Origin of the sequence: Pseudomonas sp. fls2-241-TYG-175 (genome assembly GCF_030209155.1) — a bacterium.
Taxonomy (GTDB): Bacteria; Pseudomonadota; Gammaproteobacteria; order Pseudomonadales; family Pseudomonadaceae; genus Aquipseudomonas; species Aquipseudomonas viridiflava.
On the sequence record NZ_JARVSO010000005.1, the window covers coordinates 1 to 115,343 of the forward strand.

100 protein-coding genes, 1 tRNA gene and 1 riboswitch (1 of these 102 running past the window's edge) are annotated in these 115,343 nt (G+C 59.6%); of the genes, 54 read left to right on the forward strand and 47 right to left on the reverse strand.

Annotation, left to right across the window (positions count from 1 at the left end; all coding sequences use genetic code 11):
* Positions 1 to 201: 201 nt before the first annotated feature.
* From QRN20_RS05300 to cmoB, 3 genes are all read left to right on the forward strand, one after another.
* Positions 202 to 594, forward strand: a complete 393-nt coding sequence (locus QRN20_RS05300; RefSeq protein WP_043306256.1) for a protease inhibitor I42 family protein — start codon at positions 202 to 204, stop codon at positions 592 to 594.
* Positions 595 to 706: 112 nt separating this feature from the next.
* Complete coding sequence (gene cmoA / locus QRN20_RS05305; protein WP_058432537.1) at positions 707 to 1,450, forward strand: carboxy-S-adenosyl-L-methionine synthase CmoA; 744 nt, start codon at positions 707 to 709, stop codon at positions 1,448 to 1,450.
* On the forward strand, positions 1,447 to 2,406 hold the full coding sequence (gene cmoB, locus QRN20_RS05310; RefSeq protein WP_096768323.1) for a tRNA 5-methoxyuridine(34)/uridine 5-oxyacetic acid(34) synthase CmoB: 960 nt from the start codon (positions 1,447 to 1,449) through the stop codon (positions 2,404 to 2,406). The genes cmoA and cmoB overlap by 4 nt, the downstream gene beginning before the upstream one ends.
* Positions 2,407 to 2,735: 329 nt before the next feature.
* Here cmoB and pdxJ read toward each other — a convergent pair whose 3' ends face one another.
* The 11 genes from pdxJ to rpoE all read right to left on the reverse strand — a co-directional run bounded on the left by pdxJ (position 2,736) and on the right by rpoE (position 13,042).
* Entirely contained in the window at positions 2,736 to 3,476 is a 741-nt protein-coding gene (gene pdxJ / locus QRN20_RS05315; protein ID WP_029243179.1) for a pyridoxine 5'-phosphate synthase, read from the reverse strand.
* A gap of 51 nt (positions 3,477 to 3,527) precedes the next feature.
* Positions 3,528 to 4,211, reverse strand: a complete 684-nt coding sequence (recO, locus tag QRN20_RS05320) for a DNA repair protein RecO (RefSeq protein ID WP_029243180.1) — start codon at positions 4,209 to 4,211, stop codon at positions 3,528 to 3,530.
* 57 nt (positions 4,212 to 4,268) lie between these two features.
* Positions 4,269 to 5,171 (reverse strand): GTPase Era, encoded by a 903-nt coding sequence (gene era, locus QRN20_RS05325; RefSeq protein WP_004881778.1) that lies wholly within the window; start codon positions 5,169 to 5,171, stop codon positions 4,269 to 4,271.
* Positions 5,164 to 5,853 (reverse strand): ribonuclease III, encoded by a 690-nt coding sequence (rnc, locus tag QRN20_RS05330; protein ID WP_004881776.1) that lies wholly within the window; start codon positions 5,851 to 5,853, stop codon positions 5,164 to 5,166. The genes era and rnc overlap by 8 nt, the downstream gene beginning before the upstream one ends.
* Positions 5,850 to 6,227 carry a DUF4845 domain-containing protein gene (locus QRN20_RS05335; RefSeq protein ID WP_025996855.1) on the reverse strand — a complete coding sequence of 126 codons (378 nt, stop codon included), beginning with the start codon at positions 6,225 to 6,227 and terminating at the stop codon, positions 5,850 to 5,852. Before QRN20_RS05335 ends, rnc begins: the two co-directional genes overlap by 4 nt.
* 91 nt (positions 6,228 to 6,318) lie before the next feature.
* Positions 6,319 to 7,173 (reverse strand): signal peptidase I, encoded by an 855-nt coding sequence (lepB, locus tag QRN20_RS05340; protein ID WP_004881773.1) that lies wholly within the window; start codon positions 7,171 to 7,173, stop codon positions 6,319 to 6,321.
* A gap of 9 nt (positions 7,174 to 7,182) precedes the next feature.
* The gene (gene lepA, locus QRN20_RS05345) at positions 7,183 to 8,979 is read right to left on the reverse strand and encodes a translation elongation factor 4 (protein ID WP_285360025.1); all 1,797 of its coding nucleotides are present in this window, start codon (positions 8,977 to 8,979) and stop codon (positions 7,183 to 7,185) included.
* A gap of 171 nt (positions 8,980 to 9,150) precedes the next feature.
* Positions 9,151 to 10,533, reverse strand: a complete 1,383-nt coding sequence (locus QRN20_RS05350) for a DegQ family serine endoprotease (protein WP_370454419.1) — start codon at positions 10,531 to 10,533, stop codon at positions 9,151 to 9,153.
* Positions 10,534 to 10,868: 335 nt separating this feature from the next.
* Complete coding sequence (locus QRN20_RS05355; protein WP_029243181.1) at positions 10,869 to 11,825, reverse strand: MucB/RseB C-terminal domain-containing protein; 957 nt, start codon at positions 11,823 to 11,825, stop codon at positions 10,869 to 10,871.
* A gap of 8 nt (positions 11,826 to 11,833) precedes the next feature.
* Entirely contained in the window at positions 11,834 to 12,427 is a 594-nt protein-coding gene (locus QRN20_RS05360) for an anti sigma-E factor RseA C-terminal domain-containing protein (RefSeq protein ID WP_004881766.1), read from the reverse strand.
* 33 nt (positions 12,428 to 12,460) lie between these two features.
* Positions 12,461 to 13,042 carry an RNA polymerase sigma factor RpoE/AlgU gene (gene rpoE, locus QRN20_RS05365; protein ID WP_002554912.1) on the reverse strand — a complete coding sequence of 194 codons (582 nt, stop codon included), beginning with the start codon at positions 13,040 to 13,042 and terminating at the stop codon, positions 12,461 to 12,463.
* Between the two features lie 489 nt (positions 13,043 to 13,531).
* Here rpoE and nadB point away from each other — a divergent pair, with 489 nt between their 5' ends.
* A complete protein-coding gene (gene nadB, locus QRN20_RS05370; protein ID WP_058432534.1) occupies positions 13,532 to 15,148 on the forward strand; it encodes an L-aspartate oxidase in 1,617 nt (538 codons plus the stop codon).
* On the opposite strand, the gene QRN20_RS05375 is transcribed toward nadB, so the two are convergent.
* Both QRN20_RS05375 and QRN20_RS05380 read right to left on the reverse strand, forming a co-directional pair.
* A complete protein-coding gene (locus QRN20_RS05375; RefSeq protein ID WP_058432533.1) occupies positions 15,117 to 15,581 on the reverse strand; it encodes a protein YgfX in 465 nt (154 codons plus the stop codon). The two genes, nadB and QRN20_RS05375, sit on opposite strands and share 32 nt — an antisense overlap.
* On the reverse strand, positions 15,565 to 15,819 hold the full coding sequence (locus QRN20_RS05380) for an FAD assembly factor SdhE (RefSeq protein ID WP_004881759.1): 255 nt from the start codon (positions 15,817 to 15,819) through the stop codon (positions 15,565 to 15,567). Before QRN20_RS05380 ends, QRN20_RS05375 begins: the two co-directional genes overlap by 17 nt.
* Positions 15,820 to 15,968: 149 nt before the next feature.
* Here QRN20_RS05380 and ygfZ point away from each other — a divergent pair, with 149 nt between their 5' ends.
* Together ygfZ and QRN20_RS05390 are read left to right on the forward strand one after the other, a co-directional pair.
* Positions 15,969 to 16,910 carry a CAF17-like 4Fe-4S cluster assembly/insertion protein YgfZ gene (ygfZ, locus tag QRN20_RS05385; RefSeq protein WP_163001108.1) on the forward strand — a complete coding sequence of 314 codons (942 nt, stop codon included), beginning with the start codon at positions 15,969 to 15,971 and terminating at the stop codon, positions 16,908 to 16,910.
* Positions 16,911 to 17,018: 108 nt separating this feature from the next.
* Positions 17,019 to 17,840 (forward strand): HDOD domain-containing protein, encoded by an 822-nt coding sequence (locus QRN20_RS05390; RefSeq protein WP_004881754.1) that lies wholly within the window; start codon positions 17,019 to 17,021, stop codon positions 17,838 to 17,840.
* Here the strand turns inward: QRN20_RS05390 and tctE are convergent.
* Both tctE and tctD read right to left on the reverse strand, forming a co-directional pair.
* Positions 17,834 to 19,225, reverse strand: a complete 1,392-nt coding sequence (gene tctE, locus QRN20_RS05395; protein ID WP_058432532.1) for a two-component system sensor histidine kinase TctE — start codon at positions 19,223 to 19,225, stop codon at positions 17,834 to 17,836. The two genes, QRN20_RS05390 and tctE, sit on opposite strands and share 7 nt — an antisense overlap.
* Positions 19,218 to 19,889: a two-component system response regulator TctD gene (tctD, locus tag QRN20_RS05400; RefSeq protein ID WP_004881751.1), complete on the reverse strand. Its 672-nt coding sequence runs from the start codon at positions 19,887 to 19,889 to the stop codon at positions 19,218 to 19,220. The genes tctE and tctD overlap by 8 nt, the downstream gene beginning before the upstream one ends.
* Positions 19,890 to 20,374: 485 nt before the next feature.
* Between tctD and QRN20_RS05405 the strand changes: the two genes are divergently transcribed.
* The 4 genes from QRN20_RS05405 to QRN20_RS05420 all read left to right on the forward strand — a co-directional run bounded on the left by QRN20_RS05405 (position 20,375) and on the right by QRN20_RS05420 (position 24,423).
* Positions 20,375 to 21,358, forward strand: coding sequence for a Bug family tripartite tricarboxylate transporter substrate binding protein (locus QRN20_RS05405; protein ID WP_163003854.1), 984 nt, complete (start codon positions 20,375 to 20,377; stop codon positions 21,356 to 21,358).
* Positions 21,359 to 21,420: 62 nt separating this feature from the next.
* On the forward strand, positions 21,421 to 21,879 hold the full coding sequence (locus tag QRN20_RS05410; protein ID WP_122429698.1) for a tripartite tricarboxylate transporter TctB family protein: 459 nt from the start codon (positions 21,421 to 21,423) through the stop codon (positions 21,877 to 21,879).
* A gap of 2 nt (positions 21,880 to 21,881) precedes the next feature.
* Positions 21,882 to 23,396 (forward strand): tripartite tricarboxylate transporter permease, encoded by a 1,515-nt coding sequence (locus tag QRN20_RS05415; RefSeq protein ID WP_029243188.1) that lies wholly within the window; start codon positions 21,882 to 21,884, stop codon positions 23,394 to 23,396.
* Entirely contained in the window at positions 23,389 to 24,423 is a 1,035-nt protein-coding gene (locus QRN20_RS05420) for an AbrB family transcriptional regulator (RefSeq protein ID WP_122429697.1), read from the forward strand. Before QRN20_RS05415 ends, QRN20_RS05420 begins: the two co-directional genes overlap by 8 nt.
* 4 nt (positions 24,424 to 24,427) lie before the next feature.
* On the opposite strand, the gene ung is transcribed toward QRN20_RS05420, so the two are convergent.
* Positions 24,428 to 25,120 carry a uracil-DNA glycosylase gene (gene ung, locus QRN20_RS05425; protein WP_096768316.1) on the reverse strand — a complete coding sequence of 231 codons (693 nt, stop codon included), beginning with the start codon at positions 25,118 to 25,120 and terminating at the stop codon, positions 24,428 to 24,430.
* 167 nt (positions 25,121 to 25,287) lie between these two features.
* Between ung and dspII the strand changes: the two genes are divergently transcribed.
* Positions 25,288 to 26,400 carry an enoyl-CoA hydratase/isomerase DspII gene (gene dspII, locus QRN20_RS05430; protein ID WP_285360026.1) on the forward strand — a complete coding sequence of 371 codons (1,113 nt, stop codon included), beginning with the start codon at positions 25,288 to 25,290 and terminating at the stop codon, positions 26,398 to 26,400.
* 213 nt (positions 26,401 to 26,613) lie between these two features.
* Here the strand turns inward: dspII and QRN20_RS05435 are convergent, their stop codons facing one another.
* Positions 26,614 to 26,964, reverse strand: a complete 351-nt coding sequence (locus tag QRN20_RS05435) for a hypothetical protein (RefSeq protein WP_029243191.1) — start codon at positions 26,962 to 26,964, stop codon at positions 26,614 to 26,616.
* Between the two features lie 476 nt (positions 26,965 to 27,440).
* A riboswitch (guanidine-I (ykkC/yxkD leader) is annotated at positions 27,441 to 27,542 on the forward strand.
* 59 nt (positions 27,543 to 27,601) lie between these two features.
* On the opposite strand from QRN20_RS05435, the gene QRN20_RS05440 reads away from it, so the two are divergent.
* The 12 genes from QRN20_RS05440 (at position 27,602) to QRN20_RS05495 (ending at position 43,003) form a co-directional block, all read left to right on the forward strand.
* Positions 27,602 to 28,675: a putative urea ABC transporter substrate-binding protein gene (locus QRN20_RS05440; protein ID WP_122606024.1), complete on the forward strand. Its 1,074-nt coding sequence runs from the start codon at positions 27,602 to 27,604 to the stop codon at positions 28,673 to 28,675.
* Between the two features lie 27 nt (positions 28,676 to 28,702).
* Positions 28,703 to 29,518: an ABC transporter permease gene (locus tag QRN20_RS05445; protein ID WP_004881213.1), complete on the forward strand. Its 816-nt coding sequence runs from the start codon at positions 28,703 to 28,705 to the stop codon at positions 29,516 to 29,518.
* Positions 29,515 to 30,297, forward strand: a complete 783-nt coding sequence (locus QRN20_RS05450; RefSeq protein ID WP_004881215.1) for an ABC transporter ATP-binding protein — start codon at positions 29,515 to 29,517, stop codon at positions 30,295 to 30,297. The genes QRN20_RS05445 and QRN20_RS05450 overlap by 4 nt, the downstream gene beginning before the upstream one ends.
* Positions 30,294 to 31,019 (forward strand): urea amidolyase associated protein UAAP1, encoded by a 726-nt coding sequence (locus tag QRN20_RS05455; protein WP_057410653.1) that lies wholly within the window; start codon positions 30,294 to 30,296, stop codon positions 31,017 to 31,019. The genes QRN20_RS05450 and QRN20_RS05455 overlap by 4 nt, the downstream gene beginning before the upstream one ends.
* A gap of 12 nt (positions 31,020 to 31,031) precedes the next feature.
* A complete protein-coding gene (locus QRN20_RS05460) occupies positions 31,032 to 31,655 on the forward strand; it encodes an urea amidolyase associated protein UAAP2 (protein WP_413817717.1) in 624 nt (207 codons plus the stop codon).
* A 120-nt stretch (positions 31,656 to 31,775) separates the two neighbouring features.
* A complete protein-coding gene (gene uca, locus QRN20_RS05465) occupies positions 31,776 to 35,405 on the forward strand; it encodes an urea carboxylase (RefSeq protein ID WP_058432526.1) in 3,630 nt (1,209 codons plus the stop codon).
* 31 nt (positions 35,406 to 35,436) lie between these two features.
* A complete protein-coding gene (gene atzF / locus QRN20_RS05470; protein WP_122606022.1) occupies positions 35,437 to 37,245 on the forward strand; it encodes an allophanate hydrolase in 1,809 nt (602 codons plus the stop codon).
* Positions 37,246 to 37,339: 94 nt separating this feature from the next.
* On the forward strand, positions 37,340 to 40,585 hold the full coding sequence (locus QRN20_RS05475) for a dermonecrotic toxin domain-containing protein (protein ID WP_285360027.1): 3,246 nt from the start codon (positions 37,340 to 37,342) through the stop codon (positions 40,583 to 40,585).
* Positions 40,586 to 40,620: 35 nt separating this feature from the next.
* On the forward strand, positions 40,621 to 40,842 hold the full coding sequence (locus QRN20_RS05480; RefSeq protein ID WP_004881230.1) for a cysteine-rich CWC family protein: 222 nt from the start codon (positions 40,621 to 40,623) through the stop codon (positions 40,840 to 40,842).
* Positions 40,843 to 40,887: 45 nt separating this feature from the next.
* Positions 40,888 to 41,580 carry a pseudouridine synthase gene (locus QRN20_RS05485; RefSeq protein WP_088234672.1) on the forward strand — a complete coding sequence of 231 codons (693 nt, stop codon included), beginning with the start codon at positions 40,888 to 40,890 and terminating at the stop codon, positions 41,578 to 41,580.
* Between the two features lie 299 nt (positions 41,581 to 41,879).
* A complete protein-coding gene (locus QRN20_RS05490) occupies positions 41,880 to 42,773 on the forward strand; it encodes an alpha/beta fold hydrolase (RefSeq protein WP_122606018.1) in 894 nt (297 codons plus the stop codon).
* A 156-nt stretch (positions 42,774 to 42,929) separates the two neighbouring features.
* Positions 42,930 to 43,003, forward strand: a tRNA-Gly gene (locus QRN20_RS05495).
* Positions 43,004 to 43,223: 220 nt separating this feature from the next.
* On the opposite strand, the gene QRN20_RS05500 is transcribed toward QRN20_RS05495, so the two are convergent.
* The gene (locus QRN20_RS05500) at positions 43,224 to 43,724 is read right to left on the reverse strand and encodes a hypothetical protein (protein ID WP_069144671.1); all 501 of its coding nucleotides are present in this window, start codon (positions 43,722 to 43,724) and stop codon (positions 43,224 to 43,226) included.
* Between the two features lie 286 nt (positions 43,725 to 44,010).
* Between QRN20_RS05500 and QRN20_RS05505 the strand changes: the two genes are divergently transcribed.
* From QRN20_RS05505 to QRN20_RS05515, 3 genes are all read left to right on the forward strand, one after another.
* Entirely contained in the window at positions 44,011 to 47,067 is a 3,057-nt protein-coding gene (locus QRN20_RS05505) for an autotransporter domain-containing protein (RefSeq protein WP_122606016.1), read from the forward strand.
* A 285-nt stretch (positions 47,068 to 47,352) separates the two neighbouring features.
* Positions 47,353 to 47,535 carry a type II toxin-antitoxin system HicA family toxin gene (locus tag QRN20_RS05510; RefSeq protein WP_004881256.1) on the forward strand — a complete coding sequence of 61 codons (183 nt, stop codon included), beginning with the start codon at positions 47,353 to 47,355 and terminating at the stop codon, positions 47,533 to 47,535.
* A gap of 105 nt (positions 47,536 to 47,640) precedes the next feature.
* Positions 47,641 to 48,051 (forward strand): type II toxin-antitoxin system HicB family antitoxin, encoded by a 411-nt coding sequence (locus QRN20_RS05515; RefSeq protein ID WP_025996829.1) that lies wholly within the window; start codon positions 47,641 to 47,643, stop codon positions 48,049 to 48,051.
* Between the two features lie 125 nt (positions 48,052 to 48,176).
* Here the strand turns inward: QRN20_RS05515 and QRN20_RS05520 are convergent, their stop codons facing one another.
* Positions 48,177 to 49,268: an NADH:flavin oxidoreductase/NADH oxidase gene (locus QRN20_RS05520; protein WP_058432520.1), complete on the reverse strand. Its 1,092-nt coding sequence runs from the start codon at positions 49,266 to 49,268 to the stop codon at positions 48,177 to 48,179.
* Positions 49,269 to 49,345: 77 nt separating this feature from the next.
* Between QRN20_RS05520 and QRN20_RS05525 the strand changes: the two genes are divergently transcribed.
* Complete coding sequence (locus QRN20_RS05525) at positions 49,346 to 49,657, forward strand: ArsR/SmtB family transcription factor (RefSeq protein WP_122606014.1); 312 nt, start codon at positions 49,346 to 49,348, stop codon at positions 49,655 to 49,657.
* Positions 49,658 to 49,707: 50 nt separating this feature from the next.
* Here the strand turns inward: QRN20_RS05525 and dctA are convergent, their stop codons facing one another.
* Both dctA and QRN20_RS05535 read right to left on the reverse strand, forming a co-directional pair.
* Positions 49,708 to 51,024, reverse strand: a complete 1,317-nt coding sequence (dctA, locus tag QRN20_RS05530; RefSeq protein ID WP_029243206.1) for a C4-dicarboxylate transporter DctA — start codon at positions 51,022 to 51,024, stop codon at positions 49,708 to 49,710.
* A 77-nt stretch (positions 51,025 to 51,101) separates the two neighbouring features.
* The gene (locus QRN20_RS05535; protein ID WP_004881265.1) at positions 51,102 to 52,271 is read right to left on the reverse strand and encodes a mandelate racemase/muconate lactonizing enzyme family protein; all 1,170 of its coding nucleotides are present in this window, start codon (positions 52,269 to 52,271) and stop codon (positions 51,102 to 51,104) included.
* 125 nt (positions 52,272 to 52,396) lie between these two features.
* Between QRN20_RS05535 and QRN20_RS05540 the strand changes: the two genes are divergently transcribed.
* Complete coding sequence (locus tag QRN20_RS05540; RefSeq protein ID WP_122606012.1) at positions 52,397 to 53,263, forward strand: LysR family transcriptional regulator; 867 nt, start codon at positions 52,397 to 52,399, stop codon at positions 53,261 to 53,263.
* Positions 53,264 to 53,484: 221 nt separating this feature from the next.
* On the opposite strand, the gene QRN20_RS05545 is transcribed toward QRN20_RS05540, so the two are convergent.
* The 12 genes from QRN20_RS05545 to QRN20_RS05600 all read right to left on the reverse strand — a co-directional run bounded on the left by QRN20_RS05545 (position 53,485) and on the right by QRN20_RS05600 (position 66,099).
* Positions 53,485 to 54,138, reverse strand: coding sequence for an HAD family hydrolase (locus QRN20_RS05545; RefSeq protein WP_029243208.1), 654 nt, complete (start codon positions 54,136 to 54,138; stop codon positions 53,485 to 53,487).
* A gap of 62 nt (positions 54,139 to 54,200) precedes the next feature.
* Positions 54,201 to 55,727, reverse strand: coding sequence for a sodium:solute symporter family protein (locus QRN20_RS05550; RefSeq protein ID WP_122606010.1), 1,527 nt, complete (start codon positions 55,725 to 55,727; stop codon positions 54,201 to 54,203).
* Positions 55,724 to 55,981: a hypothetical protein gene (locus QRN20_RS05555; protein ID WP_025996822.1), complete on the reverse strand. Its 258-nt coding sequence runs from the start codon at positions 55,979 to 55,981 to the stop codon at positions 55,724 to 55,726. Before QRN20_RS05555 ends, QRN20_RS05550 begins: the two co-directional genes overlap by 4 nt.
* 116 nt (positions 55,982 to 56,097) lie before the next feature.
* Entirely contained in the window at positions 56,098 to 57,033 is a 936-nt protein-coding gene (locus QRN20_RS05560) for a choline kinase family protein (protein ID WP_058432518.1), read from the reverse strand.
* A complete protein-coding gene (locus tag QRN20_RS05565; RefSeq protein ID WP_029243211.1) occupies positions 57,030 to 57,986 on the reverse strand; it encodes an aminoglycoside phosphotransferase family protein in 957 nt (318 codons plus the stop codon). Before QRN20_RS05565 ends, QRN20_RS05560 begins: the two co-directional genes overlap by 4 nt.
* Positions 57,987 to 57,995: 9 nt before the next feature.
* Positions 57,996 to 59,276: a Zn-dependent hydrolase gene (locus tag QRN20_RS05570; protein ID WP_029243212.1), complete on the reverse strand. Its 1,281-nt coding sequence runs from the start codon at positions 59,274 to 59,276 to the stop codon at positions 57,996 to 57,998.
* Positions 59,254 to 60,012, reverse strand: a complete 759-nt coding sequence (locus QRN20_RS05575) for a DeoR/GlpR family DNA-binding transcription regulator (protein ID WP_029243213.1) — start codon at positions 60,010 to 60,012, stop codon at positions 59,254 to 59,256. The genes QRN20_RS05570 and QRN20_RS05575 overlap by 23 nt, the downstream gene beginning before the upstream one ends.
* An 83-nt stretch (positions 60,013 to 60,095) precedes the next feature.
* Positions 60,096 to 61,499 carry an amidase gene (locus tag QRN20_RS05580; RefSeq protein ID WP_122413835.1) on the reverse strand — a complete coding sequence of 468 codons (1,404 nt, stop codon included), beginning with the start codon at positions 61,497 to 61,499 and terminating at the stop codon, positions 60,096 to 60,098.
* A 247-nt stretch (positions 61,500 to 61,746) separates the two neighbouring features.
* Positions 61,747 to 63,234, reverse strand: coding sequence for a SulP family inorganic anion transporter (locus QRN20_RS05585; protein WP_122606008.1), 1,488 nt, complete (start codon positions 63,232 to 63,234; stop codon positions 61,747 to 61,749).
* A gap of 554 nt (positions 63,235 to 63,788) precedes the next feature.
* A complete protein-coding gene (locus QRN20_RS05590; protein ID WP_050575425.1) occupies positions 63,789 to 64,076 on the reverse strand; it encodes a DUF1652 domain-containing protein in 288 nt (95 codons plus the stop codon).
* Positions 64,077 to 64,285: 209 nt separating this feature from the next.
* Positions 64,286 to 64,729, reverse strand: coding sequence for a GNAT family N-acetyltransferase (locus QRN20_RS05595; protein ID WP_122490828.1), 444 nt, complete (start codon positions 64,727 to 64,729; stop codon positions 64,286 to 64,288).
* Positions 64,730 to 64,878: 149 nt separating this feature from the next.
* A complete protein-coding gene (locus QRN20_RS05600) occupies positions 64,879 to 66,099 on the reverse strand; it encodes a class I SAM-dependent methyltransferase (protein ID WP_029243218.1) in 1,221 nt (406 codons plus the stop codon).
* 275 nt (positions 66,100 to 66,374) lie between these two features.
* On the opposite strand from QRN20_RS05600, the gene QRN20_RS05605 reads away from it, so the two are divergent.
* Together QRN20_RS05605 and QRN20_RS05610 are read left to right on the forward strand one after the other, a co-directional pair.
* Positions 66,375 to 67,589: an alpha-xenorhabdolysin family binary toxin subunit A gene (locus QRN20_RS05605; protein WP_122418937.1), complete on the forward strand. Its 1,215-nt coding sequence runs from the start codon at positions 66,375 to 66,377 to the stop codon at positions 67,587 to 67,589.
* A gap of 16 nt (positions 67,590 to 67,605) precedes the next feature.
* Positions 67,606 to 68,616: an alpha-xenorhabdolysin family binary toxin subunit B gene (locus tag QRN20_RS05610; protein WP_096768041.1), complete on the forward strand. Its 1,011-nt coding sequence runs from the start codon at positions 67,606 to 67,608 to the stop codon at positions 68,614 to 68,616.
* 54 nt (positions 68,617 to 68,670) lie between these two features.
* Here QRN20_RS05610 and QRN20_RS05615 read toward each other — a convergent pair whose 3' ends face one another.
* Both QRN20_RS05615 and QRN20_RS05620 read right to left on the reverse strand, forming a co-directional pair.
* Positions 68,671 to 69,288: a TPM domain-containing protein gene (locus QRN20_RS05615; RefSeq protein ID WP_029243221.1), complete on the reverse strand. Its 618-nt coding sequence runs from the start codon at positions 69,286 to 69,288 to the stop codon at positions 68,671 to 68,673.
* A 27-nt stretch (positions 69,289 to 69,315) separates the two neighbouring features.
* The gene (locus QRN20_RS05620; protein WP_032664052.1) at positions 69,316 to 70,008 is read right to left on the reverse strand and encodes a TPM domain-containing protein; all 693 of its coding nucleotides are present in this window, start codon (positions 70,006 to 70,008) and stop codon (positions 69,316 to 69,318) included.
* A 319-nt stretch (positions 70,009 to 70,327) separates the two neighbouring features.
* Here QRN20_RS05620 and bglX point away from each other — a divergent pair, with 319 nt between their 5' ends.
* The 9 genes from bglX (at position 70,328) to QRN20_RS05665 (ending at position 84,921) form a co-directional block, all read left to right on the forward strand.
* Complete coding sequence (gene bglX / locus QRN20_RS05625; protein ID WP_122413680.1) at positions 70,328 to 72,652, forward strand: beta-glucosidase BglX; 2,325 nt, start codon at positions 70,328 to 70,330, stop codon at positions 72,650 to 72,652.
* Positions 72,653 to 72,728: 76 nt separating this feature from the next.
* A complete protein-coding gene (locus QRN20_RS05630; protein ID WP_122490830.1) occupies positions 72,729 to 74,486 on the forward strand; it encodes a sensor histidine kinase in 1,758 nt (585 codons plus the stop codon).
* A 6-nt stretch (positions 74,487 to 74,492) separates the two neighbouring features.
* On the forward strand, positions 74,493 to 75,827 hold the full coding sequence (gene mifR, locus QRN20_RS05635) for a two-component system response regulator MifR (RefSeq protein ID WP_122490831.1): 1,335 nt from the start codon (positions 74,493 to 74,495) through the stop codon (positions 75,825 to 75,827).
* Between the two features lie 221 nt (positions 75,828 to 76,048).
* The gene (locus tag QRN20_RS05640) at positions 76,049 to 78,430 is read left to right on the forward strand and encodes a PAS domain S-box protein (RefSeq protein ID WP_122606006.1); all 2,382 of its coding nucleotides are present in this window, start codon (positions 76,049 to 76,051) and stop codon (positions 78,428 to 78,430) included.
* An 85-nt stretch (positions 78,431 to 78,515) separates the two neighbouring features.
* Entirely contained in the window at positions 78,516 to 80,210 is a 1,695-nt protein-coding gene (locus QRN20_RS05645; protein WP_122490832.1) for a molecular chaperone HscC, read from the forward strand.
* 5 nt (positions 80,211 to 80,215) lie between these two features.
* Positions 80,216 to 81,856 carry a J domain-containing protein gene (locus QRN20_RS05650; protein WP_163003845.1) on the forward strand — a complete coding sequence of 547 codons (1,641 nt, stop codon included), beginning with the start codon at positions 80,216 to 80,218 and terminating at the stop codon, positions 81,854 to 81,856.
* A 180-nt stretch (positions 81,857 to 82,036) separates the two neighbouring features.
* Entirely contained in the window at positions 82,037 to 83,362 is a 1,326-nt protein-coding gene (locus QRN20_RS05655; protein WP_122499770.1) for an MFS transporter, read from the forward strand.
* 375 nt (positions 83,363 to 83,737) lie between these two features.
* A complete protein-coding gene (locus QRN20_RS05660) occupies positions 83,738 to 84,169 on the forward strand; it encodes a hypothetical protein (protein ID WP_122425536.1) in 432 nt (143 codons plus the stop codon).
* A 128-nt stretch (positions 84,170 to 84,297) separates the two neighbouring features.
* On the forward strand, positions 84,298 to 84,921 hold the full coding sequence (locus tag QRN20_RS05665) for a flavin reductase family protein (protein WP_004881319.1): 624 nt from the start codon (positions 84,298 to 84,300) through the stop codon (positions 84,919 to 84,921).
* A gap of 9 nt (positions 84,922 to 84,930) precedes the next feature.
* Here the strand turns inward: QRN20_RS05665 and QRN20_RS05670 are convergent, their stop codons facing one another.
* Positions 84,931 to 85,158, reverse strand: coding sequence for a hypothetical protein (locus tag QRN20_RS05670; protein ID WP_004881321.1), 228 nt, complete (start codon positions 85,156 to 85,158; stop codon positions 84,931 to 84,933).
* Between the two features lie 150 nt (positions 85,159 to 85,308).
* On the opposite strand from QRN20_RS05670, the gene QRN20_RS05675 reads away from it, so the two are divergent.
* Positions 85,309 to 85,479 (forward strand): hypothetical protein, encoded by a 171-nt coding sequence (locus tag QRN20_RS05675; RefSeq protein WP_162850617.1) that lies wholly within the window; start codon positions 85,309 to 85,311, stop codon positions 85,477 to 85,479.
* Positions 85,480 to 85,609: 130 nt separating this feature from the next.
* Complete coding sequence (locus QRN20_RS05680) at positions 85,610 to 87,106, forward strand: MDR family MFS transporter (protein ID WP_058432502.1); 1,497 nt, start codon at positions 85,610 to 85,612, stop codon at positions 87,104 to 87,106.
* A 24-nt stretch (positions 87,107 to 87,130) separates the two neighbouring features.
* Here the strand turns inward: QRN20_RS05680 and QRN20_RS05685 are convergent, their stop codons facing one another.
* Together QRN20_RS05685 and pmeR are read right to left on the reverse strand one after the other, a co-directional pair.
* Positions 87,131 to 88,240, reverse strand: a complete 1,110-nt coding sequence (locus QRN20_RS05685) for a DUF3396 domain-containing protein (RefSeq protein WP_050575435.1) — start codon at positions 88,238 to 88,240, stop codon at positions 87,131 to 87,133.
* A gap of 477 nt (positions 88,241 to 88,717) precedes the next feature.
* Positions 88,718 to 89,371: an auxin-lysine conjugate-binding transcriptional regulator PmeR gene (gene pmeR, locus QRN20_RS05690; RefSeq protein ID WP_029243232.1), complete on the reverse strand. Its 654-nt coding sequence runs from the start codon at positions 89,369 to 89,371 to the stop codon at positions 88,718 to 88,720.
* A 254-nt stretch (positions 89,372 to 89,625) separates the two neighbouring features.
* On the opposite strand from pmeR, the gene QRN20_RS05695 reads away from it, so the two are divergent.
* From QRN20_RS05695 to QRN20_RS05705, 3 genes are read left to right on the forward strand one after another with little or no spacing between them, the layout of a single operon-like run.
* On the forward strand, positions 89,626 to 90,777 hold the full coding sequence (locus QRN20_RS05695) for an efflux RND transporter periplasmic adaptor subunit (RefSeq protein WP_025996799.1): 1,152 nt from the start codon (positions 89,626 to 89,628) through the stop codon (positions 90,775 to 90,777).
* 3 nt (positions 90,778 to 90,780) lie between these two features.
* Positions 90,781 to 93,936 (forward strand): efflux RND transporter permease subunit, encoded by a 3,156-nt coding sequence (locus QRN20_RS05700; RefSeq protein ID WP_029243233.1) that lies wholly within the window; start codon positions 90,781 to 90,783, stop codon positions 93,934 to 93,936.
* A complete protein-coding gene (locus QRN20_RS05705) occupies positions 93,933 to 95,393 on the forward strand; it encodes an AdeC/AdeK/OprM family multidrug efflux complex outer membrane factor (RefSeq protein WP_122421414.1) in 1,461 nt (486 codons plus the stop codon). The genes QRN20_RS05700 and QRN20_RS05705 overlap by 4 nt, the downstream gene beginning before the upstream one ends.
* Before the next feature lie 78 nt (positions 95,394 to 95,471).
* Here QRN20_RS05705 and QRN20_RS05710 read toward each other — a convergent pair whose 3' ends face one another.
* From QRN20_RS05710 to pcaR, 5 genes are all read right to left on the reverse strand, one after another.
* A complete protein-coding gene (locus QRN20_RS05710; RefSeq protein ID WP_122425538.1) occupies positions 95,472 to 96,773 on the reverse strand; it encodes an MFS family transporter in 1,302 nt (433 codons plus the stop codon).
* A gap of 142 nt (positions 96,774 to 96,915) precedes the next feature.
* Complete coding sequence (gene pcaF / locus QRN20_RS05715; protein WP_088234650.1) at positions 96,916 to 98,118, reverse strand: 3-oxoadipyl-CoA thiolase; 1,203 nt, start codon at positions 98,116 to 98,118, stop codon at positions 96,916 to 96,918.
* Positions 98,118 to 98,897 (reverse strand): CoA-transferase subunit beta, encoded by a 780-nt coding sequence (locus tag QRN20_RS05720; protein ID WP_004881336.1) that lies wholly within the window; start codon positions 98,895 to 98,897, stop codon positions 98,118 to 98,120. The genes pcaF and QRN20_RS05720 overlap by 1 nt, the downstream gene beginning before the upstream one ends.
* Positions 98,897 to 99,754: a CoA transferase subunit A gene (locus QRN20_RS05725; protein ID WP_024688703.1), complete on the reverse strand. Its 858-nt coding sequence runs from the start codon at positions 99,752 to 99,754 to the stop codon at positions 98,897 to 98,899. The genes QRN20_RS05720 and QRN20_RS05725 overlap by 1 nt, the downstream gene beginning before the upstream one ends.
* A 155-nt stretch (positions 99,755 to 99,909) precedes the next feature.
* Complete coding sequence (pcaR, locus tag QRN20_RS05730) at positions 99,910 to 100,752, reverse strand: pca regulon transcriptional regulator PcaR (protein WP_029243237.1); 843 nt, start codon at positions 100,750 to 100,752, stop codon at positions 99,910 to 99,912.
* 846 nt (positions 100,753 to 101,598) lie between these two features.
* On the opposite strand from pcaR, the gene QRN20_RS05735 reads away from it, so the two are divergent.
* Positions 101,599 to 101,796, forward strand: coding sequence for a hypothetical protein (locus QRN20_RS05735; protein WP_004881345.1), 198 nt, complete (start codon positions 101,599 to 101,601; stop codon positions 101,794 to 101,796).
* Between the two features lie 204 nt (positions 101,797 to 102,000).
* A complete protein-coding gene (locus tag QRN20_RS05740; protein ID WP_004881346.1) occupies positions 102,001 to 103,473 on the forward strand; it encodes an inorganic phosphate transporter in 1,473 nt (490 codons plus the stop codon).
* Positions 103,474 to 103,524: 51 nt separating this feature from the next.
* Here QRN20_RS05740 and QRN20_RS05745 read toward each other — a convergent pair whose 3' ends face one another.
* Positions 103,525 to 105,012, reverse strand: coding sequence for a helicase HerA-like domain-containing protein (locus tag QRN20_RS05745; protein WP_058432500.1), 1,488 nt, complete (start codon positions 105,010 to 105,012; stop codon positions 103,525 to 103,527).
* Positions 105,013 to 105,212: 200 nt separating this feature from the next.
* On the opposite strand from QRN20_RS05745, the gene gpgS reads away from it, so the two are divergent.
* Together gpgS and gpgD are read left to right on the forward strand one after the other, a co-directional pair.
* Positions 105,213 to 106,325: an N-acetylglucosaminyl phosphatidylglycerol synthase gene (gpgS, locus tag QRN20_RS05750; protein WP_483314064.1), complete on the forward strand. Its 1,113-nt coding sequence runs from the start codon at positions 105,213 to 105,215 to the stop codon at positions 106,323 to 106,325.
* Positions 106,318 to 107,103, forward strand: a complete 786-nt coding sequence (gene gpgD / locus QRN20_RS05755; protein ID WP_088234649.1) for an N-acetylglucosaminyl phosphatidylglycerol deacetylase — start codon at positions 106,318 to 106,320, stop codon at positions 107,101 to 107,103. The genes gpgS and gpgD overlap by 8 nt, the downstream gene beginning before the upstream one ends.
* On the opposite strand, the gene QRN20_RS05760 is transcribed toward gpgD, so the two are convergent.
* Together QRN20_RS05760 and purU are read right to left on the reverse strand one after the other, a co-directional pair.
* Entirely contained in the window at positions 107,100 to 107,273 is a 174-nt protein-coding gene (locus QRN20_RS05760) for a hypothetical protein (RefSeq protein ID WP_004881352.1), read from the reverse strand. The genes gpgD and QRN20_RS05760 overlap by 4 nt on opposite strands.
* A gap of 59 nt (positions 107,274 to 107,332) precedes the next feature.
* A complete protein-coding gene (gene purU, locus QRN20_RS05765; RefSeq protein ID WP_004881355.1) occupies positions 107,333 to 108,184 on the reverse strand; it encodes a formyltetrahydrofolate deformylase in 852 nt (283 codons plus the stop codon).
* A gap of 358 nt (positions 108,185 to 108,542) precedes the next feature.
* On the opposite strand from purU, the gene mvaT reads away from it, so the two are divergent.
* Complete coding sequence (mvaT, locus tag QRN20_RS05770; RefSeq protein WP_004881357.1) at positions 108,543 to 108,923, forward strand: histone-like nucleoid-structuring protein MvaT; 381 nt, start codon at positions 108,543 to 108,545, stop codon at positions 108,921 to 108,923.
* An 83-nt stretch (positions 108,924 to 109,006) separates the two neighbouring features.
* Here the strand turns inward: mvaT and sbcB are convergent, their stop codons facing one another.
* On the reverse strand, positions 109,007 to 110,437 hold the full coding sequence (gene sbcB / locus QRN20_RS05775) for an exodeoxyribonuclease I (protein WP_122413670.1): 1,431 nt from the start codon (positions 110,435 to 110,437) through the stop codon (positions 109,007 to 109,009).
* 179 nt (positions 110,438 to 110,616) lie between these two features.
* On the opposite strand from sbcB, the gene QRN20_RS05780 reads away from it, so the two are divergent.
* The 5 genes in view from QRN20_RS05780 to QRN20_RS05800 are tightly spaced (each overlapping or abutting the next) and all read left to right on the forward strand, a layout consistent with a single transcriptional unit that may run on beyond the window.
* Positions 110,617 to 111,342: an RDD family protein gene (locus QRN20_RS05780; protein ID WP_285360028.1), complete on the forward strand. Its 726-nt coding sequence runs from the start codon at positions 110,617 to 110,619 to the stop codon at positions 111,340 to 111,342.
* Positions 111,339 to 112,319: a stage II sporulation protein M gene (locus QRN20_RS05785; RefSeq protein ID WP_058432496.1), complete on the forward strand. Its 981-nt coding sequence runs from the start codon at positions 111,339 to 111,341 to the stop codon at positions 112,317 to 112,319. Before QRN20_RS05780 ends, QRN20_RS05785 begins: the two co-directional genes overlap by 4 nt.
* A complete protein-coding gene (locus QRN20_RS05790) occupies positions 112,306 to 113,895 on the forward strand; it encodes a DUF4129 domain-containing protein (RefSeq protein ID WP_088234645.1) in 1,590 nt (529 codons plus the stop codon). The genes QRN20_RS05785 and QRN20_RS05790 overlap by 14 nt, the downstream gene beginning before the upstream one ends.
* Complete coding sequence (locus QRN20_RS05795; protein ID WP_088234644.1) at positions 113,892 to 115,103, forward strand: DUF4350 domain-containing protein; 1,212 nt, start codon at positions 113,892 to 113,894, stop codon at positions 115,101 to 115,103. Before QRN20_RS05790 ends, QRN20_RS05795 begins: the two co-directional genes overlap by 4 nt.
* Positions 115,100 to 115,343, forward strand: the 5' end (the start) of a protein-coding gene (locus QRN20_RS05800) for an AAA family ATPase (protein WP_122490836.1). Its footprint extends 812 nt past the window's final position; only the first 244 of its 1,056 coding nucleotides appear in the window; its start codon is at positions 115,100 to 115,102; its stop codon lies off the right edge, out of view. The genes QRN20_RS05795 and QRN20_RS05800 overlap by 4 nt, the downstream gene beginning before the upstream one ends.

Consider the following 115,343-nt stretch of genomic DNA (forward strand, 5'->3'; position numbering starts at 1 on the left):
GTCACGGGAGGCATGCCCACGCGGAGCGATGGGCACGATCAGTGTTGAGGCGGACCTGTGTATAACGATGAGCGCGGAGTGGGAACAATCGGACTGTATATGACATGGCGCATGGCTCTTGCGCGCATCGACACCTCCGGCTCCCCTCCAAAACCCTGATCGGTTATCCTCCTGCATCGTCTTGCAAAACCGGACCTTGCCATGACCCCTGCCCGTCTCATTGCGCCCTTGAGCCTTGCTCTGTTGAGTGCCTGCGCACAAACCCCGAAAAACATCGTCTCCATCGACAGCCAAAGTGACTGTCCATTGAGCCTCAAGGCCGGACAAACGCTGATTCTGACCCTGCCCAGCAATCCCACGACAGGCTTTCGCTGGCTGACTCAGAACCCGGCACAGGACATCCTGCGCAGCCTGGGGCCTGAGGTGTATGCCAACGGCGGTAACAAGGAGATGATCGGCAGCGGCGGCGAGTCGGTCTGGCGGTTCAAAGCCGCTCAGGCGGGCAGCGGACGCCTGCTGATGGTCTATCAGCAACCCTGGGCACCGGAAGTACCAGCCGAGCAGACCTTCGATTGTTCGATCAAGGTGAACTGAGGCCTTTTCAACAGTCCGCGCGGCGGCTCATCCGGGAAGCTGCGCCAGACCATGCATCACGACGACAACTTGGCTAGAATGCCCGCCTTTCAAAGCCTTCGCCGGAATCGCCGTGAGCAAAGAACCCGACCGCCTATTCGCCCAGCCCCTGGCCCAAGTGCCTGACTTCGCCTTCAACGAAGACGTGGTGCGGGTGTTCCCGGACATGATCAAGCGCTCGGTGCCCGGTTACCCGACCATTGTCGAGAACCTTGGCGTGCTTGCGGCGCAGTTCGCCCAGCCTGATACCGTTCTTTACGACTTGGGCAGTTCGCTGGGAGCCGTCACTCAGGCCCTGCGCCGCCATGTGCGCAACGAAGGGTGCCGGGTCATCGCCATCGACAACTCGGCCGCCATGGTCGAACGCTGCCGCGAATACCTGAATGCCCAGAATTCGATGTTTCAGGAGCTGTTGCCAGTCGAGGTCATCGAGGGTGACATTCTGGGGCTGACGTTCCAGCCCGCCTCGGTGGTGGCACTGAACTTCACGCTGCAATTCATCGCGCCCGAACAGCGTCTGGAGTTGTTGAGCCGTATCCGCCATTCGCTGGTGCCGGGCGGTGCCTTGATCCTCTCGGAAAAGCTGCGCTTCGATGACGGGCAGGAGCACGCGCTGCTGACCGATCTGCACATCGCCTTCAAGCGCGCCAACGGCTACAGCGATCTGGAGATTGCCCAGAAGCGCAGCGCCATCGAGAACGTCATGAAACCCGACAGCCTCGAAGAACATCGCCAACGTCTGCTCGCCGCCGGTTTTTCCAAGGTGGTGCCGTGGTTCCAATGCCTTAACTTTGCCTCGTTGATTGCCCTGCCATGATTGATCTCGCTTCACTTGTCCGCCGTCTGGCACGTACTCCACTGGCCGAATGGGCCAACGGCCTGCAGGCCCAGCTCGATACCAAGATGACCAAAGGGCACGGCGACCTGCAGCGCTGGCAGAGTGCGCTGGACGCCCTGCCAGCACTGACGCCGAGCCGTGTCGAACTGACCGACAGCTTCACGCTGGAAACCGAATGCGACGGCGAAACCCGCACTGTGCTGCGCAAAGCCTTGATGGGGCTTTCGCCGTGGCGCAAGGGGCCATTCAACGTGTTCGGCGTGCACATCGATACCGAATGGCGCTCCGACTGGAAGTGGTCGCGGGTAGCGCCGCATCTGGACCTGAAAGGCAAACGCGTGCTGGATGTCGGCTGCGGCAACGGCTATTACCAGTGGCGGATGCTCGGTGCCGGGGCTGACTGCGTGATTGGCGTTGATCCCAACTGGCTGTTCTTCTGCCAGTTCCAGGCCATGCAACGCTACCTGCCCGACCTGCCCGCCTGGCACCTGCCTTTCGCGCTGGAAGACCTGCCGGCCAATCTGGAAGGATTCGATACTGTGTTTTCCATGGGCGTGCTGTACCACCGCAAATCGCCCATTGATCACTTGCTGGCGTTGAAAGACTGTCTGGTGAAAGGCGGCGAACTGGTCATGGAGACGCTGGTGATACCGGGCGACGTGCATCAGGTGCTGGTGCCCGAGGATCGCTATGCACAGATGCGCAACGTCTGGTTCCTGCCGTCCGTGCCCGCGCTGGAACTGTGGATGCGCCGCGCAGGTTTTACCGATGTACGCTGTGTGGACGTCAGTCATACAACGGTCGAGGAACAACGCAGCACTGAGTGGATGCGTTTTCAGTCGCTGGGCGACTTCCTCGACCCGAGCGATCCGACCAGAACCGTCGAAGGCCTGCCCGCACCGATGCGGGCCGTGATCGTGGGGCGCAAGCCTTAGGCTTTCAGCACCGGATCACACATCTGTAACCCGCAGTTGCTGAAGAAACACCCTTGTGGGAGGCGCCACCACGTCTTCGACGTAGCGCTGTCGCGCAGCAAACTTCGTGGGAGCGGACCGGGCGGCGTTCCGCTTGTCCGCGAAAAGGCCAGTACATCCGACGAATATTCATCGCCCGAAATACAGTATTCGCGGACAAGTCCGCTCCCACAAGATCCAGTTTCTTCAGTGGCTTACAGGTTGTTTGATAAGAGGCGGCTTGTTGCGCGACAGCGCTACATCGAAGATCTGGTGGGGCCTCCCACAGCCCGTATGGAGATTGGCGCTGCCTATCGCGCAGCCGCGACGATCAGCGCTTTCATCTCTGCCACCGCCGCCTTGAAGCCCACGAACAGTGCATGCGCCACCAGTGCATGGCCGATGTTCAGTTCGTTGATACCCTTGATCGCGGCAATCGGTTCGACGTTGTGATAGTGCAGGCCGTGACCGGCGTTGACGATCAAACCCTGAGCCAGACCAAAGGTCACGCCATCGGCGACCCGTTGCAGCTCTTCAGCCACTTCGACAGGAGTTTGCGCGTCGGCGTAGCGACCGGTGTGCAGTTCGATGGCGGGCGCACCGACACGCGCTGAAGCCGCAATCTGGCGCTCGTCAGCATCAATGAACAACGATACTTCACAGCCGATCTTCGACAGCCGCTCGACCGCTGCCTTGATGCGCGCTTCCTGACCCGCCACGTCCAGACCACCCTCGGTGGTCAATTCCTGACGCGTTTCCGGCACCAGACACACATGCGCCGGACGAATGCGCTCGGCAAACGCGAGCATCTCTTCGGTCACGCCCATTTCAAAGTTCATGCGAGTCTGCAACACGTCCTTGAGCAGCAGCACGTCGCGCTCCTGGATGTGGCGACGGTCTTCGCGCAAGTGAACCGTGATGCCATCGGCACCCGCCTCTTCCGCGTCCAGCGCGGCCTTGACCGGATCCGGGTAACGCGTGCCGCGTGCCTGGCGCAAAGTAGCCACGTGATCGATGTTCACGCCGAGAAGGATGCGGGTGCTTTGAGTCACGGGAGGTCTCCTGAAAGTTGATCGAAGCAGGCCGCAGAGCATAAAGCCTGATTACGGCTTGCGAAACAGTTCACGGCTGACTAATGGACGACCGCCCAAGTGAACGGCCAGTGCCTGACGCATCAGACGCTTGGCGGCAGACAACGCACCCGGCGCGCTCCAGTCGGCTTCGGCCATGGCCAGCAGCTCGACGCCTTGAAATAGACCGGGCTGCAACAGCCAGACCCGTTCCAGCCCGGCGTCGACCTGCAGGCGGTACATGCCGTCTGCGGCCAGAGGCTCACCGTTGATATCGGTATCCAGCGCAAAACCGTAGCCGAGATCGTCCAGCAGACGCCATTCGAATGAGCGAAGCAAGGGCTCGAGCGCCCGTCCTTCGGCAAGGGCGATCAGCGTGGCGGCATAGTGTTCGAACACGGCAGGATGCGGATCTTCGGCAGGCAGCAGACGAATCAGCAATTCATTGAGGTACATGCCACTGAACAGCGCCTCGCCCGTCATCCAGGTCGCGACACCGGCGCTTTCCATACGACCCACGTTCTTCAGCTCGCCGCGCCCGCGAAACTCGACTTCAAGCGGCACGAAGGGGCGTGCCAGCGAACCGGCCTTGCCCTTGGCGCTGCGCAGTACGGCACGCAAGCGGCCCTGAGGCGTGAGGAAATCGACCAACGCGCTGTTTTCACGGTACGCACGGCTGTGCAGCACAAAAGCAGGTTGGCCGGTTGGCGTGCTCATCGGGCGGGCTCGAAAAGGAAAATGTTCACCCGGCCGGTGGCCGGGTGAAAAGACAACCTAGAGGTCGCCGTAGCCCAGCGAGCGCAGTGCGCGCTCATCGTCGGACCAGCCACCCTTGACCTTCACCCAGAGGTTGAGCATCACCTTGGAGTCGAACAGCAGCTCCATGTCGCGACGGGCATCACTGCCGATGCGTTTGATACGCTCGCCCTTGTCGCCAATGATGATCTTCTTCTGACCGTCGCGTTCGACGAGGATCAGCGCATGGATGTGCAGGGTGCGACCCTGCTGCTTGAACTCTTCGATTTCGACGGTGATCTGGTACGGAAGCTCGGCACCCAGCTGGCGCATGATCTTCTCGCGAACCAGTTCGGCGGCCAGGAAGCGACTGCTGCGGTCGGTGATCTGGTCTTCCGGGAAGAAGTGATCATTTTCCGGCAGGTGGGAGGCGATCAGGCCTTCCAGTGCTTCAAGGTTGTGACCGTGCTGCGCAGAGATCGGCACAATGGACGCATTCGGCAGCTGGCCTTGCAGCCATTCCAGATGCGGCATCAGATCGCTCTTGTCTTCGATGCGGTCGGTCTTGTTGATCGCCAGAATGACTGGACCCTGAACGTATTGAACACGCTCCAGCACCATCTGGTCTTCGTCGGTCCAGCGCGTGCGGTCGACAACGAAGATCACCACATCGACGTCTTTCAACGCAGCCGAAGCGGTCTTGTTCATGTAGCGGTTCAGCGCTTTCTCGCCGTTCTTGTGCATGCCCGGGGTATCGACGTAGATCGCCTGCACGGCACCCTCGGTCTTGATGCCCAGCATGTTGTGACGGGTGGTCTGCGGCTTGCGCGAAGTGATCGCCAGCTTCTGACCGAGAATGTGATTGAGCAGCGTGGACTTGCCTACGTTAGGGCGGCCGACGATGGCAACATAGCCACAGCGTGTTGCAGTTGTATCAGTCATGACCGTTCTCCACGCCAAGGGCAATGAGTGCTGCAGCTGCGGCTACCTGTTCGGCAATCCGGCGGCTGACACCCTGACCTCGACTCTTTTCATTCAATAAGGTGATTTCGCATTCGACGAAGAACGTCCGGCAATGCGGCTCACCCTGGATGTCCACCACTTCGTAACGTGGCAGATCACAGGCCCGTGACTGCAGAAATTCCTGCAGACGGGTTTTCGGGTCCTTGTTGGTGTCTACCAGCGTCAGGCTGTCGAACTCGGTCGTCAACCACGCCAGTACGCGCTCACGCGCAGCGTCCATGCCTGCATCGAGATAGATGGCACCGATCAACGCTTCGAGAGCATCGGCCAGAATCGATTCACGACGGAATCCGCCGCTCTTCAATTCACCGGATCCCAATCGCAGGTATTCACCCAGATCAAAACCGCGTGCCAGCAACGCCAGCGTCTCGCCTTTCACCAACCGTGCACGCAGACGCGACAGCTGACCTTCACGGGCCTGAGGAAAGCGCTCGAACAGCGCCTCGCCGGCCACAAAGTTGAGAATGGCATCACCGAGGAATTCCAGACGCTCGTTGTTACGACCGGCAAAACTGCGGTGGGTCAGGGCCAGGACCATCAGTTCCTGATCCTTGAAGGTGTAGCCGAGCTGACGCTCAAGGCGGCTCAAGGATACGCTCACGGTCTGCCCACGCTCAGTTGCTTGTCGAACTTGATGACCACGTCGATGTTCTGGATCAATGGCTCACGCTGTTCATAGTTCAAATGGGCGTTGAACGTATTGTTCTCCACCGTTACTTTTAAAGCCTTGTTCAAATCTATATCCCGGATGCTGTTGAGCTGCATGCTCTTTTCGACATAACTGTAAAATTCGCTGACCGTGGTGATATCCAGGCCTTTGTTGGTCTCGACCGCTTCGATGATTTTCGTCATCGACATGTAGTCGAGATAATGGGGAACGATCTTCATCGCCGTGCTCACCGCAAATGCGACGAGCGCCAGCGTCAGCAACCATCCGACCCACGACATACCTTTTTGAGAAGCAGGGAACGTCATGTTCACTGTTGACCCTCCTGGGTGCGCTGCCAGCGGCAGGCCAAAACGTTCCCAAATGACATACGGCGCTGCTCAGGCAGCGCCGCATGGATTATTTGATCAGACCTACCCGTGAAAAATTGGGGAAGTGACTCAGTTTCGGCTCGGGCCAGCTCATCCAGACAGCAAACGCCTTGCCGACGATGTTCTTGTCCGGAACCATGCCCAGCTCGTCCTTGGGAATGTTGGGGTCATCCCAGTAACGGCTGTCGTTGGAGTTGTCCCGGTTGTCGCCCATCATGAAGTAGTGCGCGGCAGGCACGGTCCACTCGGTGTCGGGCGGCGCACGGTAGCGGCTCATCTCCTGACGGATCTGGTGCTCGACAGTGCCCAGTTGCTCTTCGTACAGTTCGGCACTGCCCAGTGTTCCGGGCTCGGTGCCGATCAGTTTCTTGGCAACCAGTTCGCCGTTCACGAACAGGCGCTTGTCACTGGTGTAACGAATGCGGTCGCCCGGCAAGCCGATGACACGCTTGATGTAGTTGACGCTCGGGTCGCTCGGGTAGCGAAACACCATAACATCGCCACGCTGCGGATCACCGATCTGAATCACCTTCTGGTCCAGTACGGGCAAACGAATGCCGTAGGAGAACTTGTTGACCAGAATGAAATCACCCACGTCCAGTGTCGGCTTCATGGAGCCCGACGGAATCTGGAAGGGTTCGACCAGAAACGAGCGCAGGACCAGGACGATGAACAGGACCGGAAAGAACGACTTGCCGTATTCAACCAGCAAGGGTTCCTTGTCCAGTCGCTCGACGACAGCAATGTCAGGCTCTGCGACGCTGCCCTGATAATTGGCGATGGCCACCCGGCGACGAGGCGCCAGGAACACCAGGTCAATCAGTGCAAGCACGCCACAGACGAAGACAGCGATGACCAACAACAGCGGGAAATTTAGTGACATAGGACCTGACTATTCCAACCTGAGCACTGCAAGGAAAGCTTCCTGTGGAATCTCCACGTTGCCGACCTGCTTCATGCGTTTCTTACCGGCCTTCTGCTTCTCGAGCAATTTGCGTTTACGGCTCACGTCGCCGCCATAACACTTGGCCAGTACGTTCTTTCTGAGCGCCTTGACGGTTGTCCGGGCCACGATCTGACCGCCAATGGCGGCCTGAATTGCCACGTCGAACATCTGCCGCGGGATCAGTTCTTTCATCTTCTCGGTCAACGCGCGCCCTTTGTAGTGCGCGTTGTCACGGTGAACGATCAGCGCCAGGGCATCGACCTTCTCGCCGTTGATCAGTACATCGAGCTTGACCAGATTGGCCGACTGATAACGGTCGAAATGATAATCCAGCGAAGCATAACCGCGGCTGACTGACTTCAAACGATCGAAGAAGTCCAGAACCACTTCGTTCATCGGCAGATCGTAGCTGACCTGAACCTGCGTTCCGAGGAACAGCATGTCGTGCTGCACGCCACGTTTTTCGATGCACAGCGTGATGACGTTGCCCAGGTGCTCCTGAGGCACAAGAATATTTGCCCGAACGATAGGTTCGCGCATATCTTCGATGGCTGACAGGTCTGGCAATTTGGACGGGTTGTCGACGTAAATCGTTTCACCGGTCTTCAGCAGCAGCTCGAAGATAACGGTTGGCGCCGTGGTGATCAGGTCCAGATTGTATTCGCGTTCCAGACGCTCCTGGATGATCTCCATGTGGAGCATGCCCAGGAAGCCGCAACGGAAGCCGAAGCCCAGCGCGTCCGAGCTTTCCGGCAGGTACTGCAGCGAAGAATCGTTGAGCGTCAGTTTCTGCAACGCTTCGCGGAAGTCTTCGAAATCATCGGAGCTGACCGGGAACAGACCGGCGTACACCTGCGGCTGGATACGTTTGAAGCCCGGCAATACGTCCACATCGGGCGTGGTGCTGAGTGTCAGGGTGTCACCGACCGGCGCACCATGAATATCCTTGATGCCGGCGATGATGAAGCCCACTTCGCCCGCTTTCAGATCGACCGTTGCGGTGTGCTTGGGGTTGAATACCCCGACGCTGTCGACCAGGTGCATCTTGCCGGTGGATTTGACGAGAATCTTGTCGCCTTTCCTGACCCGGCCATGGCGTACACGCACCAGGGACACGACGCCCAGGTAGTTGTCGAACCAGGAGTCGATGATCAACGCTTGCAGCGGGTCTTCGATATTGCCGGTCGGTGCCGGAATGGTCGTGACCAGGCGCTCGAGCACTTCATCAACGCCCATGCCGCTCTTGGCACTGCAGCCCACGGCGTCGGTGGCATCGATGCCGATGATCTTCTCGATCTCTTCCTTGACGCGGTCCGGATCGGCCTGCGGCAAGTCCATCTTGTTCAGTACCGGCATGACCTCAAGGCCCTGCTCGATAGCGGTGTAGCAGTTGGCAACCGACTGTGCCTCGACGCCCTGACCCGCATCGACGACCAGCAACGCGCCTTCACAGGCCGCCAGCGAACGGCTGACCTCATAGGTGAAGTCCACGTGACCGGGCGTGTCAATGAAGTTCAGCTGGTAGGTAATACCGTCTTTGGCCTTGTAGTACAGGGTGACGCTGTGGGCCTTGATGGTGATCCCGCGCTCGCGCTCAAGATCCATGGAGTCGAGCACCTGCGCTTCCATTTCGCGCTCGGACAGGCCACCGCACATTTGAATGAAGCGGTCGGCCAGCGTCGACTTGCCATGGTCAATGTGGGCGATGATGGAGAAATTGCGGATATGACTCAAATCACTCACGGATCAACACTCAAAAAGGTTGCAGGCAGATTGCCCGCCGAAAAATAGCCGGGAATTGTACCTGATGGATGCCCGAGGCGTCACGCTTGCAGGTAGACCGATCGGTTTCAGGCCTAATCACAGACATGAAAAAGGGCGACCGTGGCCGCCCTTCCTCATCAGACCTGACTGTTATTCGTCCAGCTTGAACGTAATGAACGTCGCGCGGCCCTGACGCAGGACACGCATCGAGACAGATCGATCCTTCGGCAGGCTTTTCGCCACGTCGGTGAACTGCTTGGCCGAGGTGATCGCCTGATTGTTCAGGTGGGTGATCACATCACCGGCCTGCAGACCGATCAGCGAAGCCGGACCACCGGTCACTTCCTTGATCGCCACGCCGCCTTTCAGGTCCAGGCTTTTCTTCTGCTCGGCGGTCAGTTCGATCACCGAAACACCCAGACGATTGCTGCTGCGCTCGGCACCGGCACCCGGTACGCCGCCCATTTCCTGGCCTTCGTCCGGCAGTGCGCCGACGGTGACCGTGACGTTCTGACGCTTGCCGTCGCGAATCACTTCAAGCTCGGCCTTGCTGCCGTCCTTGAGGTTGCCGATCAGGTGCGGCAGGTCGGCCGACATGATGATCGGCTGGCCGTTGGCGCTCAGAATCACGTCACCCACCTGCAGACCGCCCTTGGCAGCCGGACCGTCTTCAAGCACCTGCGCAACCAGTGCACCGGCAGGCTTGTCCAGACCGAAGGACTCAGCCAGATCCTTGTTCACTTCCTGAATCACGACACCCAGCCAGCCGCGGCTGACCTTGCCGCTGGCCTTGAGCTGATTGGCGACATCCATGGCAACGTCGATCGGAATCGCGAACGACAGGCCCATGAAGCCGCCCGAGCGAGTGAAAATCTGCGAGTTGATACCCACGACTTCACCGGCCATGTTGAACAGCGGACCACCGGAGTTGCCCGGGTTGATCGCCACGTCCGTCTGGATGAACGGCACGTAGGTGTCATTCGGCAGGCTGCGGCCCTTGGCGCTGACAATACCCTTGGTCACCGAATGATCGAAGCCGAACGGCGAACCGATCGCCAGTACCCACTCACCGACCTTGAGCTTGTTGGAGTTACCCAGCTTGGCGGTTGGCAGGTCCTTGCCTTCGATTTTCAGAACAGCCACGTCAGTGCGCGGATCGGTACCGACCAGCTTGGCTTTCAGTTCGCTGCGGTCGGAGAGGCGCACGAGAATTTCGTCCGCGCCGTCGATCACATGGTTGTTGGTCAGCACATAGCCATCGGGCGAGATGATGAAGCCCGAGCCCAGCGACTGGGCCTCGCGCTGGCGATCACCCTTGCCTGGCGGACGGGTTCCCGGCGGCATGCTGCGCTCGAGAAATTCGCGCAGCATCGGTGGCAGACCTTCGAGGTCCGGCACTTGCTGATTGGCGATGGCCCGGTCAGGCAGCTTCTGCCGGGTACTGATATTCACCACCGCCGGCGATGCCTGCTCCACCAGCCCGGTGAAGTCCGGCAGGTTCTCGGCCTGTACGGCAGCGACCTGCCCGAGCATCAGCACGGCGGCAATTAGGGATAGATAAGATTTCATGCGTGGTATCGACATACGGCTCCCATTCACAACGAGCAAAGTTAAGCAGTACAAGGTCAGCTGACTCAGAGACCCGACACCGTGCGGTGCCCTCCCCTGATACTTTTTTACGGCCCACAAACGACAAAGGCCAGAGCTGCGAGGCTGTGACCTATAGAAAAAAACGAGATGTTTTGCAACCTGCAAACCTCACCAAACATTTCAGCGTCTCAGCACAGGGCCAGGTTGACTGCAGTCTGGCAGTTCGTTGGACCCAAGATGAAATAATTTACATCTTGGGCGCTCGCCACAGTATCGAACTACTTTTTCGCCTGGGTTTCGGTACCACGAATGGACAGCGCAACGCGCTCCGCAGTGCCCAACGGTATCTCTCCGACCACTGTAACCATGGTGTCGCCCTGAGGCGTGGTCAGGCGTCGGGATACTGCAACGGTAGGACCCAGCTGAGTACGAATGTCGGACGATGCATTACCGCTCACGGGCTCGATAAACACCGAAAACCGTGCCAGACCATCGCCATACATCAGGCTGGTCACTGGCGAGTGCGAATCGTGCTCCTTGCGTACACCACTGCTGCTGAGCTCGAAACCCGGCGGCAGCCAGTCCGAACGCCAGGCGACCGGAGTGACCTGCGCCTTGGACTTGGCCTTCGTAGCCACTACCGGCTTGCAATCGGCACTGACCTGAAGCATCTGATCAGTCGGTACGGTGGCGGTTTCCAGGTCGGTGAACTGGAAACGCTCGAGCAGCTGCCCTTTGTCGCTTAACAACAACGACTTCAGCGCAAGGCCAGTCTCGTTATCGATATGCAACTCCATACCGTAACGATGCTGATCCTTCGGCGTCACTGCCACAATAGTAGTCGCACGCCCAGCCACTCGCGACTTGCCGACGACTTTCATGTCGTACCAGTCGGAGAGTTTCTTGACGTCGAAATTTCGAGAGGAGGAGCCGGCGCTGGTGACGCCTGCTTCCAGAGTGCCACTGACGCACTGGGTAAGCCCGTCGATACGTGACACTTCAAGAGCAGAACCATCAAGCTGCAACAAGCGCTCACTGACCTTGCCGTCCGCTACGCGGTGCCAGATCCGGTGGGTAGAGAAACTACCGTTGCGCTCGTAAACAAAAGTACCTTGATAGCTTTGCTGCTGATCAACCTGCCCAAGACGCTTGAGCATGTCCTGGGCATCATCGGCATGCACTGGGAGGGCAAGCCATCCACCAAGCAACAACGGCAGTAGAGGGACGACTCGCATGTTCCTCCTTAACGGTTTTCCAGGCTGGCGGCACGAGCGTAAGGCAGCGCGCTTTCAGTACCCTTCAGCGCAGCTTCCTGAGCGTGCTGGCGCAGGTAGCCTGGCAGACGCTTGTCGCCTTCACCGGCCTGACCTTGCAACACACCGTTGGCCATCGGGCCTGGTGCCTGTTCGGCGCTCTCGGTATAACCCGCCAGTACCGCCGGGCCCTTGACCTGTGGAACGGTCAGGTTGGCAGGCTGCTGGGTCTGCTGTGCCAGCTGCGTACCGGTGATTTCATCCTGGTTGTACAGGCGAACACCAGCCAGAACAGCGACGGTTACCGAAGCGGCCACGGCCAGACGACCCAGCGAGCGCCACGGACCGCGGGCTGCTTTCAGGGGGCTGACTTCATCGGCAATCGCAGCGGACACAGCCGCCGAAATATCCAGATGAGGCATCAACAGTTCCTTGTGCATCGCTGCACGGGCAATCTGATAACGCGACCATGTGGCACGTGTATCTGCATCGTCAATGGCATTCAATACCCGACGCAATTCCAACTCGTCCGCTTCATTATCCATCACTGCGGACAGCGATTCCTGCAGGGCTTCACGACTCATGGCGGGTTCCTCTCTTGGGCTATCGCCGCTGTCTCAGGATTCCTGCAACAACGGCTGCAGGGCTTTATCGATGGCTTCCCGAGCGCGAAAGATGCGAGAGCGCACGGTACCAACAGGACATTGCATGACGCTCGCAATGTCTTCGTAACTCAGACCATCGAATTCACGTAAAGTTAGTGCAGTACGCAAATCCTCCGGGAGAAGCTGGATGGTCCGATGGACAGTGCCCTCGATCTCATCCCTCAACAATGCACGCTCCGGCGACTCGATGTCCTTGAGGCCATGATCGCCATCGTAGAACTCCGCGTCCTCAGACCTTACATCGCTATCAGGCGGTCGCCGACCTCGCGACACCAGATAGTTTTTCGCCGTGTTGATGGCGATGCGATACAGCCACGTGTAAAACGCACTGTCACCGCGGAAATTTCCGAGTGCGCGGTAAGCCTTGATAAAAGCTTCCTGCGCAACATCCTGAGCCTCATGGGTGTCGTGCACGAAACGCACGATCAACCCTAGAATCTTGTGCTGATACTTCAGCACCAACAGATCAAATGCCCGCGTATCACCGCGCTGTACGCGCTCGACAAGCTGCTGATCCTCTTCCTGGGTTAGCATGAACACTCCTCATTGAGCTTAAAGGAGCGTTGCAACTGATATTGTTCAGGCTCGCAAACATAGACTCGGGCTTTTCGCAAAAGTTCTCCCCCTTCAAGCAAGTTTCCTGCAGGCAATCATAAAGCCTGCAAGAAAAACGCAGCTCGACCGGATCGGCTGCGTGAATAGTCTTGTCGTCAGATGCACAGTCGATGATCACTTATCTAAACCTGCACATGCCGACGCTGTTCCTTTATAGGCAACCTGCTATTGAGCCTGGATCCCGGTGAAAAGTTCCATCGACCCAAAGACAGGTGTGAACGCAAACTGCCTCGCTGCTCTTGATCATTGAATGTATTTCAAGGATTGAAGCAGCGCAAAACGGAGTGCATCACGCCGGGGACTGGAGCACAATCGTCACCCGCCGTGGTTTCACATTGCCATGAGGCGCGGCTATTGTGCCGATCCCCCTTTACTTATACTAGTGGCCGCCGAGAGCAGAATTCACAGATGAGCCAACATTTTCAGCACGACGTACTGATCATCGGCAGCGGAGCGGCAGGCTTGAGCCTTGCACTGACGCTTCCAGCCCATCTGCGCATCGCGGTTCTGAGCAAGGGTGACCTGTCAAACGGCTCCACTTTCTGGGCCCAGGGCGGTGTCGCGGCAGTGCTTGATGACACCGATACAGTGCAGTCGCACGTCGAAGACACGCTCAACGCTGGCGGCGGTCTTTGCGACGAAGAGGCCGTGCGCTTCACGGTCGAACACAGCCGTGAAGCCATTCAATGGCTGATCGATCAGGGCGTGCCGTTTACCCGCGGCGACCATGCGGACGCTGAGGAAAGCGGCTTCCAGTTCCACCTGACCCGTGAAGGCGGTCACAGCCATCGCCGGATCATTCACGCCGCCGATGCCACCGGCGCGGCGATTTTCCGGACATTGCTCGAGCAGGCCAGCAAACGGCCCAACATCGAACTGCTCGAACAGCGCGCCGCCATCGACCTGATCACCGAACGCCGACTGGGTCTGGAAGGCCAGCGCTGCCTGGGCGCCTACGTGCTGAACCGCAAAAGCGGCGAGGTCGACACTTATGGCGCACGCTTCACGATCCTGGCGTCCGGTGGCGCGGCGAAAGTCTATCTCTACACCAGCAACCCTGACGGCGCATGCGGTGATGGCATCGCAATGGCCTGGCGTGCCGGCTGTCGGGTCGCGAATCTGGAGTTCAACCAATTCCATCCAACCTGCCTGTATCACCCGCAAGCCAAGAGCTTTCTGATCACTGAAGCACTGCGTGGCGAAGGCGCTTATCTGAAACTGCCGAACGGCGAGCGTTTCATGCCACGTTTCGACGAACGGGCAGAACTGGCGCCCCGCGACATTGTGGCCCGCGCCATTGACCACGAGATGAAGCGCCTGGGTATCGACTGCGTCTATCTGGACATCAGCCATAAACCCGAGGCGTTCATCAAGACGCACTTTCCTACGGTGTACGAGCGCTGCCTCGAGTTTTCAATCGACATTACCCGTCAGCCGATCCCGGTCGTCCCTGCCGCGCACTACACCTGCGGCGGCGTGATGGTCGACAGCCGGGGACACACAGACGTGCCGGGGCTTTATGCGATTGGCGAAACCAGTTTCACCGGCCTGCACGGCGCCAACCGGATGGCCAGCAATTCGTTGCTGGAATGCTTTGTCTATGCACGCTCTGCGGCGCAGGACATCGAGAAACAACTGGGCGACATTCAGATGCCAGCCGATCTTCCGGCGTGGGACGCCAGTCAGGTGACCGATTCGGACGAAGACGTGATCATTGCGCACAACTGGGATGAATTACGCAGATTCATGTGGGACTACGTCGGCATCGTGCGCACCAACAAGCGACTGCAACGCGCCCAGCACCGTGTGCGACTGTTACTGGATGAGATCGACGAGTTTTACAGTAACTACAAGGTCAGCCGTGACCTGATCGAGTTGCGCAACCTGGCGCAAGTAGCTGAGCTGATGATCCGCTCGGCCATGGAGCGCAAGGAAAGCCGCGGGCTGCATTACACGCTGGATTATCCGGACCTGCTGCCTGAAGCGCTGGACACTATTCTGATACCACCCACCTACGTCGGCTGAACTTCAGCCGTACGCGCAAGCGCCGGTGAATATCCGGCGTCTGCGCATCAAAGGGAATGCAGCAGCTGTGGACTTGCCGCGCGGGCCGCCCGCCATTCACCAGACGAAAGCGCAGAATCACGACCAGCGGAAGCGCCAGACTGTCCTTGCATAACTGCACAGGTTGCCAGCCCCCCTGCTCGCTCCAGACACGCCAGCCCTGTGAATCACGCTGCAATCCGGTGAACGAGCCCGGGCGTTTCAGCAGTATCGACCCCGGCAGGACCCAGGCCGCGTGAGCGATACACAACGCAGCGCCGACCAACGCCATCTGGGCCGGAACGTCCAGCCAGCACAGCGCAGACAATGCCAGCACCTGAACAAGACCATAAGCCGTCAGCAGCAGGCGCGAAGCCTGCCAGTGACACTCGAAGCGATCATTTGGGCTGAACACGGTCCAGAATCATGCGAACCATGCGCTGCAATTCAGGATCTTCGGACTCGGCACGCTGCATGAACCAGCCGAACATGTCCTGATCCTCGCAGGTCAGCAGGCGGCGATACAGATCGCGGTCCACGTCATTCAAATGCGGATAGACCTCACGGACAAACGGCACCAGCAGCACGTCCAGTTCGAGCATGCCGCGGCGGCTGTGCCAGTAAAGGCGGTTGAGTTCAACGTCTTCGACCATGGAGCGCTCCTCAAAGTAGGCGGCGAGTATACAGCCGTGAGGCGGCAGCGCGAATCGCGCAATGGTCGCAGCAGTTTTCATGTACCCGTATTCAGATTCACGACTGGGCACTATGATGTGCCCCAGACTTTTTCCCATTTGCGATGACCATGGCCCACTCAGCTTTCTTCTGCACGCTATCCCATGAGGGCGTTCTTGCCGTTCGCGGCGTGGATGCCAGCAAGTTTCTGCAGGGACAATTGACCTGCAACTTCAATTACCTGAGCGAAGACCGCTCAAGCCTCGGTGCGCGCTGCACCCAGAAAGGGCGGATGCAGTCCAGCTTCCGCGTGGTGTTCGAAGGTGACGGCTGCCTGCTGGCGATGGCTCGTGAACTGATCGAACCGCAACTGCTGGACCTGCGCAAATATGCCGTGTTTTCCAAGTCCAAACTGACTGACGAAAGCGCAGCCTGGGTGCGCTTCGGCCTTCAGGATGGCGACGGCGCACTGGTCAGCCTGGGCCTCGATCTCGCGCAGGAGACCGATTCGGTATCCCGCGCCAACGATCTGATCGCGATTCGTGTGTCGCCCGCGCGTGCCGAACTCTGGGTGCGTGCCGAACAGGCCGACAGCATTCAGTCGCGACTTGCTTCGCAGCTCGACGCAGGCTCGCTCAATGACTGGCTGCTGGGTCAGATCCAGGCCGGTATCGGTCAGGTGTTCATCGAGACCCGCGAAGAGTTCATCCCGCAGATGATCAACCTGCAGGCAGTGGGTGGCGTCAGCTTCAAGAAGGGCTGCTACACCGGACAGGAAATCGTGGCGCGCATGCAGTACCTGGGCAAGCTCAAGCGCAGGCTTTATCGACTGTCGATGCAGGGCGACGAGATGCCTGCTCCCGGTGCCGCGCTGTTTTCATCGGTGCACACCAGCTCGTCAGGCAACGTTGTGATCGCCGCGCGGTCAGAGCAGGGGATCGAGTTGCTGGCAGTGCTTCAGGCCGATGCCGCAGAAAGTGGCGACGTGCACCTCGGCGCCGCACACGGTCCTTCCCTGCAACTGTGTGAGCTGCCCTACACGCTGGACAGCAAGCTCGAAACGCAGCGATAGCGCGAGCGAACGCTCCCGCTTTTCCATGGTCAGTACAGCACCCGGCATTCCGGCGCCCACAGGGCGCCCGGAACACTCTGGACACCCCTAAAGGCTGCGAGACGCAACATGAGCAAGATGGCTGACGAGGTGCAGAGAAACTTGATCAAGGCCATCGACAGAGATGCCTTGTTTCTCCCTACCCTGCCGGAAGTAGCACTGAAGATTCGCCTTGCCGCCGAAGATACCGAAATCAGCATCGCCGCGCTGAGCAAGGTCATCGGCAGCGATACCGCACTGTCCGCTCGCCTGATCAAGGTGGCGAACAGCCCGTTGCTGCGACCCAATTTCGAGGTCAGCGACGTGAACACGGCGATTCGCCGCCTCGGCGTCAACTACACCTGTAACCTGGCCATCGGCCTGGTCGTGGAGCAGATGTTCCACGCCAAGTCGGAAGTCATCGAGCAGAAGATGCGCGACATCTGGAAGCAGAGCCTGCAGGTGGCCGGGATCAGCTATTACCTGTGTCATCAGTACACCAGTCTGAAGCCGGATCAGGCCACGCTGGCGGGGCTGATTCACCTGATCGGCATTCTGCCGATCCTGACCTACGCCGAAGACCATTTCGATCTGCTGGCCGATCCGGTCAGTCTCAATCATGTGATCGACAATATTCACCCGGTCATCGGCGAACGCCTGCTGCGCTCGTGGGATTTTCCGGAACCGCTGGCTTCGGTGCCCGGCAAGTTTCAGGACTTTACCCGCGTGTCGAAAAGCCCGGACTACATCGATCTGGTACAGGTCGCGACGGTGCACATTCACAAGAACACCGACCATCCTTTCAGCCTGATCGAAATCCCAGACCTGCCCGCCTACAGCCAACTGCGCCTGAACCGAGCCAACGACATGCTCGGCGCGGAAATGGACGACGCCAAGGACATGCTCTACTGAGCCTGAGTCGCGTTGAAACTGACCCTGACTTTCAGACCGCGCTCGGCCCCATCGTGTAACGAAATGCGGGCCAGATGGGCGCGACAGATTTCCCCGACGATGGCCAGTCCCAGCCCGGCGCCGCTGCCTTGCTGGCTGCGACGATAGAACCGCTCGAACACCCGCTCGCGCTCCGCCTGCGGGATCCCGGGACCATCATCTTCGACCTCCAGAACGCCCGGCGCGTACACCCTCAGCACAACGTTGCCGCCCGACGGTGTGTGGGCCAGTGCATTGTCGATCAGGTTGCTCAGCAATTCGTTGAGCAGGGTCGGTTCGCCGCGCAGCCAGACAGGCTCTTCGGCTTCCAGTGCCAGCGCCACGCCGTGCGAGTGCGCCAGAGGTGCCATGGCCATGCCCAGCTCACGTGCCAGCTGACTGAGGTCGAGTTGCTGCGCACCGCCCTCGGCAATCGCCCGGGCGCCGTTTTCGATACGCGCCAGCGACAGCAACTGATTGGCCAGGTGGGTCAGGCGGTCGGTGCCCAGCGCAGCAGACTCCAGCGTGGTGCGCCACTGCTGCGGGTCACGCTCACGCAATCCCAGCTCCACACGCGCCTTGAGCGCAGCCAATGGCGTACGCAATTCGTGGGCGGCATCGGCGATGAATTGCGCCTGACGTTCGAACTGCAGGCGCAAACGCTCGGTGAAGTGGTTCAACGCGCCGACCAGCGGTCGCAGTTCATGCTGCACCTCAACCATGGGCAGCGAGCGCAAATCGTCAGGCTGGCGCTCCTCGACCGCCGTGCGCAGGCGCTCCAGTGGACGCAGCGCAGCACTGACTGTAAACCACACCAGCAACAACGCACCGCCGCCCAGCATGCCCAGCCGCAGCAAGGTATCAGCCATCAAACTGCGAGCCATGCCCTTGCGCGCCTCCTGGGTTTCAGCCACGCGGATTTCCGCCGTGCCATTCATGCCCGGGTCGGTCACCGGCTTGAGCAGACTGACCACGCGGACATCCTGACCCTGATACATCCCGTTATAGAACTTGGCGAGTGCCGGATAATCATCGGTTCGCAACGTTCCCGGCGGCGGTGACGGCAGGTTTTCGTAACCGGAAATCAGCTTCTGGTTGATGTCGTTGACCTGGTAGTAGATACGACCCTCGCTGTCGTAGGCGAAGGTATCCAGTGCCACATAGGGAATGTCGGCACTCAGCGTTCCGTCGCGCTGGGTCAGACCGGCGGCGATGGTGCGCGCCGAAGCCAGCAGCGTGCGGTCGTAGGCCGTGTCGGCCACTTCGCGTCCGTTCCAGTAGGCGCTCATGCCGCTGGCCAGCATCAGAACGACCAACAGCAACGCCAGATTCCACAGCAGTCGCCAGCGCAGGCTGTCGTTAATCATCGCGGCTTTCCAACAGGTAACCCAGGCCACGGAACGTCACGATGGCCACCGAATGCCCGTCGAGTTTCTTGCGCAGGCGATGCACGTAGATTTCGATGGCGTCGGGGCTGGCTTCTTCGTCGAGACCGAACACCTGAGCCGCGAGCTGCTCCTTGCTCATCACCCGGCCGGGCCTCGCGATCAACGCTTCCAGCACCGCCTGCTCGCGAGAGGTCAGGGTCAGGAGTTCGTCGCCCAGTGTAAAGCGACGCGTGTCCAGGTCGTAGGCCAGCACGCCGCACCGCTGCTGACGCTCGCCACCCAGCACGCTGCGCCGCAGCAGTGCCTTGACCCTGGCTTCCAGTTCGGACAGCTCAAATGGCTTGGCGAGGTAGTCATCTGCACCCAGATTGAGGCCATGCACCCGATCCTTCACGTCACTGCGCGCGGTCAGCATCAACACCGGCAGATTCTTGCTGCGCGCCCGCAAACGGGCCAGTACTTCGAAACCATCCATACGCGGCAGGCCCACGTCGAGAATCGCGACGGCGTATTCCTCACTGGTCAGGGCCAGGTCGGCCGCCACGCCATCGTGCAGGACATCGACGGTCAGACCCGCGCTCTTGAGCGCCTGAGCGACACTCTCAGCCAGTTGCAGATGATCTTCAACGAGAAGAACACGCATCGCCCTCTCCTGTTATGGGTGTTGTTATTGGGAATAGTGGTTGCGGAGTTTACAGACGCTTCGCCCCCTGTGAAGCACGGAAACGACTCGAAGGTATACAGCGACGCAATGAAAGGTAACTGAAAGGTTCGTGATTTAGCATCGCGATACGACCCGCCAAAGGGTACGTGAACAAGGCGCCCGGATGCGTCTGAAAATAAAAACAATAAAACGGTAAATGGAGTCACATCATGTCAACGCCTTCCCCGGCTCGACAGTCAGTGCATCGCACTCAATTCCCGACCGCTTCCGGTCAGCCTGCTTCATGCCCGCCTTGTCACGGCACTACGCTGACATTTGGCGCCCTTCCAGCGTTTATCCAGCACGTCGATGCAGTCATCTGCAGCCATAGTCCTGCCCGTCCAAATCCGCCGTTACGGGAATTCTCCGGCAATCGAACGCACTGAACAGCTTTCCACATCCAAAAACAAAAACATCTCAGGAGACTGAACATGAAATTTTCCTTGCGTCAGCTAGCCATGACCGCCAGTTGCATGCTGGTTGCCACCCAACTGCTTGCCGAGCCCAAGCGCCCTGAATGCATCGCACCGGCCTCGCCGGGCGGTGGCTTCGACCTGACCTGCAAGCTGATCCAGAGCGCGCTGATCAACGAGAAGATCCTCAGCACCCCGATGCGCGTGACCTACATGCCCGGCGGTGTCGGCGCGGTGGCCTACAACGCGGTGGTCGCTCAACGTCCAGCCGATGCCGGAACACTGGTGGCCTGGTCCAGCGGCTCGCTGCTCAACCTGGCCCAGGGCAAGTTCGGGCGCTTCGACGAGAACGCCGTGCGCTGGCTGGCCGCAGTCGGCACCAGCTACGGCGCCATCGCGGTGAAGAGCGATTCGCCTTACAAAAACCTCGACGATCTGGTCAAGGCACTCAAGGCCGATCCGAGCAAAGTCGTCATCGGTTCCGGCGGCACTGTGGGCAGCCAGGACTGGATGCAGACCGCACTGATCGCCAAGGCAGCCGGTATCAATCCGCGCGAGCTGCGCTATGTGGCGCTCGAAGGTGGCGGCGAAATCGCCACCGCCTTGCTCGGCGGTCATATTCAGGTCGGCAGTACCGACATCTCCGACTCCATGCCGCACATCCTCAGCGGCAACATGCGCCTGCTGGCGGTCTTTGCCGAAAAGCGTATCGACGAGCCGGAAATGAAAGACATCCCTACGGCCAAGGAACAGGGTTACGACATCGTCTGGCCGGTGGTGCGTGGCTTCTACCTCGGGCCAAAGGTGAGCGACGAAGATTACAACTGGTGGAAAGCCTCGTTCGACAAGGTGCTGGCCTCGGAAGACTTCGCCAAACTGCGTGACCAGCGCGAGCTGTTCCCGTTTGCCATGACCGGCCAGGAGCTGGACACCTACGTGAAGAAACAGGTGGCCGACTACAAGCTGATGGCCAAGGAATTCGGCCTGATTCAGTAATTGCACCCAATTGACTGACTTTCGGTTGCGCCTGCCTGACGGGCGCGACTCAGGAGCTTTTCATGGTCATACAACGCGTTTTTGCAGGTGTCCTGCTGCTGGTCTGCATCGGACTGGCCCTCATGGCCTGGCCGTACCAGGCGCCCTTTTCCTATGAACCGGTCGGCCCTCGGGCCTTTCCCCTGCTGATGCTCGGCCTGATGGGCGCCGCCCTGCTGTACATGCTGATTCGTCCGACGCCCATCGTGCACAGCGAAGACGAACCGCCGCTGGACCGCGAGACGCTGGTCAAGATCGGCATCTGCATCGCCCTGCTGCTGGTGTTCGCCGGCCTGTTCGAACCGCTGGGCTTCATTCTCAGCAGCATCCTGATCGGCATACCGATGGCGCGCCTGTATGGCGGTCGCTGGGTGCCGAGCGTACTGGTAGTGATTCTGATGAGCGTCGGTCTTTACCTGCTGTTCGATAAAGCCATGGACGTTCCCCTGCCTTTGGGCCTGCTCAGCGTTCTGGAGAATTAAACGTGGATACTTTCAGCTACCTGGGCCAGGGCTTCGGCGTTGCCCTGACGCCTTACAACCTCATCACCGCATTGTCCGGCACCTTGATCGGCACCATCGTCGGCCTGCTGCCGGGGCTGGGTCCGATCAACGGTGTGGCGTTGCTGATTCCCATCGCCTTCGCACTGGGCCTGCCGCCAGAATCGGCCTTGATCCTGCTGGCGGCCGTGTATCTGGGCTGTGAATACGGCGGCCGTATCAGCTCCATCCTGCTGAACATTCCGGGCGAAGCATCCACCGTGATGACCACCCTGGACGGCTACCCTATGGCCCGTAACGGTATGGCCGGTGTTGCACTGTCGCTGTCAGCCTGGAGCTCGTTCATCGGCGCTTTTATCGCCACCTGCGGCATGGTGCTGTTCGCGCCATTGCTGGCGAAATGGGCGATTGCCTTTGGTCCTGCGGAATACTTCGTGCTGATGGTGTTCGCCATCGTCTGCCTGGGCGGGATGGCCGGAGACAAACCGCTCAAGACCTTCATCGCAGCGCTGATCGGCCTGTTCCTGTCTGCCATCGGGATCGACGCCAACAGCGGCGTGTATCGGTTTACCGGCGACAACATCCACCTGGCTGACGGCATCCAGTTTGTCGTGCTGGTGCTGGGCCTGTTTTCCATCAGCGAGATCCTGTTGCTGCTGGAAAAAACCCACCGTGGCCAGGAAGCGGTCAAGGCCACCGGGCGCATGATGTTCAATCTCAAGGAAGCGGCGGCGGTATTCATGGTGAATATTCGTTGCGGCTTCATGGGGTTCATTCTAGGCGTATTGCCGGGCGCGGGCGCCACACTCGCCAGCGCCGTGGCCTACATGACTGAAAAGCGTATTGCCGGACCTACGGGCAATTTCGGCAAAGGTGATATGCGCGGCCTGGCTGCGCCGGAAACCGCCATCGGCGCGACCGCCTGCGGCGCACTGGTGCCGATGCTGACTCTGGGCGTTCCGGGTTCGGGCACCACGGCGGTGATGATCGGCGCGCTGTCGCTGTACAACATCACGCCCGGCCCGATGCTGTTCCAACAGCAACCGGATCTGGTCTGGGGTCTGATTGCGTCGCTGTTCATCGCCAACGTCATGCTGGTGATCCTGAACATCCCGATGATCCGCATTTTCACCCGCGTTCTGTCCGTACCGAACTGGGCGCTGGTGCCGGTCATCGCGATCATCACCGGGATCGGTGTCTACGCCGTACACGCCACCACCTTCGACCTGTTCCTGATGGTCGGCATCGGCATCTTCGGCTACATCCTGCGCAAGCTGGACTTCCCGTTGTCGCCAATCCTGCTCGGGTTCATCCTCGGTGGTCTGATGGAGCAGAACCTGCGTCGTGCGCTGTCGATCTCCAACGGCGAACTGGGGATTCTCTGGGCCAGCCCGATCACCCTCGGTGTCTGGGTACTGACCGTGTTCATGCTGCTGTTCCCGCTGATCCGTATCTGGCGCAAGCGTGCCAGCCAGCGTGCCGCGATGACCAATGTCTGATTCGTCACTGCGTAACTGGTGGCCGACCCCGCTGGTCGGTCTGCTGGGCGGCTACCTCGCCAGCCAGGTCGGCTGGCCTCTACCCTGGATGGTCGGCTCGTTGCTGGCGATCATCCTCGTGCGCTGCCTGACACCCTGGCAGATCACCCAGATTCCCGGCGGCCGCAAATGCGGCCAACTGGTCATCGGCATCGGTATCGGCCTGCACTTCACCCCAGTAGTGATCGAACAGGTGCTGGCGCACTTCGGGTTGATTTTCTTTGGTGCGCTGATCACCAGCCTGTCCTGTCTGGTCGGTGTGTGGCTGATGCTGCGCACCGGCGAGGACCGGCCTACGGCTTTCTTCTCCAGCATGCCGGGCGGTTCCGGCGAAATGGTCAACCTCGGCGCACGCAATGGCGCGACCCTGAGCAGCGTCGCTGCTGCGCAAAGTCTGCGCGTGCTGGCGGTGGTGCTGTGCGTCCCGGCGATCTTCAAATACTTGCTGGGCGATGGCGCGCCCGTGCTGCACGCCACCAGTGTCGACTGGCGCTGGCTGGCGTTTCTGCTGCCATTCGGCGCGCTGCTGGCCTGGCTATGGCAACGCCTCAAACAGCCAAATCCGTGGCTGTTCGGTCCGCTGCTTTTGAGCGCAGTGGTCAGTGTGGTCTGGGATCTGAAAATCGGCCTGCCCAATGGCGCCAGCCAACTGGGCCAGCTGCTGATTGGCAGCGGACTGGGTTGCCACTTCAATCGGGAGTTCTTTCGTCGTGCACCGTCGTTTCTGGGGCGCACGCTGTTGGGAACGGCGCTGACGATGCTGATCGCCGCCCTCGCCGCCTTCGGCCTCAGTGCGCTGACGCATCTGGATCTGCGTTCGCTGACACTGGGCATGATGCCGGGCGGTATTGCCGAGATGAGCCTGACCGCCGAGGTGCTGCAACTGTCCGTGCCGCTGGTCACGGCGATGCAGGTGATGCGTCTGTTGTTCGTGCTGTTTCTGGCCGAGCCGCTGTTCCGGCGCTGGAACAGACGACTCGCTGACTGACGCCTCAGATATTCGGCAAGCGCCAGTCAATCGGCTTAATGCCGTTCTGCTCCAGATACTTGTTGGTCCGTCCGAAATGTCCGTTGCCGAGAAAGCCTTTGTAGGCCGACAGCGGTGACGGGTGGACCGAGGTCAGCACCAGATGTTTGGTCGCGTCGACCAGCTTCTGCTTGCTCTGCGCATGAGCGCCCCACAGCAGAAACACCAGATGTGGCTGATGCTCGCTGACCACCTGAATGATCCTGTCCGTGAAATGCTGCCAACCCTTGCCTGCGTGGGAAGCGGCATTCGCCCGCTCGACCGTAAGGGTGGTATTAAGCAGCAGCACGCCCTGATCCGCCCAGCTTTGCAGGCAGCCATGGTTGGGGATATCAATGTTCAGGTCGCGTTTCAGTTCTTTATAAATATTGACCAGCGAAGGCGGTGTCGGCACACCGGGCTGCACTGAGAAGCACAGGCCGTGGGCCTGGTTGGGGCCGTGGTAAGGGTCCTGACCGAGGATCACGACTTTCACATTATCCAGTGGCGTGGAGTTCAGCGCGTTGAAGATCAGCGGCCCCGGTGGATAAATTTCCTTGTTTGCGGCGTGCTCCTGACGCAGAAACTCGCGCAACTGTTGCATGTAGGGTTTTTCGAACTCGTCACGCAGCGCTTCTTTCCAGCTGGGCTCAAGCTTGATGCGGTCGTCGCTAGTCATGGTCACATCCGGTAAAAACATTGCGCGGACACTAGGAAAGCTGACTGCCAATGTCAAATGTCCCCCATCGATTCCGTCGGTTTCCTACACTGCAAATTTCCCCCTGCAACTTAATGACGCTGCACGAAGACCAACAATGAGGTCGCGTCTTTTCAGAGAGGGTCACGATGAACCTGCAATTCGAAGAACTTCACGCTCAGGGCGGCGCACGTATCGGAGTCGCTACGCTGGACGCCGAGAAGTCGCTGAACGCACTGTCGCTGCCGATGATTCTGGCGCTTCAGGATCAGCTCGACGCCTGGGCGGGCAATCCGCAGATTGTTTGTGTACTGCTGCGCGGCAATGGCGCGAAAGCCTTTTGTGCCGGGGGCGATGTGCGCACGCTGGTCGAAACCTGCCTCAAGGATCCCGGCACCGTACCGCCTTTGGCAGCGCACTTCTTTGGCGCTGAATACCGCCTGGATTACAGCCTGCACACGTACCCCAAGCCGTTGATCTGCTGGGCGCATGGTTATGTGCTGGGCGGCGGCATGGGCTTGTTGCAGGGCGCCAATATCCGGATCGTTACCCAGAGCAGTCGATTGGCCATGCCTGAGATCAGCATCGGGCTTTACCCCGATGTTGGCGCAAGCTGGTTCCTGTCCCGCTTGCCGGGAAAACTGGGGTTGTTTCTGGGCTTGACCGGTTCGCACATCAACGGGCGTGACGCGCTGGATCTCGATCTGGCGGATCGCTGCCTGCTCGATGAACAGCAGCCGGATCTGATCGAAGGTCTGCTGCAACTCAACTGGCAGGAACAGACCGATGTGCAGCTGAACAGCCTGCTCAAGGCGCTGCAACACGAGGCCAACAGCCAGTTGCCCGAAGCGCAGTGGCTACCGCGCCGGGCGCAGATTGATGCGCTGCTGGACGTGGGCAATCTGGTCTGTGCCTGGCAGGCCATCAGCCATTTGCAGCAGCAGGATGACGCGTTGCTGGCCAAAGGTGCGAAGAATCTGGTGGAGGGTTGCCCGGTCACTGCGCATCTGATCTGGGAACAGATCAAGCGTGCGCGTCACCTGTCATTGGCGCAGGTGTTTCAGATGGAATACGCCATGAGCTTGAATTGCTGTCGTCATCCGGAATTCAGCGAAGGCGTGCGGGCCAGACTGATCGATAAGGACCACGCGCCGCACTGGCACTGGCCGGATGTCAGCAAAATACCGCCCGCAGTGATCGACGCGCACTTTGAGAAAGCCTGGGAAGGACGGCATCCGCTGGCGGATTTGCCGGAGTATTGAGCCGGCGTGAGTGATCTCTCGACACTGATCGAGAGCGGACGCGGAGCGTCCGCTCTCGAATGTGGCGCAGATGTGTGCCCAAACTCCAGCGTTTTCCACGTCATGCGCTCGGCTCACTGAGGCCGCAATCTGTGCCATTTGTGACGCGGAGCGTCACGGGAGGCATGCCCACGCGGAGCGATGGGCACGATCAGTGGTGGGCGGACTTGAGTATCAGCGATGCCCGCCGCGCCCGTCTCCACGACCACGGCCGTCGCCTCTTCCTCCGTGATCGCGGCCGCCACCGTGGTCCCAGCCACGATTGCTGCGGTAGTCACCGCGATAGCCACCGTTGTCACGGAAGCGGTCATTGCGCCAGCCGTAGCCCGGCGGGCGGCCAGGCTGGTAGTAGCGCGGTCCAGGTGGTGGACCGTAATAACGCGGAGCCGGGGCGTAGTAACGGGGTTGTTCGTAATAGCGCGGTTGAGGCGCCACGTAGATGCGCCGCTCCTGGTAATAGGTGGAGCGGTAGCCATTGTCAAAACCGTACCCGCCAGCGACCACCGTGGTCGGCTGCGTGTACACATCGGATTCGTAGTAACCAGGGCCTCCATAACAGCCAGCAAGGAAGAGGGTCAGCAAAACGATAAGCGAGGGTCTTCGATACATGGCGGCCTCCTGGACCGCGATAGGGCACAAACCAGCGACGCTGGTCGGCGTCAGCCAAAGCGGTTGGCGGACGAAGGTTAAGACACTGAAAACGCGATCCAGTGCGTAACGGGGCGCTCCGTCCGTCCGCTTAAAATCGTCTCAAAAAGCCTGAAAAGGCCTGAAATCAAGGCTTCCAGACCTGTAGCGCTTTCTTACAAAGATGCTACAAAACATTTCAACCAGCGCCTCATCAAGGTGCAGTCATGCACCAGCACAAGGCAGATTCCTGCACTTCACTGCACCTGGAAATATGGCAACCCTTGCCAACCGGGCCTTTCGGCGAGTTGGCACAACTCTCGCTTAGTCCATCCTGTGCAGGAGTCAACACACGGTTCGCGGCACCACAATTTGCAATAGCTGACTAGGGTTCCGGCTTGCCAGAGGCAAGTGGCTGGTCCGAGAGTTGGCGACCTCCAGTAGAGGTTACACGGCGGGACAAAAGCCCGGGAGACAGGACACCAGTGGTGTCACGTTGCTCCTGGCCGCCCTTTTCACTACTGGAGATCTCTCGATGCTCAAGTCAACGTCACGTCTCTCGGGCCTGCTCTGCGCCGGTCTTCTCGCTGCATTGAGCTTCTCGGCGAACGCCGCTCCCAAGGATCGCTTCAACGTCTGCTGGACGATCTACGCAGGCTGGATGCCGTGGGAATACGCAGGCACTCAGGGCATCGTCGACAAATGGGCCAAGAAATACGGCATCAAGATCGATGTCACCCAGCTCAACGACTACGTCGAGTCAATCAACCAGTACACCGCCGGCCAGTTCGATGGCTGCACCATGACCAACATGGACGCCCTGACCATTCCGGCCGCCGGTGGCGTGGAAAGCACGGCGCTGATCGTCAGCGACTTCTCCAACGGTAACGACGGCGTCGTGCTCAAGGGCGAAGGCAAGAAAATCGCCGACCTCAAGGGCATGAACGTCAATCTGGTCGAACTGTCGGTTTCCCACTACCTGCTGGCCCGTGCCCTGGACAGCGCCAAGCTGAGCGAGAAAGACCTGAAAGTGGTCAACACCTCGGATGCCGATATCGCCGCCGCCTTCAACACCGATGATGTTCAAGCCGTCACCACCTGGAACCCGATGCTCTCGGAAATCAAGGCCAAACCGGGCGTGACCGAAGTGTTCAACTCCAGCCAGATTCCCGGCGAGATCATGGACATGATGGTGGTCAACACCCAGACCCTGAAAGACAACCCGGCGCTGGGCAAGGCCCTGACCGGCGCATGGTTTGAAGTGGTCGCGCTGATGAACGCCAAAAACGCCCAGAGCAAGGCTGCGCTGGAACACATGGCGAAGGCCTCGGGTACCGATCTGGCGGGATTCCAGTCGCAACTGGACACCACCAAACTGTTCACCACGCCCAAGGAAGCGCTTGATTTCGCCACCAGCAAACAGCTGCCGGAAACCATGGGCAAGGTCGCCGGTTTCTCGTTCGCGCACGATTTGCTCGGCGAAGGTGCCAAGGATGACAAGGCCGTGGGCATGACCTTCGCCAACGGCGTGACCACCGGCGACAAGGGCAATCTCAAGCTGCATTTCGACCCCAGCTACGTGCAGATGGCCGCCGACGGCAAGCTGTAATTCACGTTTCGCACAAAGGTCTTTGCCATGCGCTTGATAAACCGCCATCCGGATCGCGCCGGTCGCCTGATTCTGGTGATCCTGCCGTTCGCCCTGCTGCTGTTCGCCTACTTTCTGGGCTCGGCCAGCCGGCTTGCGGAAAACCCCAACGACAAACTGCTGCCCAGCGCGGTGCAGATGGCCGATGCGGTCAATCGCATGGCGTTCAAGGCCGACGTCCGCACTGGCGAATACCTGTTGTGGCAGGACACCGCGTCCAGCCTGCAACGGCTGGCCATCGGTCTGGGCATCAGTGCCTTGCTCGGGCTATGCCTGGGCATTGCAGCGGGCATTCTGCCGATGTTCGGCGCGCCGCTGTCGCCCCTGCTGACGGTGTTATCGATGGTGCCGCCGCTGGCGATCCTGCCGATTCTGTTCATCGTGTTCGGTCTGGGCGAGCTGTCGAAAGTGATGCTGATCGTCATCGGCATCACGCCCATTCTGGCGCGGGATCTGGAGCAGCGGGCGCGTGAAATTCCGGTCGAACTGCTGATCAAGGCACAGACCCTCGGCGCCTCGACCTGGACGCTGATCCTACGGGTGATCCTGCCGCAATTGCTGCCGCGTCTGCTGATCGCTTTGCGGCTGGTGCTGGGGTCGGCGTGGCTGTTCCTGATCGCGGCGGAAGCCATTGCCTCCACCGACGGTCTGGGCTACCGGATTTTTCTGGTCCGCCGTTATCTGGCGATGGACGTGATTCTGCCTTACGTGGTGTGGATCACCCTGCTCGCCTGGCTGATGGATTGGGGCCTGAAAGCCCTGACCCGTCGTGCATTTCCCTGGTACGAAGGAGCGCGAGCATGAGCTTTATCTGCGTGCGCAACGTCTGGCAGCAATACGACGATCAGGTGGTGCTGGAAGGTTTGAATCTGGACGTTGCCGAAGGCGAGTTCTGCACGCTGGTCGGCGCGTCGGGCTGCGGCAAATCGACCTTCCTTCGCCTGCTGCTGGGCCAGGAAACCTCCAGCCGTGGTTCGATCACCCTAGACGGCCAGCCCCTTTCCAACGAACCGGACGCCAGCCGTGGTGTGGTCTTTCAACGCTACTCGGTGTTTCCGCACCTGAGCGTGCTGGACAACGTCGCGCTGGGCCTTGAGCTGCCCCGCTCACGCTGGATCGGCCGACTGTTCGGCCAGGCCAAGCGGGACGCTCGGGAGCAGGCGGCGCAGCTGCTGCACAAGGTCGGCCTGGGCCATGCGCTCGACAAGTATCCCTCGCAATTATCCGGCGGCATGCAGCAACGGCTGGCCATCGCCCAGGCGTTGATCATGAAACCCCGCGTGCTGCTGCTCGACGAACCGTTCGGCGCCCTGGACCCCGGTATCCGCAAGGACATGCACCACCTGTTGCTGGAGCTGTGGCGCGAGACGCAACTGACCGTGTTCATGGTCACTCACGACCTGTCCGAAGGCTTCAACCTCGGCACTCGGCTGCTGGTGTTCGACAAGGTCCGCCACGACCCGCATTCCCCCGGTGCCTACGGTGCGCGCATCACCTACGACATTCCCCTCAACAGTGAACGCCGCGCCGAGCGTGCGGCACTCGATCTGCTGAAACCTGCTTTAGAGGAACCCACTCCATGACTGACTCGACCACGCTTTACCCCGTCTTCGCCGAAGAAATGCTGCCCGGCGGCGGCCATCGCTCGTTCATCCTCAAGCGCGGCGAACTGCTGCGCCTGACCGACCTGCACGGCAATGCCAATGTCAGCCTGACGCTGCTCAACGCTCACGAAAAGACCGAGCGCCTGAACCTGCCTGACAGCCTCAAATGCCAACACACCGCACGACTGAGCGCCGGTCACTGCCTGTACTCGGACATGGGCCGCGTGCTGGCCGCCATCGTTACCGACACCTGCGGCTGGAGCGATAGCATTGGCGGTGTGCTCAATGCTCAGGAAGTAGCTGAAAAGTACGGCCAGGGCCGTTATCAGGAACTGCGCAACGGCTTCTTTCGCAACGGCGTCGACAACCTGCTGGTCGAGCTGGGCAAGTGGGGGTTGGGTCTGTCAGACCTGCTGATGACCCTCAATCTGTTCAGCCGGGTCAACGTCGACGAAACCGGCGTGCTGCACTTCGTGCCGGACAACTCGAAGGCAGGCGATTACATCGAGCTGTATGCACCGATGGACACGCTGGTGGTACTGACCGCGCTGCAACATCCGATGGACCCGAACCCGGCCTATGCGCCGCAGCCGCTCAAGCTGAGCTGGATGAAAGCCGACGCCAGCGTTGCCGAGCACTGCCGCACGTCACGCCCGGAAAACGAGCGCGGCTTCATCAACACCGACCGCCTGTTCGCCTGAGGAGACCCCGTCATGAATCTGCATGCCCACGACCATCAACACTGCGACGCAACCATCCCGGCCGGCGAACCGTTTCTGGCCGAAGTGAAAGCCGGACAAACCGTGCGTATCCTCGACCTGGAGGGCAATCAGGCCGTCGATACGCTGTTCTTCAGCCTTGCCAACCCGCGTGAGCGCTATGACGTGCAACGCACCCTGCGCCGCCAGAACAGCGTGTACCTGACCACCGGCAGCGTGCTGTTTTCCAACCTCGGCCGACCGATGCTGACCATCGTCGACGACACCTGCGGTCGCCATGACACGCTGGGCGGCGCCTGCGCGCAGGAGAGCAACACCGTGCGCTATGCCCTGGAAAAACGCCACATGCACAGCTGCCGCGACAACTACCTGCGCGCCTGCCTGCACGACGGTCGTCTGAGCAAGAACGACATCGGGCCGAACATCAACTTCTTCATGAACGTGCCTGTCACGGCGGACGGCGGCCTGACCTTCGAGGACGGCATCTCGGCGCCCGGCAAATACGTCGAACTGCGTGCCGAGATGGATGTGATCGTGCTGATCTCCAACTGCCCGCAACTGAACAACCCCTGCAACGGCTACAACCCGACGCCTGCGCAGTTGATCGTTCGCGACTAGTTGATGCTTCAAGCCCCGAATCCGGGCGGCAACGGACGACCGTTGCGTTGAAACGTTTATTAGCGGGACGGCCCGCTTCCCATCACGAAACCGATTCAGTCCGGTTTCCGGGGTCATGCCATGTTCGACAAACTGCTGATCGCCAACCGTGGCGCCATTGCCTGCCGCATTCTGCGAACCCTACGCACCTTGAAGGTCAAGGGCGTGGCTGTGTACTCCGAAGCCGACGTTGCCAGCCTGCACCTGATGCAGGCCGACGAGGCTCACAGCCTGGGTGAAGGTGGCGCGGCCGGCACCTATCTGGCGGTGGACAAGATCCTCGCCATCGCCAAAGCCAGCGGCGCGGGGGCGATTCATCCGGGTTACGGATTTCTCTCTGAAAACGCTGCGTTCGCCCAGGCCTGTGAGGACGCGGGCATTGCTTTCGTCGGCCCGACGCCGGAGCAACTCAGGGTGTTCGGCCTCAAGCACACTGCTCGCGCCCTGGCCAAACAGCATGGCGTGCCAATGCTGGAAGGCACCGAACTGCTGGACAGCGTCGACGCGGCCCTCACCGCCGCCGAGGTTATTGGCTATCCGGTCATGCTCAAGAGCACGGCGGGCGGCGGCGGTATCGGCATGCGGGTGTGCCGCAGCGCCAATGAGCTGGCCGACTCGTTCGAGGCGGTGAAGCGTCTGGGCCAGAACAACTTCAGCGATGCCGGTGTGTTCATCGAGAAGTACATCCAGCGCGCCCGTCATCTGGAAGTCCAGGTGTTCGGCGACGGTCAGGGTGAAGTGCTGGCGCTGGGCGTGCGGGATTGTTCGGTGCAGCGTCGCAACCAGAAAGTCCTGGAAGAAACCCCTGCGCCCAACCTGCCGGAAGGCATGGCAGATGAACTCTGTGCGGCGGCGATCAAGCTGGCCAAGGCCGTCAATTATCGCAGCGCAGGGACCGTGGAATTCGTTTTCGACAGCCAGGATCAGCGCTTCTATTTTCTGGAAGTGAACACCCGACTGCAGGTCGAGCACGGCGTGACCGAACAGGTGTGGGGCGTGGATCTGGTCGGCTGGATGGTGCAACTGGCGGCCGGTGATCTGCCGCCGCTTGCGGAGCTGCAAGCCACCTTGAAACCGAACGGGCACGCCATTCAGGCGCGTCTTTATGCCGAAGATCCGGGCCGCGACTTCCAGCCCTGCCCCGGCCTGTTGACCGCCGTAAGCTTTGCGCCTGCAGACGGTCAGGCGCTGCGCATCGACACCTGGGTGGAAGCCGGCTGTGAGATCCCGCCGTTCTTCGATCCAATGATCGCCAAGCTCATCAGTTGGGCACCGAGCCGCGGTGAAGCCAGTGCTGCACTGGCCGAAGCGTTGGCGGAGAGTCGTCTGTATGGCGTGGAGACCAACCGCGATTACTTGCGGCAAATCATCGCCGATACACCGTTCGCCAGCGGGCAGCCGTGGACACGCTGCCTGGAAGATCTGGTGTATCACGCCGACACCTTCGAAGTGCTCAGCGGCGGCACCCAGACCAGCGTTCAGGATTATCCGGGACGTCTGGGTTACTGGGCTGTCGGTGTTCCGCCGTCCGGTCCGATGGACAGCCGCGCCTTGCGTCAGGGCAACCTGCTGCTGGGCAATGCCGAGGGCTGCGCGGCGCTGGAAATCACCATGAGCGGGCCGCTGCTGCGTTTCAACACGGACGCGGTGGTGGCCGTGACCGGCGCAACGATTCCGCTGACCCTGGATGGCGAATCGTGCCCGATGAACACAACGCTGCTGGTGAATGCCGGTTCGACACTGGCATTGGGCACCACCGCCGGGGCCGGTGCACGCAGTTACCTGTGTGTGCGGGGCGGGCTGGATGTGCCGGACTATCTGGGCAGCAAAAGCACCTTTACGCTCGGCCAGTTCGGCGGCCATGGCGGTCGTGCGTTGCGGGCCGGTGATGTGCTGCACCTTGCGCCGCTGACGGATCGCAGCGTCGGTGCGTGCATCGCCGATGACGCGCTCGAGGTGCTCGGCGAGGTTCGCGACATGCGCGTGATCTACGGGCCGCACGCTGCGCCCGAGTACTTCACCGAAGCGTACATCGAGACGTTTTTCGCGACGGATTGGGAAGTGCACTTCAATTCCAGCCGCACCGGCGTGCGTCTGATCGGACCCAAGCCCGAATGGGTCCGCGCCGACGGCGGCGAGGCCGGGCTGCACCCCTCCAACATTCATGACAACCCGTATGCCATCGGCGCGGTGGATTTTACCGGCGACATGCCGGTGATCCTCGGGCCGGACGGGCCGAGCCTGGGTGGCTTCGTCTGCCCGGTGACCATCATCGAGGCGGACCTGTGGCAACTGGGTCAGCTCAAGGCGGGTGACAAGGTCCGGTTTCATCCGGTGACGATCGAAGCGTGTCATGCCTCTTCACAAGCAAGCTCACTTCCACTGGAAACGGTGAGCCCCCTTGGGAGCGGACTTGTCCGCGAAAGCAATCCAGGCCACACCTCGCTGATCACCCAGCTGCAAAGCCCGATCATTCTGGACATCGGCCAGGACGACAAACGTCTCGTTGCGCGGCTGTCCGGCGACACGCACCTGCTGCTGGAAATAGGCGCACCCGAGCTGGACCTGGTGCTGCGCCTTCGCGGACATGCGCTGATGCTGGCGCTGGAAGCCAAGGCTCTGCCGGGCGTGATCGACCTGACGCCGGGCATCCGTTCGCTGCAAGTGCATTACTGCCCTGCCCAGCTCCCGCTCAGGCAACTGCTGGAGATCGTCGCTGGCGAATGGGACGCCGTGTGCGCCGCGAAAGACCTGCAAGTGGCCTCGCGCATCGTGCACCTGCCATTGTCCTGGGACGACCCGGCCTGTCAGCTGGCCATCGAGAAATACATGACCACTGTGCGCAAGGACGCTCCGTGGTGCCCGAGCAATCTGGAATTCATCCGGCGCATCAACGACCTGCCCGATCTCGACGAAGTACAGCGCACCGTGTTCGACGCCAGCTATCTGGTGATGGGCCTAGGCGATGTCTACCTCGGCGCGCCGGTTGCAACGCCCCTGGACCCGCGCCATCGACTGGTCACCACCAAGTACAACCCGGCCCGCACCTGGACGGCGGAAAACTCGGTGGGCATCGGTGGCGCCTACATGTGCGTGTACGGCATGGAAGGCCCTGGCGGTTATCAGTTCGTGGGCCGTACGTTGCAGATGTGGAATCGCTATCGAGACGTTGCCGCATTCGAGGGCAAACCCTGGCTGCTGCGCTTCTTCGATCAGATTCGCTTCTATCCGGTCAGCGCCGAGGAACTGCTGCGCATCCGCCGTGATTTCCCGCTGGGCCGATTCGATCTGAACATCGAACACAGCACCCTGAACCTGACCGATTACCAGAGCTTTCTGAGTCACGAAGCCGAAGGCATCGCCGCATTCCGGGCCCAGCAACAGTCAGCGTTCAACGCCGAACGCGAGCGCTGGATTGCCAATGGACAAGCCAACTTCGAGAGCGAGGAAAGCATCGCCCCGACCACTGACGAGACGGTTCTCGAGCCGGGCCAGCAAGGTATCGACAGCCACATTGCCGGCAATCTCTGGCAGGTGCAGGTCAAGCCCGGCGAACGGGTCGAGGCTGGCGACGTGCTGGTGGTGCTGGAGTCCATGAAGATGGAAATCCCGGTACTCGCGCCAGTCGGCGGCATCGTGCGGGACGTGCGGGTGCAACCCGGCTCGGCCGTGCGCGCAGGCCAGCGCGTCGTCGTGCTCGACGCGGACTGAACCGAATCATTCAATTTGAGGGAACATCCCCATGACCGATAACCCATTGTTGACTGATCTGCGTCTGGATTCCGTTCGCGCCGCTTACCAGTCCGGCACCCTGTCACCCCGTCAGTTGATCCTGGCGCTTCAGGAAAAAGCCGCCGAGCTGAATCCCGGCTATCACCTGTTCATCCATCTGCTGAGCCCGGATGAACTGGAACCCTATCTGGTCGCGCTGGAAAGCCGCGAACTCAAGGACTTGCCGCTTTATGGCGTGCCGTTCGCGATCAAGGACAACATTGATCTCGCGGGCATTCCCACCACCGCCGCCTGCCCCGACTACACCTACACGCCGGAACGCTCGGCAACCATTGTCGAGCAACTGATCGCGCTGGGTGCGGTGCCCATGGGCAAGACCAATCTCGACCAGTTCGCTACCGGCCTCAATGGCAGCCGCTCACCTTACGGCCCGTGCCCCAACAGCGTGTTGAAGGAATATCCCTCCGGCGGTTCCAGCTCGGGTTCGTCGCTGGCGGTCGCGCTGGGCGTCAGCAGCTTTTCCCTGGGCACGGATACCGCAGGCTCGGGCCGGGTGCCTGCAGCGCTGAACAATCTGGTTGGCACCAAAGCCAGCAAAGGCCTGATCTCGACCGCAGGCGTCGTGCCGGCCTGTCGCACGCAGGATTGCGTATCGCTGTTCACCGCCACGGCCAGAGAAGCCAGCCAATTGCTGGCACTGGTCGCCAAACTCGACCCGCGCGATGAATACAGCCGCCGTAACCCGGCGTGGAACGACGCCACCGCATTCGGCGCGCCACGCCCGTTTCGCTTCGGCGTTCCGCGTGCCGAAGACCTTGAGTTTTTCGGCTGCATTCAAGGGCCGCTGTTGTTCAGTGACGCCATCGATCACCTGACCGCGCTGGGCGGCGAAGCGGTGACCATTGACCTGTCACCGTTTCTCGAAGCCGCCAGCCTGCTGTACGACGGCCCATGGGTCGCCGAGCGCTACAGCGTCGCCGGGCAACTGATGGAGGAAAACCCTGCCGCGGTGCTGCCGGTTATCCGTGCGGTATTGGCCAAGGCGCCAGCCGTCACAGGCGTCGAGACCTTTCGCGCGCAATACCGTCTGCAGGCACTGAAGGCCATTTGCGACAAGGCGCTGGAAGGTCTGGACTGCGTGGTTACGCCGAGCATCGGTCGCCCGGTGACCTCGGCCGAGCTGCTCGCCGAACCGGTGCTGCGCAATTCCGAGCTGGGCTACTACACCAACTTCGTCAACCTGCTGGATTACGCCGCCGTCGCCGTGCCCAGCACCTTCATGGATAACGGTTTGCCGTGGGGCGTGACGCTGTTCGGGCGCGCCTTCACCGACCAATACCTGCTCAGTCTTGCCGATGCCTTCCAGCGTCACACGGCCCTGCCATTGATCTCGGGTAACACACCGCCCGCACCAACCACTGTCGCGCGCAATGACATGGCCCGGCTGGTGGTCTGCGGCGCGCATCTGGACGGCCTGGCGCTCAACGGACAACTGAAGCAGCGCGGCGCGCGCCTGCTGGAAGCAACGCAAAGCTCACCCGACTATCAGCTTTATGCACTGGCAGGCGGCTCGCCTTTTCGGCCGGGCATGGTGCGCGTGGCCGAAGGCGGTGTGGCGATCGAGGTGGAGGTCTGGGAGTTGCCGAGTGCCGAACTGGGTTCGTTCCTGACCGGCATCCCTGCACCGCTGGGCCTGGGCAAGGTGCAACTCGCCGACGGCCGATGGGAAACCGGTTTCATCTGTGAGCCGTATGGCCTTGAAGGTGCGCGCAACATCAGCGAACTGGGCGGCTGGCGCGCCTACCTGCGCCAGCTGTAAATCTGCGACCGTCGTGTCGATCAGATACATAGTTGTGTCTGATCGGCCGGGGCGGTGCGACATAGTGGCTGATCATTCCCTTTGACCAGATGCCATGACCGTCCCTCATACACCCTTCACCCACGACACCCCGCTTCTCGCTTCAGCCCCGTCAGCGGAGCCACCCGCCGCCACCGATCAACCGCCCGCGACGAGTGACTCGAACGCTGCCATCGAGCAAAGACTCAAGGCCCTGCGCAACAGTCCTGGCTTTGCGCTGATCGCCAATTCGTCCTTGCTGCTCAAGGCCTGCCAGCTGGACATGGACGCACCGCCCTCCAGACGCCAGTACCTGCGTGCGCAACTGGCCCTGTACCTGAAACAGAAAACCGGCCAGAAACTCGACCCCGATCAACTGCACGTCACCTTCACCAACGAAACGCATCCAGCCGTCCATGATGACGGGCACGAGCACGACAGCCTGCGCCTGTCGCTCACCGAGCTTGCACTCGCCAGCTTCGATCCGCCCCGCTACATGGCGTTTTACCGAAGCACGCTCGCAGACACAACACTGCTGGATGATGCGCCATCACCGAGCGCGTCCGACGTTTTGAAACTGATCGCCAATGTGCCCTGGACCCGAGACTACGGCATTCTGCTGGAGACATTCTGGGCGCGGCACAGGCAAAGCTACCGGACACTGTCCAGACTTGGCTTTCTCGACACGCTGGCGCGGCAATACGCTCGTGGGCAGATCAGTCGCTACGGTTATTTTCTGACGCTGGATGCGCTGGGCCTGAAAGACTTTCCCACAGATATCTCGCTGCTCGAACAGAGCGGACGTGGCGAAACGGCTGAGGTCCGCATGCTCACCTTCAACGGCGATCCGGTGGCCGGGCTGTTTCAGGTCAGTTCAACGGCGACCTCGCACTGCTTCATTCATGTTCTGGACAACCGGGGCACAGTCATCGAATACATCAGCAGCGACCCGGCGCACATGACTGGAAAACTTCTGGCGGCATTGAATGACGCAGGTATCTACGAGTTCGCCTCGCACCTGCTGGAGCGCAGTGAAAAGACAGCCGCATCCGTGGGTTTGACGCTGATCGAAGGCGATGTGTTTGACGGGCTGACCGACGCCCAGGCATTGCTCGCCGATGAGTTGCTGAGTGATGAGCGCTATGATCGATTCGATCTGTTGAGGCCGGTTGCGCGCAGTCTCACGCTGGCCAGCGGCGTGGACCTCTGGCAGTCGCAGCCGTCCATTCTGAAGCAGTTGCCTGAGCCCTCAAGGCTGGCCAACCGGCTCATGTCAGGCTACCTGAGTGACCGGCAAGGTCTGCAGCACGATCCCGACCACGTATTCCTCCTGTACCGGCGTGGCACCTCGACCACACCGCTGGGTGACGCCCGCACCCCTGCTGTTCACGTCCATACGCCCCACGAAAAACCGATCAGCCTGAGCGAGGCGCTGGTCACCCAATACCGGGTTCAGACGCCGCTCGGCTACATCGATCATGGCGGGAAAACCGTGGTGTTTCTGGACCCCACGGGGCAGGGTCAATGGGCCGTCGACACTGAGTTGGCAGTTGATCCCTACGCCGTGGAAGAACACATAAGGACGATTGATTTCCTCGCGCTGATGACCGAACGCAACGACACGTTCTGGGAGCAGGAAAAGACCGGAATCGAACAGGCTTTCCAGTCCACATTCATCTGTCAGGCGCTGATTGCGGTGAAGCAGGGCCGCGTGACACGTGACGGTTTCGACCTGATCCTAGCGTCGCTGTCCAACCGCGACGACCTGCGCTGGCATGACCTGGGTTTCCATGTGCAAGGCTCGGTCTTTGACGGCATGCACACCCAGTACACCGGACTGCTGGTGCTTGAGTATCCGGGCAAGCAAAGGGTGCTGTATCAGGCGGGACATCCCAAGGCATTCATCGAGTGCGCCGACGAAGACGCGCTCAATGCCTATCTCGTGGTAGCCACCGCCGACAGCCAGTGGCGGGAAGCCGTTTTGCATCACGTGCCGGTGCGTCATCATCAGCGATTGGAGTATCTGTTCAAGTTATGGGGCGGCGTCAGGGTGCCGAGTCCTCCGGTGTCCATCCTGCGTCCCTGGACCGACCAGATCTACAACCAGGACACCTACAAGGCGATGCAGCATGTGCTGTGCAAGCGGCCGATGGAGGGCTCGCCGTTCGCGTTCCTGCACCGGATGCTGAAGCAGAACGCGCTGATGGATGCCGAAGACCGGATCGTCACGTCCGGGCAGGTGACCTTGAAAGAGTGGACGGACCGGCTTGAACACCTGCAGCTTCTGCTGGCCCCCATGTCCATTCTGCTTACACCGGCACTGATCGCCTCGCTGGCGACCGAGATCGGTATCGTCTCGCTGAACATTGCGTCCGCACATCTGCCGGGCGGTCGTCATGCGGAAAAGAGCCAGGCGTTGCTGGCAATACTGTCACTGGGCTTGCTGCACCTGGGTCCCCGGACACCCAAACTGTTGCGCTCGATGAACAGGCTCATCAAACCCTCACGCCAGGCGACACGCGTGATTCCCCCATTGCCCGACATCTCACGCGTCATCAGCGCCAAGCGAAGCCAGTGGATGTCGCGGCAGCCGACGCGTCTGGAAACATTCTTCCACACGCAGACATTGCTCAAGCGCTGGACGCTCGTCGGCAGACCGTACCAGGGCGGTGTGCCGGTTCACGCCTGGAAGCTGGGGCGCCGGTTTCTGCTCTGGACCTCGGACAAAGGCCAGGCCAGGACGCTGGTGGTGAGCACACACGGGCATTACCTGCCGTGGGCGTCCAATGTAAAAATCCCGAACGGCACCGAACTGCGTACCTACGCCCCCCACGGCTACGAACTCGTCGACCCCTTGCTGCACAATATCGTCAGCAGGCGTACTCTGCCTTTCGCGGCTTCAAGCGCGGCCGGAAACACGCCATTGACGCTCGGACCTTCGCTCGCACCACTGACCATCACCGACAAGCTGATGGCGGGCACATCACTGCCCGGCAGGTTCAAGAACTACACGCTGTCGAAATTTCAGACGCTTCACAACGAACCCTATGGCGACATTGCAAACATCGTGCGCAACGCCAATGCCTCACCTTTGCTCGGCCATCTGCCGCCCACGCCGATGGACGTGTTGACGGTGCGCAACCGCTTTGGCATGCCATCGCCAACGCTTTCGAACCTGTTCAATACGCTGTCGGCTCAAGGCATTCACTACGATAAAATACTGCTGGTGCACTGCCGTTGTGCCGCCATTGCCTCGGTGCTGCAACGGGCTCCGGTCTACAAGGCGCCGACAGTCAAGCCGACGATTGTTAAGATGCCCTGACTTTCCCGCCCTCTTCGCCCGGTCCCGAGATCACCATGACAACCGACGCTGTTACCAACCTGTGCCCGGTGTGCGGCTTCAGCAACAGTTGCACGCTGGCCGACCCGCGCACCGCCAGCCAGCCGTGCTGGTGCTTCTCGGAAACCATCGACCCGGCACGGCTCGAAGCGCTGCCCGACGAGGTCCGCAACAAGGCCTGCCTGTGCCCGCGCTGCGCAGGTGTCGAGCAGGCGGCACTTGGACAACCGGTGCGCTAGATCGCGTACCATGTGCGCCCTCATAACCTTCTTTTCGCCATCGCCATGCGTCTTGACCGCTTCCTCAGCAACCTGCCTCGTTTCAACCGCAAGGACGTGCGTCTGGCGCTGGTCAGCGGCCGTGTGACAGTGGATGGTCAGATCACACGCGATCCGCACCACGATGTACGGGAATTCAGCTGCGTGGCCTTCGACGGCGAGATCCTTCAAACAGGCAAGGCGCAGCGCTATTTCATGCTGCACAAACCACAAGGCTGCGTGAGCGCCACCGTCGATCCGCAACATCCGACCGTGCTCGATCTGCTGGATGAACCTGACAAACATGAACTTCATATTGCAGGACGTCTGGATTTCAATACCACAGGTCTGATGTTGATCACCAATGACGGTCACTGGTCACGACGATTGACGCAGCCGCAGACAAAGTTGCCCAAAGTGTATTACGTCGAGACAGAACAGTTGATCGACGAACGGTATATAACCAGGTTTGCCGAAGGCTTTTACTTCCCGTTCGAAAACATCACCACACAGCCAGCACAGTTATCCATCCTCGGACCCCGTTGTGCCCGGCTGAGTATTGTTGAAGGTCGCTATCATCAGGTGAAGCGGATGTTCGGTCACTTCGACAACAAGGTGCTGATTCTGCACCGCGAACGCATGGGGGATCTGTCCCTGTCCCCCGAGCTAGAGCCCGGCAGCTACCGTGCCCTGCACGCCGCAGAAATCCAGCTATTCTGAAAAAGTCACAACCGTTCGGCGGAATGCGCAACAAGCCTATGAATGGCACTTGCGGGTTCCAGCATCCACTGCTTGAATCCAAACCGTCAGTCCACATGTGACTGATGAGTCAGGACACCATTCCAAGAAACCTTTTGCCGTATTGAGTCATTGGACTCGCGACAAATTGCCCGCCAATAACAATACCTGTCGGACAGATCGTTCGGATCGACATGGGCCTTTAATCGGCTTTTGCCTGCCTGTCACGAAACTCGTGCAACGTTGTTGTACGCATACCTGTTACGCCAGGAGTTACACCTATGTCGCCAGAAAAAGCCGTGCTTGATATACAAGGACAGTTTCGGGTTTACACGGAGTTCTATCGCGCAGATGCCGCGGAAAAAACCATCATCATGGTCAACGGCTCACTGGCCACCACCGCGTCATTTGCACAGACCGTTCGCAACCTCTACCCGACGATGAACGTCGTGCTCTACGATCAGCCGTACGCCGGAAAATCCAAACCGCACAACCGTCATGAAAAGCCCCTGACCCGGGAAATGGAGGGCCAGATCCTGCTGGAGCTGATTGACCACTTCAACGCCGAACACGTCATGTCGTTTTCATGGGGCGGCGCTGCGGCGCTGGTCGCGCTGTCGCATCGTCCCAAGCGCATCGAAAGCGCGGTCATCAGCTCATTTTCGCCCGTGCTCAACGAGCACATGTGTGATTACCTGAACCGGGGCATGATCCACCTGGGCGCGCATGACCGTTACGAAGTCGGCCACCTGATCAACGACACCATCGGCAAACACCTGCCTTCGTTGTTCAAGCGTTTCAACTATCGTCACATCAGCAGCCTGGACCTGCACGAATACGACCAGATGCATTACCACATCAGCCAGGTGCTGGAGATCGATCCGGGCAATTACCTGACCGCTGCGAAAAACATCAACGTACCCGTCTTGTTCATGAACGGTGCCTGGGACGAATACACCGCCGCGAACGACGCCGTGCATTTCGGGAAATACGTAAAGGACTGCAGCTTCAGCGTCATCGACGCCGCAGGGCACTTTCTGGACATGGAACACAAGGCCGCCTGCCGCGATTCGAAGCGGGCGCTGCTGAGCTTCCTGCAACCGGAACCTGCCGTGGCAGAGTCGTCCCGTCACGCGTATCAGTTGGTCCAGAGCCACCATGCCCTCGCCTTCTGAGAGCAGCGCTCGACAGAGCCAGGGAATCCTCCGCCAGCGCACGGACAGCGGCACTCGGCGGACGGCTTCCAGGGTGAAGGTCCGGATAAATGCAGGTTTTGAGGAATTAACGCTTCAAAAGCACGACTGCATCTGGTACAAAGTCAGCCGCTTCGAGCGGGTATAGTTTAGTGGCAAAACGAAAGCTTCCCAAGCTTTAGTTGAGGGTTCGATTCCCTCTACCCGCTCCATATCACCTTTCCATTGAAGCTTACCGAGCGTCAGGGAACGTTGACTGATCCGGCTCTGGCTTACCCTCTCATCACACCCAAAAAACCACTGACACTCTGCCTGTAGCGCAGCGATCATCCATTGTGCATTTTTATTGTAAAAAAACTCAGGCCTTCCTGACTCTCAATAGCTCTTCGAATTTTTTAAATATATAGCCAGTCACAGCCGCAACAGCACCCATTACTTCTGCAACGTAAACTCAGCCTTGTCAAAAGACAGCCAGCACGACGAATTATCCGTCCACTTCGACTCGGTAGTTCCCAGAACGCCCTTCATCAAAACCTTGTCACCCTTTTTGAAACTGCTGATCTTTTTCTTGTTGACCAACAGGTCATCGCGGGTCAACCCCTGGCCCTGACATTTGGGATTGGTCGGATCCGTAAAGATGACGGCGATCTGGTTTTGGCCAATGGCGCTGCCTGTCTTGGTAATACGCTGCACAACACCTGGAATGATGAGTGTCTGGGCGTCCCACTTTTCCTTCGCGGTGACTTCGTTTGTTTCCCAATCGCTCCAGATCTGCGTCAATGTCGCCTGTTTGGCTTCGATCAACCCTCTGAAATCGCCGCTCAGCACGTCACCGGTCTGGTCGAACACGCCGTTGGTGACGGACATGGCCTGATCAAGACCCGCGCACCCCGACAAGGCCAGAATCAACGGAAACAACGCTGCACTTTTCATCCACACACTCCGCTGGCGGACTCACCTCTGTTTTGGTCGGCGGTCCGTTATTCAATAACAAGGGGCTTATCACTTCGGCAAAAACTCTAACCAGCGTTTCTAACACCTTCAATAGTACAGATGTACTGTGCGCGCTATGGCGCGTAGCCACTAGTTCATGTGTGCTATATCCATTACAACTTCGCCTCTCGATACTTCCGCCGTTGGCAATCTGCCTAACGGAACCGCTAATGCCTTCAAGGCTGGCAGCCACGGTCGTGGCTTTTATGGAGTATCTGGAGTCGTTATGAACCCCTTATTCAGAATATCCCCCCTTGCTTTTGCGATTACCCTTGCACTGCTCCCAGAGACCCAGGCAGCGGACTTTGTTCTTAACGATGCTCAGGAAACATTCAACAGCGACCGCGTGATCGATGGCGAGATCAGAGTCCGGTCAACGGATGGCAACACGGCCAGTCTCACGATCAACAATGGCGCAACCGTGACCAGTGAAGGCGGCGAGATGATTGGTCGGGCCAGCAGCACGGGCGTCAACATGGCCAAGGCCAGCGTTGTGGTCGAAGGGGCGGGTTCGCGCTGGATCGTGCCGCGTACCTCATTCGTGCTGGGTAACACGATCGTTATCGGTGGTGCCGGTCAGGGTGACCTGACCGTCCGAAACGGGGGCCAGGTGTCGGTGCGGGATCTGGATCTGGGTGACGTTTTCGGAGCCAATTCCAACAGATTTTCGCAAGCGGACCTGCTGGTGAGTGGACAGAACTCGCTGGTCGATGCAGCAAACATCACCGCTGGCGGCGTTTTTGTTTACAAGTCGAGCATCACGGCCAACAATGGCGGCAGAATCAACAGCGAGGCAGTGGACATCGACTCCACCGTCAGATTGTCTGGTGCAGGCACGCGCTGGGACAATAGCGGGACCTTCAGCAACAGAGGCGATCTGACGCTTGAGAACGGTGCAGTCCTGGCGACCAGCTCACTGACACTGGGATCTGCAATCAGCAGCACCAGCAATCAAGTGAGCATTTCCGGCCAGGGCACGCGCCTCTCCGCGCAAGATATGACGCTCGGTGACACCACCACGCGTACTTATCTGACGCTGTCCGACGGTGCCGAACTGAGCGCCACTAATGGCATTCTCATCAGCACCGTAGGCAGCAGCAACTTGGCGACACGTGGCACGCTTGCCATCGGTGGTTCGGTCGCAGTGGATCCCAACCGTACCGATGTCGATTCCACGACGGCTGGAGCGGCACAGGCCGCCGGTCGAGTCGATCCGGCAACCGGCATTCGCTTTGGTACCGGTAACGGATACCTGGCGTTCAACCATACGGACGCCGATCTCCAGTTCGCCAACACCTTGAGCGGGACGGGCCGGGTGTATGCGTTCAACGGAAACACCACCTTGAGCGGTGATACCTCCGGACTGGCCGGCAGCGTCGTCGTTCGCGGCGGACGTCTCGTGCTGTCGGGGAACGTGGACCAGGTCAATCAGCGCGGCAATACGGCCACGACCCAGAGCCTTTCACGGTTTAACGTCGGCAACGGTACTCTGGTGGTCAATGGCACCGCGGGGCGCAACGAGTTCGGGGTCTACACCAACAGCGCTCAGGTGCTGGACGGCGGCGTTCTGGCCGGTGTCGGTCAGGTCGGCAGCACTCAGGTCGCGTCAGGCGGCACGCTGTCTCCAGGTGAAAACGCCATCGGTGCGCTGGCCATACAAGGCGACCTGGACATGGCGGCAGGCTCGCGTTATGCCGCAGACATTGCTGGCAACGGCGCGTCAGACCGGATCAACGTAAGCGGCACAGCGACCCTGCGTGGAACTCAGGTCAACGTCACCGCGCTGGACCCGGCGCAGAGTTATCAGAGCGGCAGGACCTACACCCTGCTTTCCGCCCAGGGTGGGCTGGTCGACGGCGCCACGCCAGGGACAGCCTATGCGCAGGCGGCGACCAACTCGGCGTTTTTGAACGTCGGATTGCAGCGCACGGCCAACGATCTGAACCTCACCATCGAGCAGAAAAACACAACGCCGACCCCGACGCCAGAACCGACGCCTACACCTACACCTGAACCGACACCGACACCAACTCCAGAACCAACACCGACTCCGACTCCCACTCCAGAGCCGACGCCAACGCCAACGCCCACACCTACGCCAACTCCAGAGCCAACACCAACACCAACGCCAGAGCCCACACCAGCTCCTGCGCCGGGTATCTTCCAGACGGTCATGGTGACCTCCAATCAGTTCAATACCGCTGGCGCGCTCGGCGCACTCCAGCAGAGCGGCGAGTCCCTGCGTCTGTACAACAACCTGCTGATTCTGGACGCAGACAGCGCGCGTGATGCGGCTGATCAACTGTCTGGCGATTCGCTGAGCAGCACGTCGACGGCTCTGATCGCCAACAGCCAGGTGGTGTCCGGCGTATTGGGCACTCGTCTGCGGGGCCTTCTGGACAACGGTACCGTGCGCATGCCAGCCATGGCACTCAACCTGATGCCGGCCACACCCGCCGCCGAAAACGGCGCCTGGGTGCAACCCTTCGGCAACTGGACTCAACTGGACAGCCGTAACGGCGTCAACGGCTTGAGCCAAAGCACCGGCGGTGTGCTGTTCGGGGCAGACGGCAGCTTCAATCCGGATTGGCGCGGCGGTATCTACGCGGGTTATAGCCGTTCGAAGTTCGACGCCGATAATACTGATGCCGAAGGCCACAGCGACAACTACCACCTCGGTCTCTACACCGGCGCCCAGATCGATGCCCTGCGCCTGAGTGCAGACATCGGCTACACCTGGCACAAGCTGGAAAGCGAGCGGAACGTGGCGTTTGCCGGGTTCAGCGATCACCTGACCGGCAAACGCAACGCCCAGTCGTTGCAGACCAGTACTGAAGCGGCCTACCGCATACCGGTCGGCAGCGTGTCTCTGGAACCTTTCGCCGGGCTTTCCTACGTGCGCTACAACGCGGACGACATGCGTGAAAAAGGCGGAGCGGCCGCTCTGGATGTGTCCAGCGACAAGCAGAACACCGTGTTCTCGACCGTGGGCATGCGCGCATCGACCCATACAAACGTGGCGAACCTCAACACCGAGCTTTACGGCTCGCTGGGCTGGAGACGCGCCTACGGTGATCTGGATCCGCGAAACGTCCAGTCCTTTGCCGGTGGTCCGAACTTCGAAGTGCAAGGCGTTTCTCAAACCCGCGACACGGCCTTGACTGAAGTGGGCGCGAAGGTGCGACTGAACAAGCAGACCGACCTTGGACTGTCCTATCAGGGCCAGTTCGGTACCGACACACGCTTCCATTCGGTGAACGCAGGTGTGACGGTTCGCTTCTGACCGGCGCTGCACTCGGGCTGGATGACCATTCGGGCAGTGTCTGCTTGAGTGGCTTCCAGCGCGAGCTTTGACTGACCTCTTGACCATAGCCTCGGGGATCAGAATGGACTTCAGGTCCGCCATTCCCGTGTGAACAACTCCCTCCTTCTGAGCAATCCTCTATGGCATCGCGCCGCTCCCCTTACAGACGTTAATCGCAAAAAATATCGCACCGGTGTGTATGATGTGTATCAATGCATCGCGAGTATGTATAGTACACACCTTGGGTAATGATAGGCTTGGGTGATGCGAAGCAGGGAAATGATAAGAACGATTGAGGATGATGGATGGTATCTCGTGGCGACCAAAGGTAGTCACCATCAATACAAGCACTCGTCAAAGCCTGGAAGGGTAACGATCAAGCACCCGGATTCCGATATACCGATCAAAACGATGAATAGCATATTGAAGCAAGCGGGATTGAAATGACCGCCAGAAAAGAAGAGGCACCCTTGCATCTCGTCTTCAGTGTGACGGCATTTAGGATCTGTCAGGCTGACAGCCTTGCGATCAAAGAGAAAAGGTAGACAACTCATGAAATTCACCGTCGTTCTGCATAAAGACGCCGATTCAGACTATGGAGTAACTGTTCCGGACGTGCCTGGTTGCTTTTCGGCAGGCAGCTCGGTATCGGAAGCACTGGAAAGTGTGAAGGAGGCGTTATCGCTGCACTTTGAAGGTCTGGTGGCCGATGGCGCACCACTCCCCAATGCGCAAGCCATTGATATTCATATGGCCAATCCCGACTACGAAGACGGTATCTGGGCGGTGGTCGAGTTCGACGTGACGCCTTATTTTGGCAAGTCAGTACGATTCAACGCGACACTTCCGGAACACCTGCTGGCCAAAATTGATGAGCGCGTCAAAACCGATCATCGATACGCCTCACGCTCTGGCTTTTTGGCCGCTGCGGCATTGAACGAGCTGCATACTGAGTACCGCTGATAGAAATCGCCAGTACCGCAGATTGGAGTTCCAGTGATTCTCACAGGCAAGAAAAAGGGCACTTAAGTGCCCTTCTTTGTTTCTGGAGTAATCAAGCTACTCGAGTAATCGCGTAAGACTGCCTCTCAACGATACCGCTCAAGCCAATGCGCGTAAGGCGCTGGCAAGGTCCACGACGCGTTCTCCGCACCGAGCTCCTTCGCAGCGAAATAGGCCCAATGCGGATCTGCAAGGTGCGCGCGGCCGACGGAAACCAGATCGAGCTGACCCGATTTGACCGCCTCTTCCGCCAGTTGCGGTGTGCCGAAACCCCATGCAGAGGTCACTGGAATGCCGGCTTCGCGACGCACACGTTCGGCGACCGGTCCCATGAACGCAGGACCCCACGGAATGTTGGTGTCAGGAATGGTGAAGCCGACACTGACGCTCAACAGGTCAAGCCCGCCAGCCTTGAAACGGCGTGCCAGTTCGATGGACTCGGCAAGGGTCTGCTCGTCGCGACCGTCGTATTCAATGACGCCGAAACGGGCGGTCAGTGGCAGGTTTTCCGGCCAGACTTCACGCACGGCCGCCAGGGTTTCCAGCAGGAAACGGCTGCGGTTTTCGAAGCTGCCGCCGTAGGCATCGGTGCGCTGGTTGGAGTGTTCGGAGAAGAAGCTTTGTCCCAGGTAGCCGTGGGCGAAGTGCAGTTCGATCCATTCAAAGCCGGCTTCAAGGGCGCGGCGTGCAGCGTTGACGAAGTCCTGCTTGACGCGGGAAATGTCGTCCAGGGTCATTTCACGCGGCACTTTGGGCAGGTTGGCCCCGAAGGCGATGGCGGACGGCGCGATGGTTTCCCAACCACGAGCGTCGGAGTCGGCAATGTGGTCGTCACCTTCCCACGGACGATTGGCGCTTGCCTTGCGGCCTGCGTGGGCAATCTGAATACCTGGAACGGATCCGGCCGCCTTGATGGCCTTCACGACGGGAACGAACGCCTGCGCCTGCTGGTCATTCCAGATACCGGCGCAGCCCGGAGTGATTCGACCTTCGGGTGCCACGGCGGTTGCTTCAACCACCACCAACCCTGCTCCGCCGCGCGCCATGCTGGCCAGGTGAACATGGTGCCAGTCGTTGATCACGCCGTCGTCGGCGCTGTATTGGCACATGGGCGGAATGGCGATGCGGTTGCGCAGGGTCACGTCTTTGAGGGTGTAGGGTTGGAACAGCGCTGACATGAATATCTCCCGGTACGTCGAAATACGATTGTTCGATAGTATTCGAAATATAGCGCCAATTGAAACCCCTCGTTATTATGCCGCCCATGCGAACCTTAAAACACCCCGAACCCGATGCCTTCACCCTCGACCGCGTTTTGTATGCGTTGAGCGACCCTGTGCGTATGGAAATCGTCCGCCATCTGGCAGGCGTACCCGAGGCGACGTGTGGTGAGTTGTGCGGCGAGAGGCCCAAGTCCAGCGCCTCCCACCACTTCCGCGTGCTGCGTGATTCCGGGTTGGTGCAGACGCGCAATGTGGGGACCACGCACATGAACTCGCTGCGCAGTGAAGAGCTTGAAAAGCGCTTTCCGGGGCTGCTGGCAGCGATTCTTCGGCAATTGGGATAGTTGTCGGACGCATCCGCAACGACCCCGTTTCCGGGGCCGAGCATCATTTTTCAGTGTGCGGTATCGGGTTTGACGGGCGCTACGGACGCAACGTCCTGAGGATGCTTCATCGCTTCGATCTCCCGATCAGCCACCGCCTGATCGAACGCGCCGTCCCACTTGGCAATGGCGATGGTGCCGATGCCGTTACCGATCAGATTGGTAACTGCACGCGCCTCGTTCAGAAAGCGGTCGACGCCCAGCAGCAGTACCAGACCGACCAACGGAATCTCCGGGATCACCGACAGCGTCGCGGCCAGCGTCACGAAGCCTGCACCGGCGACACCCGCCGATCCTTTCGAGGTCAGTAACAGCACGCCCAGCACGACCAGTTGATCCGCCAGGGTCAGCGGCGTATTGGTGGCCTGAGCCACGAAGATCGCCGCCATGGTGAGGTAAATGCAGGTGCCGTCCGAATTGAACGTGTAACCGGTTGGCAGCACCATCCCGACGACCGAGCGCTTGCAGCCCAACTTCTCGAGTTTGATCATCATTCTGGGCAGCACAGCTTCGGTGGAACATGTCCCGAGCGTGACCAGAATCTCGTCCTTGAAATAGCGCAGAAACGTGAGCAACGGCACGCCTGACCAGCGGGCAATCGAGCCCAGTACCACGACAATGAAAAACAGCGTGGTCACGTACAGCGCCAGCATCAGATGACCGAGCGACACCAGTGTACCGATGCCGTACTTGCCAATCGTGAACGCCATGCCTGCGCCCGCCCCGATCGGCGCGAGACGCATCACCATGGCCACGATGCGAAACAGGCTCTGCAACAACAGGTCGATGATGTTGACCAGCGGTTTGCCCGCCTCACCCAACTGCACGAGCGCAATACCCATCAACACGGAAATGAAGATCACCTGAAGCATGATGCCTTTGGCAAAGGCGTCCACAATGGTGGTCGGAATGATGTTCATGAAGAAGCTGACGGCACCGCCCTGCGACTCGGCGGCCTGGGCATAGCCCTTGATCGCATCGACATTGAGGGTGCTGACGTCAATGTTCATGCCCTCGCCCGGCTTCATCAGGTTGACGACGACCAGACCGATGACCAGCGCCAGTGTCGAAACGATCTCGAAATACAGGAGCGCCTTGCCGCCCGTACGGCCCACCTCCTTGATGCTGCCCATCTTGGCGATACCGACCACGACCGTGCCGAAAATGATCGGCGCGAGCAGCATCTTGATGAGTTTGATGAACCCGTCGGCCAGTGGCTGGAGCCTGGCGCCGATGTCGGGAATCAGGTAGCCGATAAGACCGCCGATGACGATGCCTATCAAAACCTGGACGTACAGAAGCTTGTACCAGCGTGTGGCTGTGTTCATGGCTGTACCTCAGTGTTGTTTTTGTATGAGGACAAGCGCGGCCCTGTCGTGGAGGGCCGCGTCATGATGAAAACCGGTCAGCCTTCGCCGAGTTCCCGCATCACTTTGTAGAGTTCGGACTTGGCCTCGAAGCCGACACCCGGGATATCCGGCAGGCCGACGTATCCATTCTCGACGCGAATCCCGTCGGCGAAGCCGCCGAACGGCTGGAACACATCCGGGTAAGACTCGTTGCCGCCCAGATGCAGGCCCGCAGCGATGTTCAGAGACATCTGGTGACCGCCATGCGGAACGACCCGGCGCGATGACCAGCCCAGTTCCTTCATGACGTCCAGCGTGCGCATGTACTCCACCAGGCCATACGACAGCGCACAGTCGAACTGCACGTAATCGCGATCAGGGCGCATACCGCCGTGGCGCAGCAGGTTGCGGGCGTCCTGATGAGAGAAGAGGTTTTCACCGGTCGCCATCGGCAGCTCATAGTGATTGGCGAGCTCGGCCTGCAGCGCGTAATCCAGCGGGTCACCGACTTCTTCGTACCAGAACAGGTTGTACTTCTTGATGGCTTCGGCGTACGCAATGGCCGTCTTGATGTCGAAGCGACCGTTAGCATCGACGGCCAGTCGACGACCGTCGCCCACCACTTCCAGCACCGCCTCGATGCGACGAATGTCCTCATCCAGCGGCACGGCACCGATCTTCATTTTGACCACGTCGTAGCCGCGATCCAGGTAGCTCTGCATCTCGGCCTTGAGTTTGGTCTGGTCCTTGCCCGGATAGTAATAACCGCCTGCCGCGTAAACCCAGACCTTGTCGTCAGCCACGCCATCGCGATAGCGGTCAGCCAGCAGGCGATACAGCGGCTTGCCTTCGATCTTGGCAACGGCGTCCCAGACCGCCATATCGATGGTGCCCACGGCCACGGAACGCTCGCCGTGCCCGCCCGGCTTTTCATTCGTCATCAGGGTTTTCCAGATGGCGAAAGGGTCGAGATTGTCGCGCTCCTTGTCGACCAGCGTCTCGGGATCCGCTTCGCTGATGCGGGCCAGGAAACGGTCGCGCATCAACGCACCCTGCCCATAGCGACCGTTGGAGTTGAAGCCATAACCGATCACCGGTTTGCCATCACGAATCACGTCAGTGATGACGGCGACAACCGAGCACGTCATCTTGGAAAAGTCGATGTAGGCATTAGCAATAGGTGATGCGATGGAAACCGTTTTTTCACGAATTTCGACGATGCGCATGGGGGAGCGTCCTCTCTGATTGTTATCCCCGGAACCCCGGGTTGGTACGCACAGACTGTAGGGCTGGACGCGAAATCGGAGCCAATGCTATTAATGCAGCACCCTATGTGTACAAGGCATCACCCATGGAACTCGTGTGGCTGGAGGACTTCAATGCCCTCGCCGAGAGCGGAAATTTCTCACGTGCCGCCGACGCGCGGCATGTCACTCAGCCCGCGTTCAGCCGACGGATCAGAGCGCTGGAGAGCTGGGTGGGCGTCGAGTTGTTCGAGCGCACCGCCCAGGGCGCGACGCTGACCGAAGCGGGCCAGAGCATGCTGGACAACGCCCGCGAGCTGACGCGAAGGCTCTACCAGATGCGCGCCGAAGTGAAGGAAGTCGCGGGCAAAGCCACCCGAACGCTGCATTTTGCCGCCACGCACTCGCTGTCGTTCACCTTCTTCCCGGCCTGGATCAGACAGGTGGAAGATGGCGCGCCGATTGAAGGCATCAGGCTTCATTCCGACAACATGGCGGCGTGCGAACAGTTGCTGCTCAACGGTGAAGTGCAGTTCCTGATCTGCCATCAGTATCCCAACGTACTGCCCCGGTTCGACAGCAAGCAATTCGACAGCAAGGTGATCGGCTCCGACACCCTGCTCGCCTTGCAATCCCCCGAGCTGAAGCCCGGCGAGCCTGTGCCTTTTCTGTCCTACACGGCAGAGTCGGGCCTGGGGCGAATCATCGCGTCGTACCTGCAGAACAGCCCCGGTCATCCTGTGCTGGAAACCGTTTTCAGCTCGCACCTGGCGGCGGTGCTGCTGTCGATGGCGCTGCAGGCCAAGGGTATCGCCTGGCTGCCGCAGAGCCTGGCGGCACCGGAGTTGGCGTCGGGGCGTCTGACGCACAGTTCGATAGCGCTGCCAGACATCCAGACCGAAATCCGGGTATTCAGGGCAATGATTCCGCTGGGGGATTTTGCAGAGAAGTTCTGGGCGGGGCTTGAGCGTTGATTGGGAGGCGTCACCACGTCTTCGACGTAGCGCTGTCGCGCAGCAAACTTGGTGGGAGCGGACTTGTCCGCGAAGGCCAGTACATCCGACGAATATTCATCGTCTGAAATACAGTATTCGCGGACAAGTCCGCTCCTACAAAAATCGCGTTTCTTCAGTGGATTACAGGTTGTTTGATAAGAGATGACTCACTGAAGAGTGCTGCATGGACAACACACCACTCACCCCCAATCCAGCACCGGCCAGCCATGCTCCTGCGCGTACGCCCGCAGCGTCGGGTCCGGGTTCACGGTAATGGGGTTGTCGACCAGCTTCAGCATCGGCAGGTCGTTCCGGGAATCCGAGTAGAAGAAGGCACCTTCCAGCATTTCGTCCTGCGCCCTGAGCCACTCGCTCAGACGCAGCACCTTGCCTTCGCGGTAGGTCAGGATGCCCTCGGTGAGACCGGTGAACTGACCATCCTGCACTTCCAGATCGATGGCCAACACTTCGTCGATGCCCAGATGCGCTGCAACGGGCGAGACGATATGGACGCCTGTCGCCGAAATCACCAGCAACCGGTCACCGGCCGCCTTGTGTCTGGCGATGGTCTGACGGGCCTCGCGGTACACGAGCGGATCGATGACGGCCTTGATGAACTGCGCGACGGCCTCGGCCACGTTCTCCACCGTACGGCCGACCATCGGTGTGAGGCTGAACGCCATGTAATCCTCCATGGCCAGTTTGCCCTGGCTGTAGGCGTTCATCAGCTCCTGATCGAGGCTCAGAAAGTCTTCGTCTTCCACCCAGCCCAGCCGCATCATTTCCCGGCTCCAGAGGCTGGCGCTGTCGCCATGAATCAAGGTGTCATCCAGATCAAATATCGCTAAAGCCATCGGGTCCTCTCAACAGTCGAACTGCGCTGAACGAGCGCGCCCGAAAGGGGCGCGCGCCTGTATCACATGGCGGGAACGGCATTGCCGACCCTGGGAGCTGGCGCAGCAATCGCGAACAGATCATCGACCCGCTTCACTTCCGCAGCACTGGGTTTGATGGCGAATGCACACGCGACAAAGATCACCGCATTAAAGATCAGCCCGATGATCCCGCTGGTCAGTGAACCCAGCTGAGGGATGTCGTCCGGGTAGATCGTCGTCAGCACGATAGCCACGAAGATGCCCACGAGCATGCCGGCAATCGCGCCCTGTTTATTGCCTCGGCGGGAGAAGATGCCGAAGAACAACGGCACGGCCAACTGGATGATGCCCTGATAGGAAATCTGCGCCAGCAGCTGTAGCCGGGCATAGTCGAAGGTCAGGTAGGCCAGTACCGACGCAGCACTGATGAACACCACCATGCCCACCTTGGCGAGGATGGTCTTCTGCCGGTCGGTGCGCGGCGCGTTCCAGGTCGCCAGGTCGTTGGCGAACTGGGTGCCGCAGACTTGTACGCAGCCGTCCACGTGACCGATGCTGGCGGCCAGCACAATCACGATGGCGACCGCCAGCAGCCACGGCCCGCCAATGTCGAACAGCGACAGGAACCAGCCATGCTGTGGATGCGCAGCGACGTTCGGGTCCTGACTGATCGCGGCGGCGAACAGCATCAGAATCCCGTAGAACCCTGCGACCAGCAGAATGGTGACCAGCGTGCCCTTCTTCACCGAGCGCACGCCGCTGGCGGTGTAGATACGCTGGAAGCTCATCGGCCAGCACATCGAACCGATCACGCCGGTGAAAATCAGGCTGAACATGTACAGCGGGCCGTAAGTACTGCCTGCGCCGCCCGGAATCACCAGCATGCTGGCGGGCAATTGCGCCAGGTTGGAAAGCGACGCCTGATCACCGAACAACAGCAGCACGCAAAGCGCGGCACAGAGCACGTAGGCAATCAGCCCCTGATACATGTCGGTCATGATCAGCCCGCGCATGCCCATGCTCACGGTCCAGTACTGCCGAATCAGAATGACCACCACGCCCACCGTCAGGCAGGTAGTCACGCCCCAACGCCCGAAACTGGCGAATTGAAACAACGTGGCCAGGGCCTGAATCCCCATCACCACCCACGGGAACACAGAGATGATGCCGATGATCGAGGCGATGCGCTTTACCGCAGGGCTGTCGAAGCGCATGCCCAGCAGGTCGGGTTGTGTGGTGAGGTTGAAGCGCTTGCCCCAGGTCCAGGCGCGGTTGGCCATAAGGTACATGGCTGTGACCCCGAGGGTTGCGTACACCATGCCGTAAAAGCCCAGCGCACCGCCGACCGACAGTGCGAAGAACGCCGTGAACGTCGCGCCCGGCCACCATGAGTTGGTGTAGCACATCGCGATGTACCAGGGCCCGTAGGAACGGCCGCCCACCGCGTAGTCGGAAAACGAGTCACTCTTGCGATTGGTGGCGTACAGCACGCCGATCATCCCGGCCAGAAACAGGCCGATGAGCCCGAAGGTTATGTACAGATCCGAATTGACGAGTGTGCTGATCATTGTGCGTCACCGTCTTCAGGAATCTCGCCGCTGGCGGACTCGACCATGTAAAGCACCCAAAGGCCGAGGCCCATCAGCGCAGCGTTCAGAATCCAGTAAAAGATCGGCAGCGGAATACCCAGCACGATGACCGTACTGCCACTGACCTGAAGATAGAATGGCGGGAACAGCGCCATCATCAACAACGCAAAAAAGTACACGCCGAACACGAGCGTTTTCACACGCCCGGGCCGCGCAATCGAAACAGTACCCATGGAAGACTCCTTGAATTTTGGATCTTGCGATTAATCGATCAAGTAAAACTCAAGCAGTAAAAGAGTTGCCGCCAATAGCCCGATCTTGTGGTTGCCGGGTCTTGTATTACGCAGGTTCAGACCTGTCTGAGCCAGGTTTCCCAGCGTGGATCGTTGATGGCGTTGCGCGCCCTCATTTGCTTCCATGCACCGTATTTGTAGAAGTCGAAGTCCAGTTGCGACACGGCGTGCTGCACCATCGCCCACGTGGACCATTTGATATCCGCGAGCGCTTTATTGACCTTGATCCGGGCCAGCGTCCGGGTGTCGACGCGACCGAAATAGTCTTCGACCAATTCGAGTTCCACCTCGTCGGTGAAGAACATTTCGCCAAACCAGAGCGCCAGCTCGTAGTGCCGATCGTTATTGGATGCGTATTCGAAATCCACCAGCCTGACTTGCTGTTGATCATTGAGCATGAAGTTACCGGCCAGCGTGTCATTCATGCACGGCGCCAGATCGATGCCTGAGGCTTGCAGCGCGGCTTTCGCTCTGTCGTATTGCAGCGACAACCATGCACCATCCTGAGGTTTCAAGGCGTTGAGCTCAGCCACCTGGGTCTGGTGTTCGGCAATCATGTCGAACACGGTCTTGGTTTGACACAGCAGCGCCTGATCGTTGAAAGCCTTGAGCCCGAGCAGTGCGTTGTGGCGCACGTCGCGCTGCAGGAAATCGAGGTTCGATGACGCCCGCCAGCCTTCCATGAACTCGAAAACTTCGACGCCGAACTCTTCCAGAAACGCGAACACCGGCGCGCCGTATCCGGTTGCCGCTGCGGCGACACTGGCGTCATGAGCGGTGCGGCGATCAATGAACATCTCGGTGCCCGCCCCCGGAATCTTGAAAAAATACGCGGTATCGGCGCCCTCGACCTCGACGCGCCAGTTGGTGTTGGAAATCCCGCCGCTGACCGGCCTGTACGTGATCCGCTTGCCGCGCCACTGGCTGATGCTGGACACCGCCGCCTCAAGTTGTTGTTCATGAAGACTCATGGCTTCTCCCAAAATATTCATGCGCGCACCTCCCCAACCTGACGCAGCCAGCTTTCCAGGCGCGGATCCCGGGTGCTCTGCAGGCAGCGCAAAAAGGTCCATTGTCCGAGCTTGGAAAACTCGAGTGACCGGGCAGACACCGTGCCCGCCCAGAACCCCCACAGCGTCCAGTACCAGTCGTTGATCAGCGCATACAGACGGCAGACGGCGTAATCCACCTCAAGGCATTTGCCTGCCCATGATTCGATGCCTTCGCGCCACTGCGCCTCAAACGAAAACAGCTCATTCAAGGTAATTGCGACGTCATACCAGGCATCCATGCAGCCGCCGTAATCGAAGTCGACCAGCTTCAGATTCCCGTCCCGCGACACCATGACGTTGCTGGTGACGCCATCGCCATGGATCGGCACTGCGTGAAAGGGCCGGCTTTGCAGTGCGTCCCAGGCCATGTTGACGCATCGATCAATCCACGCATGTTCTGGCGGCAATACAACCCGATCCCGCGTGCATAACACCCGCAGGCGTTGCAGATCATCCATCGGCGAGCGGATGAAATCCGGCACCGCTCCGTTATGAACAGTACGTTTCAGATCCCACAACCGCTCAAGCCGCCCCGGCGCGATGAGTTCGTCCAGCCGTGCACAGCGCCAGTCTGCCGGGCTCAGGGCTTCAAAAATCAGTACGCCGCTGGCGCTGTCCGCGTTGATCAACCGAGGTGCTGCGCCGCTCAGGCCCGCACACTCGCTGGCCTGCGCGCTGCGCTCGACATCGATCAAGGGCGCCATGTCCGCCTGCAACACCTTTGCGTACCAGGTGGTCTGGCCGTCAGTGACGTGATAACCCAGCCATTCGGTGGCCAGCCTGGACGGCGAGGCAATGCCGGACGGCCCGTCCTGTACGCTCAGGTTGTCGCCCAACCCTGCTTGCGATAATGCAATGTGAAGACGATCCAGCGGTGCGGTCTCTTTGAACATGGTCTGCCCTCAGCGAAAGGAATCCGGCGCCGTGCAGGCGCGATGAAGCAAGGCAGTCAGCATTTTCAAACCGTTGTGCATGTCCTCGTCGCTGGTGTACTCGGCTTCGTTATGCGAAAGGCCGTTACGACTGGGGATGAACAACAGGCAGACCGGGTATTTGCTGTTCATGCTGATCGCATCGTGACCGGCCACCGTTGCGCTGTCGGTGATGGGCAGCCCCAACTCGGTCGCCACTGCATGCGCCAGTTCGGCGAAGCCGTCGGGAAGTACACCGGGGGCGCGCAGCACGCTGCTCTCGATGTCGAAACGGGTCTGGGTCCGGTCGGCGATCTCATGCAATGTGGCGTTCAGACGCTCGGCGGCTGCACGCAGCAGTTCAGTGTCCCGCGAGCGATGCTCCGCCAGCAGCGACACGCGGGACGGCACCACGTTGGGCGAGTTCGGCCATATCTCCACGCGCCCCACCGAGCTGTGCATCTGCAACCCGTGCAGGTCGGCTTCCGCACGCACCGCAACGATGGCATGTGCGGCAGCGAGCATTGCATCACGGCGCGCGGCCATGGGCGTTGGTCCGGTGTGGTTCTGCTCGCCGTCGAAACGAATGCGTTGCTTCAGCGCGGCCCAGGTCTCCCTGACAACGCCAATCGACAGCTTGCGGCTCTCCAGCGCGGTGCTCTGCTCGACATGAATTTCCACGTAGCCCGCGATGTCGAGGCTGACCGGGCCGTCGCCCAGATAACCGATATCCTGCAAGGCCTGCCTGAGGCTGATGCCGTCGCCATCGCAACTGTTCCAGGCCTGCTCAAGACTCAACGAACCGGTGAACACGCCGCTGCCGATCAGGCTCGGCTGAAAGCGTGCGCCCTCTTCATTGGTCCAGTTCACGACAGCAAGATTGCAGGCCGGCTTTTCTCCGCGCTCGCGCATCTGGCGCCCGAGGCTGGAAACCGCCACGGCCCCGGCGAGCACGCCGTACACCCCGTCGAACCGACCGGCACTTGGCTGGCTGTCCAGGTGCGAACCACACACCACATACGGGGCCTGCGGGTCGAAGGTCATCAGGCCGAAAATATTGCCCACCGCATCGATGCGCACCTCAAAGTCATGCGCTTTGAGCCAGTCGCAAAACAGGTCGCGAACCTGGCCGTCTTCAGCCGATGCAGCGAGCCGGTGCAGACCACCCGCAGGTGTCGCGCCAATGGCCGAGCTTTCGGCGAACAGCGCCTCGAACCGTGCATGGTCGGCGGCGTCGGGCGTCAGCAATTCATGAGTACAGGATGTCGACATCATCTCTCTCCAGGCGAGCCGTAAACTCAGCCGATAGCGGACGGTTCGTGACCAGGGTCGTGATTGCACTGAATGGCAGGGTGTTAACAAAAATCCGGTGACCGAACTTGCCGTCGTCGGCAAGGATCACGCGCTGCCTGGAATGCTTGACCAGCGTGCGCCGCAACATGGCTTCCGGCTCGTGGTAATCCATCAGGCCTTGTTCAAGGTCGATGGCGCCGATGCCCATGAACGCGATGTCGTAATTGAACTGGCTGGCGAACGCCAGGGTGTGCGGGCCGATCAACGCGTTGTCGTTGCGGCGCACGTCTCCGGGAGCGACCAGCACCTGGTTGTCGCTTTGATGGGTCACCACCTGAGCGATGTCCAGCGAGTTGGTGATGATCCTCAACCGGCTGAATTGCGACAGCGTCTGCGCCAGTGCGAGCGTCGAGGTGCCGGTGTCGAGAAACAGCACCATGCCGTCGCTGATCAGGCCTGCCGCCTTGCTGGCGATACTCGCCTTGGCTTGCGGCTTCATGCGACTGCGGACCTGCAACGGCGGCTCGTCATTCAACTGCGGCAGAATCGCCCCGCCATGAATGCGCCGCAGCTTGCCCATCTCTTCCAGGTACTTGAAGTCGCGGCGAATGGTCTCTTCCGACACATAAAGCGACTGTGCGAGCTCGGACGCCTTGACGCGCTGTTGCTGAGCCAACAGGCGCATGATTTCGTCCAGACGAGGCTGATTGAGCATGGGGCTGACATTCCGTTGTGAAGAAAGGCGTTCAGTGTACCCATCTGTCTTCGGCGGCTGATGGCTGCTCATGTCGGGCGTGTTCATTGCGCAAGCATCGGTGGCAAATATTGATCCCACGGCGAAATCGCCTCGAAGGCCGCGCAGAATTGCAGGACATCACCGTCCGCGAAACGAGGACCGACCACCTGCAGACCGATGGGCAACCCGTTCGGGGCAAAGCCGCAGGGAATGGTTGCCGCCGGGTTTCCCGACACGTTGAAGGGATAGGTGAAAGGCGTCCAGCGTGCCCAAGGCACGGCGCCATCCTGACCGGCAAAGCCGTCCGGTGCGACCTCATCGGCATCGAATGGCAGCACAGGTAGTGTCGGCATGATCAGCAGATCGTAATCGTCGAACAGCGCATGCACCCGATTGGCGAAGGCGGCACGCTGTTCGATGGCCTGAAGATAACCGGCAAGATCGTAGCGGGCCGATTGCTCGATCAGGCGGGCGAAACCGGGATCAAGCTCGTCCAGTCTGTCGGCCAGCGCGCGTCCGTAGACGATGCCGCGTCCGGCCACCCAAAGCGTTTCAAAGGTGGCCAACGGGTCCGGCCAATCCAGCGCAAGGGTGCTCACGTCCACTGGCAGGTTTGCAGCGATCCTTTCGACAGCAGCTTCGACTGCGGCCGCAATAACCGGCTCGACAGGCGTGTTGAACAACGTCGGGACGTAAGCGATGCGCAGCTTTCCAAGCGGCTGGTCGCAGCGCGCCAGATAGGATTCTGTCGGCGCCGGGAGCGCCTGGTGGTCCAGCGGATGCGGCCCTGAAAGAATATCGAACAATAGCGCCGAATCGCGCACGGTGCGGGTCATCGGGCCTGCATGGCTGAGCATTTCTGTCGCAGACCATGGCCATGTGGGAATTCGTCCCAGTGAACCCTTGAGCGCGAATATCCCGCAGAACGAACCGGGAATCCTCACCGACCCGCCGCCGTCCGATCCCAGAGACGCGGGGACCATGCGCGCCGCAACCGAAATCGCAGAGCCTGAGCTGGAGCCGCCGCTGGTCAGGGCCGGATTCCACGGTGTGCGCCCGTTGCCGAAAAGCCGCGAGGTACTTGCCCCCGTCCAGCCGAACTCAGTGGTTGCGGTCTTGCCGAGAATGATGGCGCCAGCGTTTTTCAGGCGCTGAATGATGGGCGCGTCCTTGAGCGGAACACTGTCCAGACTGGTCAACGACCCTTTGGTGGTCCGCAGACCTGCCGTGGAAAACAGGTCTTTGACGCCGAACGGGATGCCGTGCAGCGGTCCTTGAATGCGACCGTGGCCTGCCTCGTCATCCTGACGACGCGCCTGTTCGAGCGCGGCGTCTGCGTAAACATCGCCGAAGGCATTCAATGTGTGATTGTGGGTTTTGACCGACTCGAGGCTCGCTTCCACCAACGCCACAGACGTGATCGTGCCTGCGTCCAGCTGCTCGCGGGCCTGAATCACGGTGGGCATGGAGAAGCGCTTTGACTCAATCAATGGGGATGCTCCGGCAAGTCATGGGCGTGTCGCCCAGGCCAGCGCATTACTGATCAGGTGGCAAAAACCGTCAAGTGGCAAATGTTGTTTTTGTTGTATTTATGGAGTTTAAATTTGTAACAGCACCGCAGGGGTGCGAAAAAACGCTGTATTTCCTGCCTGCGCCCAACGCTGGGGCAATAAAAAGGGCCTGCCCGTTTGTGGGTTTCAGGCCCAAAATACCTCAGTGCTTCATCAACGCCTCGATACCTCCAGGCTTGTCATGCACGCCGAATCTGTCCACCAGTGTCGCGGTCGCGCTGTTCATGCCGATCACATCCACTGCGATCCCGGCGCTCCTCAGTTTCAACACCACTTTGTCCAGCGCAGCCACAGCGGTGATGTCCCAGAAGTGCGCCTCCCTCAGGTCGATGGTCAGGGTTTCGAGCGATTCTTTCAGGTCGAACGAACGGGCGAACCGGTCTGCGGAACCGAAGAACACCTGGCCGCTGACGTAATAGGTGCGATGGCTGTATTCGGGGTCTTGCTTCGAGCTGACGTCCAGGTAATACGCAATCTTGTTGGCAAAGAACATCGCCGCCAACAGCGTTCCGGCCACGACGCCATACGCCAGGTTGTGCGTGGCGACGACCACGATCACGGTGACGATCATCACCAGATTGGTGGAGAGCGGGTACTGGCGCAGGTTGCGAATCGAGCTCCAGCTGAAGGTGCTGATGGACACCATGATCATCACCGCGACCAGCGCGGCCATGGGAATGCGAGCCAGCCAGTCTCCGAGAAAGATCATCATCGTCAGCAGCGAAACACCGGCGCTCAGCGTCGACAGCCGCGTCCTGCCGCCGGACTTCACGTTGATCATCGACTGACCGATCATCGCGCAACCGGCCATACCGCCAATCAGTCCGCTGGCAATGTTGGCGACGCCCTGCCCTTTGCACTCGCGGTTCTTGTCGCTGGACGTGTCGGTCAGGTCGTCGACGATGGTGGCCGTCATCATCGACTCCAGCAAACCCACGACCGCCAACGCCGCCGAGTACGGCAGTACGATCAACAGCGTCTCGAAGGTCAGCGGCACATCCGGCCACAGGAAAACCGGCAGGCTGTCGGGCAGCGAGCCCATGTCGCCGACCGTGTGAATCTTCAGCCCCATGAACACCGATATCGCGGTGAGCACCAGAATGCACACCAGCGGCGAAGGCAGCAGCGAGCCGATAACCGGAATGCGTGGCAGCAGATAGATGATCGCCAGACCGCCAGCGGTCATGGCGTACACCACCCAGCTGACGTTGGTGAGTTCCGGCAGTTGCGCCAGAAAGATCAGGATGGCCAGTGCATTGACGAAGCCAGTCACCACGGAGCGCGACACGAAGCGCATCAGTTCGCCCAGCCGCAGATAACCCGCCACGATCTGCAAAACCCCGCAGACCAGAGTGGCCGCCAACAGGTATTGCAGCCCGTGATCCTTGACCAGATTCACCATCAGCAGCGCCATCGCACCGGTGGCAGCGGACACCATCGCAGGACGCCCGCCCACAAACGCGATGACCGTACAGATACAGAAAGAGGCGTAAAGCCCGACGCGGGGATCCACCCCGGCAATGATGGAAAAAGCGATGGCTTCGGGAATGAGGGCCATCGCGACAACGAGGCCCGCCAGTACGTCGGCCCGGACATTCGATAGCCAGGCAGCCTTGATATTTTCAAGCATTGATTCACCCATGCAGGCACGGCATGACGCGCAGCGGCGGGCGCTGGGCGATGCAGGTGCGTCTGTTTTCAGTGGTGTTGAGGATGCACTGCGACCGACAATCAGGCGCAGCAGAAAGCGACCGCAGCTAGAAGGCGATCAGGGTGTTGCGAGGGGGGCGTAGCGCTAAGGCGGCGTAGGCAGCCAGTTGGAACGGAGCAAGGTATTTTCCTTCGTCAGATCACAGATTGACCGGCGCGATGATAACCCTCACAGGGAGCAGGGACAACCTGGAGATTGAGCCGCGTCTCTGTTCGAGATGAGTATCTGGAGCGGGCGCTGTGTTGCCCGTAGGAGCGGACTTGTCCGCGAAGCTGGCACGTTCGATGAGGATCCAGCGTTTGAAATACGACATTTGAAGACCAACGCAACACTGCCCGCCCCTTCAAGTGTGGATAACTCGATCATCCACACTTGCAACTTCAAAGGGCGTCTCTTACCAGGTAGTGCGCTTTTGTTCCTGACGCTGATGGATCAGGAACAACCAGCTTTCACACTCACCATGACCGGTGCTGTTACCAGCGCTTGGCAGCCGCCTGTCGATAACCCAGACCGGCAACCGGATTCTCGTTCATGGACATCAGCATCCGCGCTTCGCCGACCAGTTCCGACAGCGCACGGCTCGATACCATTCGATCAAGTTTGATTCCCGTCACACAAATGGCGTGATCCGGATTCTCGGGATTGGTCAGGGTCAATGTCAGGGACTCACCCTCTGCAGCATCCCAGGTGCAGCGATGAGGTAACAGCGCCTGTTCGACCATGTGCTTGATTTCAAGCGTTGAAAGTCTGTATGCGTTCATGATTGCCTGCTTCATATAATTTGTAATGGACGGTATTCAGAGAGTGGGTGTCCGCAGGCGTTCCACATAAATATTTATCAGAACATCCGTTACTTAATGCCCTCTCTATTCTTGTACAAACTATTGAAAGCTGTAACGTTTCAGTCCAGCTTTTGACCAAGCAAACATTGAGTTTTAGAGCACTTGCTCAATAAATAAGTTTTCTTTTGTTACAACTTCAACGTCATCTCGACGCTGTCGATACCCACCCCGTGACCGTCACGTTTCAAGCGGGTCAGCGAAAAACCCAGGCCAGCGTAAAAACCTTGAACCAACTGGCTCGTGTTGATGTAAGCGTGGCTTACGTGCGGGAGCTGCCTCATAAGATCCAGCCGGGACAGAACGAGAAACCGGCCCAGGCCATTGCCATGCTGATTTCCGGACACCATGCCCCAGGTGAGTTCGGCCATCGACGGATCGGCGAGCACCAGATACCCACCGCAAGCGAGGACTTTACCCTCGCGCTCCACAACGAAATAGGAACCCACCGGGCCGAGCAGAAAGCGGGCAAATTTGTCGCGCTCGGAGGGGTCGAAAAAGCGTGGCGTGTTGGAGTCGAAAATGTCCAGACAGATAACCCTGTCTGCAGGGAGGTAAGGGCGAAGCGTATCCATGTGCAGGCCTTAGTGTTCGATGCTGTAAGACTGATCAGCCGATGGCGTATGAAACAGGATTCGCGCGCAGACCGCAGACGTTGTTACAGACGGCGCAGGTCGGATAGAGCGGCGTGTGCCTGCCGCTCAGTGGCAAATCTGCTGAACCCTCAGCCAAGAAAACCGTCCGCCCGAAGCAGGGTTTCCAAGCACTGTTCGGTAATGCCGTAGAACGCTTTCAGTTCCTGGATACGCGCCAGCAGGTGAGCCGGGTCGACAGGCTCGGCGCGTTTGACCGCCAGGATCATCTTGTTCTTGTTGGTGTGCTCCAGCGAAATGAACTCGAACACTTTGGTTTCGTAACCGCAGGCTTCCAGCAGCAAGGCGCGCAGGCTGTCGGTGACCATCTCCGCCTGCTGGCCCATGTGCAGGCCGTATTGCAGCATTGGCTTGAGCAGGGTCGGGCTCTGGATCTGCAGACGAATCTGTTTGTGGCAGCAAGGCGAGCACATGATGATCGACGCGCCGGAGCGGATCCCCATGTGAATGGCGTAGTCGGTAGCGATGTCGCAGGCGTGCAGTGCGATCATCACGTCCAGCTCGCTCGGCGCAACGGTACGCACATCGCCGTGCTTGAAGACCAGCCCCGGATGCTCGAGACGCGCCGCTGCGTTGTTGCACAGGGTCACCATATCCTCGCGCAACTCGACACCGGTCACCTCGCCCTGCGCCTGCAGCGTATTGCGCAGATAGTCATGGATGGCGAACGTCAGGTAGCCCTTGCCCGAACCGAAATCCGCGACCTTGACCGGTTGATCCAGCTTGAGCGGAGAAGACGTCAAGGCGTGGGAAAACACTTCTATGAACTTGTTGATCTGTTTCCACTTGCGCGACATGGCCGGGATCAGCTCATGCTGACGGTTGGTCACGCCAAGATCGGTCAGGAACGGGCGCGTCAATTCCAGGTAGCGCTTCTTCTCACGGTCATGCCCGGCGGCGGGCGCTTCGCGCTCCTGCTGCGCCTTGCTCTTGAACAACGTGCTTTTGCCTTTCTTGCTGAATTCCAGCTGCACCTCATCGGTCAGTGACAGCAGATGCGCGTTCTTGAACGATTCGGGAATCAGCCCCGCAATGACGTCCACGGCTTCGGACAGGGGGAAGTTCTTGGTGATGTCGCGGGTCTTGTAGCGGTACACGAAAGACAGGCACGGCTGCTCGCGGACCGTCAGCGGCTTGATGATCACCCGCTGTAACTCGGCTTCGCTGCCCACGTATTTGGCCAGCACCAGCTTGATCAAAGAATTCTGGGACAGGCTGGTGTCCAGCAGGCCGAGAAATTGCGCACGATGATCCGGCGCGGCAGAGGATGAAGCGGTGGGTGTCACGGACATCGAAAGGTGCCTCAAGCGTCCCCACAGGGACTCGTAAAAATCAGGCGTGCATTTTAAGCGTGCTGACGCCTGTCAGGCATGACTATTTTCCACCCTGACGATGAGCGTCCAAGGATCGACGGCTGAGCCATGCACGTAAAACGAAATTATCGCCTGGCACTATACAAATATATTAAATAACCGAAAAACGCCGTTACAGTGAAACTCGCTCACTCAAGGAGTGCCACGACACTGTCGAGTGAGCCTCTACTGAACTTGCACAAGGAACGTGCACCATGCATGACCCGACTACTGAATCTGAAAAACCTGAAAAACCTGAAAAACCCAAGATCACGATAACGCCCACCGAATTCCTGAGAACCCTGGCGGAAGATGAAAAAAACAATGGCCGGGCGACTGCGCTAATTCTGACCAAGGAAGACATTCTCAGCATCAAGCGTTACGAAAGACACAGCTTGAACCTGCCCAACACCCTTGCCCGGGTAGAACAACAACTTGGTTTTACACACAGTGGCATTTCCGGTCTTGAGCCTCAGGACCTGTTGCTGACCTACAGCGCAATCAACCAACACGCCCAAAGCTGGTCAGCCATCGAGGTTGATATAAAAGCCAAGGGGTTCGACCTTGATCTGTTTGCCGGAGAGTTTTCCAATCAGGGCAAGCAGATTCTGGATTACGTCGACAAAATGGAACTCGCCAGGCAACTCCAGCTGACCGTTGCCGATCTGACCATCGAAACAGTGAAAAGCCTCACGCCTGCTCCGCTGACGAAAACAGATAAAACAGTGTGTCTGTCATTGGCCGAAACGCTGAAAAAAATGGCAGTCCAGATGGAGGCGCATCGAAAAGCGTCAAAGAAACTGGCCGAGGACATCAAGCAGTTTGCTCATACGCTGACCGTCGATCTTGTGCCTGGCATCAACGACAAAGTGCGGTTGGCCAGCCGAGCGGATCTGGACGAGGATCTGATCGCGCTCGAGAAGGAGATTGATCGCCTGACCGTCGACATTGATCAAAAGCATCAGGAATACAAGACCACTAAAACTCACATTACGCTGGGACTGCTGGGCGGAATTGTAGGGCTTATTGTGACGGACAGCATCTTCGGTGCCCAGGCGGAAGCGATCCGCAAGGAGAAAAACCGTCTGGTGACGGAAAAGAAGACCAGGCTGGAAACGTTCGGGCAGAAGCGCCCACTCGCTGCCGCCATACGCAGTCTGGAAGTTCTGTTCGAAGACATGAAGATTCGCATGCTGGATGCTCATCAGAGCGCAGTAAATCTGCAGGATCTCTGGACCATGCTGGCCAAGTATGTCGATAACGCTGCCACGCGACTGGCGGATATCAGCGACGATCAAACGCTATTGGACTTTGTCTTGGAGTTCAAAAGTGTCGTTACGCCATGGGAAGAGATAAAGGGCATTACCACCCATCTTCTGTTGACCTTCGAACAGGCGCTGGACGAATTTTCAAACCAACAAAGCAAATAACCATAAGGACATGGACATGATGAACACTGACGCCTCCCTGGCTGAACCCTTTGCAGCACCCGACAGAGCACTCATGGACGCGGCTCGTCAACAGATTCATACGCAGATTGCATCGTTGACGCTCGACTTCCTGCCTGCCATGAAAGAGAAGTTGATGCCCTTGAAGGCGACCCTCAACGCTGCCGATTCGCAATTTGCGGATAACCTGGCCACCCTCACTGCGCAGTTGAAGACGTTCAGCACTGCGGCCATCGACCAGAAACAACAGCAAATAGACGCGGACCAGAGCCTGAGCAACGAACAGAAGAACCAGGCCCTTACGCTGCTGGATGCCCAGCGGGTTCGGCAGGCATTGGAATTGAACAAGGTTTTGGCTAAAGCCGCTCATGCCATTGCGAGCACCACCGACGATCTTCAGCAGATCAGGTTGCAACTCGTGGACAGCAAACTGACAGAGACGCTGCAAGGGCAGCTCAACGGCTTCAATCAACAGGCTGCCGGACAGAAAGCCAAAATGGATACGGAGGCAGAAGACCGTCGTCTGCTGGATGAAACGGTCAAGACGTACGAACAGCACAATCTGGCAGACGTATTCAAGGACGCGCTGCCGACCACGGAAGAGTTGTCGACAATTGCCATTCCCTCGCCGCACCTCATGGCATTGCAACTCGGCATTGGTCGATTGCAAACGCTCATAGGCAAGCTCAGCGGGGCATTGAAATATTCCGATCTGATCACCGAGCGTGAACAGCTGCGCACTCGCTACAACAACCTGCTGGCAGAATCCCAAACCGCGCAAAAAGAGGCGAAGGAGGTTACCCGGAAACTGGAAGAACTGGCGACATTGGCCGGTCTGGACAATAACAGGATGATCTGGGTTCAGCAGTCCAGAAAGCTCAGTGATTCCCTTTACCGCTTTCTGGAAAACGACGTGTCGAAAGTCAAAGACCCGACCCTCGTCAATCAGCAGATCGAGCAGTTCAGCGCTTACATGAAGTCGATCTACAGCGTTACCCGCAACACTTGAGTCTTGCTGAACGCCTACGGGCAGGTAAACGTGTTCATCCTTACCTGCCTGTTTTCAACCCAACACCACCAGCCGATTGGGCAGCTCATTACGGCCATGGGTGACCGGAACATGATCGGCCAACAGCTCGCCGCAGGCATGAATGCAGCCTAAAAACCCCTCAAGGGTCTGACCGTTCCTGACCTGCTGAGTGAAGACATCGACCATCGCTTTCCAGGTATCGTCGTGCAGACGGCTGGCAATGCCATGGTCGACAAGAATTTCAACGTAGCGCTCGGCTTCGCTGACGAAAACCAGAATGCCGGTTCCGTCGTGGGTCTTGTGCAGGTTCTGCTCCAGAAACTGACGCCGCGCCAGATTGCCCGCTCGCCAGCGCCGCACCGAAGCGGGCACCAGATGCGCGGTCACCCGTGGAATACGACAGATCAGCGCGACCACAATGAACGTGCTCATTTGAGCCAGCATCAACTCATCGGCACTCAACCATTGCAGGCAGTAATTGACGGTGCCGGGCAGCAGCAGACCCAGTAGACCGCCCCAGATCAACGGCATGTAGGCATAGTCGTCAGCCCGGGCGGCCAGTACTGTCACCAGTTCGGCGTCGGTGCGTTGCTCCACACGATCAATCGCCTCTGCCACCTGCCGCTGTTCTTCTCTGTTCAATAAAGCCATGACTCTCTCATTTCCCGAATCGGTCAATTACCAGTTGCCCGAGGCACCACCGCCATCGAATCGGCCGCCACTACGGCCAGCAGGTTCCTCGCCGGGCCAAAGACGGCCGACCGAGCGCCGAATGCTGACGAACACGATCAGCAGCACAACGAGGGTCAGAACAATGGCCGTCAGCCAGACACGGAAATCGCTCAGCGGCTCTTCATAAACAGCAAGACGGGCCGCAGGTTCAGGATAATCCGGGACCTGACCACCCAGCGCGGTGATCATCGCCTGTGCGCCACGCTCGATGCCGATGGCAAACCGGCTGTCATTGAATTCGGGTGTCACCAGCATGTTGATGATGAGCGACGACTGGGCATCGCTCAACCGGTCTTCAAGTCCGGAGCCGACCTCCATGAGCACCTTGCGCTTTTCACGGTCGACCACCAGCAGGGCACTGTTGGCCTTGCCGCCCCGCCCCAGATCCCAGGCATCGCCCAACTGGGCACCGAACTCTTCGATCGTCGCGCCCTGCAGATCCGCCAGGGTGACGACGACAATTCGCTCACCGGTGGTCTGTTCATAGGCACGCAGCAACTTTGCAAGACGCACGGTCGTCTGACTGTCGAGCATCTGTGCCGCATCTACGACACTGCCCGTCATGGGCGGAAAAACCAGTACGGGCTGCTCGGCCTGGGCACGAAATGCCACGCCCAGCGTCATTACCGCGTACAACATCATCTGGAACACACACTTCAAAGCTGACCTCCGGTGCTTTTTGAAACCATTGAAACGACCGCCTTAGCCAAAACACACGTTCCCCGGCATAATCCATCGCCGATGCCGAGCACGGGACACTGTTGACCGAGCGAGGATGTGTACAAAAATCAATCAAACCGACGATTTTCGTACACACCCTGGAAAGCCCTCGTGCAACGAAACGGGCAGCAACTATTCTTGCGCCCTGCTCGAACAATAACGCCAAAGGTCTATAACCCAAAAACTGGCTGTCGGATATTAAACGCGAGTTGCCGACAAAAGCCTTGAGAATTTATTGATGAATAAGCTGTGTTTATTAGGTTTGCTGGTCGGTCTGGCCAGTCACTCCATGATCGCTCAAAGTGCCGCGGCTGTTGACGCTCCGGCCTCTTCTGCCGTCTCGGGCAAGTCCACACTTCAGGCAAAGAATGCGTTCATCAGCAAACTGATGAAACAAATGACTCTCGACGAAAAGATCGGTCAGCTGCGCCTCATCAGCATCAGCGGTGAAATGCCGCAGCCCATGATTCTCAAGGAAATCGCTGCCGGACGCATCGGCGGCACGTTCAACTCCATTACACGCTCGGAAAACCGTCCTTTACAGGAGGCGGCTGTCGCCAAGAGCCGTCTGAAAATTCCGATGTTCTTTGCGTATGACGTGGTCCACGGCCATCGCACGATTTTCCCGATCAGCCTCGGCATGGCCGCCAGCTGGGACATGGACGCCATTGCGCTGACCGGCCGAGTGTCGGCGAAAGAAGCCAGCGCCGACGGCCTGGACATGACCTTCGCCCCCATGGTCGATATTTCCCGTGATCCGCGCTGGGGTCGCAGTTCCGAAGGCTTCGGCGAAGACACCTATCTCGTCTCACGCATTTCCGACGTCATGGTCCGGTCGTTCCAGGGCAAGAACGTTGCCGCCAACGACAGCATCATGGCAGCCGTCAAACACTTCGCCCTGTACGGCGCGGTGGAAGGCGGACGCGATTACAACACCGTGGACATGAGCATGACGCGCATGCACAACGACTACCTGCCGCCATATCGCGCCGGTGTCGACGCAGGCGCCGGCGGCATCATGGTCGCGCTGAACTCGATCAACGGCATCCCGGCGACTTCCAATACCTGGCTGATGCAGGATCTGCTGCGCAAGGACTGGGGCTTCAAGGGCGTCACGATCAGTGACCATGGTGCGATCAAGGAGCTGATCGAACACGGTGTGGCAAAGGACTACCGTGAAGCCGCCAAGCTGGCCATCAAGGCCGGTGTCGACCTGAGCATGAACGACGTGGCCTACGGCGAGCAGTTGCCCGGTCTGGTCAAGGACGGCGAGGTTTCCATGAAGGAAATCGACAACGCCGTGCGTGAAGTGCTGGGTGCCAAATACGACATGGGCCTGTTCGCAGCGCCTTATGGCCGTATTGGCGTAGCCGCCGATGATCCGGCCGACACCTACTCCGACGATCGCCTGCACCGTGCCGAAGCCCGCGACGTGGCGCGCAAGACACTGGTGCTGCTGAAAAACCAGAACGACACCCTGCCGTTGAAGAAACAAGGCACCATCGCCGTGATCGGCGGCCTGGCGCAGAGCCATCTCGACATGCTGGGCAGCTGGTCGGCAGCCGGTCGTCCCAATCAGTCGGTGACGGTGTATGAAGGTCTGCAGAATGCTGTTGGCGACAAGGCCAAACTGGTCTACGCCCGTGGCGCGAACGTCAGTGACAACGAACACATCCTCAACTACCTGAACTTCATCGAGAAGGAAGTGGAAATCGATCCACGTCCGGCTCAGGAAATGATCGACGAAGCCGTCAAGGTGGCCGAGCAGTCCGACGTGATCGTGGCGGTGGTCGGCGAGTCCCGCGGCATGTCCCATGAATCGGCAAGTCGCAGCAGCCTGACCATTCCGGGCAAGCAGCGCGACCTGATCAAGGCACTCAAGGCCACTGGCAAGCCACTGGTTCTGGTATTGATGAACGGCCGTCCGCTGGTGCTGGTCGATGAGCAGGAACAGGCTGACGCCATGCTCGAAACCTGGTTCCCGGGCACCGAAGGCGGTAACGCCGTGGCTGACGTGCTGTTCGGCGACTACAACCCGTCGGGCAAACTGGCCATGTCGTTCCCGCGTTCGATCGGTCAATTGCCGGTCTACTACGCGCACCTGAACACTGGCCGTCCTTACCATGAAGGCAAGCCGGGCAATTACACCTCGCACTACTTCGAAGAGCCAAACGGCCCGCTGTTCCCCTTCGGCTATGGCCTGAGCTACACGCAGTTCGACGTCTCGGACATCAAGCTGTCGGACGCCAACATGGCACGCAAAGGCAAACTGACCGCCAGCGTGACGGTCAAGAACACCGGCAAGGTAGCCGGTGCAACCATCGTTCAGCTGTACCTGCGCGACGTTGCCGCCTCGATCAGCCGTCCGGTGAAAGAGCTGAAAAACTTTGAAAAGGTCATGCTCGAGCCAGGTGAAGAGAAAGTCGTTACCTTCACGCTCAGCGAGAACGATCTCAAGTTCTACAACGCTCAGCTCAAGTACGCCGCCGAGCCCGGCGAGTTCAAGGTCATGATCGGCCTGGACTCCCAGACCGTGAAAGAGGCGACCTTCAATCTGTTGTAAAAATCGCTGATAGCGCCTTCACGAGCCGAGTGCCCGTGAAGGCGCCCAGGCGGTACGTTCAGGCAGCGCAAGAAACATGACGTTCAAGCATCGCTACTGGCGCCTATCCCTTTATGTGATGCTGATTCTGGCTGGCGCAGCCGTATCGGCCGGATTGGCGATGCGTCAGGCGCAGCGCCATGCCCTGTCGGAAGACGCCGTTCGCGCCAGTGGTCAACTGGCGTTGTACGCCAATACGCTGCACACCCTGATCGAACGTTATCGTGCCCTGCCCTCTGTGCTGGCGCTGGATCCGGAAATCCGTACGGCCTTGAGCGGACCGGTCACCGAGGATGTCCAGAACCGGCTCAACCTGAAGCTGGAAAAAATCAACGCTGCTGCCCACTCATCGACCTTGGAACTGCTGGACCGCCATGGTCTGGCGGTCGGTGCCAGCAACTGGCAAACCCCCAACAGCTATGTCGGTCACAACTACGGCTTTCGTCCCTATTTCCTGCAAACCCGCGCGCAAGGCACCGGACGTTTCTACGCAGTCGGCGTGACCACCGGCATCCCCGGTTACTTTCTGTCCAGCGCGGTGCTGGACGATGCCTCCGGGTTCATCGGTGCGATGGTGGTGAAACTGGAATTCCCCACCCTTGAACAGGAATGGGGCCAGGGCGATGACCTGCTGATGGTGAGTGACGATAAAGGCATCGTTTTCATTGCCAACCAGCCAGGCTGGCGTTACCGGGAGCTGGAGCCCATCTCGCTCGAAAACCGCAGCGAACTGCTGCGCACCCGCCAGTACGACAAGAAACCGCTGACACCGCTGCGCAGCCGGATCATCGATCAACTCGGGGAACACAGCCAACTGCGCCGCGTCGATGGCCCGGACGGCACGGCAGACTATCTCTGGCAGTCATTGCCGCTGCCGGATGAAAACTGGACGCTGCACCTGCTGCGCAAACCACCGTTGGCCAATGAGGACATCCGTAACGCTGGAATCGCCGCCGCCGGAATCTGGCTGGCACTGGTGTTTCTGGGCCTGTTCCTTTACCAGCGCTGGCGCCTGGCCCGTTTGCGTGAGCGCAGCCGTGATGAACTTGAACGTCTGGTTCAGGAGCGCACCCGCGATCTGCAGACAGCGCAGGACGGTCTGGTGCAGTCCGCCAAGCTGGCAGCGCTGGGCCAGATGTCGGCGGCACTGGCTCATGAAATCAACCAACCCCTCACAGCACAGCGCATGCAACTGGCGACCGTGCGTCTGCTGCTGGATCAAGGCCGCATCGAGGAGGCCTGCAAGGCGCTGATACCGGTGGATCAGCAACTGACGCGTATGGCGGCATTGACCGGGCACCTCAAGACGTTCGCACGCAAAAGCCCCGCCGGTCTGCGCGAACGGCTGGACCTGGCGACCGTGGTCGATCAGGCCTTGCTGTTGCTCGAGCCTCGCCTGCATGAAGAACATGTCGATTGTGTGCTGCAACTGTCACGCCCGGCCTGGGTGCGCGGTGATGCGATCCGCCTGGAGCAGGTCCTGATCAACCTGTTGCGCAATGCGCTGGACGCCATGCGCGGCAGGCCCCCGGCGCGCCTGGAAATCCGTATCGAGCCGCTGGACGGTCAATGGCGACTGAGCGTCGTCGACACGGGCGAAGGCATCGCACCTGAAAACCTGAACAGCATTTTCGATCCATTCTTTACCACCAAACCGGTCGGCGACGGGCTGGGGCTCGGTCTGGCAGTGTCCTATGCAATCATTCATGAATTGGGTGGCCAGTTGAGCGCAGAAAATCACGGCAATGGCGCAGTGTTCTGGTTCAGCCTGCCCAACGACTTTCTGGAGACCTGACCCGGCATGTTGAACTCGGTCATCGTGGTAGACGACGAAGCCCCCATCCGACAGGCCGTTGAACAGTGGCTGACCCTGTCGGGTTTCACTGTGCAGGTTTTCGCCAGGGCTGAAGAATGTCTGGCAGAACTGCCGGAGCACTTCCCCGGCGTAGTACTCACTGACGTGCGTATGCCGGGCATCAGCGGGCTTGAGCTGCTGGCACGCCTGCAGGTCATCGACAAGGACTTGCCGGTCATTCTGCTGACCGGTCATGGCGATGTCCCCATGGCCGTCGAAGCCATGCGCGAAGGTGCCTACGACTTTCTGGAAAAACCCTTCAGCCCGGAAACACTGATCAGCAACCTGCGCCGCGCCCTGGAAAAGCGTCAACTGATTCTGGAAAACCGACGCCTGCATGAGCAGGCCGACGCCCGTACGCGGCTGGATGCCACGCTGCTGGGCATGTCGCCGAGCCTGCAGACGTTGCGCCATCACGTGCTGGAACTGTCGCAGCTGTCGGTGAACGTCATCATTCGCGGCGAAACCGGCAGCGGCAAGGAGCTAGTCGCCCGTTGCCTGCACGACTTCGGCCCCCGCGCGAGCAAGCCGTTCGTCGCGCTCAATTGCGCCGCCATTCCCGAACACCTGTTCGAAGCCGAGCTGTTCGGCCATGAAAGCGGCGCGTTCACCGGCGCCCAGGGCAAGCGCATCGGCCGCCTCGAATACGCTGACGGCGGCACGGTATTTCTCGACGAAATCGAAAGCATGCCCATGGCGCAGCAGGTCAAACTGCTGCGGGTACTGCAGGACAAGCGGCTGGAACGGCTGGGCTCCAATCAGAGCATCGACGTCGACCTGCGAATCATTGCAGCCACCAAGCCGGATCTGCTGGAAGAAGCGCGCGCCGGACGCTTTCGCGAAGACCTCGCCTACCGGCTCAACGTGGCCGAACTGCGCTTGCCTGCGCTGCGTGAACGACGTGAAGACATTCCGCTGCTGTTCAACCACTTTGCCCGTGCAGCGGCAGGGCGCATGGGCCGTGACGCCCCGGTGGTCAGCGCGGACAGGCTGAGCCAGTTGCTCAGCCATGACTGGCCCGGCAATGTGCGCGAACTGGCCAACGCTGCCGAACGCCAGGCTTTGGGCCTGACCCGGCCAGACGTGGAGACACACGCCGAACCGACCGGACAGTCTCTGGCGGCTCAGCAGGAAGCCTTCGAGGCCCAATGCCTGAGAGCCTCGCTGGGCCGGCACAAGGGCGATATCAAAGCGGTGCTCCATGAATTGCAGTTGCCGCGCCGGACCCTCAACGAAAAAATGCAGCGTCACGGTCTCATGCGGGAAATGTTCCTGAGCTGAAGGACGACCGGCCAAAAATACTTGTCTGGCTATAACCGAACATTTCCATATGCACCGGGTCTGCATACTGTCACGCCACCTTTGGTCGTGATCGCTGGATACTTGCAAGGCACAATGACATCATTGTCAGCCTTGATACTCCAGCCAACCTCAGCAGTCCGAAACATGGGGCATTTTCTACCGTGAATACTCCCCTCGACCTCCCTTTGGGTGGCGGCGAAATGGGTCGGCTTATCCGAGAGACAGACTGGTCGACGTCTGCTCTGGGGACCAGGAACAACTGGCCATCGGCACTGTTGTCCTCAATGAATTTAATGCTCAGTTGCCCGGACAGCATGTACGTGCTGTGGGGACCTGAATTCACGCTGTTCTTCAATGACGCCTACTGCGCCGTGCTGCCTGTCGCAGCCAGCCAGGCACAAGGGCAGCCTATCGCTTCGGTCTGGGGCGATGCCTGGGAAGACGTGCGTTATCTGGCCGAACAGGCGATGGCCGGTCACAGCTGCCGATCCGATAACATCCAGCGCACTGTGACCCGTAACGGAAAATCCGAGCTGACCTGGTGGTCGTTGTCCTATTCGCCGCTGTACGGCAACACGGGCGTGATCGAAGGCGTGTTTTGCCGGGTCAACGAGACCACGGCGCACGTACTCGCCCAGGCCAGACAGAATGAGAACGAAGCCTTCACCGACCGGGTCCTGTCGAGCATCAACGATTGCATCAAAGTGCTGGACCTTGACTCGCGCCTGACCTTCATGAGCGAAGGCGGTCAGCGCATCATGGAAGTCAGCGACTTCAACGCGATCCGCGGCTGTCCGTGGCCGGACTTCTGGCAGAACCAGGGCAATCTCGAAGCCAAGGCCGCAGTCGAAGCAGCCCGGGCGGGAAAGAGCGCCAGTTTCATGGGCTCGGCGCAGACCATGGCGGGCACCGTCAAATGGTGGCACGTGCAGGTCAGCCCCATTTTTGGCACCGACGGCAAGCCGGAGAAAATTCTCTGCGTGTCCCGCGACATGACGCAGTTGCGCGATGCTGAAGAAGCCCTGAAAGCCTTGAATGAATCGCTCGAACAACGCGTGGTGGAGCGCACCCGTGATCGCGACCGGATCTGGCGACTCTCGACCGACCTGATGCTCGTGGCGCAGTTCGACGGCATCATCAACGCCGTCAATCCGGCCTGGACTCAGGCACTGGGCTGGTCCGAGCAGGCGCTGGTGGGCGGCCAGTTCCTGACGCTGGTGCATCCCGATGATGTGGATAGCACGCTTACCGCCATGAGTGGGCTGGAGAACGGCCAGAACATTCCGCACTTCAAGAATCGCTATCGGCATGCCGACGGCTCGTACCGGACGATTGCCTGGACGGCGGTGCCGGACCAGCAGTTCATCCATGCCGTGGGCCGCGACATCCAGGCTGAGGAAGAAGCCAATGAAGCCCTGAGGCTTTCTCAGGATGCGCTTCATCAGGCACAGAAACTGGAAGCCATCGGCCAGCTCACAGGCGGCGTGGCGCACGATTTCAACAACCTGCTGACCGTGATCCGCTCCTGCAGCGACCTGTTGAAACCTGCTGATCTGGACGAAGCGCGGCGGGTCAAATACGTCGAGGCCATCTCCAGCACCGTGGACCGCGCTGCACGGCTGACCGGCCAGCTACTGGCCTTCGCTCGTCGACAGGCGTTGCAACCTGAAGTGTTCGACGTGGGCGAAAGCGTCGCCCGTATCGGGGAAATGATGGACACCCTGACCGGGTCGCGGATTCAGGTCGATATCGATGTGCCTGCAGAACCCTGTTTCATCTTCGCCGACGGCAGCCAGTTCGACACGGCACTGGTCAACATGGTGGTCAACGCCCGCGATGCAATGGCAGGCTCGGGCCGCCTGACCATCAAGGTGGAACGGTCTGCCTGCCCGTCCAGCGAACTTTCCCCTTCACTGAGCGACGGGGACTACGTGACAGTGACCCTGACCGACACGGGCTCGGGCATTCCCAAGGAAAAACTGGGGCTGATCTTCGAACCGTTCTACACCACGAAAAGCGTCGGCCAAGGCACCGGACTGGGCCTTTCGCAGGTGTTTGGCTTTGCCAAGCAGTCGGGCGGTGAAGTACTGGTCGAAAGCGAACTGGGCAGCGGCAGCCGCTTCACGCTGTGCCTGCCCAGCGCGCAGAATCATGAAATCGCTCCCGAGCAGAAAGGCCAGACCCTGAGCGCCCTGCCCGGCCTGTGCGTGCTGATGGTGGAAGACAATCAGGACATCGGCACCTACACCCGACCGATGCTTGAGCAACTGGGATTTCAGGTGGTCTGGGTCTCCAGCGGCAGCGAGGCGTTGCAGGAGCTTTCGGGCAACCCCGAGAGTTTCCAGTTGGTGTTTTCGGACATCGCCATGCCGGGCATGAGCGGTCTTGAGTTGTACGCCGAGATCGAAACGCGCTACCCGTGGATGCCGGTCGTGCTGACGACCGGCTACAGCACTGAGTTCGCCCAGTTCGCTCAGGACGAATCGCACCGCTTCGACCTGTTGCAGAAACCTTATGCGCTGGAAGACCTCGCCACCCTTCTGCACAAGGCAGCGTCTCGACGCACAGAATCGAAGGACTGAAATACTGCTCGCCGTTTCAGCCCGGACCGGACATTCTTTTACTTTTTGAGCACTTGGACAGCCGTATGCAAGGAGAAGGTTTGACATGATTGTCGGTATTGATTTGGGCACGACCAACAGCCTGGTCGCCGTGTGGCGCGACGGTAAAAGCGAGTTGGTCACCAACGCGCTGGGAGACACCCTGACCCCCAGCGTCGTCGGGCTTGATGACGAGGGCCAGATTCTGGTCGGCAAGGCAGCACGGGAGCGCCTGCAGACCCATCCCGATAAAACCACCGCACTGTTCAAGCGCTACATGGGCAGTGCCCAGCAAGTGCGTCTGGGCGCCGATACCTATCGTCCGGAAGAGCTGTCCTCGCTGGTACTCAAAAGCCTGAAGGCCGATGTCGAGCGTGCCTACGGCGAGCCGGTGACCGAAGCCGTCATCAGCGTGCCGGCCTATTTCAGCGATGCCCAGCGCAAGGCCACGCGCATCGCGGGTGAGCTGGCCGGGCTCAAGGTCGAAAAACTGATCAACGAACCCACGGCGGCGGCGCTGGCCTACGGGCTTCATCAAAAGGAAGGCGAAACGTCCTTTCTGATCTTTGATCTGGGTGGCGGTACGTTCGACATTTCGATCCTGGAGCTTTTTGACGGCGTGATGGAAGTCCGCGCCAGCGCGGGTGACAACTTTCTTGGCGGCGAAGATTTCGACAGAGCCTTGCTCGACCATTTTGTCAGCGCACATCAGGGCGACTCCAACTTTCCCGCAAGAGCGCTGATCGAGCCCTCGCTGCGACGTGAAGCGGAGCGGGTTCGCAAGGCGCTGGGGCAAGATGAATTTGCCGACTTCGTCCTGCGTCACGCAGACCGCGAGTGGCGCAGGACGATTACCCAGGAACAGGTCGCAGAGCTTTATGCCCCGTTACTGGCGCGCCTGCGCGCACCTATCGAGCGGGCACTGCGTGACGCAAAGATTCGTGTCGCAGATCTCGATGAAATCCTGCTGGTGGGCGGCACCACACGCATGCCGCTGATCCGCAAGCTGGCCGCCGGCATGTTCGGGCGCTTCCCGTCGATCACGCTCAACCCCGATGAGGTGGTCGCTCAGGGTGCTGCGATCCAGGCCGCGCTCAAACAGCGCGATGCGGCGCTGGAAGAGATCGTGCTGACGGATGTGTGCCCTTACACACTGGGTATCGAGATTTCCCAACGGGTATTCAACGGGCATCAGGGCGGGCATTACCTGCCGATCATCGAGCGCAACAGTGTGGTGCCTGTCAGCCGGGTACAGACCGTCAACACGGTTTCGGACAATCAGAGCGAGGTCATTCTGAGGATCTTTCAGGGTGAAAGCCGGCTGGTCAAAGACAACATTGCGCTGGGCGAGCTGAACATCCCGGTCCCCAAAGCCAAGGCTGGCGAGATCGAACTGGATGTGCGCTTCACCTACGACAACAACGGGCTGCTCGAGGCCGACGTGTCGGTCCAGGCCACTGGCATCAGTCACAGGCTGGTGATCGAAAACAATCCCGGGGTCATGACGCCGACCGAAATTCAGGATCGACTCAAGGTACTGGAAGCACTCAAGGTTCATCCTCGCGAAAAGCAGGTCAACACCCACCTCATGGCGCGCCTGGAACGTCTGTATCAGGAGTACCTGGGCGAGCAGCGTGAAATGCTCGGCAACTGGGCCGCTCAGTTCCAACGTGTGCTGGAAACCCAGGATGAGCGTCAGATTGGTGAGATGCGCAGACATCTCGAACAGCAGGCAGACCACTTCGAACGAGGTGAGTGGTGACGACAATGGATTGTTGGGGTGTGCTGGAGCTGGATCACGACGCCGACGAGCGCAGTATCAAGCGTCAATATTCAAGGCTGTTGAAAACGACCCGGCCTGACGATGACCCTGTGGCCTTTCAGACTCTGCGCACGGCGTATGAACAGGCGCTGAACCGGGCGCGCAATCGCGTCGAAGACGACGAGAGCGACGAGGAAGACAGTCTGTTCGCCACGCCCGGCGTCAGGGACACAGAACCTGCGGCTCATAGGCCTGCTCTGGAGATTGTGCCTGTCGCACCGCCTCTTATGCCGACGCTGGCAAAGGTCGAACCTGTGCGCCCGGCCGTCGTCGAGACAAGCTGGTATGAACAGGCCATGCGGACCACGCCACAGAATCTGGAGTCGCAACACCAACTGGCGCGGGAACAAGGCTGTGATGACGAATTTCAGCAGCACCTGGCCAAGCGCTGCCTGCTTGAACCTGACGAACATCTGGAGCTGATTCAGGCGGCAGTCGTCCGGTTGCATTGGTTGACGCCCCTGCAAAAGCTGCAGTTCAGGGCGCATCAGACGCAACGCCTGACACAAGCCCTTCTGGACAGCTCGTTGCCCGCGTTTCGCGACCTGCTCGCCAGGCATCAGGAGCGTGAGTTTCTGGACGCGCTGAAGGCGCTGGAGCAACAACCGTGGTTGGCATCACTGGATCAGCATGACCAGCTCGAACACTGGACCATGACACTGCTGCTCAACACCGATGAATGGAGCGCTTCCCTTTTCGAGCGCATTTCAGGTCTCTTCGATTGGGATCGGAAACACGACGTACACTCCGGCACACCCTCGCTCTGGATGCACCTGATCGAGCGCTGCGAGAAAAAGGAGTTTGCCCGACGCCAGCAGCAATTGCTGTCAGGTCCTCTGGACAGCGCCGACGCTCATGCTGCGCACCTGTTGCTCGATCCACCCCCGCTGAGAGAGCAGTTGCGTATTGCCAGGGAATGCGATGACGACGTCTGGGTAGCGTGCAATCGATTGAGCTTCGACCTGTCGGAACGTCATCCGGAACTCCTTGAACTGTTTCCGGATGCAGACCTGCATGGCTGGCGAAAACTGCGCCGTCAGGTTGGTTTCAACCCTTATGCCAGGGTGTATGCCGCTGGCGTATCTCTCGCCCTGACCGCGCAGTACTTCCAACCGCCGGGCAAGACGTCCATCGGGTTTGACCTGTTCTTCTGTTTCGTCATGACGCCTGTGCTGATGATGACGGCTTTTTACATCGCACAGGCCATCTGGCAACCGTTCAGAGACGCGTTTGAATCGACGGATAAATGGCTGAGTGAACGCGTGTTGCCCGTGTCGCTCAGTTGGCCGGGTTATCAGGCCCTGGTACTGGCCCACGGCATTCCGATAGTGCTCGTTGGCGTCCTCTACGCGCATTCGGGCCCGATACCGCTGGCCTCTTATGTTGCCGCCCTGCTGGTCTGGATTTACCTGTCTCCCTACCGACTGTCTTTGATCAAAGACGCTGTCGGCACAAAGACCGGAGGATGGAGCCGGTTCAAAGAGGCCTGCTCAAGGAACATCGGCAAATGGGTGATGCTCACGATGGGCCTGATGTTTGCCTTCGTGATTGCCGTGATCATCTTCGGGCCTGGGCCTGCTCGCTAGCCGAGCGAACAACGCCATCGGCAATAATCCGCTCACCCAAACACCCCGGATGAGCGGATTATCGCTCATCCAACGTTTTCAACCCCTCTAAAACAACCCTCTCTGGTGTGGCACAGCTCCTGCTATGGAACTGGTCAGGGCATTGAATGCCTCCTCTAAAAATAATGAAAAAGGATCACCATGGAAATTTCCAACTCCCTACCGAAGGGGTCGGCGGGCGCCTCCGCTGCTCCGAAAACCACTTCGAGTCGCCTCAAATCCATTTTCAGCGGTTCGGTCGGCAACATGGTCGAGTGGTATGACTGGTACGTCTACGCCGCCTTCTCGCTGTACTTCGCCAAAGCCTTCTTCCCCAAGGGCGACACCACTGCCCAGTTGCTCAACACGGCTGCGATTTTTGCCGTCGGCTTTCTGATGCGTCCGATCGGTGGCTGGCTGATGGGCCTGTACGCTGACTACAAGGGTCGCAAGGCGGCGCTGATGGCCTCGGTGCTGCTGATGTGCTTCGGCTCGCTGATCATTGCCCTCACGCCCGGTTACGAAAGTATCGGCGTCGGCGCACCGATCCTGCTGGTGTTCGCCCGTCTGCTGCAGGGCCTGTCGGTCGGTGGCGAATACGGCACCTCGGCCACCTATCTCAGTGAGATGGCAACCAAGGAACGTCGCGGCTTCTTCTCCAGCTTCCAGTACGTCACCCTGATTTCCGGCCAGCTCATCGCGCTGGGCGTGCTGATCGTGCTGCAACAGACGCTGACCACCGAGCAACTGTACGCGTGGGGCTGGCGTATCCCGTTCGTCATCGGCGCGCTGTGTGCGGTGGTTGCGCTGTTCCTGCGTCGTGGCATGGAAGAGACCGAGTCCTTCACCCGCAAGAAAAAGGAAAAGGCCAAGGAAAGTCTGATGCGCACGCTGATGCGTCATCCCAAGGAACTGATGACTGTGGTCGGCCTGACCATGGGCGGTACGCTGGCGTTCTACACGTACACCACCTACATGCAGAAGTATCTGGTGAACACGGTCGGCATGAGCATCACGGACTCGACGACCATTTCGGCGGCAACGCTGTTCCTGTTCATGGTGTTGCAACCGGTGATCGGCGCGCTGTCGGACAAGGTCGGCAGACGCCCGATTCTAATCGCGTTCGGCGTGCTGGGCACCTTGTGCACCGTGCCGATCCTCACCACCCTGCACACCATCCAGACCTGGTGGGGCGCGTTCTTCCTGATCATGGCAGCGCTGATCATCGTCAGTGGCTATACCTCGATCAACGCAGTGGTAAAGGCGGAACTGTTTCCGACCGAGATTCGTGCGCTGGGCGTGGGCCTGCCCTACGCACTGACCGTGTCGATCTTCGGCGGCACGGCTGAGTACATTGCGCTGTGGTTCAAGAGCATCGGCATGGAAACCGGCTACTACTGGTACGTTACGGCCTGTATCGCGTGCTCGCTGTTGGTGTATGTCTTCATGAAGGACACCCGCAAACACTCGCGAATCGAAACCGACTGACCTCGCGTCCCAGTGATAAAGGGCAGCCAGCAGCCGGGGCTGCCCTTTTTTGCGGGCGCGAATCAGGCTGTCATTCAGAGGCCGGATGTTTCCAAGTGTTTCACTGCGGTGCACATTCCGGCTGAAAAATAGGCCCAAACCACTGAATTAGATATTGTTTTTATTTGTCAAGAGCCTTTATTACAGGATTTTTCAGAAAACGCACCATCATGATGCCATCACCCCTGCAAGGCCCGAAAACAGAGCGCTCGGGCCAATTATCATTTTCAGCGATGGTCGGTAGCAATCCGATTAACTTCTTAATAATCCGTCAGCGCGTAGCATTGCCTCCATACCGGGATGACAACTCACCCGACCCAAACTGGAGACACCCTCATGAAAACTACCAAACTGATTTTCGGCCTCGCCTTCTCTGTTCTGGCTTCGAGCGCTTTCGCACTGCCAGCCGTGACTACCAGCGACCTGTCGAACGCCCCTATCGTTGCCGAAGGCGGCACCAAGCACACCAACGTCGGCTCGATCCGCGTAGCTGCTGACGGTGCTGATCGCGTCGGCGCCAACCGCCAGGCCGCCGATGGTGCTGACCACGTTGGTGCAAACCGCCTCGCTGCCGATGGTGCTGATCGCGTCGGTGCCAACCGCCAGGCCGCCGATGGTGCTGACCACGTTGGTGCAAACCGCCTCGCTGCCGATGGTGCTGATCGCGTCGGTGCAAACCGCCAGGCTGCCGATGGTGCTGATCACGTCGGTGCAAACCGTCTGGCCGCTGATGGTGCAGACCGCGTAGGTGCCAATCGCCGCGCTTAAGCAACACGCTTCACAACACCTCAAAGCCCGGCACATGCCGGGCTTTTCAGTGTCTGAATGCTGGCATCCGCTGCCAAAGCGCAGCACTATGCTGCCAACCCCGTCATTGAGCTGATCAGGAAACAAGCATGTCAGACGCTATTCACTCCTATGAACCGTCCAAAGGTCATGGTTTGCCTCACGACCCGTTCAACGCGATTGTCGGCCCGCGACCCATTGGCTGGATTTCGTCCCAGGACGCCAACGGCAAGCTGAATCTGGCGCCTTATAGCTTCTTCAACGCGTTCAACTATGTGCCGCCGATCATTGGTTTTTGCAGCGTCGGCCGCAAGGACAGCCTGAATAACATCGAGCAGACCGGAGAGTTCGTCTGGAACCTGGCAACACGTTCGCTGGCTGAAGCCATGAACCAGACCTGCGCCCCGGTCGGTGCGGACGTCAGTGAGTTCGAACTGGCCAACCTGACGCCGCTGGCCTCGCACATCGTGGCTGTGCCGCGCGTACTGGAAACGCCGGTCTCGTTCGAATGCAAGGTCACGCAGATCGTCCAGCTACAGCGCGCCGACAAGGAGCTGGTACCCAGCTGGCTTATTCTGGGCGAAGTGGTTGCGGTGCATATCGCCAAATCCTTGCTCAAGGACGGCGTCTACGACACCGCCGCCGCCGAGCCGATTCTGCGCGGCGGCGGACCTGCAGATTATTTCCAGCTGGGTCCTGAAGCTTTGTTCAAGATGTTCAGACCGGGCGCCTGATCACTCGTATTACCAGACCAGTTCACCCTCGGCGTCGACGCTGGCCAACCGCTCAAGCTCTGCGGTTGCGGCCAGATCGGCCTCGTGGGCAGTCTTGAACGTCTGCCCCGGCAAAACCGCGTGGAAGCGTGGAGCTCCTCCGGCGCGAGCCTTGACCGCGATTGCCGCACGGTAGCCCTCCTCGCCGGGCATTACCGCGGATACAGCTTCGAATTCTTCGTATTCCTTGCGCGCCATCGGTCTTGAACCTGCCAATCAGTGAAAGCACGAATTTTAGCCTGTAAGGCTGACGGTGTGTTGCTGGCGCATTCTGTACAGCCTCCATTCCTGTCCTACACTCCAATCAGCTCTTTCAAATTGCTTTGCAACTGAAGTGAGGAGTGCAACATGAGACCCATAACAAGAAAATGCATGGCAGTGGCAGGTGTTATCGCTGTACTCGGTGTTTATGCAGCCGGTGCCTGGCGCACCGAGCTGGCGCGACAGGCACCGACGGTCGTGAGCTGCTCGTTCGGTCATTGCGTGCCGACCAACTCAACCTTCAGCGCGTTGCGATGACTGACAGTGCTTCATGTATTTCATCGCTGATCATATGAAGGGAGCTATCGATTAGCCTCCTATCGGATTAGACTGGCCAGACATCTCCCGTCACGTTTGCGGCGGGTCAACACTGCCATCAGGTTCTGCCTTGACCAGTCTTCCCCCTACCCCCACTGCTATCCGCAGCATTCTGTTCGCATTGATGATGGCCGTGTTCCTCAGCGCGCTCGACCAGACCATTGTCGCGGTCTCGATGCCTGCCATCTCTGCCCAATTCAAAGACATCGACCTGCTGGCCTGGGTGATCTCCGCCTACATGGTTTCGCTGACCGTTGCCGTGCCCATCTACGGCAAGCTGGGCGATCTGTACGGACGGCGCAAGCTGATGCTGTTCGGCCTCGGCCTGTTCACCCTGGCCTCGCTGTTTTGCGGAATGGCCCAGAGCATGGAGCAATTGGTACTGGCTCGCGTGCTGCAGGGCATTGGCGCGGGTGGCATGGTGTCGGTCAGCCAGGCGATTATTGCCGACATCGTTCCGCCCCGTGAGCGAGGCCGTTATCAGGGCTATTTCAGCAGCATGTACGCCGTCGCCAGTGTCGCCGGACCTGTGCTCGGTGGCCTGATGACCGAATACCTGTCGTGGCGCTGGGTATTCCTGATCAATCTGCCGCTGGGGATATTCGCGTTGGTGGTGGCCTGGCGCACGCTGAAAGGGCTGCCGATTCCACAACGCAAACCGATCATCGATTATCTGGGCACGATACTGATGATCATTGGCCTGACTGCCTTGCTGCTGGGCATTACCGAGATTGGTCAGGGCCACGGTCTGGACGATGTACAGGTGCAAGCGCTGCTGGGCGTCGCCCTGCTGACCCTGGCGCTGTTTGTCTGGTATGAAAGGCGCGCCAGAGAGCCGCTGTTGCCCATGCACCTGTTCGCCAACCGCAGTGCGGTGCTTTGCTGGTGTACGGTATTTTTTACCAGTTTCCAGGCCATCTCGCTGATTGTGCTGATGCCGCTGCGCTACCAGACGGTCACCGGTGGCGGCGCAGACAGCGCGGCGCTTCATCTGCTTCCTCTGGCGATGGGCATGCCGATGGGTGCTTATTTCGCTGGGCGGCGTACGGCCCTGACCGGACGTTACAAGCCCCTGATCGCCACCGGCGCGGTGCTGATGCCCATCGCGATTCTGGGCATGGCGTTCACCCCGCCGCAGTCGATCGTGCTGATGAGTCTGTTCATGATCCTGACCGGTATCGCCTCAGGCATGCAGTTCCCGACCTCACTGGTAGGAACACAGAACTCGGTCGACATCAGGGATATGGGCGTTGCCACCAGCACCACCAACCTGTTCCGCTCATTGGGCGGTGCGGTAGGCGTGGCGTTGATGTCTGCCCTGCTGCTGGCCATGCTGCAGCACACCGGCGTCGGTCAGCTGGAGCCTGGGGCCATCGGCCATGAAGGCGCCTCGGGCAACGTGCTGCTCGACAGTCTGAATGCCGCCACCGGCCCGGCGCTGGAGACCTTGCGCGCCGAGCTGGCCCTGACCTTCAGAAATCTGCTGATCACCAGCGCGGCCATCTCGTTGCTGGGCATTGCCGCTGCCTGGGCCATGCCCAACAACCTTCTGCGGGGCCGTGACTAGTCGCGGCCGATGACGAGGCGGCGGTCACTCCGACTGAGCCGCCCAGAACCACTGGGTTCTCTTGCCTTTCAGGTGTTCGAACGCGGGCATGATTTCACTTTCATTGAAAAACCGCCGAGACCGGGCCCTGGCATTGCTGAACCAGTAGCCCGCCTGAGGACACGCCCGACCAGCATCCACCGGCTGAGGAGGCTTTTCGTCAAAACGGGCGAACCACTGCGCAGTTGTCTGCCTGGTAAAACCAAGCCCCGGTGCCAGATAGGGGTGAAGATTGCCGGTGTCCTGCAAACGAATCGGCTTGATCACCTTGTTGACGGCTCTATAGGAAGCAGGCGGGAGCCGACCGCGCTCGCCCAGTTCAGGGACGCTTCCGGCGCGGATCATCAGCCCGGTGCTGTACGCATGGAAGACGATATCGCTGTGCCCGCTCAACTGAGCCCGGAGCCTGTCGCTGCTGCCCAGGCGTCTCACGAAAGACTCGCCCAGAACCGTATACCAGCCCACACCCTTGATATGGTCCAGCAGGCGAAGGCTTTCTATATGCGGTCCGGGATCGACCATCAGCCCCACATACTGCTGGGCGAGCCGATATTCCCACGAAAGATACTGATGTCCGTCACAGGGAAGGATGCAGGCCAGACCGCCGAACCCATGTTCGGCCTGCACTTCGCTGCTCAGGTACCGGATCCAGCCTTCATAGTTTTTCAGGCCGTCGGGCTCGGTCAGGTACGACCAGGGCAATACCATTTTCAGACAGGAAAGATCATTGTCGGCCTGCCCTTCAGAGGTGTTCATGACAAACAGGCTGTAGCTGGCAACTTCGGCCTGGGTGGCGCTGGCAATCGACCAGACGAACTGGTCCTGTGGCGAACCATGGACCACCTGGCGTCGGCAGGAAGCGAACCCGGAAGGTGTCAAACGACGCATGCGTTTATAGAGCTGCCATTTGAGCACCGGTTTGAAGGCCGTGTAGAAGCGTGAAAAGCAGGCCTCCACCCGCTGCTTCGCATCCTGGGTATGGCCTTTTCTGAAATACAGCGTGGTGATCAGCCCCAGACGAACAACCGGCATTCCCTGTGCCGAGTCCACGGCAATGCGCTCGGCCTGTAACTCCAGTCTTAACAGTGGGCTCATGCAATCCAATACAGCCTGCGGCATCATTCGGCCCTCCCCCGGCTGTCAACCGGGGCGGGGCTTTGTGCAAAGCCATCAACGCCCGGATGATCCATCCGTCGGAATGAAGTTCGGCCAGCGCAGCTCAGGCGGATTGTCGCCTGGCGGGCTTTTGCACAACTGTCCTTGTTTTCAGCGCATATAGGCGCAAGATTTCGCCTGGACATGCAACTTCCCTCTCACCATGTCGATTAGGGAGCGAAGAGTGAAGGGAGTTTCGAAGCGGAGCAATACACGGAATTTAGTTTGGGAAATCAGCTACATGTTTCAGGAAATGTCCTACCGACGTCCTACAAGCTCACGTCATCCTATGCCGTAAAAGCGTATTACACACACATACGCGGACGGACAAATGTCAGCAAACGGTAAACTTTTTGTTTACCGCAATTAATTGAATTCGAAGGGTGCCCATTTGGAACCCGACAGCGTTATATTCTGTCAGCCTTCAATCAGAAGCTTTGGCACACGCAGTGAAGGGCTGAAACGCAGCATGTCCATGCAGACTTCCACCAGTTGCTCGGACTCCGACGGCAGTGAGTAGCTGTCGGGCACCAGCAACCACTGGTAGATGATGCCGTTTACGTATGAAAACAGAGCGACCGCCGCGCGAGCCGTATCCAGATCTTCTGGCAATTGTCCCTGACGCACGGCATTGCTCAGCCCCAGTTGAATACGCTCGTGGCATCCAATGGCGTTCTCTTGACGTTGACGACGGAAATCACACATCTCGTCAGTAAACTCGCATTTATGAAAAAGGATTTCATTGATGCGACGGGTTTTAGGGTCAAGTGCAAGCTCATGAAACAGATGAACCAAGAGATTCTTCATGCAACCCAGCGGGTCTTCTTCGTCTTCGTCCTGACTGGCCTGCGACATTTCGTCGAGCGGTTCCTGCAGGCTGTCCAGCATCGCCTGCACCAGATCGGCCTTGTTGTTGAAATGCCAATAAATGGCACCCCTCGTCACACCGGCAAGCGTCGCGATGTCGGCCAGCGTCGTGCGAGCCACACCGCGCTCATAAAACGCCTGCTCGGCAGCCTCCAGTATCTGGCTGCGAGTGATCTGAGCTTCCTCTTTGGTGCGACGAGCCATGGCAATCAACCTCAAAAAAATCTCTTCAGGCACCTGTGTGGTTCACGGCCTGGAGACAAAACCGGGCGGCAGTTGTTTTGCCTTGTCCCGAACCCGCTGATGGCACCCTTCGCGGCGAATGATTGCACAGGGAAGGTATTTACAAACAGCCATGAATGTAAGTATATTCCTTAGCATGCTACTTATCTAGCCGAAATATTTTTTAACACTTCAACACTCTGTTGAGTAAACAGGCTCCTGCCCCGAGGATCTTCATGCAATTCAAGCCAGCTGTTACCGTTCTGGTCACTGCCGTCGCCCTGGCAACCCTGCTCAGCGGTTGTGGCAAGAAGGAGCAGGAGGCCCCGCCTCCGCAGACCCCTGAGGTCGGTGTCGTCACACTGAAAGCCCAGCCGTATACCCTGACCACCGAACTGCCCGGCCGAACCACTGCGTTCCGCGTGGCTGAAGTCCGGCCGCAGGTCAACGGCATCATTCTCAAGCGCCTGTTCACCGAAGGCGGGGATGTGAAGGCCGGTCAGCAGCTGTATCAGATCGATCCTTCTGTTTATGAAGCCAGCGCCAACAGCGCCAAGGCGACCCTGCAGTCGGCCAAGTCGATGTCCGACCGTTACAAGCAGCTGGTGAATGAGCAGGCCGTCAGCCGTCAGGAGTACGACACTGCGCTCGCGTCGACCCAGGAAGCTCAGGCTGCCCTGCAGTCCGCCCAGATCAATCTGCGTTTTACCAAGGTACTGGCGCCGATTTCCGGCCGCATCGGTCGCTCGGCTGTCACCGAGGGCGCGCTGGTCAGCAATGGCCAGACCAACGCAATGGCGACAATCCAGCAACTGGACCCGATCTACGTGGACGTCAACCAGTCCTCGGCAGACATGCTCAAACTGCGCGCCGACCTGGCCAGCGGCCGGTTACAGAAGTCGGGGGACAACTCTGCGTCGGTCAAGCTGACCCTGGAAGACGGCAGTGAATACCCGCAGGAAGGCAAGCTCGAGTTCTCCGAAGTGTCGGTCGATCAGGCCACCGGATCGGTGACCCTGCGCGCTGTGTTCCCCAACCCGGACCACATGCTTCTGCCCGGCATGTTCGTTCACGCTCAGCTGAAGGCTGGCGTCAACAGCAAGGCCATCCTGGCGCCGCAGCAAGGCGTGACCCGCGACCTGAAAGGTACGCCGACCGCTCTGGTGGTCAACAAGGACAACAAGGTCGAGCAGCGTGAACTCGTCACCAGTCGTACTACCGGTGCCTACTGGCTGATCGAGAAAGGGCTGAGCGAAGGTGACCGCGTGATCACCGAAGGCCTGCAATACGTCAAACCAGGCGCTGAAGTGAAGGTCAAGGAAGCAACCAACCTCACCGCTGACCAGTCTGCCAATGCTGCCCCTGCTGCCACTGGCAAAGGTGAGTGATAGATGTCCAGATTCTTTATTGACCGCCCCATCTTCGCCTGGGTATTAGCCCTGGTGATCATGTTGGTGGGTACGCTTTCGATCATGAAGCTGCCGATCAACCAATACCCGGCCATCGCGCCGACAGCCATCGATATCCAGGTCACCTACCCGGGCGCTTCTGCACAGACCGTGCAGGACACCGTGGTACAGATCATCGAGCAACAGCTCAACGGTATCGACAACCTGCGTTATGTTTCCTCGGACAGTAACTCCGATGGCAGCATGACCATCACCGTGACGTTCAACCAGGGCACCAACCCTGACACCGCTCAGGTACAGGTACAGAACAAGCTCAACCTGGCCACCCCGCTGCTGCCGCAAGAAGTGCAGCAACAGGGTCTGCGCGTGACCAAGTCGGTGAAGAACTTCCTGCTGGTGATCGGTCTCGTGGCCGAAGATGGCAGCCTGACTCGCGAAGACTTGTCCAACTACATCGTTTCCAACATTCAGGACCCGATCTCGCGGACTTCCGGTGTGGGTGACTTCCAGGTGTTCGGTTCGCAGTACGCGATGCGCATCTGGCTGGATCCGGCCAAGCTGAACAACTTCCAGTTGACGCCTGTAGACGTGACCACCGCGGTCAGTGCACAGAACGTGCAGATCGCGACCGGTCAGCTGGGCGGCCTGCCAGCGCTTCCCGGCACTCAGCTGAACGCGACCATTATCGGCAAGACCCGCCTGCAGACTGCCGAACAGTTCGGCAACATTTTTCTAAAGGTCAACGCTGACGGTTCGCAGGTTCGTCTCAAGGATGTCGCACGTATCGAACTGGGCGGTCAGAACTACAGCATCGACGCACAGTTCAACGGCAAACCGGCTTCCGGTATGGCGATCAAACTGGCCTCGGGTGCCAACGCCCTCGACACAGCCAAAGCGATTCGCGCCACCATCAGCGAGCTGGAGCCTTTCTTTCCGCCAGGCATGAAAGTCGTCTACCCGTATGACACCACCCCGACCGTAACGGAATCCATCAGCGGCGTGGTTCACACCCTGATCGAAGCCATCGTGCTGGTGTTCCTGGTGATGTACCTGTTCCTGCAGAACCTGCGCGCGACCATCATCACCACGATGACCGTGCCGGTGGTACTGCTGGGTACGTTCGGCATCCTTGCTGCGTTCGGCTTCACCATCAACACGCTGACCATGTTCGGCATGATTCTCGCCATCGGACTCTTGGTGGACGACGCCATCGTGGTGGTGGAAAACGTCGAACGGGTCATGGCCGAGGAGCATCTGTCTCCGAAGGAGGCCACGCAGAAATCCATGGACCAGATCCAGGGTGCGCTGGTCGGTATCGCCATGGTGCTCTCGGCGGTACTGCTGCCGATGGCGTTCTTCGGCGGCTCCACAGGCGTGATCTACAAGCAGTTCTCGATCACCATTGTTTCGGCGATGGCGCTCTCGGTCCTTGTGGCCCTGATCTTCACCCCGGCGCTGTGCGCCACCATGCTCAAACCTATCGACCCTGAGAAACACGGCCAACCCAAGCGTGGCTTCTTCGGCTGGTTCAACCGGACCTTCGACCGCAGCGTAGTCAGCTACGAAAACGGCGTGAAACGCATGGTGACCCACAAGTTGCCGGCCTTCGTCGTGTACCTGATTATCGTGGCAGGCATGATCTGGCTGTTCACCCGTATTCCGGCGGCGTTCCTGCCCGAAGAAGACCAGGGCGTCATCTTTGCCCAGGTACAGACACCGGCTGGTTCTTCCGCAGAGCGCACGCAGAAGGTCATCGATGACATGCGCGACTTCCTGCTCGACAAGGAGAACGGTGAAGGCAAGGGCGTGAACTCGGTGTTCAGCGTCAACGGCTTCAACTTCGCAGGTCGTGGTCAAAGCTCCGGTCTGGCGTTCGTGATGCTCAAGCCGTGGGACGAGCGTGATGCCGAAACCACCGTGTTCAAGATTGCCGAACGGGCTCAGGCGCACTTCGCCAGCTTCCGTGACGCCATGGTCTTCGCGGTCGTACCGCCATCGGTACTGGAACTGGGTAACGCCACCGGTTTCGACGTTTACCTGCAGGACCAGGGCGGTGTCGGTCACCAGAAACTGCTGGATGCACGCAACCAGTTCCTGGGCATGGCCGCGCAAAGCAAGATTCTGGCGGGCGTACGCCCCAACGGTCTCAACGACGAACCGCAGTATCAACTGACTGTGGACGACGAGAAGGCCAGCGCACTGGGCATTACCCTGTCCAACATCAACCAGACCCTGTCCATCGCGCTGGGTGGCAGTTACGTCAACGACTTCATCGACCGTGGTCGTGTGAAGAAGGTGTATGTGCAGGGCGAAGCCTTCAGCCGCATGACGCCTGAAGACCTGCAGAAGTGGTTCGTGCGTAACGACAGCGGCACCATGGTGCCCTTGTCGGCCATCGCCAGCGGCGAGTGGATCTACGGTTCGCCCAAGCTGTCGCGCTATAACGGCGTAGCGGCCATGGAAGTGCTGGGTACCCCTGCTCCGGGCTACAGCTCCGGTCAGGCCATGGCGGAAGTTGAAGCCATCGCCAAGAAACTGCCTGCCGGGATCGGCTACTCGTTTACCGGCCTGTCGTTCGAAGAACGTCTGTCCGGCTCTCAGGCACCGGCCTTGTACGCACTGTCCATGCTGGTGGTGTTCCTCTGTCTGGCAGCGCTTTACGAGAGCTGGTCGATTCCGATTGCGGTCATGCTGGTGGTGCCGCTCGGCGTCATCGGTGCACTGATGGCGACCAGTCTGCGCGGGCTGTCCAACGACGTGTTCTTCCAGGTGGGCCTGCTGGTGACGGTGGGTCTGGCGGCGAAGAACGCCATTCTGATCGTCGAGTTCGCCAAGGAACTGCATGAGCAGGGCAAATCGCTGGTCGAGTCGGCGATGGAAGCTTGCCGGATGCGCTTGCGTCCGATCATCATGACCTCGATGGCGTTCATCCTCGGCGTGGTTCCGCTGGCAATCTCCAGCGGCGCCGGTTCGGGTAGCCAGCACGCCATCGGTACAGGCGTGATCGGCGGTATGATCACCGCAACGATCCTGGCGATCTTCTGGGTGCCTATGTTCTACGTCGCCGTGTCGTCGGTGTTCAAAGGCAAAGACAAATCAAACAAGCAACACGTCAAAACTACCGAGGCTGGCCAATGAGCAAGTCCCTGATCTCTCTGGCAGTTACCGCGTTCATTCTCGGCGGCTGCTCCCTGATCCCCGAGTACAAGCAGCCGCAAGCTCCGGTCGCCGCTCAATACCCGCAAGGTCCGGCGTACTCGCCGGCCGAAGCGGCCAAGATGGCTGCCGCCGAACAAGGCTGGCGCGAGTTCTTCCGTGATCCGGCGCTGCAACGCCTGATCCAGACCGCGCTGGTCAACAACCGTGATCTGCGTGTCGCGGCCCTGAACATCGACGCCTACCGTGCGCAGTACCGCATCCAGCGTGCGGACCTGCTGCCTGCAGTTTCCGCCAGTGGCAGCGGCAGCCGTCAGCGCGTTCCGGGTGACCAGACGCAGACCGGCCAGTCGGCCATCACTAGCAGCTATTCGGCCACCCTGGGCGTCAGCGCCTATGAGCTGGACCTGTTCGGTCGTGTCCGCAGCCTCAGCCAGCAGGCACTGGAAACCTACTTCGCCAGCGAAGAAGCACGTCGCAGCACCCAGATCAGTCTGGTGGCCAACGTTGCCAATGCCTACCTGACCTGGCAGGCCGACAAGGAACTGCTCAAGCTGACGCAGGACACCCTCAAGACCTACGAAGAAAGCTTTCGCCTGACCTCGCGCAGCAATGAAGTCGGCGTTTCTTCGGCACTGGACCTGAGCCAGTCGCGGACCGCTGTCGAAAGCGCCCGCGCCCGTCTGGCGCAGTACCAGCGTCTGGTCGCACAGGATCAGAACAACCTGGTGCTGTTGCTGGGCACCGGCCTGCCTGACAACCTGCCAGCCAGCCAGTTGCTCGACTCCGACATGCTGACCGAAATGCCGGCCGGCCTGCCGTCCGATCTGCTGCAACGTCGTCCGGACATTCTGGAAGCCGAGCACACGCTCAAGGCGGCCAACGCCAACATCGGTGCCGCACGTGCCGCGTTCTTCCCGAGCATCAGCCTGACGGCCAGCGCGGGCACCAGCAGCACTGAATTGTCCGGCCTGTTCAAGGGCGGTTCGGGCACCTGGCTGTTCCAGCCGAGCATCAACATTCCGATCTTCAACGCCGGCAGCCTGCGTGCCAGCCTGGATTACTCCAAGATCCAGAAGGAAATCAGCGTCGCCAACTACGAGAAGGCGATTCAGACCGCCTTCCAGGAAGTGTCCGACGGCCTGGCTTCGCGCAAGACCTACGACGAGCAGCTCCAGGCGCAGCGTGACTTTGTCACTGCCAACCAGGACTACTACCGTCTGGCCGAGCGTCGCTACCGCATCGGGATCGACAGCAACCTGACCTTCCTAGACGCTCAGCGTTCGCTGTTCAGCGCGCAACAGACGCTGATCACCGACCGTCTTGCGCAGCTGACCAGCGAGGTCAATCTGTACAAGGCCCTCGGTGGCGGCTGGTACGAGAAGACCGGTCAGACCGCAACGATCGACAAGGAAAAGCCGTCGATCCAGCTGTTCTGATCCGTTTGTTCTGATCAACGCCCAATAAAAAACCCACCGGATCCGGTGGGTTTTTTTATGCCTGCAAAACAGCGCTCATCAATGATCGTGATGCAGGTAAGCGGGCTCCTTGGGCAAGCGCAGGCTGAACAGAAACGCGATTGCCATCATCGCCGTCACGTACCAGTAGAAGCTGTTCTCCATCCCTGCACTCTTGAGTTTCAAGGCGACGAATTCGGCCGAGCCGCCAAAGGCAGCGTTGGCCACGGCGTAGGCCAGACCAACCCCCAGAGCGCGGACCTGAGGCGGGAACATCTCAGCCTTCACCAACCCGCTGATCGAGGTGTAGAAGCTGACGATGGCCAATGCCAGGGTAATCAGCACAAACGCCATGAACGGGTTGGTGTTGGTTTTCAGGGTCATCAGAATCGGCACCGTACACAGCGTACCCAGCGCGCCGAACCACAGCATCGAGTTGCGACGACCGATACGGTCAGCCAGCATGCCAAAGAACGGTTGCATGCACATGTACAGGAACAGCGCGCCGGTCATGATGTAACTGGCGGTCTTGGCTTCCATGCCGCCGGTATTAACCAGATATTTCTGCATATACGTGGTGAAGGTGTAGAAAATCAACGAACCGCCGGCGGTGTAGCCCAGCACCGTAATGAACGCAGCCTTGTGATGTGTAAACAGTGCCATGATGCTGCCCGCGTCCTTGTCCTGGCGGCTTTCGGCGGTGGTGGTTTCGTTCAACGTGCGACGCAGCAGCAAGGCGATGACTGCCGCCGCCGCGCCGATGACGAACGGGATACGCCAGCCGTAGTCGCGCAGCTCTTCAGTGGTGAGAAACTGCTGAAGGATGACCACGGTCAGCACCGCCAGCAACTGACCGCCAATCAGCGTCACGTACTGGAACGAGGCATAGAAACCACGCTGCCCGCGCAACGCCACTTCACTCATGTAAGTGGCCGTGGTGCCGTACTCGCCGCCCACCGACAGGCCCTGAAGCAGACGCGCCATCAACAGCAGCGCCGGTGCCCAGGCCCCGATCGAGGCGTAGGTCGGCAGACACGCGATGATCAGCGAACCGGCACACATCATGGTTACAGAGATCAGCATGGAATTCTTGCGACCATGCTTGTCCGCGACCCTGCCGAACAGCCAGCCGCCAATCGGTCGCATCAGAAAACCGGCAGCGAACACACCTGCGGTATTGAGCAACTGAACGGTCGGATCATCGGAAGGAAAGAAAGCGGGCGCGAAGTAGATCGCACAGAAGGCGTAAATATAAAAGTCGAACCATTCGACCAGATTTCCGGAAGAGGCGCCGACAATCGCGAAGATTCTTTTGCTTCGCTCCTCGCCGGTGTAATGCGGTGCTTTTGATGTTGTCGTCATTATTGTCCCCAAATGAAACTGTCCATAAGACACAATCTGTAACACCCTGCCGCCTCAAGCACAACAACCCGGGCCATCAGCCTGTCTTTTCGTGGAGACAGACCGATGAACCGGGTTGCTGAACAAAGCGAAAAAAGGAGCGTTATGGACGCTCTATGGCCAACGCCAGACCTTGGCCGACACCGACGCACATGGTCGCCAGACCTTTGCGACCGCCGGTCTTTTCCAGATGGTGCAACGCCGTCAGTACCAGCCGCGCGCCGCTCATGCCCAGCGGGTGACCCAGGGCAATCGCGCCGCCGTTGGGATTGACCTGCGGCGCATCGTCGGCAAGGCCCAGCTCTCGCAGCACCGCGATACCCTGGCTGGCAAACGCCTCGTTGAGCTCGATGACATCGAAATCGGAGACCGCCAGACCCAGCCGCTCGACCAGCTTGCGCACCGCAGGCACCGGCCCGATGCCCATCACGCGAGGCTCAACGGCCGCACTGGCCATGCCGAGAACGCGCGCCCGAGGCGTCAGGCCGTGTTTTTTTACCGCTTCAGCAGAAGCGAGAATCAGCGCGGCAGCCCCGTCGTTCACACCAGACGCATTGCCTGCCGTGACCGTCTTGTCCGCCCCGTTGACCGGCTTGAGCTTGCTCAGGGTTTCCAGGCTGGTGTCGGCACGCGGGTGCTCATCCTTGTCGACGACGGTTTCGCCTTTCTTGTGCGCCACACGCACCGGCACGATTTCTTCCTCGAAAAAGCCCGCAGCCTGGGCAACGGCAGCGCGTTGCTGGCTGCGCAGGGCGAAAGCGTCCTGATCGGCTCGAGAAATAGAGAAGTCGGTGGCCACGTTGTCGCCGGTCTCCGGCATGGAGTCCACGCCATAGAGGGCTTTCATGGCCGGGTTGATGAAACGCCAGCCGATTGTGGTGTCTTCCAGTTTCATGTTGCGCGAGAACGCGGCATCGGCCTTGCCCATGACGAAAGGCGCACGCGACATCGACTCGACGCCGCCTGCGATGGCCAATTCCATTTCGCCGGTTGCGATGGCGCGGAACGCCGTGCCGATGGCGTCCATGCCCGAAGCGCATAGACGATTGAGCGTCACGCCCGGCACCGTCGTCGGCAGGCCGGCCAGCAGCGCAGCCATACGCGCCACGTTGCGGTTGTCTTCACCGGCCTGATTGGCGCAACCGAGGAACACCTCGTCGACTTCTTGCCAGTTGACGGTGGGGTTGCGCTCCATCAACGCCTTGATCGGAATGGCCGCCAGATCGTCGGCCCGCACCGAGGACAGACCGCCACCAAAGCGGCCGATGGGGGTGCGAATCGCATCGCAGATAAATACGTCACGCATCACGCTTCTCCTGCGACCTGACCGTGGGCGGCAGCGGTCCGGGCTTCCAGATCACGCAAAGCGGTCAGTTCGACGTCGGTGGGTTCTTCGGAATAGACCACGCTGTCGGCAAACCGTACTTCCCAGCCGGTTGCGGCGATGACTTGCTCGCGGGTAACGCCTGGGTGCAGCGTGGTCACCACAAACTCGTTGCTGCCCTCTTCCGGTTCCATGATGCACAGGTCGGTGATGATGCCCACCGGACCGGCACCGGGCAGGCCCAGACGCTTGCGTGAATCGCCGCCTTCGCCGTGGCCGACCGAGGTGATGAAATCGAGCTTGTTGACGAACGAACGTGCCGACTGCTTCAAAATGATCAGCACCGATTTGGCCGACCCGGCAATCTCAGGCGCGCCACCGGCACCCGGCAGGCGCACTTTCGGGTTGTGATAATCGCCGACGACCGTGGTGTTGATGTTGCCGAAACGGTCGACCTGCGCGGCGCCCAGAAAGCCGACATCCACACGTCCACCCTGCAGCCAGTAGCGGAAAATCTCGCTGGTGGCGACTACGGTGTCAGCCGTTTCAGCCAGCTCGCCATCGCCGATGGACAGCGGCAATACGGTCGGTTTGGCACCGATCGGGCCGGATTCGTAGATCAGCACCACATCCGGTGCCGACGTCAGGCGTGCCAGATTCGCCGCCTTCGACGGCAAGCCGATCCCGACAAAGCAGACCGCTCCGTTACGCAAACGGCGAGCGGCGGCAACGGTCATCATTTCACTGGTGGTGTACGTCATTATTTTGCCTCCGAAGCGCGAGCCAGCTTGCTCTGGAATTCGCTGAAGTCCGCTGTGCCGTGGATGTATTCGTCGATCCAGGCCTTGAAGGTTTCACGGTCTCGGGCAATCGGGTCCCAGGCCTGATAGAAAGGATTGTCGCGTTCGTAGTAACCATGGGCGTAGGAAGGATGCGCGCCGCCCGGCACCAGACAGACTGCGCTCAGCGCCCAGGTCGGCAGTACGCAGGAGTTCATTGGTGCCTTGAGGTCATCGACGATTTCCTCGACCGTGACGATGCAACGCTTGGCTGCCAGCGCAGCTTCCTTCTGCGCACCCAGGATGCCCCAGAGCAACACGTTGCCCTTGCGGTCGGCTTTCTGGGCGTGGATCACGGTCACGTCGGGGCGCACGGACGGCACGGCCGCCAGCACTTCACCCGTAAAGGGACAGGTCACGGTCTTGATCAGCGGGTTGACCTTCGGCAGATCGGAACCGGCGTAGGCGCGCAGCACCGCAAACGGCAGGCCCGAGGCACCTGCAACGTAAGCGTTGGCAAGATCGGCGTGGCTGTGCTCTTCGATTTCCATCGCTCGCGGCCATTGTTTTTCGACCGCATCCCGCAGGCGGTGCAACGAGCCAACGCCCGGATTGCCGCCCCACGAGAAAATCAGGCGCTTGGCACAACCCGCACCGATCAACTGGTCGTAGATCAGGTCGGGGGTCATGCGCACCAGCGTCAGGTCTTTTTTGCCCTGACGGATGATTTCATGACCGGCGGCCGTGGGGATCAGGTGAGTGAAGCCTTCCAGCGCAACGGTGTCGCCATCGTTGACCAGTTGCTTCACCGCATCGCGTAGAGAAAGAATGTCTGCCATGAGGTGCTCCGAACCCAACATCATGTTCAATGATCAGCGCGAAGACCTGCGCCGGAATGAAAATGAGGTTATGCCTGAGCCCTGCCGCAAACAATCCGATAATCGACTAACTGTTCGGTAATCGAACCCATTCGCTGATTATCAATACGCTGATCTCAGGTGAACAACTGGGTGCTCAGGTCACGGCTGGCGTCCAGCATGATCGGCAGAAAGCGCTGTTCCAGATCGCTGCGGGCCACCCGTCCGGCACTGGTGCTGACATTGAGCGCAGCCAGTACCTGACCCGATGCATCATAGACCGGTACGGCAATCGAGCGAAGTCCCTGCTCCAGTTCCTGATCGACAATGCACCAACCCTGCTGACGGACCTGCTGCAGGCATTCGAGCAAGGCTTCGGGTGTGCGAATGGTGCGGCTGGTCTTGGGCTGCAGGTCAACGTGATCCAGGTATTCCTGCAAGGACACATCGTCCAGCGCAGCCAGCAGGATGCGCCCCATCGACGTGCAATACGCAGGCAGTCGACCGCCCACCGAGAGATCCACCGATATCAGCCGCTGGGTCGTGGCCGACCGGGCTATATAAAGGATGTCGTCACCTTCGAGAGTGGCCATGTTGCACGCCTCGTGCAATTGATCGCTCATCCTGTCCAGATAAGGCTGCGAAGAAATCGCCAGCGGCGTTGACGACAGATAGGCATGGCCCAGCGTCAGAACCTTGGGCAATAAAGAGTAAGTGCGACCATCCGTGGTGGCATAACCAAGTTTGATCAAGGTATGCAAACAACGACGCACTGCCGCCCGGGGAATTTCCGTGCGGTGGCTGATCTGCGCAATGGTCAGATGCCGTTTACGCTCCTGAAAGGCATGAATCACTGCAAGCCCACGGGCCAGCGAGGTCATGAAATCAGGATCGCCGGTCAATGCCTGGATCCGCTTGGCAGGCGATGCCACGATGGGCGGAGCCAGTGAGGAAAAAGAATTACGCAGTTCGTCGTTCATTGCCGCAACCTCTATACACCCTTTCAGGCCTTGTGAACCGGCGGTTTCAGACCCATGCAGCGCATTGATCAACCTTCGGCTTGTGCGATTATCGAACCAATGGCCGATAATCGCAATTGACCCGTCGGAAATATACTTATACCTTTAGGTCTGCCACGAAGTGACTTCTTGGAAATTACTGGTCAGGTACCCACTGAGAAGTCCAAGGCAGCGGCCTTGCCCTTTAAGCAAGGCCGTTTTCATTACAGCTCATTCTGTGCGCCCGACACGGAAGCCGGAATAATTTCCGAGCCCGCTCCCCCCCTTCTCATACACTCCCCGTCGCACCATCGGACTTGCTGAATTTCGACGCCGTTTTTTTGTCCATGCCTGTCAATTCTTCTTTATGAAAGTTCCGTCATAAACATGACTCACCCAAACTTCGGAACATTCGTACAAAATGAGTAGGCTCTCTCATTATTCAAACCGCTATAGTTGACGCAGCCTAACTTCTTGGCGATAGTACCTTTCCATTGACGGGCTAAATCTTCAGCAGTGACTCGCGTTCTCACGAGCCTTCGAGCTGCAGCCGCGTCAACGCACCGGACCTGTACAACGCTGTAGCGGGCCCCTTGCAACCGGCGGTCAAACAGAACCTCCGGCGTTTCAACCCTGAACCACAGTCGCTACGACAGTTGTTTTCCTCCGGCGCCCGTAGCCGCGAGGCGCAGCAAGGTGTTCAGACTCTTCCAGTCACTGTGCTGACGCATAATCCCCTGTCCTGTTTTTCGGGCAGCCACTGGAACGAACATGTTTGCCGTGCATTGCGTTTTCGCCGGAACTCATTTGACTTGATCAGGTAATAAAGTGACTAAAGAAGAACTGCGCGCGGAACTCGAGCGCCAGGAGCAACGCTTCAAGGATGTCTACGGTGGCGAAATCACCACTTACGCCGCGCAACCGGAACCGGAACGCAAACCCTGGCGCAAACGAGCCAGCCTTCGGGATCAGGCTTTCAAAGAGGAATTGCAAAAGATGGAACAGGACCTGAAACAGGAGTCCTGACGGTCAGGCTGGAACAGCCCCGCTGATCTGATCCGCATTACCACGACCTGAAATTGAAGTGTCATTGCCTGTCTGCCTCCATCAAAGGGGCGGCGCTCATGCGTCTTTTTTTTGGTTTCAGGCGACACCGGTCGAGGCCGACAAGTCGATACGTATTTTTTCTGTCATAATCGCGCCCCCTTCAGACCGGGTCAGAAAATCTACATGATCGAATTATTCAGCGGGCTAGATGCTTGGGTGCTTGTAAGCCTGTTGCTTGCCCTGGCCTTTGTTCTTGCCTTCGAGTTCATCAATGGCTTTCATGACACCGCGAACGCGGTGGCGACAGTCATTTACACGAAAGCCATGCCGCCGCATCTGGCAGTGATCCTTTCCGGTGTGTTCAACTTTCTCGGCGTGTTGCTGGGCGGCGTGGGTGTTGCGTACGCCATCGTTCACCTGCTGCCGGTCGAACTGCTGATCAACGTCAATACCGGCCACGGCCTGGCCATGGTGTTCTCGCTGCTGGCAGCGGCGATCACCTGGAACCTGGGCACCTGGTATTTCGGTATTCCGGCGTCCAGTTCCCACACGTTGATCGGTTCGATCCTCGGTGTCGGTCTGGCCAACGCCCTGATCAACGACATCCCATTGGCCGATGGCGTCAACTGGCAGAAGGCAATCGATATCGGTGCCTCGCTGGTGTTCTCGCCGCTGGCAGGTTTTCTGATCGCAGGGCTGGTCCTGATCGCATTGAAATGGTGGCGACCACTGTCCAAGATGCACAAGACCCCGGAACAGCGTCGCAAGCTGGATGACAAGAAGCATCCGCCGTTCTGGAACCGTCTGGTACTGGTGATTTCCGCCATGGCGGTCAGCTTCGTGCACGGCTCAAACGATGGCCAGAAAGGCATCGGCCTGATCATGCTGGTCCTGATCGGTATCGTGCCGAGCCAGTTCGTACTGGACCTCAACAGCACGACCTACCAGATCGAACGTACCCGCGACGCCACCCAGCACCTCAGCCAGTTCTACCAGCGCAACAGCAGCACGCTGGGCGAATACCTGGCGATGGGCAAGGCGGAAAAAGGCGACCTGCCGTCCAGTTCCGCGTGCAACCCGGAACAGACCGAGCCGACTATCGACGCGCTGCTGGACCGTTTGAAAGGTGTCTCCGACTACCATTCGATGCCATCCGAAAGCCGTATCGAAGTCCGTCGTTATCTGTTGTGCCTGGATGACACCGCGCGCAAGGTCGGCAAGTTGCCGGGCCTGGACGCACGTGAAAAATCCGATCTCGAGAAGCTGCGCAAGGACCTGACCGGTACGACTGAATACGCGCCGTTCTGGGTGATTCTGGCCGTTGCTCTGGCACTGGGTATCGGCACCATGGTTGGCTGGAAGCGTGTGGTACTGACCATCGGCGAGAAGATAGGCAAACAGGGCATGACCTACGCACAGGGCATGTCTGCACAGATCACCACCGCCTGTGCCATCGGCATGGCCAACGTGTTCAGCCTGCCGGTTTCGACCACCCACATCCTGTCTTCGGGCGTGGCCGGCACCATGGTTGCGAACAAGAGCGGCCTGCAGGGCGGCACCGTTCGCACGATCCTTCTGGCCTGGGTCCTGACCCTGCCAGCAACAGTGGCGCTGTCTGCCGCCCTGTTCTGGATTGCGTCCAAGGCGCTGTCCTGATCTGAAGTCACTCGGGCGGTGCAGCGCTTGCACCGCCTGAGCGAATCGGTTTTACCTGCGCTTCTTAGTGCCCAGTAACGACCCCATCAGCCCCCGCACCAACTCTCGCCCCAACTGGCTCGCCGCCTGACGCATGGCGTTTTTCATGGCCTGTCCGGCCAGCCCGCCCAGAAACTCCCCGGCCTTGTCGCTGAAACTCTCTTCAGGCTTTTCATTCGTTTTCGCAGCATCGGTTGCGTCAGGCTCGGCCACCTTGCGCGCGGCCAGCATTTCGTAGGCCGATTCACGATCGACCGGCTTGTTGTAGCGCCTGCCGAGGGCTGAGCCGGCAATCAGACTCGCCCGCTCGTCTGCCGTCAGCGGCCCGATACGCGACTGGGGCGCAGCGATGAGCACGCGCTGCACCATGGCGGGCGTACCCTTGTCCTGCAACGTACCGACCAGCGCCTCGCCGATACCCAGCTCGGTCAACACACTCAGAGCATCGAAATCAGGGTTGGGCCTGAAACCTTCCGCCACGGCCCGCAACGATTTCTGCTCCTTGGCCGTGAAGGCGCGCAGCCCGTGTTGAATCCGCAACCCCAGCTGGGCCAATACTTCATCCGGCAGGTCGCCGGGTGACTGCGTGACGAAATACACACCCACGCCTTTGGAACGAATCAGGCGCACGACCTGCTCAAGCCGTTCCTGAAGGGCCTTGGGTGTGTCGGCAAACAGCAGATGCGCTTCATCGAAGAACAGCGCCAGCAACGGTTTTTCGGCATCGCCCCGCTCGGGGAGCTGCTCGAACAGCTCGGCCAGCAGCCATAACAGAAAGGTCGCGTAGACCTTGGGCGCTTCATGCACCAGCCTGCTGGCGTCCAGCAGATGAATGCGCCCTCGCCCGTCGCTGTCAGGCTGCAGGATGTCTTCCAGTTGCAAGGCAGGCTCGCCGAACAGCGCCTCGGCGCCCTGCTGCTCGAGCACGGCCAGCCGTCGCTGCAACGCCTGACTGGAGCCGGTCGTCATCAATGCGCTGTCCTCGCCCAGCAACTGCGGATTGTCACGCAGGTGATTAAGCAGTGCCTTGAGGTCCTTGATGTCGAGCAACAACAGCCCTTCGCGATCAGCGACTTTGAAGGCGGCGTATAACGCCGACTGTTGGCTGTCCGTCAGTTCCAGCAGATTGCCCAGTAGCAGCGGCCCCATTTCGCTCAGCGTGGTACGCAGTGGATGACCGGATTTCCCGTCGATATCCCACAACGTGACCGGATAGGCCCGAGGCGTGTGCTCAAGCCAGGGCATGCCGGCAATTCGCTCGGCAATCTTGCCCTGGGGATTGCCAGCAGCCCCCAGCCCGCACAGATCGCCCTTGATGTCCGCGGCGAACACCGCGACCCCGGCGTCACTGAACGCTTCTGCCAGGCGTTGCAAGGTCACCGTTTTGCCAGTCCCGGTCGCGCCGGCCACCAGTCCGTGGCGATTGGCCAGGCGAAATGCCTGGGAGACGGGCTGCCCGTCAGGAGCGGCACCCAGAATCATTTCTTGAGAGTCGTGCATGTTTCACCTTCTCCACACCATGAGACGCGCTGGCCTTGAGCGTAGCCATTGCCACAACAGTTTGTTCAGGCCTGATGACGCATCATGCTCTCAACGACTCTTCGCGTCTGCCGCTTGCCCGCCAGGCGGTGAATCCCGACCGAACAACTATTCTTCAAGGAGGTCAAGAAAAGACGACCTCAGAGCGGAGGAATGTTGCTGTGCACATTGCCGACATGACGATGTTCTACGCCCCGGCCAGCGGCGGCGTACGCACCTATCTCGATGCCAAACACCCGCGCCTGGGGCGCCGTCCCGGCGTGCGCCACAGTCTGCTGGTGCCTGGTGCGCGTCCGGCCCACGCCGACGGCATCTACAGTGTTCCGGCCCCTGCCCTGCCGTTCAGCAATGGCTACCGTTTTCCGATTCGGGTCGCCCCGTGGCGCAAGATGCTGCACAACCTGCAACCCGACCTGATCGAGGCAGGCGATCCTTATCTGACCGCCTGGGCCGCCCTCGACGCCCGTCGGTATCTGGACGCGCCGGTCATCGGCTTCTACCACTCAGACCTTCCGCTGCTGGTGAGCAACCGCATGGGCAACTGGATGGGAATGAGCGCTCAGGCTTATATCAGCAAGCTCTACAGCAACTTCGACAGGGTGCTAGCGCCCAGCCAGGTCATGGCCGACAAGCTGATCGGCATGGGCGTCGAAAACGTGCATGTACAACCCCTTGGCGTGGATCTGCAGATCTTCAATCCGGAGCGCCGGGACGATGGCCTGAAAGCCGAACTGGGTCTGCGCGAAGACACCCATCTGCTGATTTTCGCCGGGCGTGGCTCCAAGGAGAAAAACCTGCCGGTGCTGCTTGCATGCATTAAACAGCTGGGCCCGCGCTATCACCTGCTGCTGGTGGGCTCGCACATGCCCATGAACGTGCCGGACAACGTTACGGTGATCAATCGCTTCTGCAAGGCCACGAATCTGGCCCGCCTGCTGGCAAGCGCCGATGCACTGGTCCACGCGGGCGATCAGGAAACATTCGGGCTGGTCGTGCTTGAGGCCATGGCGTGTGGAACACCGGTCGTCGCCGTCGCGGCCGGAGCATTCACCGAAATCGTTCCCGGACACTGTGGATGGCTGTGCGAAGCGAACGACGCCAGAGCCATGGCAGATGCCGTGAAAGCGTTGTTCTGCCATGACGCCCATGCCATGGGCCTGGCCTCCAGACGCTACGTGGAAGAGCACTACAGCTGGGACGTGGTGGTGACCGGGCTGCTCGACCATTATCAGGCGGTGCTGGGAAACCGGTTCTCGGCTGTCGCCCATGGTTGAGTGCTCTCGCGCCGCATCAGAACGCAGTGTGCTGCTGGTGCTGCACGACGTCGCCCCTCACAGCTGGCTGATGTACGAGCCATTTGTCGCAGCGGTGGACAAGCTGGGCACTGTCAGAATGACCTGGCTGGTGGTGCCGGATTTCCACCGACGCAGCCCGCTGGGCGACGACACGGTTTTTCAGCGGCGGATGGATGAACGCCTGGAACGCGGCGACGAGCTGGCGCTGCACGGTTATTACCATTGCGACGACAGCCCGGCGCCACGAACCCTGCATGACTACTTCATGCGGCGCATCTACACGTGGGAAGGCGAGTTCTATGGTTTGAACACGCAGCAGGCGCTGGCACGCCTGGAAGCGGGCATCGAAGTGTTTCACCGTCAGAACTGGCCACTTCACGGCTTTGTCGCGCCCGCCTGGTTGATGAGCCAGGGCACTCGCGAAGCGTTGCGTCAGTTGCCGCTCAGCTACACCAGCGACCCGCAGCATCTGTTCCGTTTGCCCGACTTCACACCGATCAACGCGCCAGGCATGGTCTGGAGCGCACGCAGTGCATGGCGACGCACGGCGTCGAAGCTTTACAGTGATTTCAAGGAACATCGGTTGCGCGAGGCGTCGACCATCCGACTTGGACTGCACCCTGTCGACATGCTGCACAGGTCTTCACGCGACTATTGGATTGAATTGCTCATGCGCCTGCTGGAAGACGGCAGGCAGCCCATGACCAAAATCCAATGGCTGGAAAGTCTGGACGCGGCAACTAGCGCAGATCGCTAGGGTGGGGTCGGTTTTTCGGCGTCCTGCTGCAGTTCGCGCCACAGCTCGGCCGCGCCTTCGAACTCGGTGCCGTTGTCAGGCGTCAGCGCATCCGGGTCGTAACGACTCAGACAGCCCTCGCCCAGAGTGGCCGGAGCAGTTGATGTGGCTTTGTCGAGAGGGTCGGTCATGAGGATGTCCGCCTGGGAGGTTGGCAGGAGCGCCGCATGGGCGATCCTGCCACAACGGATCAGTCGAAGACGACTGTCTTGTTGTCGTGAACCAGTACACGGTCCTCGAGGTGCGCACGCAGACCACGCGCCAGCACCATTTTTTCCACGTCACGGCCGAAACGCACCATGTTTTCGATGCTGTCGCGATGGCTGACGCGTACCACGTCCTGCTCGATGATAGGCCCTGCGTCCAGCTCTTCGGTCACGTAATGGCACGTTGCGCCGATCAGTTTGACGCCGCGCAGCGATGCCTGGTGATAAGGCTTGGCACCGACGAACGACGGCAGGAAGCTGTGGTGAATGTTGATCACCTGATGGGCATATTCGCGGCACAGCTGAGGCGGCAGGATTTGCATGTAGCGCGCCAGAACCACGACGTCGGCCTGATGCTGGCCGACCAGACGGGAGACTTCGGCGAACGCCGGTTCCTTGTCCTTGGGATCGACCGGCACGTGGTAATAAGGAATGTCGTGCCACTCGACCATGCTGCGCAGGTCCTGGTGATTGGAGATCACACAGGCGATGTCACAGTCGAGTTCATCACTGTGCCAGCGGTGCAACAGGTCCGCCAGGCAGTGTGATTCGCGACTGGCCATGAGTACCACACGCTTCTTCTGAGCCGAGTCGGTGATGCGCCAGTCCATCTCGAACTCTTGCGCAATCGGGGTGAACGCCTCGCGAAACCCATCCAGATCGAACGGCAATGTATCGGCACGAATCTCGTGACGCATGAAGAACCAGCCGCTGAGATTATCCGAATGATGGCTCGCTTCGGTGATCCAGCCGTTATGGGACGCCAGAAAGTTACTGACTTTGGCAACGATGCCGACGCGGTCCGGGCAAGCAATCACCAGACGAAAAGTGCGCATTAGGGGAAACTCCAGAACTTCGCAAAGGCGCTATTCTAGCGACTGCGCAGGAAAACTGCAGTATCTCTGTTGCCTGAATTCAGGTGCCGGGGCGGGCCGTCGATGGAAAAAGATTGCACCGTGCCAGTATCAAGATGGCAGCGGACGCTCCAATAAAAAACCGGTATTTAATGAGGGCTTTATAGCGACCCTATTTAGTCGGGTTCAGCGCACCGATCTAGTTCCCACGTCTGTAGGACCGGTGTATATTTCTAAATAATTCAAATAAAACTTTTATTTAATGTTTACTTGCTCAGTGCCTCTGACTATTATTGCGTCACTGTATCCCTGTCACCCTTCACAACATAAGGTCCCCCTCATGTCCCTGATCAACGAATACCGCGCCACAGAAGAAGCCATCAAAGAACTGCAAGCCCGTTTGAACAACCTGTCGCAAGACGGCAAACTGCAAACCGAGCTGGAATTCGAAGGCAAACTGCGCACCCTGATGGGCGAATATCAAAAATCGCTGCGTGACATCATTGCTCTGCTGGATCCGGACTCCAAAGTCAACAAGGCACCTCGTGGCGGCGCAGTGAAAACTACCGGCACCAAGCGTGCCCGCAAGGTCAAGCAGTACAAGAACCCGCACAACGGCGAAGTCATCGAAACCAAAGGTGGCAACCACAAGACGCTGAAAGAGTGGAAAGCCAAGTGGGGCGGTGACGAGGTTGAAAGCTGGGCCACTCTGCTGGGCTAAGCTTCAAAGGTCGTTTTATCCGCGACTTGAAAAACGCCAGCTTGCTGGCGTTTTTTTATAGTTCACCTTCTACATTTTTCCGATCACATTTTCAGCCTACTGCGCAGCGACTCAATGTGATCCTGCCATTGCCTCAGTATCGCCAACTGCTCTGGCGTGGCACTAAGCGACAACTCCACCAGCGCCTTCGTAAAATCCTGCAAAGTATTCGGAGCCCCGTATTCCGCGTGGCTCAGGCGCGCCTGACAGAATTGGTGCCAGCGCAGTTGTTCTTCGGCGGTGAGCGTTTCCGGAAAGTTACGGGCCCGGTAGCGAAATAACAGTTCAGGCAGGCGAGCATCATCAAACGGCCAGGCATCACGTGCCAGTTGCTCAGGCTCGGAAACGCGTACTTGTTCACATAAACGGCGATCACGGTCACCGATAAATCCGTCATACAATTGCTGCTCAGGGTCTTCACTTGCGATGAAATGATCCTTGCCATAAAGAGCACGCAGTTTCTCCTGCCAAACTTCAAGGCCTTCAGTCACTGAAGCCACCCTCGCCTCATAACCGGTCATGTCGAGCTGCAAGCGTTCTTGATCCTGTGTACGCAAAACGCTCATGGGGGCAACCACCGGGCAGCGATTTATATGCAATAGTTTGAGCGGCACCGGCAGCTCGCCTTCGCCCAGCGCGTCGTGGCGGGTATATAAACGCTGCTTGAGTGTTTCAACGTCCATCTCCAGTAACGGTGACGGATCCTGATGCAGATCGTACACAATCAGCGCATTGCGATTATGCGGATGCCAGGCCAGCGGTAATACGACACCCAGATAATGACGGGCCGCAGAGAAGCGTCCTGAAATATGCACCAGCGGTTGCATCAGACGGATCTGATCCTGAACCTTCTGCTTACTGCGCAGTGCAAACAGATAATCGTACAGCCGGGGTTGCTTCTCACGAATCAGGCGCGCAAGTGCAATGGTGGCGCGCACATCGGATAAGGCATCGTGGGCCTGACCATGTTCAATACCGTTGGCGGCGGTCAGACGCTCAAGCTTGAGGGTGACGCGCCCGTCTTCTTCGGGCCATACGATGCCGTCCGGGCGCAGCGCATAGGCCGCGCGCACGACATCGATCAAATCCCAGCGACTGTTGCCGCCCTGCCATTCACGGGCATACGGGTCGAAAAAGTTGCGATACAGGCTGTAACGCGTCACTTCATCGTCAAAACGCAACGTGTTGTAGCCTGCGCCACAGGTCCCGGGAGCGGAGAGCTGGGCATGGACCCGGGTCATGAAGTCCGCTTCGCACAAGCCTTTTTCGGCCAGCGTGGCCGGGGTAATTCCGGTTATCACGCACGCGGCGGGATGCGGCAGGATGTCGTCGCTGGGCTGGCAGTAGAGGTTGACCGGCGGTTCGATTTCATTGAGTTCGGCATCGGTACGAATGCCGGCCATCTGCAGCGCGCGGTCATTGCGCGGGTTGATACCGGTGGTTTCGTAGTCGTACCAGAAGATGCTGGAGGTCACGGGCTGATCCTGAACAAGAGACCCTTGAAGTGTAGGGTGCGAAGCAGACGATTGGCTAATCGGAACACGCCGTGGGCCTGCGACACTTTTTCTTACAGGCACTGTTTAGCAACGCCGGTTGCTTAGCACCGCAGTGGTAGCTAGCATCAGGTCTCGCCTTCAGGTAACGCCTCCCCACCATGCCATCTCCTCCCGCTTCGCAAGGGATTGCAGCGCAGCAGACGCCGCTGGATACCCGCATCGCCATCGAGACCCCGGAAGGCATCGACATGATCCTTCGCCCGGCGGGTCTGGTGGTGCGTTCGCTGGCGTTCGGCATTGACCTCGGCATTCGTGCCGCAGTCATCGGCGTACTGTTTTTAATCCTTCAGCTGTTCGACAAGTTCGGCATGGGGCTGGCCGCTATCGCGCTGTTTCTGGTCAACTGGTGGTACATGGTGCTGTTCGAAGTCCTCGATCAGGGCCGGACACCCGGCAAGCGCGCCATGGGCCTGCGGGTGGTCAATGACGATGGAACACCGATCAGCTGGGCCGCCTCGCTCACCCGCAACCTGCTGCGTTTCGTCGACATGCTGCCTCTGGCCTACAGCGTGGGCGCCATCAGCTGTCTGAATCATCCCCGTTTCAAGCGCTTCGGTGATCTGGCGGCCGGAACGCTGGTGGTTCATACCGATCTGCCCGTGCAGCGGCCCACCCTGCCAGCGGTCGAGCCCTACGTGGTGCCGGTCGCTCTGCAACTGGAGGAACAGCGCGCCGTGCTGAGTCTGGCCGAGCGCCAGGGTGACCTGTCCGAAGCGCGTAAGCAGGAGCTGGCCGCCATTCTGGTCGAGCCGTTGCACTTGTCAGCCGACAAGGCCGTCACTCAGGTCAACGGCATCGCGCGCAGCCTGACGGGGGCGACATGAAACAGACCCAGTTCGAAGCCCGCCATCAAACCGAGTGGAAACACTTCGAGGACTGCCTGAACGCACTGGAGCGTGGCAAGCCCGATCCCAAGACCAGCGACCGCTTCCCTGCCGATTACCGACGCCTCTGCCACCAACTGGCGCTGGCTCAGGAACGCGGCTACAGCAGCCACCTCATCGATCCGCTTCATCAACTGGCGATGCGCGGCCACCAGCAGCTTTACCGGCATCGCAGTGCTTTGGGCGCTCAGTTCCTGACGTTTATTCTTGCGGGTTTCCCGAGAGCCGTTCGTGCCGAATGGCGTTTCGTGCTGGTCGCCAGCCTGCTGTTTTTCGGCAGCCTCGTAGGCATGGGTCTTCTGGTCTACGGCTTCCCCGACCTGATCTACAGCATCGTCAGCCCCGCACAGCTGAGCGACACGCAAAGCATGTACGACCCGCAGGCCAGCCGCATCGGGCAGGCGCTGGAACGCGCTTCCGACGATGACTGGATGATGTTCGGCTACTACATCATGAACAACATAGGGATTGCCTTTCAAACCTATGCCAGCGGCTTGCTGTTCGGGCTGGGCAGCCTGTTCTTTCTGCTCTTCAACGGGCTGATGATCGGAGCGGTCGCAGGCCATCTGACCGACATCGGCTATGGCCAGACCTTCTGGTCGTTCGTGGTCGGCCACGGCGCGTTCGAGCTCACCGCCATTGCCCTGGCCGGGGCTGCCGGACTGAAACTGGGTTGGGCATTGCTAGCGCCCGGCAGGCTGACACGCGGTGAGGCGTTACGGGTCGCCGCGCAAGGCAGCGTGCAATTGATTGGCGGCGTGATGCTGTTTCTGCTGATTGCCGCCTTCATCGAAGCCTACTGGTCATCAATGACCTGGCCGACGCCGCTCATCAAGTATCTGGTAGGCGCAGCGCTCTGGATGCTGGTCGGTGCCTACCTGACATTCGCCGGGCGGACTTCCCATGCGCCTGACTGAATCGAACGTCGCCATTCGCCCTCGTACTTCCTGGGAAGCCATAGACCTGGGCGTCCTCATGGTGCGTGAGCATCGCCTGTTGCTGATGAGCAGTTGGGCGATTGTCACGCTGCCGCTGTTCGCCCTGCTCAGCCTGTTGCTCTGGGACTATCCCTCGATTGCGCTATTTGTGTTCTGGTGGCTCAAGCCGGCTTTCGACCGCCTGCCGCTGATGATCCTGTCGCAGGCACTGTTCGGGGACACGCCCACACTCAAGCAGGCACTCAGAGCCTGGCCCGCCACGTTGAAAAACCAGCTGCTCCCCAGCTTGCTCTGGCGCCGTCTGAGCCTGACCCGCAGCTTTCAGTTGCCGGTGCAGCAGTTGGAAAACCTCGCCGGAGACGAGCGTGCACGCCGCCTCAACCTGCTCAATCAGAAAGGCCAGGGCGCGGCTCGCCTGCTGACACTGGTGGGCGTGCACCTGGAGTACTCGCTGTGGATCGGCCTGATGATCCTGTTCTACCTGTTCATCCCGCAACAGATCGAAATCGACTGGCAATGGCTGAGTCTGGTCGACACCGAGAACGACTGGAACTGGCTGGAACACTTGACCAACCTGTTCTACGCACTGGCGCTGGTGCTGTGGGAACCCATCTACGTCGCCTGCGGTTTTACGCTCTACCTCAATCGTCGAACCGTGCTTGAAGCGTGGGACATCGAACTGACTTTCCGGCGACTGCGCCAGCGCCTGATGGGCACCGCCTATATGCTGCTGATCGGTGCCGGACTGCTGTTCTCAGCGGCGCCACAGTCTGCCATGGCTGATTCACCGACTTACAGCTGTCCATTGCCCGACGCCACACAGATGGAACCGATCATTGTCAGTGCAGCACCTGATACGCCACGCCTTACGCATCAGGCGCTGACCAGCGAAGCCGCCCGCAAGGAGATCAACAACGTTCTGCAGGCGCCGCCGTTCAAAAACCCCAAAACGGTGGCCGGCTGGCGCTTTCCCGAGCGGGATGAGAAGGCGACGACTTCCGCCGAGAGGAGCGACGGCAGCGCGTTGGCCAAATGGCTCAACCGTCTGCTGTCAGCGGCAAGCGCCCTGGCCAGCCTGCTGGAAGTTCTGCTCTGGGCTGTCGCCTTGACGCTGATCGGCCTGTTGATCTGGCGTTACCGCACCTGGCTCGGCACCTTCGTCGCTCGCACGCCGCGCCCTATATCGCTGCAACGGGAAGCGCCAGAACAGTTGTTCGGCCTGCAGGTGAACGCAGATAGCCTGCCCGACGATGTCGCCACCAGTGCAGAACGGCTTTGGGCCGACTCGCCACGCGAAGCATTGGGTCTGTTGTATCGCGCCCTACTCAATCGCCTGCTGACCGATTATCGCCTGCCATTGAAAAACGCCGACACCGAGGGACAGGTGCTGGAGCGCGTCGCACAACTCGATCAACCCCAACTGGATGAATTCAGCCGGACGCTGACCACCCATTGGCAGAATCTTGCTTATGGTCATCGGCTGCCACCTGCCCGGTCGCAACAGGAATTGTGCGACGGCTGGCGTCGCCTGTTCGGCTCGGGGGCCAGGGCATGAGCCGGCGTAACGTCTGGCTCGCAGGGCTCGCGCTGCTCCTGCTGCTCGTTGTCGGTGTGTACGCGGCCAGTCATCTGGAGCGTTACGAAAAAACCGTCGATCAGGGTCCTTCCCCGGAAGTCCGGGTCAATCCCTATCTGGCCGCCGCCAACTTTCTCCGGCAACGCTCGGTGCCGGTCAACATGACCCGCGCGCTCACCGACCTGCCCGACACGCAACAACGACCACAGACGCTGCTGTTGCTCGATGACCGTGAAAACATGACCCCGGCACAGACCGAGCGCCTGTTGAACTGGGCCGAGTCGGGTGGACACCTGCTGTTCGTGGCCGAGCAGTTGTGGGACGAACAGAAAGGCCGCAGCGGCGACCTGCTGCTCGACAGGATCGGGATTCGCCAATACCTCTCGAAAGACATCAAGGCACAGGATGACTCCGATGAGGCCCGGCCCACAGTACCTATACCGCTGATGGCGTCACCGCCTGCCACCAAGAGAACCAAGTGGCCGGAACTCACGCGGTTGTATCTGGAAAATGAAGACGCACCGGCCTACATGAGTTTCGATCCGGCGTTTCATCTGGAAGACCCGGAGGACCATGCCGATTCATGGGCCAACAGTGCCGACGCCACGCACATGGTGCAACTGAGTCATGGCAAGGGCCTGATCACTGTACTTACCGACGCGGAGCTGTGGAAAAACCGCTCGATCGGCAAATACGACAACGCCTGGCTCCTGTGGTACCTGACCCAGGACAGTGACGTGACCCTGCTGCTGCAAACCGAACATGACAACCTGTTGAGTCTGATACTGCGTCACTTCGCTCTCGCGCTGACCGCACTCGCGATACTGATCGGCCTGACGCTGTGGCATGTGGGTCTGCGTGAAGGCCCCGTTCGCTTGCCTGCTTCCCAGGCCCGGCGGCAACTGACCGAACACCTGCGTGCCAGCGCCGAGTTTCTGCGCAGACGCAGCGGACAGGACGTACTCTTGAAGAGCCTGCAGCAGGACATCCTTCGGCGCGCCCGGCAGCTTCATCCGGGCTTTGAATCACTGGCCGTCGCCGATCAGTGGCAGGTATTGTCCCGCCTGACTCGTCAGCCCACCAGCGCCATCAGCGATGCGTTGCGCCCACGACCGAAGCAACGCCTTTCCCACAGCGATTTCACCCGTCAGGTGGCCCACCTGCAAACCCTCAGGAATGCCTTATGAGCGACCAAACGCCCGAACCGTCAGGCAGCATCGACCCCGTCGTTGCGGCGAGCCCCGAACCCGCCGCCAGCACCGCAGCCAACACGCAGGCCCAGCAACGCCAGCGCGCCAGTCATCTGGCCCAGGTGTTGCGCACCGAACTGCGCAAGGCGGTGATCGGCCAGGACGTCGTCATCGATGATGTGCTGACGGCGCTGATCGGCGGCGGTCATGTGCTGCTTGAAGGCGTACCGGGGCTGG

Bases quoted from the DNA above. Each gene is read 5' to 3' on its own strand.
- QRN20_RS05300 (WP_043306256.1), top strand. From the start codon at position 202: ATGACCCCTGCCCGTCTCATTGCGCCCTTGAGCCTTGCTCTGTTGAGT.
- cmoB (WP_096768323.1), top strand. From the start codon at position 1,447: ATGATTGATCTCGCTTCACTTGTCCGCCGTCTGGCACGTACTCCACTG.
- recO (WP_029243180.1), bottom strand. From the start codon at position 4,211: ATGAGCACGCCAACCGGCCAACCTGCTTTTGTGCTGCACAGCCGTGCG.
- era (WP_004881778.1), bottom strand. From the start codon at position 5,171: ATGACTGATACAACTGCAACACGCTGTGGCTATGTTGCCATCGTCGGC.
- QRN20_RS05335 (WP_025996855.1), bottom strand. From the start codon at position 6,227: ATGACGTTCCCTGCTTCTCAAAAAGGTATGTCGTGGGTCGGATGGTTG.
- lepB (WP_004881773.1), bottom strand. From the start codon at position 7,173: ATGTCACTAAATTTCCCGCTGTTGTTGGTCATCGCTGTCTTCGTCTGT.
- QRN20_RS05350 (WP_370454419.1), bottom strand. From the start codon at position 10,533: ATGCTCGGGCAGGTCGCTGCCGTACAGGCCGAGAACCTGCCGGACTTC.
- QRN20_RS05355 (WP_029243181.1), bottom strand. From the start codon at position 11,825: ATGCGAGTCGTCCCTCTACTGCCGTTGTTGCTTGGTGGATGGCTTGCC.
- QRN20_RS05360 (WP_004881766.1), bottom strand. From the start codon at position 12,427: ATGAGTCGTGAAGCCCTGCAGGAATCGCTGTCCGCAGTGATGGATAAT.
- rpoE (WP_002554912.1), bottom strand. From the start codon at position 13,042: ATGCTAACCCAGGAAGAGGATCAGCAGCTTGTCGAGCGCGTACAGCGC.
- nadB (WP_058432534.1), top strand. From the start codon at position 13,532: ATGAGCCAACATTTTCAGCACGACGTACTGATCATCGGCAGCGGAGCG.
- QRN20_RS05380 (WP_004881759.1), bottom strand. From the start codon at position 15,819: ATGGTCGAAGACGTTGAACTCAACCGCCTTTACTGGCACAGCCGCCGC.
- ygfZ (WP_163001108.1), top strand. From the start codon at position 15,969: ATGGCCCACTCAGCTTTCTTCTGCACGCTATCCCATGAGGGCGTTCTT.
- QRN20_RS05390 (WP_004881754.1), top strand. From the start codon at position 17,019: ATGAGCAAGATGGCTGACGAGGTGCAGAGAAACTTGATCAAGGCCATC.
- tctE (WP_058432532.1), bottom strand. From the start codon at position 19,225: ATGATTAACGACAGCCTGCGCTGGCGACTGCTGTGGAATCTGGCGTTG.
- tctD (WP_004881751.1), bottom strand. From the start codon at position 19,889: ATGCGTGTTCTTCTCGTTGAAGATCATCTGCAACTGGCTGAGAGTGTC.
- QRN20_RS05410 (WP_122429698.1), top strand. From the start codon at position 21,421: ATGGTCATACAACGCGTTTTTGCAGGTGTCCTGCTGCTGGTCTGCATC.
- QRN20_RS05420 (WP_122429697.1), top strand. From the start codon at position 23,389: ATGTCTGATTCGTCACTGCGTAACTGGTGGCCGACCCCGCTGGTCGGT.
- ung (WP_096768316.1), bottom strand. From the start codon at position 25,120: ATGACTAGCGACGACCGCATCAAGCTTGAGCCCAGCTGGAAAGAAGCG.
- dspII (WP_285360026.1), top strand. From the start codon at position 25,288: ATGAACCTGCAATTCGAAGAACTTCACGCTCAGGGCGGCGCACGTATC.
- QRN20_RS05440 (WP_122606024.1), top strand. From the start codon at position 27,602: ATGCTCAAGTCAACGTCACGTCTCTCGGGCCTGCTCTGCGCCGGTCTT.
- QRN20_RS05445 (WP_004881213.1), top strand. From the start codon at position 28,703: ATGCGCTTGATAAACCGCCATCCGGATCGCGCCGGTCGCCTGATTCTG.
- QRN20_RS05450 (WP_004881215.1), top strand. From the start codon at position 29,515: ATGAGCTTTATCTGCGTGCGCAACGTCTGGCAGCAATACGACGATCAG.
- QRN20_RS05455 (WP_057410653.1), top strand. From the start codon at position 30,294: ATGACTGACTCGACCACGCTTTACCCCGTCTTCGCCGAAGAAATGCTG.
- QRN20_RS05460 (WP_413817717.1), top strand. From the start codon at position 31,032: ATGAATCTGCATGCCCACGACCATCAACACTGCGACGCAACCATCCCG.
- uca (WP_058432526.1), top strand. From the start codon at position 31,776: ATGTTCGACAAACTGCTGATCGCCAACCGTGGCGCCATTGCCTGCCGC.
- atzF (WP_122606022.1), top strand. From the start codon at position 35,437: ATGACCGATAACCCATTGTTGACTGATCTGCGTCTGGATTCCGTTCGC.
- QRN20_RS05475 (WP_285360027.1), top strand. From the start codon at position 37,340: ATGACCGTCCCTCATACACCCTTCACCCACGACACCCCGCTTCTCGCT.
- QRN20_RS05480 (WP_004881230.1), top strand. From the start codon at position 40,621: ATGACAACCGACGCTGTTACCAACCTGTGCCCGGTGTGCGGCTTCAGC.
- QRN20_RS05485 (WP_088234672.1), top strand. From the start codon at position 40,888: ATGCGTCTTGACCGCTTCCTCAGCAACCTGCCTCGTTTCAACCGCAAG.
- QRN20_RS05490 (WP_122606018.1), top strand. From the start codon at position 41,880: ATGTCGCCAGAAAAAGCCGTGCTTGATATACAAGGACAGTTTCGGGTT.
- QRN20_RS05500 (WP_069144671.1), bottom strand. From the start codon at position 43,724: ATGAAAAGTGCAGCGTTGTTTCCGTTGATTCTGGCCTTGTCGGGGTGC.
- QRN20_RS05505 (WP_122606016.1), top strand. From the start codon at position 44,011: ATGAACCCCTTATTCAGAATATCCCCCCTTGCTTTTGCGATTACCCTT.
- QRN20_RS05510 (WP_004881256.1), top strand. From the start codon at position 47,353: ATGCGAAGCAGGGAAATGATAAGAACGATTGAGGATGATGGATGGTAT.
- QRN20_RS05515 (WP_025996829.1), top strand. From the start codon at position 47,641: ATGAAATTCACCGTCGTTCTGCATAAAGACGCCGATTCAGACTATGGA.
- QRN20_RS05520 (WP_058432520.1), bottom strand. From the start codon at position 49,268: ATGTCAGCGCTGTTCCAACCCTACACCCTCAAAGACGTGACCCTGCGC.
- QRN20_RS05525 (WP_122606014.1), top strand. From the start codon at position 49,346: ATGCCGCCCATGCGAACCTTAAAACACCCCGAACCCGATGCCTTCACC.
- dctA (WP_029243206.1), bottom strand. From the start codon at position 51,024: ATGAACACAGCCACACGCTGGTACAAGCTTCTGTACGTCCAGGTTTTG.
- QRN20_RS05535 (WP_004881265.1), bottom strand. From the start codon at position 52,271: ATGCGCATCGTCGAAATTCGTGAAAAAACGGTTTCCATCGCATCACCT.
- QRN20_RS05540 (WP_122606012.1), top strand. From the start codon at position 52,397: ATGGAACTCGTGTGGCTGGAGGACTTCAATGCCCTCGCCGAGAGCGGA.
- QRN20_RS05545 (WP_029243208.1), bottom strand. From the start codon at position 54,138: ATGGCTTTAGCGATATTTGATCTGGATGACACCTTGATTCATGGCGAC.
- QRN20_RS05550 (WP_122606010.1), bottom strand. From the start codon at position 55,727: ATGATCAGCACACTCGTCAATTCGGATCTGTACATAACCTTCGGGCTC.
- QRN20_RS05555 (WP_025996822.1), bottom strand. From the start codon at position 55,981: ATGGGTACTGTTTCGATTGCGCGGCCCGGGCGTGTGAAAACGCTCGTG.
- QRN20_RS05560 (WP_058432518.1), bottom strand. From the start codon at position 57,033: ATGAATATTTTGGGAGAAGCCATGAGTCTTCATGAACAACAACTTGAG.
- QRN20_RS05565 (WP_029243211.1), bottom strand. From the start codon at position 57,986: ATGTTCAAAGAGACCGCACCGCTGGATCGTCTTCACATTGCATTATCG.
- QRN20_RS05570 (WP_029243212.1), bottom strand. From the start codon at position 59,276: ATGTCGACATCCTGTACTCATGAATTGCTGACGCCCGACGCCGCCGAC.
- QRN20_RS05575 (WP_029243213.1), bottom strand. From the start codon at position 60,012: ATGCTCAATCAGCCTCGTCTGGACGAAATCATGCGCCTGTTGGCTCAG.
- QRN20_RS05580 (WP_122413835.1), bottom strand. From the start codon at position 61,499: ATGCCCACCGTGATTCAGGCCCGCGAGCAGCTGGACGCAGGCACGATC.
- QRN20_RS05585 (WP_122606008.1), bottom strand. From the start codon at position 63,234: ATGCTTGAAAATATCAAGGCTGCCTGGCTATCGAATGTCCGGGCCGAC.
- QRN20_RS05590 (WP_050575425.1), bottom strand. From the start codon at position 64,076: ATGAACGCATACAGACTTTCAACGCTTGAAATCAAGCACATGGTCGAA.
- QRN20_RS05595 (WP_122490828.1), bottom strand. From the start codon at position 64,729: ATGGATACGCTTCGCCCTTACCTCCCTGCAGACAGGGTTATCTGTCTG.
- QRN20_RS05600 (WP_029243218.1), bottom strand. From the start codon at position 66,099: ATGTCCGTGACACCCACCGCTTCATCCTCTGCCGCGCCGGATCATCGT.
- QRN20_RS05605 (WP_122418937.1), top strand. From the start codon at position 66,375: ATGCATGACCCGACTACTGAATCTGAAAAACCTGAAAAACCTGAAAAA.
- QRN20_RS05610 (WP_096768041.1), top strand. From the start codon at position 67,606: ATGATGAACACTGACGCCTCCCTGGCTGAACCCTTTGCAGCACCCGAC.
- QRN20_RS05615 (WP_029243221.1), bottom strand. From the start codon at position 69,288: ATGGCTTTATTGAACAGAGAAGAACAGCGGCAGGTGGCAGAGGCGATT.
- QRN20_RS05620 (WP_032664052.1), bottom strand. From the start codon at position 70,008: ATGTTGTACGCGGTAATGACGCTGGGCGTGGCATTTCGTGCCCAGGCC.
- bglX (WP_122413680.1), top strand. From the start codon at position 70,328: ATGAATAAGCTGTGTTTATTAGGTTTGCTGGTCGGTCTGGCCAGTCAC.
- QRN20_RS05630 (WP_122490830.1), top strand. From the start codon at position 72,729: ATGACGTTCAAGCATCGCTACTGGCGCCTATCCCTTTATGTGATGCTG.
- mifR (WP_122490831.1), top strand. From the start codon at position 74,493: ATGTTGAACTCGGTCATCGTGGTAGACGACGAAGCCCCCATCCGACAG.
- QRN20_RS05640 (WP_122606006.1), top strand. From the start codon at position 76,049: ATGGGTCGGCTTATCCGAGAGACAGACTGGTCGACGTCTGCTCTGGGG.
- QRN20_RS05645 (WP_122490832.1), top strand. From the start codon at position 78,516: ATGATTGTCGGTATTGATTTGGGCACGACCAACAGCCTGGTCGCCGTG.
- QRN20_RS05650 (WP_163003845.1), top strand. From the start codon at position 80,216: ATGGATTGTTGGGGTGTGCTGGAGCTGGATCACGACGCCGACGAGCGC.
- QRN20_RS05655 (WP_122499770.1), top strand. From the start codon at position 82,037: ATGGAAATTTCCAACTCCCTACCGAAGGGGTCGGCGGGCGCCTCCGCT.
- QRN20_RS05660 (WP_122425536.1), top strand. From the start codon at position 83,738: ATGAAAACTACCAAACTGATTTTCGGCCTCGCCTTCTCTGTTCTGGCT.
- QRN20_RS05665 (WP_004881319.1), top strand. From the start codon at position 84,298: ATGTCAGACGCTATTCACTCCTATGAACCGTCCAAAGGTCATGGTTTG.
- QRN20_RS05670 (WP_004881321.1), bottom strand. From the start codon at position 85,158: ATGGCGCGCAAGGAATACGAAGAATTCGAAGCTGTATCCGCGGTAATG.
- QRN20_RS05675 (WP_162850617.1), top strand. From the start codon at position 85,309: ATGAGACCCATAACAAGAAAATGCATGGCAGTGGCAGGTGTTATCGCT.
- QRN20_RS05685 (WP_050575435.1), bottom strand. From the start codon at position 88,240: ATGAGCCCACTGTTAAGACTGGAGTTACAGGCCGAGCGCATTGCCGTG.
- pmeR (WP_029243232.1), bottom strand. From the start codon at position 89,371: ATGGCTCGTCGCACCAAAGAGGAAGCTCAGATCACTCGCAGCCAGATA.
- QRN20_RS05695 (WP_025996799.1), top strand. From the start codon at position 89,626: ATGCAATTCAAGCCAGCTGTTACCGTTCTGGTCACTGCCGTCGCCCTG.
- QRN20_RS05700 (WP_029243233.1), top strand. From the start codon at position 90,781: ATGTCCAGATTCTTTATTGACCGCCCCATCTTCGCCTGGGTATTAGCC.
- QRN20_RS05705 (WP_122421414.1), top strand. From the start codon at position 93,933: ATGAGCAAGTCCCTGATCTCTCTGGCAGTTACCGCGTTCATTCTCGGC.
- QRN20_RS05710 (WP_122425538.1), bottom strand. From the start codon at position 96,773: ATGACGACAACATCAAAAGCACCGCATTACACCGGCGAGGAGCGAAGC.
- pcaF (WP_088234650.1), bottom strand. From the start codon at position 98,118: ATGCGTGACGTATTTATCTGCGATGCGATTCGCACCCCCATCGGCCGC.
- QRN20_RS05720 (WP_004881336.1), bottom strand. From the start codon at position 98,897: ATGACGTACACCACCAGTGAAATGATGACCGTTGCCGCCGCTCGCCGT.
- QRN20_RS05725 (WP_024688703.1), bottom strand. From the start codon at position 99,754: ATGGCAGACATTCTTTCTCTACGCGATGCGGTGAAGCAACTGGTCAAC.
- pcaR (WP_029243237.1), bottom strand. From the start codon at position 100,752: ATGAACGACGAACTGCGTAATTCTTTTTCCTCACTGGCTCCGCCCATC.
- QRN20_RS05740 (WP_004881346.1), top strand. From the start codon at position 102,001: ATGATCGAATTATTCAGCGGGCTAGATGCTTGGGTGCTTGTAAGCCTG.
- QRN20_RS05745 (WP_058432500.1), bottom strand. From the start codon at position 105,012: ATGCACGACTCTCAAGAAATGATTCTGGGTGCCGCTCCTGACGGGCAG.
- gpgD (WP_088234649.1), top strand. From the start codon at position 106,318: ATGGTTGAGTGCTCTCGCGCCGCATCAGAACGCAGTGTGCTGCTGGTG.
- QRN20_RS05760 (WP_004881352.1), bottom strand. From the start codon at position 107,273: ATGACCGACCCTCTCGACAAAGCCACATCAACTGCTCCGGCCACTCTG.
- purU (WP_004881355.1), bottom strand. From the start codon at position 108,184: ATGCGCACTTTTCGTCTGGTGATTGCTTGCCCGGACCGCGTCGGCATC.
- mvaT (WP_004881357.1), top strand. From the start codon at position 108,543: ATGTCCCTGATCAACGAATACCGCGCCACAGAAGAAGCCATCAAAGAA.
- QRN20_RS05780 (WP_285360028.1), top strand. From the start codon at position 110,617: ATGCCATCTCCTCCCGCTTCGCAAGGGATTGCAGCGCAGCAGACGCCG.
- QRN20_RS05785 (WP_058432496.1), top strand. From the start codon at position 111,339: ATGAAACAGACCCAGTTCGAAGCCCGCCATCAAACCGAGTGGAAACAC.
- QRN20_RS05790 (WP_088234645.1), top strand. From the start codon at position 112,306: ATGCGCCTGACTGAATCGAACGTCGCCATTCGCCCTCGTACTTCCTGG.
- QRN20_RS05795 (WP_088234644.1), top strand. From the start codon at position 113,892: ATGAGCCGGCGTAACGTCTGGCTCGCAGGGCTCGCGCTGCTCCTGCTG.